Annotated in this window: 108 protein-coding genes, 5 tRNA genes, 3 pseudogenes and 1 riboswitch (1 of these 117 running past the window's edge); of the genes and pseudogenes, 74 read left to right on the forward strand and 42 right to left on the reverse strand. The window is 61.2% G+C overall.

All coding sequences use genetic code 11. The features are described 5' to 3' along the window. Positions 1–192: 192 nt before the first annotated feature. From BMW74_RS01975 to BMW74_RS01990, 4 genes are all read left to right on the forward strand, one after another. On the forward strand, positions 193–1,287 hold the full coding sequence (locus BMW74_RS01975; protein ID WP_093412865.1) for a serine hydrolase domain-containing protein: 1,095 nt from the start codon (positions 193–195) through the stop codon (positions 1,285–1,287). Next, positions 1,284–1,610 carry an amidase gene (locus BMW74_RS01980; RefSeq protein ID WP_093412868.1) on the forward strand — a complete coding sequence of 109 codons (327 nt, stop codon included), beginning with the start codon at positions 1,284–1,286 and terminating at the stop codon, positions 1,608–1,610. The genes BMW74_RS01975 and BMW74_RS01980 overlap by 4 nt, the downstream gene beginning before the upstream one ends. A gap of 84 nt (positions 1,611–1,694) precedes the next feature. Beyond that, complete coding sequence (locus tag BMW74_RS01985; RefSeq protein WP_093412871.1) at positions 1,695–2,285, forward strand: YceI family protein; 591 nt, start codon at positions 1,695–1,697, stop codon at positions 2,283–2,285. A gap of 3 nt (positions 2,286–2,288) precedes the next feature. Continuing rightward, a complete protein-coding gene (locus tag BMW74_RS01990; RefSeq protein ID WP_093412874.1) occupies positions 2,289–3,446 on the forward strand; it encodes a phospholipase D-like domain-containing protein in 1,158 nt (385 codons plus the stop codon). 273 nt (positions 3,447–3,719) lie between these two features. On the opposite strand, the gene bglX is transcribed toward BMW74_RS01990, so the two are convergent. Continuing rightward, positions 3,720–6,011: a beta-glucosidase BglX gene (gene bglX, locus BMW74_RS01995; protein WP_093412877.1), complete on the reverse strand. Its 2,292-nt coding sequence runs from the start codon at positions 6,009–6,011 to the stop codon at positions 3,720–3,722. Positions 6,012–6,239: 228 nt separating this feature from the next. On the opposite strand from bglX, the gene BMW74_RS02000 reads away from it, so the two are divergent. The 6 genes from BMW74_RS02000 (at position 6,240) to BMW74_RS02025 (ending at position 9,528) form a co-directional block, all read left to right on the forward strand. After that, the gene (locus BMW74_RS02000; RefSeq protein WP_093412880.1) at positions 6,240–6,848 is read left to right on the forward strand and encodes a LemA family protein; all 609 of its coding nucleotides are present in this window, start codon (positions 6,240–6,242) and stop codon (positions 6,846–6,848) included. A 70-nt stretch (positions 6,849–6,918) separates the two neighbouring features. After that, the gene (locus tag BMW74_RS25605) at positions 6,919–7,674 is read left to right on the forward strand and encodes a TPM domain-containing protein (RefSeq protein WP_093412882.1); all 756 of its coding nucleotides are present in this window, start codon (positions 6,919–6,921) and stop codon (positions 7,672–7,674) included. Between the two features lie 28 nt (positions 7,675–7,702). Beyond that, positions 7,703–8,320 (forward strand): TPM domain-containing protein, encoded by a 618-nt coding sequence (locus BMW74_RS02010; RefSeq protein ID WP_093413419.1) that lies wholly within the window; start codon positions 7,703–7,705, stop codon positions 8,318–8,320. A 281-nt stretch (positions 8,321–8,601) separates the two neighbouring features. Next, complete coding sequence (locus BMW74_RS02015) at positions 8,602–8,904, forward strand: helix-turn-helix domain-containing protein (RefSeq protein WP_371911729.1); 303 nt, start codon at positions 8,602–8,604, stop codon at positions 8,902–8,904. Next, a complete protein-coding gene (locus BMW74_RS02020) occupies positions 8,891–9,250 on the forward strand; it encodes a putative holin (RefSeq protein ID WP_093412885.1) in 360 nt (119 codons plus the stop codon). The genes BMW74_RS02015 and BMW74_RS02020 overlap by 14 nt, the downstream gene beginning before the upstream one ends. Next, positions 9,250–9,528: a phage holin family protein gene (locus tag BMW74_RS02025; RefSeq protein WP_093412888.1), complete on the forward strand. Its 279-nt coding sequence runs from the start codon at positions 9,250–9,252 to the stop codon at positions 9,526–9,528. The genes BMW74_RS02020 and BMW74_RS02025 overlap by 1 nt, the downstream gene beginning before the upstream one ends. 23 nt (positions 9,529–9,551) lie before the next feature. On the opposite strand, the gene BMW74_RS02030 is transcribed toward BMW74_RS02025, so the two are convergent. Further along, positions 9,552–9,977 carry a helix-turn-helix domain-containing protein gene (locus tag BMW74_RS02030; RefSeq protein WP_093412891.1) on the reverse strand — a complete coding sequence of 142 codons (426 nt, stop codon included), beginning with the start codon at positions 9,975–9,977 and terminating at the stop codon, positions 9,552–9,554. A gap of 263 nt (positions 9,978–10,240) precedes the next feature. On the opposite strand from BMW74_RS02030, the gene BMW74_RS02035 reads away from it, so the two are divergent. The 3 genes from BMW74_RS02035 to BMW74_RS02045 all read left to right on the forward strand — a co-directional run bounded on the left by BMW74_RS02035 (position 10,241) and on the right by BMW74_RS02045 (position 12,225). Further along, entirely contained in the window at positions 10,241–10,516 is a 276-nt protein-coding gene (locus BMW74_RS02035; protein WP_093412894.1) for an Ogr/Delta-like zinc finger protein, read from the forward strand. Between the two features lie 2 nt (positions 10,517–10,518). Further along, positions 10,519–10,875 (forward strand): hypothetical protein, encoded by a 357-nt coding sequence (locus BMW74_RS02040; RefSeq protein ID WP_093412897.1) that lies wholly within the window; start codon positions 10,519–10,521, stop codon positions 10,873–10,875. Positions 10,876–11,007: 132 nt separating this feature from the next. Continuing rightward, entirely contained in the window at positions 11,008–12,225 is a 1,218-nt protein-coding gene (locus BMW74_RS02045) for a class I SAM-dependent methyltransferase (RefSeq protein WP_093412900.1), read from the forward strand. 7 nt (positions 12,226–12,232) lie between these two features. Here the strand turns inward: BMW74_RS02045 and BMW74_RS02050 are convergent, their stop codons facing one another. Continuing rightward, positions 12,233–13,126 carry a DMT family transporter gene (locus BMW74_RS02050; protein WP_093412903.1) on the reverse strand — a complete coding sequence of 298 codons (894 nt, stop codon included), beginning with the start codon at positions 13,124–13,126 and terminating at the stop codon, positions 12,233–12,235. A gap of 190 nt (positions 13,127–13,316) precedes the next feature. Between BMW74_RS02050 and BMW74_RS02055 the strand changes: the two genes are divergently transcribed. The 3 genes from BMW74_RS02055 to BMW74_RS02065 all read left to right on the forward strand — a co-directional run bounded on the left by BMW74_RS02055 (position 13,317) and on the right by BMW74_RS02065 (position 14,742). Further along, positions 13,317–13,898: a DJ-1/PfpI family protein gene (locus BMW74_RS02055; protein ID WP_093412905.1), complete on the forward strand. Its 582-nt coding sequence runs from the start codon at positions 13,317–13,319 to the stop codon at positions 13,896–13,898. 14 nt (positions 13,899–13,912) lie between these two features. After that, positions 13,913–14,218, forward strand: a complete 306-nt coding sequence (locus BMW74_RS02060) for a ribbon-helix-helix domain-containing protein (protein WP_093412908.1) — start codon at positions 13,913–13,915, stop codon at positions 14,216–14,218. Between the two features lie 179 nt (positions 14,219–14,397). After that, positions 14,398–14,742 (forward strand): YegP family protein, encoded by a 345-nt coding sequence (locus BMW74_RS02065; RefSeq protein ID WP_093412911.1) that lies wholly within the window; start codon positions 14,398–14,400, stop codon positions 14,740–14,742. 519 nt (positions 14,743–15,261) lie between these two features. On the opposite strand, the gene BMW74_RS02070 is transcribed toward BMW74_RS02065, so the two are convergent. Next, positions 15,262–16,281 carry a DUF4917 family protein gene (locus BMW74_RS02070; protein ID WP_093412914.1) on the reverse strand — a complete coding sequence of 340 codons (1,020 nt, stop codon included), beginning with the start codon at positions 16,279–16,281 and terminating at the stop codon, positions 15,262–15,264. Between the two features lie 155 nt (positions 16,282–16,436). Between BMW74_RS02070 and yiaY the strand changes: the two genes are divergently transcribed. Continuing rightward, positions 16,437–17,585, forward strand: coding sequence for an L-threonine dehydrogenase (yiaY, locus tag BMW74_RS02075; protein WP_093412917.1), 1,149 nt, complete (start codon positions 16,437–16,439; stop codon positions 17,583–17,585). Here yiaY and BMW74_RS02080 read toward each other — a convergent pair. Next, positions 17,586–17,957: pseudogene (locus BMW74_RS02080) on the reverse strand (DMT family transporter); the annotation flags it as partial. It abuts the gene before it with no gap. On the opposite strand from BMW74_RS02080, the pseudogene BMW74_RS25345 reads away from it, so the two are divergent. The 6 genes and pseudogenes from BMW74_RS25345 to tam all read left to right on the forward strand — a co-directional run. Further along, positions 17,953–18,165, forward strand: a pseudogene (locus BMW74_RS25345) (LysR family transcriptional regulator); the annotation flags it as partial. The pseudogenes BMW74_RS02080 and BMW74_RS25345 overlap by 5 nt on opposite strands. Positions 18,166–18,198: 33 nt before the next feature. Continuing rightward, positions 18,199–18,939, forward strand: a complete 741-nt coding sequence (locus BMW74_RS02085) for a PA3715 family protein (RefSeq protein WP_093412924.1) — start codon at positions 18,199–18,201, stop codon at positions 18,937–18,939. 67 nt (positions 18,940–19,006) lie between these two features. Beyond that, on the forward strand, positions 19,007–19,645 hold the full coding sequence (locus BMW74_RS02090; RefSeq protein WP_093412926.1) for a LysE family translocator: 639 nt from the start codon (positions 19,007–19,009) through the stop codon (positions 19,643–19,645). A 162-nt stretch (positions 19,646–19,807) separates the two neighbouring features. Further along, the gene (locus tag BMW74_RS02095) at positions 19,808–21,151 is read left to right on the forward strand and encodes a sensor domain-containing protein (RefSeq protein WP_093412928.1); all 1,344 of its coding nucleotides are present in this window, start codon (positions 19,808–19,810) and stop codon (positions 21,149–21,151) included. Between the two features lie 109 nt (positions 21,152–21,260). Next, positions 21,261–21,764, forward strand: coding sequence for a DUF4142 domain-containing protein (locus BMW74_RS02100; RefSeq protein ID WP_093412930.1), 504 nt, complete (start codon positions 21,261–21,263; stop codon positions 21,762–21,764). Positions 21,765–21,922: 158 nt separating this feature from the next. Beyond that, positions 21,923–22,693, forward strand: coding sequence for a trans-aconitate 2-methyltransferase (gene tam, locus BMW74_RS02105; protein WP_093412932.1), 771 nt, complete (start codon positions 21,923–21,925; stop codon positions 22,691–22,693). A gap of 6 nt (positions 22,694–22,699) precedes the next feature. Here the strand turns inward: tam and BMW74_RS02110 are convergent, their stop codons facing one another. From BMW74_RS02110 to epsC, 11 genes are all read right to left on the reverse strand, one after another. Then, positions 22,700–23,107: a type II toxin-antitoxin system HicB family antitoxin gene (locus tag BMW74_RS02110; RefSeq protein WP_093412934.1), complete on the reverse strand. Its 408-nt coding sequence runs from the start codon at positions 23,105–23,107 to the stop codon at positions 22,700–22,702. Positions 23,108–23,138: 31 nt separating this feature from the next. Then, entirely contained in the window at positions 23,139–23,321 is a 183-nt protein-coding gene (locus tag BMW74_RS02115; protein WP_093412936.1) for a type II toxin-antitoxin system HicA family toxin, read from the reverse strand. Positions 23,322–23,502: 181 nt separating this feature from the next. Then, positions 23,503–24,267: an amino acid ABC transporter ATP-binding protein gene (locus BMW74_RS02120; RefSeq protein WP_093412939.1), complete on the reverse strand. Its 765-nt coding sequence runs from the start codon at positions 24,265–24,267 to the stop codon at positions 23,503–23,505. Between the two features lie 28 nt (positions 24,268–24,295). Continuing rightward, complete coding sequence (locus BMW74_RS02125; protein ID WP_093412941.1) at positions 24,296–25,393, reverse strand: amino acid ABC transporter permease; 1,098 nt, start codon at positions 25,391–25,393, stop codon at positions 24,296–24,298. 6 nt (positions 25,394–25,399) lie between these two features. Then, on the reverse strand, positions 25,400–26,578 hold the full coding sequence (locus tag BMW74_RS02130; RefSeq protein ID WP_093412944.1) for an amino acid ABC transporter permease: 1,179 nt from the start codon (positions 26,576–26,578) through the stop codon (positions 25,400–25,402). Positions 26,579–26,642: 64 nt separating this feature from the next. After that, a complete protein-coding gene (locus tag BMW74_RS02135) occupies positions 26,643–27,683 on the reverse strand; it encodes an amino acid ABC transporter substrate-binding protein (protein ID WP_371911730.1) in 1,041 nt (346 codons plus the stop codon). A 225-nt stretch (positions 27,684–27,908) separates the two neighbouring features. Beyond that, on the reverse strand, positions 27,909–29,066 hold the full coding sequence (locus BMW74_RS02140) for a M20 aminoacylase family protein (protein ID WP_093412947.1): 1,158 nt from the start codon (positions 29,064–29,066) through the stop codon (positions 27,909–27,911). A gap of 5 nt (positions 29,067–29,071) precedes the next feature. Then, positions 29,072–30,589: an aldehyde dehydrogenase family protein gene (locus BMW74_RS02145; protein WP_093412950.1), complete on the reverse strand. Its 1,518-nt coding sequence runs from the start codon at positions 30,587–30,589 to the stop codon at positions 29,072–29,074. A gap of 3 nt (positions 30,590–30,592) precedes the next feature. Beyond that, positions 30,593–31,483, reverse strand: a complete 891-nt coding sequence (locus BMW74_RS02150) for an NAD(P)-dependent oxidoreductase (protein ID WP_093412953.1) — start codon at positions 31,481–31,483, stop codon at positions 30,593–30,595. A gap of 10 nt (positions 31,484–31,493) precedes the next feature. Further along, a complete protein-coding gene (locus BMW74_RS02155; protein ID WP_093412956.1) occupies positions 31,494–32,378 on the reverse strand; it encodes a VOC family protein in 885 nt (294 codons plus the stop codon). 15 nt (positions 32,379–32,393) lie between these two features. Further along, positions 32,394–33,158, reverse strand: a complete 765-nt coding sequence (epsC, locus tag BMW74_RS02160) for a serine O-acetyltransferase EpsC (RefSeq protein ID WP_093412959.1) — start codon at positions 33,156–33,158, stop codon at positions 32,394–32,396. Between the two features lie 105 nt (positions 33,159–33,263). Here epsC and BMW74_RS02165 point away from each other — a divergent pair, with 105 nt between their 5' ends. The 5 genes from BMW74_RS02165 (at position 33,264) to BMW74_RS02185 (ending at position 38,062) form a co-directional block, all read left to right on the forward strand. Beyond that, a complete protein-coding gene (locus BMW74_RS02165; RefSeq protein ID WP_093412962.1) occupies positions 33,264–34,172 on the forward strand; it encodes a LysR family transcriptional regulator in 909 nt (302 codons plus the stop codon). 134 nt (positions 34,173–34,306) lie between these two features. After that, a complete protein-coding gene (locus tag BMW74_RS02170; RefSeq protein ID WP_139208354.1) occupies positions 34,307–35,464 on the forward strand; it encodes a hypothetical protein in 1,158 nt (385 codons plus the stop codon). Next, positions 35,461–36,576 carry an HBL/NHE enterotoxin family protein gene (locus BMW74_RS02175; RefSeq protein WP_093412968.1) on the forward strand — a complete coding sequence of 372 codons (1,116 nt, stop codon included), beginning with the start codon at positions 35,461–35,463 and terminating at the stop codon, positions 36,574–36,576. Before BMW74_RS02170 ends, BMW74_RS02175 begins: the two co-directional genes overlap by 4 nt. Positions 36,577–36,613: 37 nt before the next feature. Further along, the gene (locus BMW74_RS02180) at positions 36,614–37,411 is read left to right on the forward strand and encodes a hypothetical protein (protein WP_093412971.1); all 798 of its coding nucleotides are present in this window, start codon (positions 36,614–36,616) and stop codon (positions 37,409–37,411) included. A 21-nt stretch (positions 37,412–37,432) separates the two neighbouring features. Next, positions 37,433–38,062 (forward strand): hypothetical protein, encoded by a 630-nt coding sequence (locus BMW74_RS02185; protein ID WP_093412974.1) that lies wholly within the window; start codon positions 37,433–37,435, stop codon positions 38,060–38,062. A gap of 45 nt (positions 38,063–38,107) precedes the next feature. On the opposite strand, the gene BMW74_RS25140 is transcribed toward BMW74_RS02185, so the two are convergent. From BMW74_RS25140 to BMW74_RS02215, 6 genes are all read right to left on the reverse strand, one after another. Beyond that, positions 38,108–38,428, reverse strand: a complete 321-nt coding sequence (locus BMW74_RS25140) for a helix-turn-helix domain-containing protein (protein WP_175479136.1) — start codon at positions 38,426–38,428, stop codon at positions 38,108–38,110. Positions 38,429–39,078: 650 nt separating this feature from the next. Continuing rightward, positions 39,079–39,152, reverse strand: a tRNA-Gly gene (locus BMW74_RS02195). Between the two features lie 168 nt (positions 39,153–39,320). After that, the gene (locus BMW74_RS02200) at positions 39,321–40,205 is read right to left on the reverse strand and encodes an alpha/beta fold hydrolase (protein WP_093412980.1); all 885 of its coding nucleotides are present in this window, start codon (positions 40,203–40,205) and stop codon (positions 39,321–39,323) included. A 302-nt stretch (positions 40,206–40,507) separates the two neighbouring features. After that, a complete protein-coding gene (locus BMW74_RS02205; protein WP_093412983.1) occupies positions 40,508–41,200 on the reverse strand; it encodes a pseudouridine synthase in 693 nt (230 codons plus the stop codon). A 32-nt stretch (positions 41,201–41,232) separates the two neighbouring features. Then, the gene (locus tag BMW74_RS02210) at positions 41,233–41,451 is read right to left on the reverse strand and encodes a cysteine-rich CWC family protein (protein WP_093412986.1); all 219 of its coding nucleotides are present in this window, start codon (positions 41,449–41,451) and stop codon (positions 41,233–41,235) included. After that, positions 41,444–42,931: a sensor domain-containing diguanylate cyclase gene (locus BMW74_RS02215; protein WP_093412989.1), complete on the reverse strand. Its 1,488-nt coding sequence runs from the start codon at positions 42,929–42,931 to the stop codon at positions 41,444–41,446. The genes BMW74_RS02210 and BMW74_RS02215 overlap by 8 nt, the downstream gene beginning before the upstream one ends. A gap of 236 nt (positions 42,932–43,167) precedes the next feature. Here BMW74_RS02215 and BMW74_RS02220 point away from each other — a divergent pair, with 236 nt between their 5' ends. After that, positions 43,168–43,431, forward strand: a complete 264-nt coding sequence (locus BMW74_RS02220; protein WP_093412992.1) for a hypothetical protein — start codon at positions 43,168–43,170, stop codon at positions 43,429–43,431. Between the two features lie 363 nt (positions 43,432–43,794). Then, positions 43,795–44,223 carry a hypothetical protein gene (locus BMW74_RS02225; protein ID WP_093412995.1) on the forward strand — a complete coding sequence of 143 codons (429 nt, stop codon included), beginning with the start codon at positions 43,795–43,797 and terminating at the stop codon, positions 44,221–44,223. Positions 44,224–44,276: 53 nt separating this feature from the next. On the opposite strand, the gene BMW74_RS02230 is transcribed toward BMW74_RS02225, so the two are convergent. Further along, complete coding sequence (locus BMW74_RS02230; protein WP_093412998.1) at positions 44,277–45,389, reverse strand: enoyl-CoA hydratase/isomerase family protein; 1,113 nt, start codon at positions 45,387–45,389, stop codon at positions 44,277–44,279. Between the two features lie 131 nt (positions 45,390–45,520). Between BMW74_RS02230 and ung the strand changes: the two genes are divergently transcribed. Beyond that, the gene (gene ung, locus BMW74_RS02235; RefSeq protein ID WP_093413429.1) at positions 45,521–46,213 is read left to right on the forward strand and encodes a uracil-DNA glycosylase; all 693 of its coding nucleotides are present in this window, start codon (positions 45,521–45,523) and stop codon (positions 46,211–46,213) included. A gap of 91 nt (positions 46,214–46,304) precedes the next feature. Here the strand turns inward: ung and BMW74_RS02240 are convergent, their stop codons facing one another. The 5 genes from BMW74_RS02240 to BMW74_RS02260 are packed head-to-tail and all read right to left on the reverse strand — an operon-like array spanning position 46,305 to position 51,708. After that, positions 46,305–47,342: an AbrB family transcriptional regulator gene (locus tag BMW74_RS02240; RefSeq protein WP_093413001.1), complete on the reverse strand. Its 1,038-nt coding sequence runs from the start codon at positions 47,340–47,342 to the stop codon at positions 46,305–46,307. Next, positions 47,335–48,849 (reverse strand): tripartite tricarboxylate transporter permease, encoded by a 1,515-nt coding sequence (locus BMW74_RS02245; RefSeq protein ID WP_093413003.1) that lies wholly within the window; start codon positions 48,847–48,849, stop codon positions 47,335–47,337. Before BMW74_RS02245 ends, BMW74_RS02240 begins: the two co-directional genes overlap by 8 nt. 1 nt (position 48,850) lies before the next feature. Further along, complete coding sequence (locus BMW74_RS02250) at positions 48,851–49,309, reverse strand: tripartite tricarboxylate transporter TctB family protein (protein WP_093413005.1); 459 nt, start codon at positions 49,307–49,309, stop codon at positions 48,851–48,853. Between the two features lie 60 nt (positions 49,310–49,369). Further along, positions 49,370–50,359 (reverse strand): Bug family tripartite tricarboxylate transporter substrate binding protein, encoded by a 990-nt coding sequence (locus tag BMW74_RS02255; RefSeq protein ID WP_093413007.1) that lies wholly within the window; start codon positions 50,357–50,359, stop codon positions 49,370–49,372. A 56-nt stretch (positions 50,360–50,415) separates the two neighbouring features. Then, a complete protein-coding gene (locus tag BMW74_RS02260; protein ID WP_093413010.1) occupies positions 50,416–51,708 on the reverse strand; it encodes an OprD family porin in 1,293 nt (430 codons plus the stop codon). A 235-nt stretch (positions 51,709–51,943) separates the two neighbouring features. Between BMW74_RS02260 and BMW74_RS02265 the strand changes: the two genes are divergently transcribed. After that, entirely contained in the window at positions 51,944–52,615 is a 672-nt protein-coding gene (locus tag BMW74_RS02265; RefSeq protein ID WP_093413013.1) for a response regulator, read from the forward strand. Further along, positions 52,608–53,993, forward strand: a complete 1,386-nt coding sequence (locus BMW74_RS02270) for a sensor histidine kinase (RefSeq protein WP_093413016.1) — start codon at positions 52,608–52,610, stop codon at positions 53,991–53,993. The genes BMW74_RS02265 and BMW74_RS02270 overlap by 8 nt, the downstream gene beginning before the upstream one ends. 81 nt (positions 53,994–54,074) lie before the next feature. Here the strand turns inward: BMW74_RS02270 and BMW74_RS02275 are convergent, their stop codons facing one another. Continuing rightward, positions 54,075–54,338: a DUF2790 domain-containing protein gene (locus tag BMW74_RS02275; RefSeq protein ID WP_093413018.1), complete on the reverse strand. Its 264-nt coding sequence runs from the start codon at positions 54,336–54,338 to the stop codon at positions 54,075–54,077. A 492-nt stretch (positions 54,339–54,830) separates the two neighbouring features. Between BMW74_RS02275 and acs the strand changes: the two genes are divergently transcribed. The 7 genes from acs (at position 54,831) to argR (ending at position 62,708) form a co-directional block, all read left to right on the forward strand. Continuing rightward, the gene (acs, locus tag BMW74_RS02280) at positions 54,831–56,786 is read left to right on the forward strand and encodes an acetate--CoA ligase (RefSeq protein ID WP_093413021.1); all 1,956 of its coding nucleotides are present in this window, start codon (positions 54,831–54,833) and stop codon (positions 56,784–56,786) included. Positions 56,787–57,462: 676 nt separating this feature from the next. After that, positions 57,463–58,236: an ABC transporter substrate-binding protein gene (locus BMW74_RS02285; protein ID WP_093413024.1), complete on the forward strand. Its 774-nt coding sequence runs from the start codon at positions 57,463–57,465 to the stop codon at positions 58,234–58,236. A gap of 91 nt (positions 58,237–58,327) precedes the next feature. Further along, positions 58,328–59,017: an ABC transporter permease gene (locus tag BMW74_RS02290; RefSeq protein ID WP_093413027.1), complete on the forward strand. Its 690-nt coding sequence runs from the start codon at positions 58,328–58,330 to the stop codon at positions 59,015–59,017. Beyond that, positions 59,014–59,712 (forward strand): ABC transporter permease, encoded by a 699-nt coding sequence (locus BMW74_RS02295; RefSeq protein ID WP_093413030.1) that lies wholly within the window; start codon positions 59,014–59,016, stop codon positions 59,710–59,712. The genes BMW74_RS02290 and BMW74_RS02295 overlap by 4 nt, the downstream gene beginning before the upstream one ends. A 1-nt stretch (position 59,713) precedes the next feature. Then, positions 59,714–60,826, forward strand: a complete 1,113-nt coding sequence (locus BMW74_RS02300; protein WP_093413033.1) for a M14 family metallopeptidase — start codon at positions 59,714–59,716, stop codon at positions 60,824–60,826. A gap of 23 nt (positions 60,827–60,849) precedes the next feature. Further along, positions 60,850–61,614 (forward strand): ABC transporter ATP-binding protein, encoded by a 765-nt coding sequence (locus BMW74_RS02305; RefSeq protein WP_093413035.1) that lies wholly within the window; start codon positions 60,850–60,852, stop codon positions 61,612–61,614. Between the two features lie 113 nt (positions 61,615–61,727). Next, on the forward strand, positions 61,728–62,708 hold the full coding sequence (gene argR, locus BMW74_RS02310) for a transcriptional regulator ArgR (protein ID WP_093413038.1): 981 nt from the start codon (positions 61,728–61,730) through the stop codon (positions 62,706–62,708). A 14-nt stretch (positions 62,709–62,722) separates the two neighbouring features. Here argR and BMW74_RS02315 read toward each other — a convergent pair whose 3' ends face one another. Then, positions 62,723–68,674 (reverse strand): leucine-rich repeat domain-containing protein, encoded by a 5,952-nt coding sequence (locus BMW74_RS02315; RefSeq protein WP_093413040.1) that lies wholly within the window; start codon positions 68,672–68,674, stop codon positions 62,723–62,725. A 311-nt stretch (positions 68,675–68,985) separates the two neighbouring features. Here BMW74_RS02315 and BMW74_RS02320 point away from each other — a divergent pair, with 311 nt between their 5' ends. From BMW74_RS02320 to astE, 7 genes are all read left to right on the forward strand, one after another. Continuing rightward, positions 68,986–70,206, forward strand: a complete 1,221-nt coding sequence (locus BMW74_RS02320) for an aspartate aminotransferase family protein (RefSeq protein ID WP_093413043.1) — start codon at positions 68,986–68,988, stop codon at positions 70,204–70,206. A 208-nt stretch (positions 70,207–70,414) separates the two neighbouring features. After that, a complete protein-coding gene (gene aruF / locus BMW74_RS02325) occupies positions 70,415–71,434 on the forward strand; it encodes an arginine/ornithine succinyltransferase subunit alpha (protein ID WP_093413046.1) in 1,020 nt (339 codons plus the stop codon). Between the two features lie 83 nt (positions 71,435–71,517). After that, positions 71,518–72,543 (forward strand): arginine N-succinyltransferase, encoded by a 1,026-nt coding sequence (gene astA / locus BMW74_RS02330; RefSeq protein WP_093413049.1) that lies wholly within the window; start codon positions 71,518–71,520, stop codon positions 72,541–72,543. Then, a complete protein-coding gene (astD, locus tag BMW74_RS02335; RefSeq protein WP_175479141.1) occupies positions 72,540–74,009 on the forward strand; it encodes a succinylglutamate-semialdehyde dehydrogenase in 1,470 nt (489 codons plus the stop codon). Before astA ends, astD begins: the two co-directional genes overlap by 4 nt. A gap of 155 nt (positions 74,010–74,164) precedes the next feature. Further along, entirely contained in the window at positions 74,165–75,511 is a 1,347-nt protein-coding gene (astB, locus tag BMW74_RS02340; RefSeq protein ID WP_093413055.1) for an N-succinylarginine dihydrolase, read from the forward strand. Positions 75,512–75,574: 63 nt separating this feature from the next. Then, a complete protein-coding gene (locus BMW74_RS02345; protein ID WP_093413058.1) occupies positions 75,575–75,862 on the forward strand; it encodes a topoisomerase II in 288 nt (95 codons plus the stop codon). Between the two features lie 12 nt (positions 75,863–75,874). Beyond that, on the forward strand, positions 75,875–76,885 hold the full coding sequence (gene astE, locus BMW74_RS02350) for a succinylglutamate desuccinylase (RefSeq protein WP_093413061.1): 1,011 nt from the start codon (positions 75,875–75,877) through the stop codon (positions 76,883–76,885). A gap of 385 nt (positions 76,886–77,270) precedes the next feature. On the opposite strand, the gene BMW74_RS02355 is transcribed toward astE, so the two are convergent. Continuing rightward, entirely contained in the window at positions 77,271–77,780 is a 510-nt protein-coding gene (locus BMW74_RS02355; protein ID WP_093413064.1) for a 6,7-dimethyl-8-ribityllumazine synthase, read from the reverse strand. Positions 77,781–77,900: 120 nt separating this feature from the next. Further along, a riboswitch (FMN riboswitch) is annotated at positions 77,901–78,071 on the reverse strand. 112 nt (positions 78,072–78,183) lie between these two features. On the opposite strand from BMW74_RS02355, the gene ltaE reads away from it, so the two are divergent. From ltaE to BMW74_RS02390, 7 genes are all read left to right on the forward strand, one after another. Continuing rightward, positions 78,184–79,188 carry a low-specificity L-threonine aldolase gene (ltaE, locus tag BMW74_RS02360; protein WP_093413067.1) on the forward strand — a complete coding sequence of 335 codons (1,005 nt, stop codon included), beginning with the start codon at positions 78,184–78,186 and terminating at the stop codon, positions 79,186–79,188. A gap of 158 nt (positions 79,189–79,346) precedes the next feature. Further along, on the forward strand, positions 79,347–81,965 hold the full coding sequence (alaS, locus tag BMW74_RS02365; RefSeq protein ID WP_093413070.1) for an alanine--tRNA ligase: 2,619 nt from the start codon (positions 79,347–79,349) through the stop codon (positions 81,963–81,965). Between the two features lie 91 nt (positions 81,966–82,056). Beyond that, complete coding sequence (locus BMW74_RS02370; protein WP_093413073.1) at positions 82,057–83,298, forward strand: aspartate kinase; 1,242 nt, start codon at positions 82,057–82,059, stop codon at positions 83,296–83,298. Between the two features lie 184 nt (positions 83,299–83,482). Next, the gene (gene csrA / locus BMW74_RS02375; protein ID WP_002554426.1) at positions 83,483–83,671 is read left to right on the forward strand and encodes a carbon storage regulator CsrA; all 189 of its coding nucleotides are present in this window, start codon (positions 83,483–83,485) and stop codon (positions 83,669–83,671) included. Between the two features lie 62 nt (positions 83,672–83,733). Further along, positions 83,734–83,824, forward strand: a tRNA-Ser gene (locus BMW74_RS02380). 107 nt (positions 83,825–83,931) lie between these two features. Further along, a tRNA-Arg gene (locus tag BMW74_RS02385) sits at positions 83,932–84,008 on the forward strand. A gap of 72 nt (positions 84,009–84,080) precedes the next feature. Next, positions 84,081–84,157: transfer RNA gene (locus BMW74_RS02390), tRNA-Arg, on the forward strand. A 19-nt stretch (positions 84,158–84,176) separates the two neighbouring features. On the opposite strand, the gene bamE is transcribed toward BMW74_RS02390, so the two are convergent. Further along, a complete protein-coding gene (gene bamE, locus BMW74_RS02395) occupies positions 84,177–84,692 on the reverse strand; it encodes an outer membrane protein assembly factor BamE domain-containing protein (RefSeq protein ID WP_093413075.1) in 516 nt (171 codons plus the stop codon). Between the two features lie 320 nt (positions 84,693–85,012). Here bamE and mgtE point away from each other — a divergent pair, with 320 nt between their 5' ends. After that, the gene (mgtE, locus tag BMW74_RS02400) at positions 85,013–86,455 is read left to right on the forward strand and encodes a magnesium transporter (RefSeq protein ID WP_093413077.1); all 1,443 of its coding nucleotides are present in this window, start codon (positions 85,013–85,015) and stop codon (positions 86,453–86,455) included. 166 nt (positions 86,456–86,621) lie between these two features. Here mgtE and BMW74_RS02405 read toward each other — a convergent pair whose 3' ends face one another. Continuing rightward, complete coding sequence (locus tag BMW74_RS02405; RefSeq protein ID WP_093413080.1) at positions 86,622–86,948, reverse strand: Arc family DNA-binding protein; 327 nt, start codon at positions 86,946–86,948, stop codon at positions 86,622–86,624. A gap of 765 nt (positions 86,949–87,713) precedes the next feature. On the opposite strand from BMW74_RS02405, the gene BMW74_RS02415 reads away from it, so the two are divergent. Beyond that, a tRNA-Arg gene (locus BMW74_RS02415) sits at positions 87,714–87,790 on the forward strand. Positions 87,791–87,868: 78 nt separating this feature from the next. Here the strand turns inward: BMW74_RS02415 and BMW74_RS02420 are convergent. Further along, positions 87,869–88,357 (reverse strand): hypothetical protein, encoded by a 489-nt coding sequence (locus tag BMW74_RS02420; RefSeq protein WP_093413085.1) that lies wholly within the window; start codon positions 88,355–88,357, stop codon positions 87,869–87,871. A 77-nt stretch (positions 88,358–88,434) separates the two neighbouring features. On the opposite strand from BMW74_RS02420, the gene BMW74_RS02425 reads away from it, so the two are divergent. Together BMW74_RS02425 and BMW74_RS02430 are read left to right on the forward strand one after the other, a co-directional pair. Beyond that, entirely contained in the window at positions 88,435–89,898 is a 1,464-nt protein-coding gene (locus tag BMW74_RS02425) for a DUF1254 domain-containing protein (protein ID WP_093413088.1), read from the forward strand. Positions 89,899–89,917: 19 nt separating this feature from the next. Beyond that, positions 89,918–91,408: a DUF1254 domain-containing protein gene (locus BMW74_RS02430; protein ID WP_093413092.1), complete on the forward strand. Its 1,491-nt coding sequence runs from the start codon at positions 89,918–89,920 to the stop codon at positions 91,406–91,408. Between the two features lie 319 nt (positions 91,409–91,727). Here BMW74_RS02430 and BMW74_RS25350 read toward each other — a convergent pair. Continuing rightward, positions 91,728–91,862: pseudogene (locus tag BMW74_RS25350) on the reverse strand (DUF4442 domain-containing protein); the annotation flags it as partial. A 383-nt stretch (positions 91,863–92,245) separates the two neighbouring features. Here BMW74_RS25350 and BMW74_RS02445 point away from each other — a divergent pair. The 4 genes from BMW74_RS02445 to BMW74_RS02460 all read left to right on the forward strand — a co-directional run bounded on the left by BMW74_RS02445 (position 92,246) and on the right by BMW74_RS02460 (position 97,458). Further along, complete coding sequence (locus tag BMW74_RS02445; protein ID WP_093413098.1) at positions 92,246–93,850, forward strand: tetratricopeptide repeat-containing response regulator; 1,605 nt, start codon at positions 92,246–92,248, stop codon at positions 93,848–93,850. Beyond that, positions 93,847–94,539: a sensor histidine kinase gene (locus BMW74_RS02450; RefSeq protein WP_093413102.1), complete on the forward strand. Its 693-nt coding sequence runs from the start codon at positions 93,847–93,849 to the stop codon at positions 94,537–94,539. The genes BMW74_RS02445 and BMW74_RS02450 overlap by 4 nt, the downstream gene beginning before the upstream one ends. A 229-nt stretch (positions 94,540–94,768) precedes the next feature. Further along, positions 94,769–96,010: a glutamine synthetase family protein gene (locus BMW74_RS02455; RefSeq protein WP_175479142.1), complete on the forward strand. Its 1,242-nt coding sequence runs from the start codon at positions 94,769–94,771 to the stop codon at positions 96,008–96,010. 71 nt (positions 96,011–96,081) lie between these two features. Beyond that, complete coding sequence (locus BMW74_RS02460) at positions 96,082–97,458, forward strand: MFS transporter (RefSeq protein ID WP_093413108.1); 1,377 nt, start codon at positions 96,082–96,084, stop codon at positions 97,456–97,458. Positions 97,459–97,517: 59 nt separating this feature from the next. Here the strand turns inward: BMW74_RS02460 and BMW74_RS02465 are convergent, their stop codons facing one another. From BMW74_RS02465 to flgA, 4 genes are all read right to left on the reverse strand, one after another. Next, a complete protein-coding gene (locus tag BMW74_RS02465) occupies positions 97,518–98,270 on the reverse strand; it encodes a flagellar brake protein (protein WP_093413111.1) in 753 nt (250 codons plus the stop codon). A gap of 95 nt (positions 98,271–98,365) precedes the next feature. Next, on the reverse strand, positions 98,366–98,833 hold the full coding sequence (locus tag BMW74_RS02470; RefSeq protein WP_093413114.1) for a flagella synthesis protein FlgN: 468 nt from the start codon (positions 98,831–98,833) through the stop codon (positions 98,366–98,368). Positions 98,834–98,880: 47 nt separating this feature from the next. Continuing rightward, a complete protein-coding gene (flgM, locus tag BMW74_RS02475) occupies positions 98,881–99,207 on the reverse strand; it encodes a flagellar biosynthesis anti-sigma factor FlgM (protein WP_093413117.1) in 327 nt (108 codons plus the stop codon). A gap of 152 nt (positions 99,208–99,359) precedes the next feature. Next, positions 99,360–100,121: a flagellar basal body P-ring formation chaperone FlgA gene (gene flgA, locus BMW74_RS02480; RefSeq protein ID WP_093413120.1), complete on the reverse strand. Its 762-nt coding sequence runs from the start codon at positions 100,119–100,121 to the stop codon at positions 99,360–99,362. Positions 100,122–100,202: 81 nt separating this feature from the next. Between flgA and BMW74_RS02485 the strand changes: the two genes are divergently transcribed. The 6 genes from BMW74_RS02485 to flgE all read left to right on the forward strand — a co-directional run bounded on the left by BMW74_RS02485 (position 100,203) and on the right by flgE (position 105,245). After that, the gene (locus BMW74_RS02485) at positions 100,203–101,168 is read left to right on the forward strand and encodes a chemotaxis protein CheV (protein ID WP_093413123.1); all 966 of its coding nucleotides are present in this window, start codon (positions 100,203–100,205) and stop codon (positions 101,166–101,168) included. Between the two features lie 12 nt (positions 101,169–101,180). Further along, positions 101,181–102,008: a protein-glutamate O-methyltransferase CheR gene (gene cheR, locus BMW74_RS02490; RefSeq protein ID WP_093413126.1), complete on the forward strand. Its 828-nt coding sequence runs from the start codon at positions 101,181–101,183 to the stop codon at positions 102,006–102,008. Positions 102,009–102,258: 250 nt separating this feature from the next. Next, positions 102,259–102,666 carry a flagellar basal body rod protein FlgB gene (gene flgB / locus BMW74_RS02495; protein ID WP_093413129.1) on the forward strand — a complete coding sequence of 136 codons (408 nt, stop codon included), beginning with the start codon at positions 102,259–102,261 and terminating at the stop codon, positions 102,664–102,666. A gap of 4 nt (positions 102,667–102,670) precedes the next feature. After that, positions 102,671–103,114 carry a flagellar basal body rod protein FlgC gene (flgC, locus tag BMW74_RS02500; RefSeq protein ID WP_093413131.1) on the forward strand — a complete coding sequence of 148 codons (444 nt, stop codon included), beginning with the start codon at positions 102,671–102,673 and terminating at the stop codon, positions 103,112–103,114. A 15-nt stretch (positions 103,115–103,129) separates the two neighbouring features. Next, positions 103,130–103,855: a flagellar hook assembly protein FlgD gene (flgD, locus tag BMW74_RS02505; protein WP_093413134.1), complete on the forward strand. Its 726-nt coding sequence runs from the start codon at positions 103,130–103,132 to the stop codon at positions 103,853–103,855. 31 nt (positions 103,856–103,886) lie between these two features. Then, a complete protein-coding gene (flgE, locus tag BMW74_RS02510; RefSeq protein ID WP_093413137.1) occupies positions 103,887–105,245 on the forward strand; it encodes a flagellar hook protein FlgE in 1,359 nt (452 codons plus the stop codon). Positions 105,246–105,314: 69 nt separating this feature from the next. On the opposite strand, the gene BMW74_RS02515 is transcribed toward flgE, so the two are convergent. Further along, on the reverse strand, positions 105,315–106,748 hold the full coding sequence (locus tag BMW74_RS02515) for a M48 family metalloprotease (RefSeq protein ID WP_093413140.1): 1,434 nt from the start codon (positions 106,746–106,748) through the stop codon (positions 105,315–105,317). Positions 106,749–106,845: 97 nt separating this feature from the next. Between BMW74_RS02515 and BMW74_RS02520 the strand changes: the two genes are divergently transcribed. Together BMW74_RS02520 and BMW74_RS02525 are read left to right on the forward strand one after the other, a co-directional pair. Then, positions 106,846–107,085, forward strand: coding sequence for a sulfurtransferase TusA family protein (locus tag BMW74_RS02520; RefSeq protein ID WP_093413143.1), 240 nt, complete (start codon positions 106,846–106,848; stop codon positions 107,083–107,085). Positions 107,086–107,117: 32 nt separating this feature from the next. Further along, on the forward strand, positions 107,118–108,188 hold the full coding sequence (locus tag BMW74_RS02525) for an AI-2E family transporter (RefSeq protein ID WP_093413146.1): 1,071 nt from the start codon (positions 107,118–107,120) through the stop codon (positions 108,186–108,188). A gap of 62 nt (positions 108,189–108,250) precedes the next feature. Here BMW74_RS02525 and BMW74_RS02530 read toward each other — a convergent pair whose 3' ends face one another. Continuing rightward, positions 108,251–108,724, reverse strand: coding sequence for a peroxiredoxin (locus BMW74_RS02530; protein WP_093413149.1), 474 nt, complete (start codon positions 108,722–108,724; stop codon positions 108,251–108,253). An 11-nt stretch (positions 108,725–108,735) separates the two neighbouring features. After that, positions 108,736–109,296, reverse strand: a complete 561-nt coding sequence (locus BMW74_RS02535; protein ID WP_093413152.1) for a glycine cleavage system transcriptional repressor — start codon at positions 109,294–109,296, stop codon at positions 108,736–108,738. 329 nt (positions 109,297–109,625) lie between these two features. On the opposite strand from BMW74_RS02535, the gene dapA reads away from it, so the two are divergent. The 4 genes in view from dapA to purC are tightly spaced (at most 28 nt apart) and all read left to right on the forward strand, a layout consistent with a single transcriptional unit that may run on beyond the window. After that, on the forward strand, positions 109,626–110,504 hold the full coding sequence (gene dapA / locus BMW74_RS02545; protein ID WP_093413155.1) for a 4-hydroxy-tetrahydrodipicolinate synthase: 879 nt from the start codon (positions 109,626–109,628) through the stop codon (positions 110,502–110,504). Positions 110,505–110,521: 17 nt separating this feature from the next. After that, positions 110,522–111,637: an outer membrane protein assembly factor BamC gene (gene bamC, locus BMW74_RS02550; RefSeq protein ID WP_093413158.1), complete on the forward strand. Its 1,116-nt coding sequence runs from the start codon at positions 110,522–110,524 to the stop codon at positions 111,635–111,637. 4 nt (positions 111,638–111,641) lie between these two features. Then, on the forward strand, positions 111,642–112,400 hold the full coding sequence (locus tag BMW74_RS02555) for an MBL fold metallo-hydrolase (RefSeq protein ID WP_093413161.1): 759 nt from the start codon (positions 111,642–111,644) through the stop codon (positions 112,398–112,400). A gap of 28 nt (positions 112,401–112,428) precedes the next feature. Beyond that, positions 112,429–112,527 carry the 5' end (the start) of a phosphoribosylaminoimidazolesuccinocarboxamide synthase gene (gene purC, locus BMW74_RS02560; protein WP_093413164.1) on the forward strand. 615 nt of this gene lie beyond the right edge of the window, so only the first 99 of its 714 coding nucleotides appear in the window; the start codon lies at positions 112,429–112,431; the stop codon falls past the right edge of the window.

Genomic DNA, 112,527 nt, shown 5'->3' on the forward strand with positions numbered 1-112,527 from the left:
GCGAAGACGTCATCCGCCGCGCGAGCAGGCTAGCTCCCACGATTGAGCGAGTTGAATCACATTGTGGTGAGCGGCCACAAAACCCTGTGGGAGCGAGCCTGCTCGCGAAAGCCGCTTCAGCTACGACGCCGCTGTTGAGCGGTCATCGATCTGGGCTACGCTCAGGCCCGTTAAAACCTACGAGTGTTTGCCGTGTTCAAACGTCTCTCGCTATTGCTCATCTGCCTGCTCAGCCTCCCGGCCCTGGCCGAGCACTGGCCCGCCGAACAATGGGCTCAAGGCCCAGCGATCAGTGGTCCGGCGGTCCAGGCGCTGGAGGCCTACGCCTTTCCCCCGCGCGACGACGCCAGTCGCCAGGGCATTCGCACCGATGCCTTGCTGGTGATCCGTGACGGGCAGGTGATCTACGAGCATTACGCCGCCCCCACTACGGCCGACACCCCGCACCTGACCTGGTCCGTGAGTAAAAGCGTGATGGCCGCCGTGCTGGGCGTGGCCTATGGCGAAGGGTTGTTCAAACTGGAGGACCCGGCGGCACGGTTCTATCCACCGTTGCAGGGCCATCCGGCGATCACCCAGGCCGACCTGCTGCATTGGGCCTCGGGCCTGGACTGGCAGGAAGACTACGAATACGCACCGCTCAATTCCTCAGTGGTGGCGATGTTGTACACCCGTGGCCATGCCGACATGGCTGCCTTTATCGCCGGGCATGGCGCGTTCAGCGCGCCGGGGTCGAGCTTTCGTTACTCCAGTGGCGACAGCACGCTGCTGGCGGCAACGCTCAAGGCGATGGTCGGGCCACAGCGTTATCCCGATTACCCCTGGCGCGCATTGTTCGAACCCCTGGGCATTCGCAGTGCGACCTGGGAAACCGATGCCACCGGGACCTTTGTCGCGTCGTCCTACGCCTACATGACGGCCCGGGACCTGGCGCGCATCGGCCTGTTGATGCAGCGCAACGGGCGCTGGGGCGAACGTCAGTTGCTGCCCCAGGATTGGGTTGCGTTCAACCTCCAGCCGTTCAGCCATTACCGGGCCGGCCAGGACGGCGCCGTGCCGGGCGGGCATTGGTGGCTCAACCGGGCGGTGGACGGGGCCGAGAAACCCTGGGCGGATGCCCCCGATGACAGTTTCGCCGCCCTTGGCCACTGGGGCCAGGCGCTGTACGTGGTGCCCAGCGAGAACCTGGTGATCGTACGTTACGGTGATGACCGCGACGCCAGCTACCAACACAACGAGCTGCTCAAGCGTGTGCTGACAGCGTTTGCCTCGCAGGTGCAGCCATGAGACTCGGATGGCTTCGACGGCACCCCATCCTCGGCGTATTTTTGTTGCTGATCGTCGTGCTGTTGGGCTGGGCTTGGCAGCAGCGCGTGGCGTTGTCGGCGTTCCCCGACATCATCGGCGCCTACACCGCCAAGGAGTACTGCTCATGCCGTTACGTGGCCAACCAGCCGGCGGACTATTGCCGGGGCTACGTGAAGCAGTGGCTGGCCACCCGCGGGTTTGTCGATGACGCCGACCTCAAGCGCGTGACCGCCAGCGGCATGGGGCGCAGTCATAGCGCGTGCTGGCTCGGCGTGCGCCAGGGCTGCCAATTGACGCCTTGAACGACGGTGTTTTGCCTTGCGCTGTTTGCAAGCGTCGTCACTCAGGCTAAGGTTCGGCTCAGGTTTACTTGCCCATGAGTGTTTATGTTCAAAGCGTTGCGCTACACCTCCCTGGCTTGCGTGCCGCTGATGTTGGCCGCCCTGCATGCCCAGGCCAATTGGTACCTGGACGGCGAGTCCTCACGGTTGTCGTTTGTCTCGACCAAGAACGCCAGTATCGCGGAGGTCCAGCGCTTCCTGGTCCTGCACGGCAAGGTCGACCAGGACGGCCTGGCCCGGGTCCAGGTCGAGCTGGATTCGATCAACAGTGGCATACCGCTGCGCGATGAGCGCATGCGCAAGGACCTGTTCGAGATCAAGGCCTTCCCCGAAGCGCTGATCAGCGCGCAGATCGACCTGCGGCCCATCAAGGACCTGGCCCCCGGCGCCCAGTTGGAGCTGCGTTTGCCGGTGACCATCAGCCTCCACGGCAAGCAGCACACCTACAACGCCGAGTTGCTGGCCACGCGCCTGGACGAGCAACGGTTTCAAGTGGTGACCCTCGAACCGTTGGTGCTCAATGCCGCCGACTTCGACTTGCTGCCGGGCGTTGAAGCGCTGCGCCAGGCCGCCGGCCTGTCGGTGATCAATCCGTCGGTGCCGGTGGGTGCGGTACTGATCTTTACGGCGCGCTGAACCATGGGTGGCGCGATATTTCCCTGGCGTGAAGGCAACCACTACGAGTTGTTGATCGACGGCCCGCAATTCTTCCCGCGCATGCTGGCGGCGATTGGCGAGGCGCGCGAGCAGGTCGAGCTGGAGTTGTACCTGGTAGAGGCGGGCGCTTGCGCCGAGGCGGTGGTCCAGGCCTTGGTGTCGGCTGCCGAGCGCGGCGTGCGGGTGCGTTGCCTGTTCGACGACTATGGCAGCCTGGCCTTCACCCTGAGCCTGCGCCGGCGCTTGAGCGAGGCCGGTGTCGAGCTGCGCTTCTACAATCGCCTGAACTGGCGGCGCTGGCTGGGCAACCTGTACCGCGATCACCGCAAGCTGCTGTTGGTCGATCAGGCGTTGGCGGTGGTCGGCGGCACCGGGGTTACCGATGAGTTCTGGACCCCGGGCCATGACACCAGCCAATGGCATGAAGTCATGGTGCAGATCCGCGGCCCGCTGGTGCTCGACTGGCAGTTGCTGTTCGACCGGCAGTGGGTCGCCAACCGCCATCGCCGCGCCTGGCGCCCCGCCACGCACTTTGGCTTGCCGCACCTGCCCAAGGTGCCGGCCGTGGGCGAAGGCATGGGGCGGGTGGCCTATGCCGACGCCGGCCAGCACCGCGACATCCTGCAAGCACTGGTGCGCGCCCTGAGCAGCGGCCGGCGACGGATCTGGCTGGCGACCCCGTATTTCCTGCCGACCTGGAAGATCCGTCGCTCATTGCGCAAGGCCGCGGCACGCGGCGTTGACGTGCGGCTGTTGCTCACCGGGCCGCGCACCGACCATCCCTCGGTGCGTTACGCCGGGCATCGCTATTACCCGCGTCTGCTCAAGGCCGGGGTCAAGATTTTCGAGTATCAGCCGTGCTTCCTGCACCTGAAGATGGTGCTGGTGGATGACTGGGTGAGCATCGGCTCATGCAATTTCGATCACTGGAACCTGCGCTTCAACCTGGAAGCCAACCTGGAGGCGCTCGACCCGCCGCTGACGCGAGCGGTGGCGGCGAGCTTCGAGCGCGACTTTGCCTTGAGCCAGGAGGTCAGCCTGGAAGAGTGGCAGCGTCGACCGCTGTGGAAGCGGGTCAAGCAGCGGGTGTGGGGATGGGTGGATCGGGTGGTGGTGAACCTGTTGGATCGGCGGGGCTGAACCCTCTCTTAAGCACACCCGAAGCTGGGTTGAGCCCGTAGGAGCGAGGCTTGCCCGCGAAGAGGCCAGCCCATTCAACCTCGATGTCGCCAGATTTACCGCTTTCGCGGGCAAGCCTCGCTCCTACGCTGATCGATGGCGAACACAAGTCCGGTGTCCGGGCCCAATCCCTTGTGGGAGCGGGCTTGCCCGCGAAGGCGGCGGGTCAGCCAACACCTGGTCAACTGACAGATTGCCTTCGCGGGCAAGCCTCGCTCCTACGCTTTTGCGGGGTTACAGCAACTCGAAGCTCTGTTGCGTCACGTTCTCGGAGTCGAGGCCGATCTGCACGTTGAACTTGCCCGGCTCGGCCGCGTACTTGAGTTGGGTGTTGTAGAACTTCAGGTCGTCCTCATCGATGGTGAAGTGGACGACGTGCTGTTCGCCGGCCTTGAGCATGATCTTCTGGAAGTTCTTCAGCTCTTTGATCGGGCGGATCATCGAGCCGGTGACGTCCTGGATGTACAGCTGCACCACGGTCTCGCCGTCGCGCTTGCCGGTGTTCTTGACGGTCACGCTGGCGTCGATCTTGCCGGTCTTGTTCAGCGTGGTCGAGGACAGCGCCATGTCCGACAGGCTGAAGTCGGTGTAGCTCAGGCCGTAGCCGAACGGGTACAGGGGACCGGTGGTTTCATCGAAGTACTGCGAGGTGTAGTTGCCGGGCTTGCCTGGGGTGAAGGGGCGACCAATGCTCAGGTGGTTGTAGTAGGTCGGGATCTGCCCCACCGAACGCGGGAAGCTGATCGGCAGCTTGCCGGACGGGTTGTAGTCGCCGAACAGCACATCGCTGATGGCGTTGCCGCCTTCGGTGCCGCTGAACCAGGTTTCGAGGATCGCGTCAGCCTGTTCCTTTTCATGGGAAATGGTCAGCGGTCGGCCGTTCATCAGCACCAGCACCAGCGGCTTGCCGGTGGCCTTGAGGGCGTTGATCAAGTCGCGCTGACTGGACGGGATGTTCAGGTCGGTACGGCTCGACGATTCATGGGACATGCCACGGGACTCGCCCACGGCGGCCACCACCACGTCAGCCTGCTGCGCGGCTTTCACCGCCTCGTCGATCATCACCTGTGCCGAGCGCGGGTCATCCACCACTTCCGGGGCATCGAAGTTGAGGAAGTTCAGGTAGCCGACGACGTTCTTGTCCGAGGTGATGTTGGCACCACGGGCGTAGGTCAGCTTGGCCTGGTCGCCCAGGGCGCGGGTCATGCCGTCGAACAGGCTCACCGACTGCGCCGGCTTACCGGCCGCCGCCCAACTGCCCATCATGTCGATCGGTGCCTTGGCCAGCGGGCCGACCAGGACGATTTTCGCGCTCTTGCTCAGGGGCAGGGTCTGGTTCTTGTTCTCCAGCAACACCAGGCTGCGACGGGCGACGTCACGGGCTTCGGCACGGTGCAGGCGGTCCTCGGCGTAGGGATCGGCCGGGTCATTCTCGGCCTTGCCAATGCGCAGGTACGGGTCCCGGAACAGGCCCATGTCGAACTTGGCGCCGAGCACCTCGCGCACCGCGTTGTCGATGTCGCTCTGCTGGATCTCGCCGGACTTGAGCAGCCCCGGCAGCTCTTTGCCGTACAGGGTGTCGTTCATGCTCATGTCGATGCCGGCCTTGATCGCCAGCTTCGCCGCTTCGCGCCCATCGCGGGCCACGCCGTGCTTGATCAGCTCGAAGATCGCGCCGTGGTCACTGACGGCCAGGCCCTTGAAGCCCCACTCCTTGCGCAGCAGGTCTTGCATCAGCCACAGGTTGGCGGTGGCCGGGATGCCGTTGATCGAGTTCAGGGCCACCATCACCCCGCCGGCGCCGGCATCAATCGCGGCGCGGTACGGTGGCAGGTAGTCCTGGTACATCTTCACCGGGCTCATGTCGACGGTGTTGTAGTCCCGACCGCCTTCCACGGCGCCATACAGGGCGAAGTGCTTGACGCTGGCCATGATGTTGTCGGCGCCGATCAGGCCGCTGCCCTGGTAGGCCTTGACCATCACCTTGGCGATGCGCGAGACCAGGTAGGTGTCTTCGCCAAAACCTTCGGAGGTGCGGCCCCAGCGTGGGTCGCGGGAGATGTCGACCATCGGCGCGAAGGTGAGGTCCAGGCTGTCGGCCGCGGCTTCCTTGGCGGCGACGCGTCCGGACAGGCCAATGGCGTCCATGTCCCAGCTCGAGGCCAGGGCCAGGGGGATCGGGAAGATCGTGCGGTGGCCGTGGATCACGTCATAGGCGAAGAACATCGGGATCTTCAACCGGCTGCGCATGGCCGCGTCCTGCATCGGACGGTTTTCCGGGCGGGTGATGGAGTTGAACGTACCGCCGATGTTGCCGGCGGCGATTTCCTTGCGGATCAGCTCGCGCGGCATTTCCGGGCCGATGCTGATCAGACGCAACTGGCCGATCTTCTCGTCCAGGGTCATCTGCTTGAGCAGGTTGCTGACGAATGCATCCTTGCTTTGCAAGGGGGCTGGCTGGGTGTCAGCCAATACCGAGTGACTGGCCAGACCGATGGCAAGGCCCAGCAAACACAGCTTCTTCATGAATAGTTTTCTCAGGTGCCCAAACGACGGTACTCAATACGCATCGCTCAGCCAAAGTTTAGGGAGCGTCTATTGTTGTTCGAGTAAATACAGCACACTTCAGAACGTTTTCGCGCTGCGCATCTTTTAGCCGATTGGCTCACTGCAATCCAGTGGCGGCGGCCGAATATGTCCGAAGAGTTGAGCTTGAAGGGCCGCAGGACTATTTCCATCAGGAGCACCACGCACATGAACCTACAACCGTTCTCGCGCTCTGGCTGGCAAGTGGCAGCCGTGCTGCTGTTGACCACGATGCTGGCTGGTTGCGGCATCAACACCATTCCCACCCTCGACGAGCAGGCCAAGGCCGCGTGGTCACAGGTGCAGAACCAGTACCAGCGGCGCGCCGACCTGATCCCCAACCTGGTGGAAACGGTCAAGGGCTACGCCAAGCATGAAGAGCAAACCCTGACGGCTGTGATTGAGGCGCGGGCCAAGGCGACGTCGATCCAGGTCGACGCCAGCACCCTGGACAACCCGGAAAAGCTCAAGCAATTCCAGCAGGCCCAGGACCAACTCAGTGGCGCGCTCAGTCGGTTGATGGTGGTGTCCGAGCGTTATCCGGACCTCAAGGCCAACCAGAACTTCCTGGCGCTGCAATCGCAACTCGAAGGCACGGAAAACCGTATCGCCGTGGCGCGTCGCGACTTCATTCTCGCGGTGCAGAAGTACAACACCGAGATCCGCACCTTCCCCGGTCGCCTGTGGCACAGCGTGATGTACAGCGACTTGCCGCTGCGCGAGACCTTCGAGGCCACCAGCCCCGATGCCGAAAAAGCGCCACCCGTGAAGTTCTGATCGGCCCAGGTCTCCGGCGGCACGACTGCTGCCGGAATGCTCGCGCTTTTTGATGAGGGATGAGGTGCCGATGCGCATTCTGAAGATGAGCCTGGTGCTAGTGCTCTGGGTGTTGACCATCGCCGCGCAGGCCGAGCTGAAGTTCCCGGCGTTGACCGGGCGGGTGGTGGACAACGCCCAGATGATCGAGCCGGCGGTGCGCGAGCAACTGACGCAACAACTCAAGGCCCACGAACAGGCCACCGGTGAACAACTGGTGGTGGTGACGGTGCCGGACCTGCAGGGCACCAGCATCGAAGACTTCGGTTATCAGTTGGGGCGCTTTTGGGGCATTGGCCAGAAGGACAAGAACAACGGCGCCTTGCTGATCGTCGCCCGTGATGAGCGCAAGTTGCGGATCGAGGTGGGTTACGGCCTGGAGGAGCGCCTGACCGATGCGCAAGGCTCCATCATCATCAACCAGATAATCACCCCGGCGTTCAAGGCCGGCCACTTCAGCAGGGGCATCAGCGAGGGGGTCTCGGCGATGCTGGTGGTGCTGGGAGGCAGTCCGCTGGATGAGTCCGCCACCGCCGCCTATGGACCGAGTGGGGAGCGTGGTAGCAGCTTTTACGACCAGCATCCGACCCTGTTGATAGTGCTGTTCTGCATCATTGTTTTTGTCTGCCAGTTGCTGGGGATCCTGCCCCGTGGTGGCGGACGCGGTGGCGGTGGGTTTGGTGGGAGGGGCGGTGGTGGCTTTGGCGGTGGCTCGCGAGGAGGGGGCGGTGGCTTTGGCGGCGGTGGGGGCAGTTTCGGGGGCGGCGGTTCGTCGGGCGGCTGGTGACAACAATAATGAATGAGCATTGAAAACCATGGCACTACTGAGTGAATACGAACAGCGCCAGGTCGCCGAGGCGATTGCCCGGGTCGAGCGTGAAACCGACGCCGAACTGGTCACCGTGCTGGCGGCCCGTGCCGACGACTACGCCTACATCCCACTGCTCTGGGCCAGCTTGCTGGCGCTGATTGTGCCAGGGGTCGTGCACTACGTTTTCGGCTGGCTGGACACGCACACGCTGTTGCTGGTGCAGTGGGCGACCTTCGTTGCGTTGTGCCTGCTGTTCCGCATCCCGGCGATCACTACGCACCTGATCCCGCGCTCGGTTCGGCACTGGCGTGCCTCGAACCTGGCGCGCCGGCAGTTTCTGGAGCAAAACCTGCACCACACCGTGGGCAGCACCGGCTTGCTGATCTTTGTCTGCGAGGCGGAGCGTTATGTGGAGATCCTGGTGGACGAGGGCATTTCCCGGCACCTGGACAATCAGTGCTGGGAGCCGATCGTCGCCAACTTCACCCAGCAGGTGAAGCAAGGCCAGACCCTGCAAGGCTTTGTGACCTGTATCGAAGCCTGTGGCGAGTTGCTCAAGGTGCATGTGCCGGTGACCCACGTGCGCAATGAGTTGCCTAACCGTTTGGTCGTGCTCAGCTAGTGTCCTGTCTCGGAAATAAGCTGTTCCCTTTTGACGGCACCTATCGCCGCCATGCTGCGTTGCCACTCCTCGCCATAGCCCTGCTATGACTTGTCGCGGCGCCTTGCCTGGCAGCAACAGATGCTATTTCCAAGACAGGACACTAGGTATTTGATGTTTGCTTTGTAGGATTTCATCCTACAAAGCCTGCCCGTTGTCCTGACGCCAGCAGACCTTCAACCTCTCTCCTCATCTGGATGCGCCCTGGTTTTGGGCGTTTCGACGTAGAGGGAGTTGTTGTCATGCCTATGCATCATCCACCTGATTCCGCTGGCGGTGCTGACCTTGCCCGTGGAGAAACGCCCTTGCCGGCCCTGTTGACCGCCAAGGAGACGCAAGCCCTGCTGTGGAGTTTCAAGGGTAAAACCTCCTGGGAGATCGCCAGGATTCAAAATTGCTCGGAATCCACGATCAATTTTCACTTCAGCAATATTCGCCGCAAGTTATCGGTGACCTCACGCAGTGCGGCCTTGCTCAAGGCCATTGAACTGGGCTTCATCAATGTGGCCAGCACCGATGCCGGAGGCGCTCATGAGCCTGACTGACTCGGCCTACAACGGCATCAGTGGCCTGCTGTTGGGCATGAGCGTGGCGGCCACGCTCCCTTCGGTTGATGGTGAGACGCTGTTTGGGGCCGCGCTGGGCGCCTGGCTGGCCACGACCACGCGCAGCAACTTCAAGGCGTGGCAGCGTATCGGTTCATTGCTGTTGTCGGCGGGGGTGGGGTACCTGTTCACCCCTGTGGCGCTGCCGTTGGTACCTTTTCTGACCAGCGGTGTGGCGGCGTTCCTGTGTGCGCTGATCGTGATTCCGATCAGTATCAAGATCATGTTGTGGGTCGACGGTGCCGGTATCGCCGAGATTATTCGGCACCTGAGGGGGCGGGGATAATGGACCTTTTGCCGCTGGCATTGACCTATGTGACCGCCGCCGCCCACCTGCTCAGCGCCTTCAGGTTGGCGTGTTACCAACGCAATGAAGACCACTACTGCTGGCCAAGCAGCCTGCTGACCAGCCTGTTTGGAGGCATGTTCTGCCTGGCGGGTATGGATGTAATGCTCAAACTTCAGCCCGTGAGTCCGTGGCACGCACTGGTCAGTGTGTTGTTGTGCGTGCTCATTGTGCGCAGTGGCGGAAACATTGTTTGTTTATGGCGTGCCTCGAAGTAGTGGCTGTTGGCTAATCTATAACTTCATGTTTCATTTATTGGCTTGAGAGCTGATAGAAGTGAGGCCATTTCAGCAAGTTGTAACTCGATTTCTCGCAGGCGATGTTTTTCTTCAAGTGCACGTTGTATGGCCCGACGGTCCTCTTCATTGAGTAATCGCCAGAGGCTGAGGATCGCATGTTCGCGTGTTGTATTCGAGGTCGGTTGTTCAGTGTCGTTGGCATGCACAGGCCTTTGCATGGGGCCTTCGCCCAGCAGGAGCCAGTCCAGGGAAATGCGGTGTACTTGGGCAATGTCTACGCATAATGCGTATGGCGTGCTGTTGCGACCCTTCCAACTACTGAGTGTTTGCGGGCTGATCTTTAATGCTGAAGATAACGATGCGTCGGTGGTTGTGCCGGTTACTTGCTTCAGTCGAGCCAAAACAGTCTGTGATTTTTTGCTACGCAATTTGAGTCTCTTCCTTTTGACATATTCTTATTGAGTGCCTAGCTTATGCGCAATGAGTACTTTGTTTGTATGAATAATCAACCATCAACGATGAATCAGAAGACCATGTGTTTTAAAAATCCTATGGGTGCCAGGGGGACTTTCTACGAGTGTGGTGTGCATGTGTTGCACACCGGTTCGTCGCAACGCCTTATATGGGACCGGTGTGTTATGTATCGACGAGCATTCTCGCGCAATGCGTCACTGAGTGCTGGGGGCGCGGCATGAGTACCTACAAAATGGTCTGCCCGCACTGCTTGAGCAAGATGCGTATTCGCACCAGTGAAGGTCGGCATATTTTCCTGCGGGTCGCCTATTTGCAATGCACCTCCGAGGCCTGCGGCTGGTCGGTACGGGCAGAGTTTGAAATGACCCATGAATTGTCGCCCAGTGGCATGCCCAACCCCGCCGTGCATTTGCCTTGCGCCGGGCCCGATTTGCGCCGTGCCGCACGACCGGCGCTGGTGGCGCCCAGCCCGCCGTCCCCGGTGGAGTCGTGAACATGGCAGGCATTGAGAACACGCGTGACCTGGAGCTGCTGGCCGTTGCCCAGGCCTTTCTGAGTCGTCATGAGCCTGAGGTCGTCAATGCCGACCAGGTGTTGTTCTGTCGTGCCGTGAAGCATTTGCAGGACATTGATGTACCCAGGCCTCTGGCGGAGCGACTGGTGAGCCATGCCTACGGGACGCTGAAGTCCGGTCAAGACCGTCGCCGCCTGGATGTCGCGGCCAGCTCGGAAACCGTGGCCGTGGTCACGGACCCGGCCAGTGGCCTGACCTGGGCCGTGCCGGTGGGCTTGATTGTCAAATACGTGATCAATTCCCCGAGCAATCGCAAGCTTCGATTGGTCCAGCGCTGACCTTTTTGAAGGCGAGACCAGGCTCAGGGGTGTGCTGCCCGGGCCTGGTGGAAAATAACCCCGTGCCCTGAAGCGCCATCCCCCCTAAAATACCGGCCATTCCCCGATCTGCATCGCCCGAGGCGTTTTTACATGTCCGTTACCGCAACTCCTGCCAGCCTCTCGCCGGATCATCACGCGCAATTCATCGACTTGCTGAGCGCGAGCCTCGCGCAGGGCGCGTTCATCAAACTGGTGCTGGCCAAGTATGTCGGCAGCGAAACGGACTTGCAGCGCATCATCGTCAAGCAACTGATGGTCAAGGATCAGCCTTGCCTGTCCTTTGTCTACCGCTACAAGACCCGCGACATCACCAAGAACCTCCCGGTGCAGGAGGGGGTGGCGACGATTGCCGGGTTGCTGCCTGAGTCGTTCAAGAACGCCCATCTGCTGTCGCTGACCGATGAAGCCCAGCTTGAGTACAGCAAGAAGGGCAAAAGCTCGCTGTTCAAGAGCAAGCCGCAGCAACTGCGTGAAGTGCCGTCGGCCGAGCACAATCGCGAGAAGCACCGCTTCCTGGACCTGACGCGTCCGTTCCTCGCTGACTTGGGCGTGACCAACCCGCAGCACGAACTGATCCCGACGATGTCGCGCAAGTGGAAGCAGATCAACAAGTTCATCGAAGTTTTCAGTCACGCCCTGACGTCGTCACCGCTGGCGCTGGACCGGCCGGTGCGAGTGGCGGATTTCGGCTCGGGCAAGGGCTACCTGACCTTTGCCATTCACGACTACCTGCGCAATACCTTGAAGGCCGAAGGCGAGGTCACGGGGGTCGAGTTGCGCGAAGACATGGTCAGCCTGTGCAATGCCGCTGCCGCACGCCTGGAGCACCCGGGCCTGGTGTTCAAGTGCGGTGACGTGCGCAGCGTGGCGCCCAGCGAACTGGAGGTGATGATCGCGCTGCACGCCTGTGACATCGCCACGGACTACGCGATCCACACCGGTATCCGCTCGGGCGCTGCGATCATCATGTGCTCGCCGTGCTGCCACAAGCAGATCCGCCTGCAGATCCAGAGCCCGGCGCTGCTCAAGCCGATGCTGCAATACGGCTTGCACCTGGGCCAGCAGGCCGAGATGGTCACCGACAGCTTGCGCGCGTTGTTCCTGGAAGCCTGTGGCTATGAGACCAAGGTCTTCGAGTTCATCTCCCTGGACCACACCAACAAGAACAAGATGATCCTGGCGGTCAAGCGCGCCGAGCCGGTGGACCCGACGCAACTGCTGGAAAAGATCCAGGCACTCAAGGCGTTCTATCACATCAGCGAGCATTGCCTGGAAACCCTGCTCAAGGCCGACGGTTACCTGAGCTGACTGACCGTTAGGTGGCGATTTTCGGGGCGCTCGCCTGCACGCTGGTCTTGCGCCCCAGCATCACCGTGACGATCACACCCGCGGCAAACAGCCAAGTGATCGGCTCGATGTGCTCACCGAAGAACAGCGCCGAGAAGGCGATGGTGAAGAAGATCTGCAGCAACTGGATCTGACTGACCCGGGCGATGCCACCCATGGCCAGCCCGGCGTACCAGGCGAAGAAACCAATGAACTGCGAGAACAGCGACACGTAGCCGAAGGCCCACCAGGTCTTGCTCGAAATCGCCCCCTGGTGCTGCAGGGCCAGGTACAGCACCGGGCCGATCAACAGCGGCGTCGACAGCACCAGCGCCCAGCAGATCACCTGCCAACCGCCCATCTCCTTGGCCAATCGGCCACCCTCGGCGTAACCGAGCCCGCCCACGGCAATCGCCCCGAGCATCAACAGGTCGCCGGCCTGGATGCTGCCCGCCCCGCTGATCAGCGCATAACAGAGCACCAGCGCACTGCCCAAGGCGGCGCAGGCCCAAAAGGCTTTCGAGGGTCGTTCATGGGATAACCAGGCGGCGTACACCGCGACGCATAAGGGCTGCAAGCCATTGACCAACGCCCCGTGGGACGCCGGCAAGGTCTGCATGGCCCAGGCCGACAGCACCGGGAAACCCAGGATGACCCCGGCGATCACCAGCGTCAGGCCCTTGATCTGTTGCCAGGTCGGCCATTTCTCCCGTTGCCACAGCAACAGCGCGGCGGCCGGGACCGCCGCGAACAGGGCGCGGCCCAGGCCGTTGAGCAGCGGGTGGAGTTCCTGCACCACGATCCGGGTGAACGGCAGGGTCAGGCTGAAGATGATGACACCGAGCAGGCCCAGGGCCATGCCGGTGTTTTCGCGTGAGGACATGACGGTAACCAGAATCCACGGGGCAGAGGTCTTCATCTAGCCACAGGCCCGGGATTGGACGCTGCTACAGCTAGGCGCAGAGTTATCCGTACAGTTGGCCGCGTAGTAGCGGGGTGTTACCCGTCTCAGAGGATTCGGACTACTTTGAAGACTGCAGTGTGCCCACCCTTGATCCACAGGAGTCCTTCCCATGGCTGCGAAAAAGATTCTGATGCTGGTTGGCGATTACGTTGAAGACTACGAGGTGATGGTGCCGTTCCAGGCGCTGCTGATGGTCGGTCACACCGTGCATGCCGTGTGCCCGGACAAGACCGCCGGTCAGACCGTGCGCACCGCAATCCATGACTTTGAAGGCGATCAGACCTACAGCGAGAAACCCGGTCATCTGTTTGCCCTCAACGCTGACTTCGCCACGGTCGAGGCCGCCGATTACGACGCCTTGCTGGTGCCGGGCGGTCGTGCGCCGGAGTACCTGCGCTTGAATGAAAAAGTCCTGCAACTGGTACGCGCCTTCGACCAAGCCGGCAAGCCGATTGCGGCGGTCTGTCATGGCGCGCAGTTGCTGGCGGCCGCCGGCATCCTCGAAGGCCGCGAATGCAGCGCGTACCCGGCCTGTGCCCCGGAAGTGCGCTTGGCCGGCGGCACGTTCATCGACATCCCCGTGACCCAGGGCCACGTACAAGGCAATCTGGCAACCGCCCCGGCGTGGCCGGCGCACCCGAACTGGCTGGCCGGCTTTCTCGGTTTGCTGGGCACCCGGATCATCCTGTAACTGGAGCACTGCCCATGTGCGAGCTGTACGTGAAGGCCGACCCGATTCTGTACGAGTCCCGTTCGCGCTCGCTGCGCATCTGCGGGGTGGTGACCACCGTGCGCCTGGAGAACCAGTTCTGGGACATCCTCAGCGAGATCGCGCAGGTCGATGGCATGACCACCAACCAACTGATCGCCAAGCTGTATGAAGAGGTGATGGATTACCGAGGCGAAGTGGTCAACTTCGCCTCGTTCCTGCGGGTCAGTTGCACCCGCTACCTGAGTCAGCGGCGGGCGACCGTGCCGGGTTTGTCGATGGTGCGCGCAACGGGCGGCTAGCCGGTGTTGCGCCAGGGCTGCGAGCCGAACCGGCTGCGCAAACGTGGCGAATGATGCCGAGAACTGTTGCGGGTTGTTGTGTGGCAAATGCACTCGATCCGTTGCCAGTGGTGAAACCCGCAGGAGCGGCTTTAATCAGTGGCGCGAGTCCTCGCCTTTTGAATGACAGGAGAAGTCCCATGTCTGGATGGTACGAGTTGAGTAATAGCAGCAACGGTCAGTTCCGCTTTGTGCTCAAGGCCGCGAATGCCGAGACCATTCTCGTCAGTGAGCTCTACACCACGCGTTCCGCCGCTGAAAACGGTATCGCCTCGGTCCAGGTCAATAGCCCGCTGGGTGAACGCTACGAGAAAAAGACCACCAAGGATGGCCACCCGTACTTCAACCTCAAGGCGGCCAACCACCAGGTCATCGGCAGCAGCGAATCCTATTCCTCTGATGCGGCTCTGGAAAAAGGCATTGCCAGCGTCAAGAGCAACGGCCCGACCACGGTGATCAAGGATAAGACTCTGCCGGCGCTGTGACGCTCCGGCAGCCGGCACATGGCGGGCGATCAGCGCAGGGGGGTGAGCAACCCTTGCAACTGAGCGCCCGCGGCATTTTGCTTCGCTGCACCTCCATGCGATGAGTTCGACGGCGTCGAACGGCGCTGCGCGCCAGTCCCCAGCGGGACACCTTCACTCAGCCTATCGATCAAGATCAAAAACCAGCTCAAGAGCTGCAGGCGAGCTACCGCTCGGCCTGTTGAGTGGTGAGGGGCGGATCGATGGGCGTCTGGTGGTGATGGTGGATTTGCTTTTGGTGGGAGCAACGGTCTTAGCCATGCCGCTCGTCACCGCCATCGCGAGCAGGAATCTGGGTTGAGCCCGTAGGAGCGAGGCTTGCCCGCGAAGAGGCCAGCCGATTCAACATCGATGTCGCCAGACTTAGCGCTTTCGCGGGCAAGCCCGCTCCACAAGGATCCGGGCCTGACACGGGATGTGTGTTCGCCGTGGACCAGGGTGGGAGCGAGCCCGCTCGCGAAGAGGCCCGCTCAGTCGCCGCTATACCTCGACGGGCACTGACAGCTTCGGGCTTCCCAGCGGATGGCTTTTGGAGTCAAAGAAGCGCAGTTCAACGCCTGTGCCTTCAAACAGTGTGGTGTAGTGGCGTTTTTGGCTTTGGATGAAGGCGGCGCTGCGTGGGTAGATCGAGATTGCCAGGGTGCAGGGGCGGGCCTGGCGCAGGGCTTGGAGGATGTGTGCGTCTTGTTTGCCCAGGCTGTGGCCAAACAGGCACAGCGCGTCGTGTTGGTGCAGCAATTGGTCGTAGCAGAACGACAGGTAATCTGAGCTGCGGATGGTCTTGAGTTTGTCTTCGCTGCTGCCTTCGTTGACGAACAGTGGCACGTCGTCGAGGGTTTTGATTGTGTTGTTGATCGCGAAGCTGGCGAGCAGGGTGCCTTCGGTGGAGGCCAGTTTGCGCGCGGTACCGTCTTGGTTGCGCACCAGGTGCAGGCCGCCGTGCAGGTACAGCAGGCGGGTTTTGTCGGTGTGGCGGTTGCTCAGTTCAAAGCACGGTGCGGCGCCGTGGAACAGGTCGTCGATGGCGTCGCCCTGGTGCTGGACTGCCCAGTAGTTGAGCAGGTCGTAGTTGGTGGTGAACACCGTCGGATAGGTGCTCAGTTCCTGGCTGATCGCCGCGAGGCCGGCCGGTCGAACCAGGCGCCAGGGGATGTGCACCGCGTGGATGCTGTTGATCAGCGCTTCCTTGATCGCGTAGTAGCGATTGCGCGGGGCGGCGGAGCTCACGGCCAGGGCCTTGTTGACCCGGCTGGTGGTTTTCAGCGCGCTGAGCACGTGCTCGAAGCTGCGGGTGTGCAGGGCTTCGAACACGCTCAGTTCGGACGGGCCCAGGGGCTTTTCTTCCACCGTGCGGGCGTTGTCGAACAGCGAGTCGTAGCCGAAGTCATCCCACACCGCGCGACTGGCGCCATTGCCCAGCAGCAGGGCGCTGAACGAGGTGGTTGCGCGCAAGGCGTTCCAGTCTTCTAGCCGGGTATCAAATTCCTGGAAGTCGCTCATCGTGTCGCTCATCTCAAACAGGTGGGTTACAGGGCGCGGACTTTATCACGCCCGGCCATTGAGCCAGATCAACATGCGCGTTGACGGATGGGGCGACGCTTGAGGTATCCAGCGAATCGGGGTTGTCGGTTCGGTCCCCTTGAAGAGAGCTCGCCATGACCAGCACGTTTTTCATTCCCGCCGTGAACATCATGGGCACCGGTTGCCTGGACGAAGCCATGACGGCCATCGGCAACTATGGGTTTACCAAGGCCTTGATCGTGACGGACCAAGGGCTGGCCAAGGCCGGTGTGGCGACGTTGATCGCTGAAAAGCTGGCGGGGCAAGGCATCGAGTCGGTGCTCTTCGACGGCGCCAGGCCCAACCCCAGCATCGCCAACGTCGAAGCCGGCCTGGCGATGCTGCAGGCCCATCACTGTGACTGCGTGATCTCCCTGGGGGGCGGCTCGCCCCACGACTGCGCCAAGGGCATCGCCCTGTGTGCCACCAACGGCGGTACGATCGCCGACTACGAAGGCGTCGACCAGTCGAGCAAGCCACAACTACCTTTGATTGCCATCAACACCACCGCCGGCACGGCCAGCGAGATGACCCGCTTCTGCATCATCACCGACGAGGCGCGCCACGTGAAAATGGCCATCGTCGACCGCAACGTCACGCCGCTGCTGTCGGTCAACGACCCGGCGCTGATGGTCGCCATGCCCATGGGCCTGACCGCGGCCACCGGCATGGACGCCTTGACCCACGCCATCGAAGCCTATGTGTCCACCGCCGCCAACCCGATCACCGACGCCTGCGCGCTCAAGGCCATCGAGATGATCAGCCGCAACCTGCGCCAGGCGGTGCGTGAGGGCAGCGACTTGGTGGCCCGGGAAAACATGGCCTACGCCCAGTTCCTCGCGGGCATGGCGTTCAACAACGCGTCCCTGGGTTTTGTGCACGCCATGGCCCATCAGTTGGGCGGTTTCTATGACTTGCCCCACGGCGTGTGCAACGCGGTGCTGTTGCCCCACGTGCAGAGTTTCAACGCCATGGTCTGCGCCGAGCGCCTGGCCGTGGTGGCCCATGCCATGGGCGCCGACACCCGTGGCATGGGCCCGGAGGAGGGCGCCCAGGCCGCCATCGCGGCCATTCGCACCCTGGCGCGCGAGGTCGAGATCCCCAACGGCTTGCGCGACTTAGGGGCCAAGCTGCACGACATCCCGGTCCTGGCGGCCAACGCGCTCAAGGATGCCTGCGGCCTGACCAATCCCCGGGCGGCCGATCAGCGGCAGATCGAGGAAATCTTCCGCAACGCGTTCTGATCAGCCATTGGCCACCAGCGCCCGCGCCGGGCTGGCGCTGAACTGAATCAACACCACCCCGCCGATCAGCAGGCCAGCCCCCAGCAGGCGGGGCAGGTTCAATGGCCGCTCGCTCAAGCCGAACAGGCCGAAATGATCGAGCACCCGCGAGGCCACGACCTGCCCACTCAGCGCCAGGGCAATAAACCCGGAGGCGCCGAGCTTGGGCAGCAACATCAAGGCCAGGGCAATGAAACACACGCCGAGCGCTCCGCCCGTCCACATCCACAACGGCGCCTTGCTGATAAAGCCCAGGGACGGCAGCGGCAGGCGCAGGGCGATGATCACCGGCAACAGCACCATGATTCTGACCAGCAACGAGGCGAGGGTCGCCCCGCACTTGATCCGCGGCACCGACCTGATTCTCACCGTGGCCGCCCGTGGCCTGCACGGCATTGACCAGCCGCAGTTGCTGGTCCTGCCACCGCCGTTCCACATCCCCTCATTCACCTTCGTCCTGGCCTGGCATGAGCACCGTGGCGGGGATCAAGCGTTGAACGGGTTGAATCGCCAGATCGCCCGGGCGATAGTGCACGGCTGACTGTTAATGGATGACGTTCGTAAGGAACACGCAATGACGTTGAAGTACCGCTGGTTGGGATGTGTGGCAATGAGTGGCGCGCTGGGTGCAACCCAGGCCTGGGCCGAGTGTGTAACCCCGCCGTTGCCCGAGGGTGTGCCCGGTTTTGCCGTGTGCAAGGACTGGCCGGCCTACGATGGCCAGTCCATCACTGCGCTGTCGCAGATTGAACCGGACCCGACCCTGAACGAGGCCCCCGATGGCATGGGCCTGTACGACTTGAAACTGGCGGTCGTGTCCAACATCGATGGCAAGCCGTTGGCCCGTTACGCCCAGGCGTCGGTGTACAGCAGCGATGCCGTGCGCTTCGATGGGCTGAGCATCGACACCGCACGCTACAAGCTGACGTCCGACCTGCGGGCCTTCGGGGTGCGCGCCGGGTTCACCGGTGCATCGCGGGCCAATCCGTTCGAGCAGGCGGTGCTGTCGTTGTATGTGCGCGAAGGCAACACGCTGCGCCCGGTCCTGGAACAACTGGCCATCGAGACCCGCAACGGTGAATGGGATACCCGCTGTGCCGGTGAGTTCAGCCACACCAAGCGCACCCTGGACCTGGCCAAGACCAGCAGCCATGGGTTCGCCGACCTGATCGTCAGGTCGGTGACCACCGGCACCCAGAACACCGCGCAAAACGATGACTGCACCTCCAGGGACACCACGGGCAAAACCGTGCTGACCACCTTGCGCTATGACGGGCACCGGTATGTGGTGCCCAAGGACATGCAGGGCATCTGAGGGGGCTGCCACAGATCCTGGGTTTCACTTGCCTGTGTCCGGGCGGGCCATTGAGGAGTTGCACCGCATGACCCCATCGTTGCTGTTCGCCGTACTGGCCTCGGGTTTTATCTATGCCATCACCCCGGGGCCGGGTGTGCTGGCGGTGTTCGGGATTGGCGCGTCCCGTGGCCGCCGGGCGGGCGCCGGGTTCCTGTGCGGGCACTTGCTGGGGGATGTGATCTGGTGCAGCACCGCGCTGATTGCGATTGTCGGGGCGCGGGAGATCGGCAGCGGCGCGTTTGACGTCCTCGGCGTGCTCAGCGGGCTGTACCTGTTCTGGCTCGGCATGCGTGCGATCCGCAGTCGCGGCACCAGCACCGACGCGCCGCAAGGGGCGGCCCGCCAGCCGTTCTGGCACGGCATTGTGTTCGGCCTGACCAACCCCAAGGCGTACCCGGTGGCGGTGGCGACCTTCACCGCGTTGCTGTCCAGCCGTGCCGAGCTGCTGCAGTGGTCGATGCTGCCGTGGTTGATCTTCATCAGCTTCGTCGGCGGCATTGCGGCCTACGGGATTCTGATCGGTATTGTGGGCGCTCGTCGGGTACGCACGGCCTACCAGCGACATGAGCTGGCTATTACCCGGATATGCGGAGTAATGTTCATCGGCTTTGCCATCAACGCCTTGCTGCACGCGGTGCCGGGGTTGCTGGCGAACAGGCATTAAACCTGTCGGATCGCCGCACCGTCGCGAAGACGGCAGCACAGCCAACATCTGCGTCGACTGACCCACGGCTATCGCGAGCAGGCTCGCTCCCACGCGGGTTTTGCTTGGCGCACTGACATCAGGCACTCACGAAGGCTTTTTCTGGACGGTGTTCCATTCGCGATGACGACTCGACACGCTGCACCGCTGGCCAGCTACATGGATCTCTTGCTCGACGTTGTGTGTGCCGTCGATCGCGAGGGCCGTTTCGTCTTTGTCAGCGCCGCCGCTGAACAGGTGTTTGGCTACACCCCGGAAGAAATGATCGGCCAACCGATGATCGAGATGGTCCACCCGGCCGACCGCCAGCGTACCCTGGACGCCGCCCGCGAAATCATCAGCGGCCAGCCCAACCCAAACTTCGAAAACCGCTACCTGCGCAAGGATGGCCAGGTGGTGCATATCCTCTGGTCGGCGCGTTGGTCAGAGGTCGATCAACTGCGTATCGCCGTGGCCCGCGACATCACCGAGCGCAAGCAGGCCGAGTCGCGACAGGCGGCGCTGTATGCGATCAGCGAAGCGGCCCATGCCGCCGAAGACCTGCTGGCGCTGTTCAAGCGCGTGCACCAGTTGATCGGCGAATGGCTGCCGGCGCTGAACTTCTCGGTGGCCCTGTATGACGAGCACTGCGCGCAGCTGAATTTTCCCTACCACGTCGATGCCCATGAGCGCGACCCCGAGCGCTCGGTGACCGGGCAGCTGTGTGCCGAGGTGATCCGCACCGGCCAGCCCGTGCTGGTGACACCTGACCAGCCATTCGCCCTGCACGGATTCACGGGCACCCAGAACGAGCAGGATTCGCCCTGCTGGCTGGGTGTGCCGTTGAACTCACAGAAAGGCACCATCGGCGCGCTGATCGTCAAGAGCATGCCGGGCAGCGAACGCTACACCGAGCGCGACAAGGATCTGTTGCAATACGTGTGTGCCCAGGTCGCGGCAGCCGTCGAACGCAAACAACTGCACAGTCGCCTGCAATACATGGCGCAGCACGATCACTTGACCCGCTTGCCCAATCGCGAGCTGTTGCGCGAGCGCCTGACCGGCTCACTGCTCAAGGCCCGCAAGGACGGGGGGCGCCTGGCGTTGCTGTACGTCGACCTGGACCACTTCAAGCACGTCAATGACACCTATGGTCACAGCATTGGCGACATGTTGCTGCAAACCGTGGCCAATCGATTGCAAGGTTGTGTCCGTGAGTCCGACACCGTGGCGCGTATCGGTGGTGATGAGTTCGTGGTGTTGCTGGACAGCGTCCAGGCTGCTGAGGATGCGGCGCGGGTGGCGATCATACTTCGCCAGGCACTCAGCCAACCCATGCGCCTGGAAAGCCACAGCCTGAACATCCTGCCAAGCATCGGCGTGGCGCTGTACCCGGAGCATGGCAGCGAAGAAGACCAGTTGTTCAAGCATGCCGATGAAGCGATGTACGCCGCCAAACGCCTGAGTGACCGCCTAGGTCGCCACTGATTGGGCGTTGCCGTTCGTCGCAGTGTCTAAACCTTTCGCGGGATTTGCCTTCAGAAGACAGGCGGGGATACCCGCAGCAATCATTTGCCAGTTTAAGGAGGGCGCCCCCATGAAGCCTGTGGCCAGCCGATTATTGACCATCAGTTTTGCTGCATTGCTTGGCATTGGCGCCAGCAGCGCCTTTGCCCAATCACCGGCCGAGTTCATCAACCAGGCCTCGGCCCAAGGCATGGCGGATATCGAAGCCAGCCGCCTGGCCCATCAGAAAACCGAGTCCAAGGAGATCAAGGACTACACCATCGTGGTGATCAACGACCGCACCACAGCCAACCAGCACCTGGCCAAGATCGCCAAGAAGCTCGACCTGCCCCTTGCCCCCCGGGAGGAAGTGGTCAGCCAGACCCAGCGCCTGATGCCGCCGGTCAACGACGACGCCTCATTCGACGCGGCCTACACCGCCAGCCAAGTGCACAGCACCGAGCAGGCCATCGAACAGCTGCAACAGCAAGCCAGCGCCAGCGACGTGCCTGAAATCAAGGCCTTCGCCGAAGAAACCCTGCCCAAGCTGCAGCAACACCTGCAAATGGCTCGGGCGCTGCAGGCCAGTCGTTAACGGCATTCGTGGGGTATCTGTCCGCCCGTAGGGCCAGGTGTTTCAAGCGGTAACCGAGTCTTGACGAAGTGGCGCCGGCCATCGCTTACTGACGCCCTTCGAGCGAAACGCAGGGTCTGGCGCGTCGCTCTTGTCCTGATCGGTCACAGGAGTATGCGATGAGCTGGTCTGCCAAACAGTACGTGGCTTTCGAGGATGAACGCACGCGCCCGGCGCGTGACTTGCTGGCCGCAATCCCCATCCAGGATGCACGCTCGGTGATCGATCTCGGTTGCGGCCCGGGCAACTCCACGCAGTTGCTGGTCGAGCGATTTCCCAGTGCCAGCGTGCGTGGGCTCGACAGTTCCCAGGACATGATCGACGCGGCCCGTCAGCGTCTGCCCCAGGTGCGGTTTGATACGGCCGATATCGCCACGTGGAGTGAACCCGGTCCGTTCGATGTGATCTTCGCCAACGCGGTGTTCCAGTGGTTGCCCGACCACGCCCGCTTGCTGCCCTCGCTGGTGGCCAAGCTGGCGTCCGGTGGCAGCCTGGCGATCCAGATGCCCGATAACCTCGAACAGCCGCCCCACCGGATGATGCGTGAAGTCGCGGCCAATGGTCCATGGGCGAGCAAGCTGGCGGATGTGGCCGGGCAGCGCACGACGCTGGCCGATGCCAACAGCTACTACCAGATGCTGTGTACGTGCAGTTCGCGGGTCGATGTGTGGCGCACCACCTACCATCACCCGCTGGCCGGCGGGCCGGCGGCGGTGGTCGAGTGGTTCAAGGGCAGTGGCCTGCGGCCGTTCCTGGAACCGTTGGACGAGGCGCAAAAGGCGCAGTACCTCGCGCAGTACCTTGATGCCATCGAGCCGTACTTCCCGGTGCTGGCCGACGGTTCGGTACTGCTGCCGTTCCCGCGGGTGTTCATCGTCGCGACGCGCTAAGGCCGATCAGCCTTGTTGCAGCACCTTCAACGCCGCCGAGGCCAGAAAGCCGGAGCGGCTTTTTTGTTCCGGATGATTGAGTACGTATTCATCAATGCGGGTCAGCAGGTAGCCGGGCAGGGTGATGTTGAGCTTCTGTGCCTTGCCCAGGTACTTGGTGATATCGATGTCCACCAGCGCCCAGGTGGCGCCAGCGTATTGCGGGTTGGCCGCGTGCAGGGTGACCTTGCTGGCTGGCGGAATCACCGAGCCGTCTTCGGCGAGAATCTCGAAGTGCCCTTCGATGGCTTCGCGGGCCATGGCGATGGCATCGTCCAGGTCATCCCCGGCCGAGAAACAGCCTGGAATGTCCGGCACTTCAACGCCCCAGGCGTGTTCGTGATCGCCCATTGAAATAGCGATGGGATAAAGCATGTTCAGTGTCCTCTGGTGGTTCTGCGCCGATTCAAGACAGCAAGGCCTGTTGCAGGATGCTCACGGCCGTCTTGGTCAACAAGTCCTTTTTTGGGTGTGGGACGGTGACCAATCCAGGTTTGGTCGGATGCTTGAAGTGGTGGTGGCTGCCTCTGACGCGCACCAAGTACCAACCGTCGGCGACGATCTGACTAATCAAATATCGGCTATTCACATCACGTCCCTGTGCTGTGTAGGTGGTTACTATACCTACTGATTGTTTTTGATCAACACTATAACCACCGAGCTGGGTGGGGCAGGTGATCAATGGTCAGGTTCAGTGTAGAAACCGCTGCTGTGCCGGGTGGTCGACGGTGGGTGTGGTCATGTTGCAGATGATTTCCGAGCAGTAGGGTTCAATGCAAAATCTGCCCCAGAAACAGTCGGGTCCGCTCGTTTTGTGGGTTGTCGAAGAACACGTCGGGCTTGGCCTGTTCGACGATTTCGCCTTTGTCCATGAAGATCACCCGGTCCGCTACGGTCCGGGCGAAGCCCATTTCGTGGGTCACGCAGAGCATGGTCATGCCGTCATCGGCCAGGCCGATCATGGTGTCCAATACCTCCTTGACCATCTCTGGGTCGAGCGCCGAAGTCGGTTCGTCGAACAGCATGATCTTGGGCTTCATGCACAGCGCCCGGGCAATCGCCACGCGCTGTTGCTGGCCACCGGACAGTTGCCCCGGAAACTTGTGCGCCTGCTCCGGAATGCGCACCCGCTCCAGGTAGTGCATGGCGATTTCCTCGGCCTTGCGCTTGGGCAGCTTGCGCACCCACATCGGCGCCAGCGTGCAGTTCTGCAGGATGGTCAGGTGCGGGAACAGGTTGAAGTGCTGGAACACCATGCCGACTTCGCTGCGGATCGCTTCGATCTGCTTGAGGTCGTTGGTCAGCTCCACGCCATCGACGACGATGCGCCCTTGCTGGTGTTCCTCCAGGCGATTGAGGCAGCGAATGGTGGTCGACTTGCCCGAGCCCGACGGCCCGCACAGGACGATACGCTCGCCCTGCTTGACGTCGAGGTTGATGTCTTTCAACACGTGGAACTGGCCGTACCACTTGTTCACGCCCTGCATCTGAATAATGCCTTCAGGGCTCACAGGCTGTTTGATTGCTTCGCTCATGACAAAACTTCCCAAATTAGGTGGCGACTCAGCGCTTGTGGCCTGTGTCCAACTTGCGCTCCAAATGCATGGAGTAGCGCGACATACCAAAGCAGAAGATCCAGAACACCAGGGCGGCGAACACATAGCCCTCGGTGGCCATGCCCAGCCAGGCGGGGTCGGCGGCGGCTTGCTTGACGCTGTTGAGCAGGTCGAACAGGCCGATGATGATCACCAGGCTAGTGTCCTTGAACAGCGCGATGAAGGTGTTGACGATGCCCGGGATCACCAGCTTCAAGGCCTGCGGCAGAATCACCAGGCCCATGCTGCGCCAGTAGCCCAGGCCCATCGCGGCCGCCGCTTCGTACTGACCCTTGGGGATCGCTTGCAGGCCACCGCGCACCACCTCGGCGACATAGGCCGACTGGAACAGAATCACCCCGATCAAGGCCCGCAGCAGCTTGTCGAAGTTCATGCCCTCGGGCAGGAACAACGGCAGCATCACCGAGGACATGAACAGCACAGTGATCAACGGCACGCCGCGCCAGAACTCGATGAAGGTCACGCAGACCACCCGAATCGCCGGCATGTTCGAACGGCGCCCCAGCGCCAGGATGATCCCCAGCGGCAAGGCCCCGGCGATGCCGACGGTGGCGATCACCAGGGTCAGCATCAAGCCGCCCCATTGGCTGGTCGCCACGTTACTCAGGCCGAACACTCCCCCGCGCAGCAGGCAGAAGGCGATGATCGGGTACAGCACCAGGAAGCCCAGGCCATAGACGGCCTTGCGCTCAAAGCGCGAGGAGAACAGCGGGGCCACGCCGATGATTGCCAGCAACACCGTGGCGTCGACCCGCCACCACAACTCGGACGGGTAGTAGCCGTACATGAACTGGCCGAAGCGCTGTTGGATGAACACCCAACAGGCGCCGTCCTGGGTGCAGTCGGCCCGTGTGCTGCCGATCCAGTTGGCATTGAACACGGCCCAGTCCAGCAACGGTGGGACCACCAGCCAGACCAGGTAGGCCGCGACCAGGGTCAGAAGTGTGTTGAGCCCATTGGAGAACAGATTCGCCCGCATCCAGGCGATGGCGCCGACGCTGGTGTTGGGCGGTGGCATATCGGGTTTAAAGGTATGTGCGTTCATGGGCCTTCAGCGCTCGATCAGCGCAATGCGCTTGTTGTAGAGGTTCATCAGCATGGAAATCGACAGGCTGATGGCCAGGTACACGCTCATGGTGATGGCGATGACCTCAATCGCCTGCCCGGTCTGATTGAGCACCGTGCCGGCGAACAGCGAGACCATTTCCGGGTAACCGATGCCGGCGGCCAGCGAGGAGTTTTTCACCAGGTTGAGGTACTGGCTGGCCAAGGGCGGAATGATCACGCGCATGGCTTGCGGGATGATCACCTTGCGCAAGGTCGGCCCCGGACGCAGCCCCAACGAGCGCGCGGCTTCGGTCTGGCCGTGGCCGACCGACTTGATGCCCGAGCGCACGATTTCGGCGATGAACGCGGCGGTGTACACCGTCAGGGCCAGGGTCAAGGCCAGCAACTCGGGGATCAGTACCCAGCCGCCGACGAAATTGAAGCCTCTGACTTCCGGCACTTGCCACTGCACCGGGCTGCCCCAGAGTGCGACGCTGAGGGCGGGTATCAGCACCAGCAGGGTCAGGCTCGTCCAGAACTTATGAAACGCTTGGCCGGTGCTTTCAAAGCGGCGGTTGGCCCATTTGCACATCAACACGGTGGCCGCGACGGCAATCACCAGGCTGATGAAGAACGGCCCTGCACCGTCAGTCGCCAGTGCCGCGGGCATGTTCAGGCCCCGGCTGCTGATGAAGAACACCTGCATCACCTCATGGGCGTTGCGCGGCCCCGGCAGGGTCAGGAACACCGCGAAGTACCAGAACAGGATCTGCAGCAGTGGCGGTATGTTGCGAAAGACCTCGACGTAGACGGTGGCTAGGTTTTTGACCATCCAGTTCGGCGAGAGCCGGGCAATGCCGATGATGAAGCCCAGCACCGTCGCCAGGACGATACCGATCACCGACACCAGCAGCGTGTTGAGCAGGCCGACCAGGAACACGCGTCCATAGCTGTCGGATTCGGTGTAGTCGATCAAGTGTTGCGCGATGCCAAAGCCGGCGGTGTTCTGCACGAAGGCGAACCCGGTGGTGATCCCGCGATGCATCAGGTTGGTGTGGGTGTTGTCATACAGCGCCCAGCCGAAAGCGATGACGGCGATGACGGTCAACAGTTGAAAGGTCCAGGCGCGAGTGGCCGGGTTGTTGAGAGACAGACCAGGTGAAGCAGCGATGTGCGTTGGCATGATGCGCCCCTGAAACACAGGCGAAGGGACAGTGCCCGGCAGTGACCTGCCGGGCCAGTGAAGTTCAGCGGATCGGCGGGCCGTACTGGATGCCGCCCTGGTTCCACAGGGAGTTGAGGCCACGATTGATCTTCAAGTCGCTGCCGGCCCCCAGGTTGCGGTCAAAGGACTCACCGTAGTTGCCCACCTGGGCGATGATTTTCGCGGCCCAGTCATTGGGCAGGTTCAGGTCCTTGCCGTAGGCGCCTTCAGTGCCGAGCAGCCGGGCGATGTCGGGGTTGTTGGTGGACTTGATCATCTGCGCGACGTTCTTCGAGGTGATGCCCAGCTCCTCGGCATTGAGCATGGCGGCCAGGGACCAGCGCACAATGGTGAACCAGTCTTCATCGCCACGGCGCACCGCCGGGGTCAGGGGTTCCTTGGAAATCACTTCGGGCAGCACCACGAAATCATCCGGCGCGCCGAGCTTCAGGCGTTGGCCGTAGAGCTGCGATTGGTCGGTGGTCAGGACATCGCAACGTCCCGACTCCAGCGCCTTGAAGCTTTCATCGGAGGTGTCGAAGGTGATGGGGGTGAACTTCATGCCATTGCTGCGGAAGTAGTCCGCCAGGTTCAGCTCGGTGACCGTGCCGGCCTGGATGCAGAAGGTCGCGCCGTCCAGTTCCTTGGCGCTCTTGATCCCCAGCTTCTTGTTGACCAAGAAGCCCTGGCCATCGTAGTAGGCGACGTTGGTGAATTGGATGCCCATGCCGCCATCGCGCGATGAGGTCCAGGTGGTGCTGCGCGACAGCATGTCGACTTCGCCCGACTGCAGGGCGGTGACACGTTCCTTGGTCGTCAGTTGGGTGTATTTGACCTTCTTGGCATCGCCGAACACGGCCGCTGCCACGGCGCGGCAGACGTCGACGTCGAAGCCATGAAACTCACCCTTGGCATCGGTGTACGAAAAGCCCGGCAGGCCATCGCTGATGCCGCATTGGACGAAGCCTTTCTTCTTGACGTTATCCAGCGTCGCGCCGGCGTGGGCATTGATGGCGAATACCGTGCCGAGGGTCAGGCACGCAACGGTTGAGGCCAGTTTCAACAGCGTTGTTTCTCGTTTCATGGCGGTGCTCTCGTGTGTGTAACGGGTCAGTGCTAAATCCAGGCGCACGGAGGTTAAAGCTCCGGTTGCTGGCGCTGTGTTCAACATCGAATCGGGAGGGCAGAAACAAGAGCGGGTCTTCAGGGGACCCAGCAATGGCTGTATTTCTTCTTATGGTTTGGCATAGGTCGTCTTCTTGTTGTTATAGGGGCCCCAAGGGGCCGGGTTTACCGTGCTTGCGGTGTTTCAGGTCACCGGTAGCGATTGCTCTACCAACTGAGTCCAGACGGCGATCGCCGGCTCGATCACCCGATCGTTGAAGTCGTAGTACGGGTTGTGCAGCGCAGCGCCAGGGTGTTCTCCATCCACCCCGATCCACAGGTAGGCGCCGGGGCATGCCTGGAGCATGAAGGCGAAATCTTCCGAGGCCATCGAAGGGCTGCAGCCCCACTGGACCCTGGATTCTCCCACCGCCGTCACCGCTGCCCGGCGAACCGCCGCCGCGGCTTCGCGATGGTTCTGTGTCACCGGGTAGCCGGCGTGATAAACCAGCTCGCCGCCAATGCCGAAGACGGCGGGCAGTTGTTCCACGAACTGGCGGATCAACTGTTCAACCGTGTCGCGCACCTGCGGCTGCAGGCAACGGACGGTGCCCTTGATGCTCGCCGTCTCGGGAATCACATTGATCGCCTCGCCGGCATTGATCTGGGTGACGCTGATCACCGCGCTGTCGAGCGGCGACAGTCGGCGGGACACGATCGTTTGCAGGGCCAGGATCAACTGTGCGGCGGCAATGATCGGGTCGGCGCCCTTGTCCGGCATCGCGGCGTGGCAACCCTTGCCGGTCAGGGTGATTTCGAAGGTGTCCAGGGACGCCATCATCGGCCCCGGGTTGATCACCACATGGCCGGCGGGAACGCCCGGCCAGTTGTGCAGCCCGTAGATCGCATCCATGGGGAACTGCTCGAACAGTCCGTCTTCGATCATCTTCCTGGCCCCGGCCAGACCTTCCTCGGCCGGCTGGAACACAAAGTGGACCGTCCCGCTGAAGCGGCGTGTCTCACTCAAATGCCGCGCCGTGGCGAGCAGGATCGCGGTGTGCCCATCATGACCACAGGCATGCATGCAGCCCTGGTGCGTCGAGGTGTGCGCGCACTGCCCCAACTCTTGAATGGGCAGGGCGTCCATGTCGGCACGAATGCCGATCGTGGGGCCCTGGCCATTGCGCAATGTGCCCACCACCCCGGTGCCCGCCAGCCCACGGTTGACGTCGATGCCAAAGCGCTCCAGCAGCTGTGCCACGCGCTCGGATGTCTGCTGTTCGTGGTAACCGAGTTCGGGGCGGGCGTGAAAGTCGCGACGCCATTGGATAGCCTCGTCTATCAGTGCCTTGGAGATCGACATGCGGTTCACTCCAGGCTCGCGCCGTAGCCGAAGCTGGCCGCCGGTTTGGCCGCGGTCTCGACCCAGACACTTTTGACTTCGCTGTACTCGCGCAGCGCATCCAGCCCCGAGGAACGACCGTAGCCACTGTCGCCATAGCCGCCAAAGGGTGAGCTGACGTGGATGGTCTTGTAGCCGTTGATCCAGAATGTCCCGGCACGCACCTGGCTGGCCACGCGGTGGGCCCGCCCGACGTCACGGGTCCAGACACCACCGGCCAGGCCAAAGCGGCTGTCGTTGGCAATGCGGATCGCGTCGGCCTCGTCCTTGAAGGGGATCGCGACCACCACCGGGCCGAAGATTTCTTCCTGGGCGCAGTAGAGCTCGTTGGTGCCCGTCAGCACGGTGGGGTTGATGTAGTAACCCGGTGTGCTCGGGATGGGATCGGCCTCTGCCCCGAGCAGTTTGGCGCCATCGTTGAGTGCGCCCTCGATCATGGTTTTGACGTGGTGGTACTGCTTGGCATTGTTGATTGGACCGATCTGGGTTTCGGGGTCGCTCGGATCGCCTACCTTGAAGTTCCGGGCCGCTTGCGCCAGGGCCTGGGTGAACTTGTCGAAGATCGATTGCTGGACCAACAGGCGCGAGCCCGAGACGCAGCTTTGTCCGGCGCCGGAGAAAATGGCGGCCTGGGCGCCGCGCAGGGCGATGTCCAGGTCGGCATCGTCGAACACGATATTGGCCGACTTGCCGCCCAACTCCAGCACGGCCGGGATGCACCGTTGCGCGGCGGCGACGGCGATGTGTCGACCGGTCGCGGGGGAGCCGACAAACACCACTTTGCGGATGTCCGCCTTGGCAATGAAACCTTGGCCAATGGTGTGGCCGAAGCCGGCGATGATATTGACCAGGCCCTTGGGTACGCCGGCGCGCTCGATCAAGACACCGACCACCAGCGAAGACAGGGCGGTCAGTTCCGATGGCTTGAGGATCACCGCATTGCCGGCGGCAATGGCCGGTGCGATCTGCCAGCCGCAGGTAAAGATCGGCGCATTCCACGGGGTGATTTGCAGCACGCTGCCCAGGGGTTCGTAGGTGACGTAGTTCAGGTGTGAGGTCGGCACGGGAATCACTTCACCGTGCAGCTTGTCGGCCCAGCCGGCGTAGTATTCGAACATCTCGGCGACCTTGGCCACCTCGACCCGGGCGTCACGGATCGGTTTGTTCGCGGTGAACGACTCGATCTGCGCCAGGCTCTCGGCGTGCTCGCGAATCTGCGCGCCGACCTGATACATCGCCCGCCCGCGGGCCTGTGCCGTCAGCGCCCACCAGTGGGCTTGAGCGACCTTGGCCACCGCGTCCGTGTGCGCGATCAACGAGTCGTCGGCATCGGGGAAGGTCAATAACACACTGTCGTCATGGGCGTTGCGCACTTCAATCGGCGAGCCGTGGCCATCGATGAATTCGCCACCGACGTAGCTGCCGATCACGTTGCGCTCACCCCAGAATGGGCGCATCAGTTCCAGGACTTTTTGCATGCTCATCACTTACTCTCCACGGCCATACAGGCGGGCATCGGTGCGCTGGACAATCGCGCAGAAGTCTTCGTTGTCGGGCAGCGACTGGCTGCTGGCTTGCCACAGTTGGGCGACGACCTGGGACAGCGGCAGGTCGAGCCCCAGGTTCGCGGCCAGGTCGCTGGCCAGGCCGACGTCCTTGCGCATCAGACCCATGGTGAAGCCGGAGTCATAGGCTTTGTTCAGGACCCAGGTGGGGAACATGACCTGGGTCGCGCCGCTGCGGCCGGAGCCGGCGTTCAAGCCTTGCAGGAGCTTTTCAGGGTCGACGCCGGCCTTGGCGGCCATCGACATCGCTTCTGCGGTACTGATCAGGTGACAGGCGGCGAGCATGTTGTTGGCGATCTTGGCCACGTTGCCGGCGCCCCATTTGCCGACATGCACGCGGGTCCCGCTCATTGCCTCCAGCACCGGCAGGGCCCGGGCCAGGTCGGCCTCCTCGGCACCGATGACCATGGACATGGTGCCGCTGGCGGCGCCTTTTGGCCCGCCCGAGACGGGGGCGTCGATGAAGGCAACGCCGACCTCGGCCAGTACGGCGGCGACCTTGCGGCTGGCCTCGGGCGTGGAGGTGGTGGTGTCGACGACGATCAAGCCTGCGCGGCCCCATTCAATGATGCCTTCTTTACCCAGGCACACCGCTTCCACGTGCTCGGCCTTGGGCAGCGACAGGATCAGCAGGTCCGAGTGGCTGATCAACAGGTTGCGGTTATTGACGGGTTTGACCCCGTTCTTTTCGGCTTGGGCGAGTGCGGCGTCGGACAGGTCAAAACCGCTCACATCGAAACCCTTGCCGGCGAGCGTGGCGGCCATGCCGCCGCCCATGTTGCCCAGGCCAATGACGCCTACTTTCATAGTCATTTCAACAGTCTCAGTTAATGAATTCGAGGATGACGTTGCCTGCCGATTGCGGCGCCACCAGCACACGTCCCGCCACGTCACGGTGGGGGATGGCGTTGTGTTCGAGGATCGAGCGCAAGCTGTCCGGGCGGGTGGTGTGCAAGCGAATGGCAATCGCGTGCGGGCGTTCCTGGGTGACGACGGGTAACTCGATCCCCGGGTACTCAAGGGCGGCGGTGGCCGCATCGATGGCGCGCAACACGCCGCATTGGGTATCGGCTTCCAGGACCGTGCCGTTGTACTTCACGGCATCGCCGTAGATGGCGCGCCAGCGCGGTTCGAGCTGCTTGGGGTCGGCCAGGTAGGTGATCGCGAGAATGCCGTCGGCCCCATTGGGGTGGTTCTGCCAGCCTTTGACCCAGATCAGTTCCGGCCGGTGCTGGTGGCAGATGAAGTTGGACGCATCGGGAAGCTCGGGATCAATGAACAGCGCGAGTGACACCACGGCTTCATCATGGCGGCCATCGGGCAGGGTCATGCGCCGGCGAAAATCAATCCGTCCCTGGCTGTCGAGCCCGGCGTGCACCATGCGTGCATGGTCGGCATCGGCGTCCTTGCTGTGCAGCGCCACCAGGGAAACCCCTTCTTCGCCGCGGTCAAGGAACTGGCCTAGTTGGCGTCCGAAGCAGAATCCGTCCACCGAGTGGGTGCCGAACTTGGAGCGATCATCCACCCCGATCAGTTCGATGAAGTTGCTGGGGAACATCATCAGGGAGGTGACGCTGCCCCACGGGTGATAGCTGACGGGCGACGGCGCGAAGCCCATCTGCCGGTAAAGCTCCAGGGCGGCGGCGTGATCACGCACGGTGACCAGGGGATGATCGATACCTTGTGGAAATTGAGCGACAGCGGTCATGGGAGTGGCTCCGGGTTAGCCTGCGGATTTGGTTGTGAGGGTGGCCAGTGACGTCGGGGCCTGGCCGACAACCCGGGCCGGGGTTCCGGCGACGACGGTGCCGGCGGCCACGGCCTTGAGCACCACGGAATTGGCGGCGACGATGGCGTTGGCGCCGACTTCAATGTTGCCCAGTACGGTGGCCCCCGCGCAGATCAAGGCGCCTCGACGGACCTTGGGGTGACGGTCGCCGGCTTCGCTGAGGGTGCTGCCGAGCGTGACGCCGTGCCAGAGACTGACGTGATCCTCGACCACCGCGGTCTCGCCAATCACCAGGCCAATGCCGTGATCAACGAACAGCGCTTTGCCCAAGCGGGCAGCCGGATGAATGTCGATGCTCCAGGTATTGGCCGCCCAGTTCTGGACCAGCACCGCGCTTTGCACGTCGCCGTCATTCCACAACGCGTGGGCGATACGGTAGGCCTGGACCGCCTGAATGCCGCGGAACGTGAGAAACGCGGTGAGATGGTCGGGGCAGGCGGGATTGACCACGTGCAGGTGATCGATGTCGGCGGCTGCCGCATCGGCGATGGCCGGGGTGGCGTCAATGATTGACTTGAACCAAGGCTCCAACGCCACGTTGCTCGCCTGGGCGTGCATTTGGCGAGCGAGGTTGGCGGCCAGCGCCGCCTCGAAAGAGGCGTGGGCCAGCAGGTGGCTTGTTGCGTAGTCGCGCAGGACCGGGTTGCGTTCGATCAACTGCTGGGCTTGATTACGAAGGCGCTGCCAAAGAGCATTCATGTCCATCTCCGTTTGCTGATGGGCCGAGTATGGACATGGGCGAGAGCCTCCAGCAATAATCGCCAATTCAACGTTTTGTTGCCTTAAAGGCAACATAGGAGGCCCATGAGCCTGGTTCAGGATCGACGGATTCTTTATTTCTTCGAGGCGGTAAGGCTCGGCAGCGTGCGAGCCGCCGCGGACCACCTCAACGTCGCGCCTTCGGCGGTGAGTCGGCAGATCGCCCAGCTTGAACTGGAGTTGGGCGCACCCTTGCTGGAGCGGCATCGCCGGGGGGTGAAGCCGACCGAGGCCGGTGATCGCGTGCTGGGCTATTACCGTCAGCGCCTGACACACCAGGAACTGTTGCTGGACTCACTCCAGGCGCTGCGCGGCCTGCACAGTGGTTCGGTGGTGCTGGCGGTGGGGGAGGGGTTTATCGATGGCCTCGCCGGCCCGCTCAGTCACTTCTCCGAACAGCACCCCAAGGTCAAGATTCAGGTGAACATGTGCGGCAGCAACGAGGTCATTCGCCAGGTGGTCGAGGATGAAGCGCATCTGGGGCTGGTGTTCAATCCGGCGGCTGACCCGAAGATTCGCTCCCACGCCTCGCAGCCCCAGCCGGTCCGCGTGATCGTCAATCCCCAGCATCCGCTGGCGCAGGAAACCCGGCCCATCGAGCTGGCTGGCCTGGACACCTATCGCCTGGCGCTGCCCGGCGTGTCATTCGGCATCCGGCAAATCCTGACCCTGGCGGAGCAGCAACTGGGGGTGATGCTCAATCCCACGCTGACCTGCAACACCATCGCCATGCTCAAGCGTTTTTCCATGCAAGGTGGGGTGACGTTGCTACCCACCTTTGTGGTGGATGAAGAAGTGGAGGCCGGACGCCTGTGCGCCATCGCACTGCACAACGAGATCTTTGCCAGCCCCAGGGTGCACCTGATCAGTCGCCTGGGCAGGCAACTGAGCGTGGGCTCGAACCGATTGCTGGGCATGCTGGTCCAGGAGATGTCGGCGTTCAAGCCGCGTTGAGTCCGCAGGTAAAGTAGCCTCAGATCCGATCTCGTACACCACGAGACGAATTGTCCTGCCTTGGGACGTCATGCCCTTACCCCGCCTAGTACACCGTTTGAAGATGCAGCCTCACCACCAAAGGAGAGGATGCTGTGAACACACCCATCGGCTCGTTACTTTTAATCACCTCACTCGAGAAGTTCGCCGCCTGTGCTCGCAATGGCCAGGCGCGAGCAATGGTCACCGAGCGTCAGCAAGACGTCAGTGCCTTTATCGATGACCCCCTCACACGAACGTTGATCAGCGGCCTGCAGGGTCGACTGCGAGAGTGCGCCACCCACTACCTCAACGACCTGATGCCCGCTGCCATTACCTGCATCTGCGACGTGGACGCCTTCAGCGTGATGGTCAAGACCTTGCGCGAGCATCTACAGACTGTCGGCGACGATGAACTGGCCATGGCGGTGCAGCAGTTCTATCAAGTGATCGGATCCGAAGTTTCCCTCGCCCAGGAGCACATCGCAGTCCTGGTAGGCCACACCGCTCAGTGGGAGGAGGACACGGGCAAGGTCATTAGCCGGTTGCAGGCAAGTATCGACGCGCTGGCCGTCGAGCTTGGCAGTGACAAAGGCAAGATTGCCAGCATTCAAGCCGCGATCCAGAAGACCAGCCGGGACATGGATGAGGCCATCAGCCGGATGCTGCTCGCCTCGCAGTCAATAGGGGGGAACACCAAGGCCGTCGCCACCTGGGTGTTTTCCCTGTTCGGGTCCAAGGATGAGCCGAAGACGATCAAGGTCAAGCCCAAGGCCGGAGACAAACAGCCACTGGTTGACGATGACACGGATGACGATGACACGCCCGACGAGACCAGTCAGGCCCTGCCATTTCCGGTCGAGACCATTGGCGAGATCGCGAACGGCGCCACTGCAGTGGTGGATGCCATCAACAGTTTCAGCGCCTTCACCGATGTGCTTGAGGACCAATACCAACAGCTCTATCGCCAGAAAGCCGCCCTGTCGGTCGCGATCGTGATCAAGCAGCAAGGCCTGGATCATCAGGTGGCCATCGAGCGGTTCAGCCAGGCCGCCGCGACGTTGAATGACGCCTGGACTCAGCTCGATAACAGCTGGCAGCAGGCGCTCACGAACGGTAGCGCTGTGGACGATCACCTGCTCGATGCCGGTTGGGAGCGGATCACCGGGCGGCTGGACAGCATCAAACACGCTCTAACCAGCCCGCAGGGGCATATCCCTCGACTGCAGCACAAGGCTGCCCTCGTCGTTTTACCCAAAGGAGATACAAAATGAACGACATCAACAGTGCCACCCAAGATGAAGACTACGGCCAGACGCGCATCGCGCTGAAGAGGCAATCCTCCGCCGCCATGCTGGTTCAAGCCCATTGCCTGGGCGTAGAGAGGCAGCCGGCTGTGGACTTCGGCGATCAGGAACGGCTCAAACCCCTGCAGAACGAGATCAACAGTGGCTTGGTCAAGGCGAAACAGAGCACGACGTACTACCTCAATGACCTGCAGCCGCGGATCATCACCACGGTGGCCAACATCGAGGCCTACTTCGGACTGCACAACACGCTGGCTCAGATGTTGCTACCCACCACCAGCAGCACCGCTGCCATCGCCATGCTGCGGGAGATGGAAAGCAACGTCGAGGTGTACCGTCGCCAGGCGTCCATCATCCAGACTGACTTGTCGAAAATGCGCACCGGGTTTAGCGACGACAAGGCATTTTTTGATCGTTGCACCATCGATCTCAATGCGCTGGTCAATGGTGATCAAGGCGTGCTGGTAAGCATCAACGGCGAGCTGTCCGGTATCGACGGCAAGATAGCGGGGGTGGCAACGGGCATCGCCCTCGGCGGGTTAGCGGCCATCGGTGGCATCGTGCTGATCTTGGTCGGGGCGGTGGGTACCGTCTTCACCGGGGGCGCCGCCACGGCTCTGTGCGTTGGTGGCAGCGCGTTGTTGATCGGTGGTGTGGCCGGCGCCGTGGGGTCTGCTATCGCGCTGGCGGGCTTGCTCACGCTCAAAGGCGAATTGGTCACTCGGCGAGATCGTCTCAATGCCGAAGTCGCGGTGGCCACCGGCATTGCCTCTGGCTTCGGCGCGTTGGGCATCAGTGCCGGTCAGGCACAGGAGGGCGCGCAATTGATGGCGAATGCCTGGGGCTTCATGGGCAGTCATCTGGAAACACTGCGTGACCAACTCAAGCGCGGGCAGATCGACAGCCCGATGCTGCGTGAACTCTTGATCCGTGCAAGCCAGGGCGGCGTGGGCCGGGTCCTGGACGATGCGGAAACGATCAAGCGGCAAATGACCACCCCGCAGGCCACCATCGACACCAAAAAACGCACCGCTGACCTGATCACCGAGCAATCCGGCTCGTTGGAAGTGGCTGCCTGACAGTAAGCATCCTGACGGATCACACAAGGAGTTCATCATGTGGCAAGAAATCACGGCTCACATTAACGACGTAGTGCAAGAAACCCGTTCGCTGCCAGCGCCCCCCGGTCAACTGGGTGAGGTCAAGGCGCATATTGACCAGTTGCCCGCGGCGATGAAGCAGGTGGAGGACGTTCAACTTCGCATCATCCAACACGTTGAGCGTTCTACCGAACTGATCAACACCGCCCTGTTGCACAGTTCCGAAATCACCACCGACAGCAACGATGCCTTGCAGTCCTACACCTCACAGGCAAGTGCTGAAATTGAGCAGGTCAGTGGTGAGGTAGAAAGCCTGATGCAGACGATTGGCAACTTCCGAAGCTTGCTCGGCCAGGACTCCGGGGCCCTGAAGAGCGAGGCCATGCAAGCACGCGCACGCATCAAGTCGCTGGAGGATCGTCAACGGGAGTTGTCCGACAAGGCCCAGGAGTTGCGCAATCGCTCAGCCTGGACGTGGCTGTTCCCGCTGGCCAAGGCGATCGATGAGTTGGTCAGTGTGTGTCAACACGGTAAGTCAACCGAAGCGGCTCTGGAGGATGCGATCCGGGAGCTGGGTGACAAACGCCGTGAAGCGAGCAACCTGATCCGTATCAGCGATGTGTGCGAGCAACTGCTTAGCCTGCTCAGCGCCATGGCCGAAGGGTTGCAGGGGGTGATCAACCAGCAAGCGCTGCTCAAGGGCTACTTGAGTAACGAGGAGCGTTTTGCGTCGTTGGCGACGCCTGATAACGCGCGCCTCTACCTGACCACTGTGCTCGGCATTCTGCGAATGATGAGAGCCCAGGCCAACTGATCGAGAAGAAGGAGATTCATCATGATGTTATTTTTCGGCAAACCCAAAGGCAGTGCAGACACCGTCGACGAAAACGCTTCCCGTGCAGGCCGCCTGCAAGCGTTGCGCAGCCACTTCTACGCCTGGAAGAAGTGGAAGGAGTTCGCTCCCAATGCGTCCTTCCAGCCCCATGCCATCCAGCAAATGCTCAATGCCCTTGAGCAAAAGCCCGTCAAGCAACTGCGCGACTACAGCGGAGACCCGTCGATCCTGGTGCTCAACGCCCACGGCAACGCGAAGGTGTTCAACGGCTATTCCGGTCAAGAGGTAGGGGCCATGCTTGAAACCTTGGGCATTCGGGCAGCCGGCACCAAGGAAATCTGGGTCGCCGCGTGCAGTGTGGCGCTGCAGAAGCAGCAGCCAGGGCCGAAGGCCGTCAGCCGCTTTGTCAATGACTTGAGCGTTTACTTGGGTCAGGCAGGGCTTACTATCAAGGTCTACGGGCCTCGCAATATCCTTTGGTACAGCGGTGGGCTGGTGCCCGTAGGTAACCAGCAAAAGTATGTGTACGACAAGGTTTACATAGCGCCTGATGATGAGGATGAGGATTTCAAGGCGGGCAAGGAGCGTGAGTACGCATTTAACGAGGGTTGGTTGCTCGCCCATTCATGATGCAGGCGTTGAGCAGGCCGTCGGCTTCAACGCCGACGGCCCCACTCAAGGATCAGCACGCTCGCGCAACGCCTTCAGACTCTCGCCGATGTGTGCCTGGCGGTAGCGGCCGGCGGACATGCCAAAGACCTTGCTGAAGCAGCGGTTGAACGTTCTGACCTCCTCGAAGCCGCAGCGGTAGGCAACTGTTTCGATTGGAATGCTGTAGGGCGGTACGGCCAACATTTCGCTGGCACGTAACAGGCGCAACATGCGGATGGTTTCGGCCACGGTCTGTTGGCGCTCGGCAAAGGCGCGGTACACCGTGGTGCGTGAACAACTGACCAACCGCGCGACGGCACAGACGTTCAACGTCGTATCAGCCAAGTGCTGTTCGATTACCCTGCAAGCGGTCTGATAGATCCATTCATATTCTGGCTTGATGCATGTCGTAGCCAATACCAAGGCTGGACGCGGCCTGGAACGTGCCCAGAAACACCCCCCCTGTTGATCACCGCTGGCCCACACACATCGCGACTCGGACACGTCGGCCTTGACTTCGCTCTCCATGGTCTTCCTCTGGCGTCCATTGACTCCCAGCACAGCCCATCCCGTGTGCACTTCTTTCGGGACGCAAAACTTCCTGCTGCGTACGAGTTCTGCGCAGGTGGCGTTTTTCCTGGCAATTCGAGCCCCGGCTTAGGAGTGCGTCAGCTTGAATGACAGGCAGGCAAAGCAATGGAATCAGCGGAACAAGAAGTCACCCGGTTCTGGACGGAGACACTCGCGGAGACAATGCGCACCTCAAACGAAGGCTGCCATGCGTCAGAACGTTCATACGAGTCGCGCGGCGGTTGCCGTACAGATAAGCACAGCGCTGCTGAGCTGCACTTCTGGATAAGGTTTGCATTGAGGTTGTGGGCCACGGCACCAATAAAAAACAGGCGGGCACAAAAAAACCGGCTTGTTTAAAGGGCCGGTTTCTGTGGTGCTCAACTGCTCACCGGAATAGACGGGAACATGCTGGAACAAGGAGGTGGAGCGGGTAGAGGGAATCGAACCCTCATCTAAAGCTTGGGAAGCTTTCGTTCTACCACTAAACTATACCCGCTCAGAGCGGCTGACTTTGTACCAGATGTCGCGATGGATTTGAAGTTTTTCTTTGTGGGAACTGCATTTACGTAAGTTTTTAGCCATAGGACGGCGTTCGTGGGCAAGCCTCGCGCGACTCAGGCAGTGGGTTGACCTGGGCGGCGAGGTTGCTCGTGTCGGCGCGCGTTCAAATGGCCTGTGCATGCTGCTCCTGGGGCAAGTAGGCGCGTGTTCGGCTCTCATGGTGCGTCGGTTTGAGGAAGCCCAGCAGGGCTTGGCGGCTGTCACGCAGGGCCGCCTTGTGTTCCATGTCGAGGAAGTGCCCAGTGGCCTGGATCGTGCTGAAGCTGCTGTATTGCACGTGGTTGGCGAACAACTGCGCATCGCCGGCGGCGGTGTACTCGTCCCATTCCCCGTTGACAAACAGCACCGGCACGTCGATCTGCCGGGCGGCCTTGAGGTAGCACAGGCGGTCGCTGTCGAGGACCTGGCGGATGTGAAAGTGCATCTGCCCGTACTCGTGCTCGGCCAGGTTGCTGACGTGGCGATAGTTGAAGCGCTTGAACAGCGACGGCAGGTGCTTGCCGATGGTGTTGTTGACCAGGTGACCGACCCGGTCGCGGTCCAGGTTGCCGAGGTAGTCGACGCCACGCTCCAGGTAGTCGCGCATCGGTTCGTTGATCACCGGCGAGAACGAACTGATCACGGCTTTTTCGATCCGCCGCGGGCGGTGCGCCAGGGCGAGCAGGGTGGCGGCACCGCCCCAGGAGAATGACAGCACGTGCTCGGCGGCGAAGTGGTCGATCAACTCCAGGAGGATTTGCCCTTCGACTTCCTTGGTGAGCATGTTCTCGTGTCGGTTGTGGGCTTTGGACTTGCCGGCGTAGGGCTGGTCGTAGAGCACCACATTGAACGCGGGGTGCAGGCTTTTCACGGTCTGGGCAAACGACGCGGTGGTGGCCATTGAGCCATTGACCAGGATGATGGTCTTTTGCGCGGCGTCTGCGCGATAGAACTCCGTGTAGACCCGGTACTGACCTTGTATATCCAGCACTGCGATTTCTGGCCTCATGTCGTAAGACTCCTGGCAAGCGGGTATGCGCGCAACGTGAGTGTGCACGGGCTTTATGACAGGTAGGCATACGCCTGGAATGTGAGGGCCCATGTCGATCCGGTGCAGGCTGGTCGACGGGTATTGTTATAGGCGGGCAGTCTGTCGGGGGAGGTGGAGCCTTGGGGCTCTCTACTGACAGAAAGGTGCTCGGGTGCAAGCGGTGACCGGTCGGTCAAATTCAGGCCGACGGTCTGATTCAAGCAGGGGGAGGGCTATCGCGCAAGTGCCGTGGGTGAATTGTTCGGCCGCTGGTCGCTTGGTCAGACCGAGGCGATTTCGCGGTCGCTGAGGGCCCGGTACTGGCCTGGCTCCAGGTCATCGTCGAGCGCCAGAGGGCCCATCTGTTCGCGGTGCAGGCGTACGACTTTGTTGTTGAAGTGGCCGAACATGCGCTTGACCTGATGGTAGCGGCCTTCAACGATGCTCAGTCGGGCGCGGGTCGCGCTGAGTATGTCCAGGGTCGCCGGCAGCGTCGTGAGGTCTTCAAAGGCGAAGTACAGGCCGTGGGCGAAGACCTGCACGTATTCCGGTGTGATCGGTTGTTCGGTTTCGACGTAGTAGATCTTCGGCAGCTTGGTGTGTGGCTGGGTCAAGCGTCGCGACCAACTGCCGTCGTTGGTGATCAGCATCAGCCCGGTGGTGTTGAAGTCCAGGCGCCCGGCGATGTGCAGCTGGTCCTTGTCGGGCTCATGGATCAGGTCGAGGACGGTCGCGTGCTCGGGGTCGCGGGTGGCACTCACGCAGCCCGGTGGCTTGTGCAGCATGAAGTAGCGTGCGGGCTTGCCGGCTTGCAGCACCTGGGCGTCGCACTCGACACGGCTGAACTCGCGCACGTCGAAGTGCGGGTCGCTGACGATCTGCCCGTCCACCCTGATCCTGCGCTCGGCCAGCAGCAGGCGTACCTGTTGACGGTTGAAGCAGGGCAGGTTGCTTAAAAAACGGTCAACGCGCATGACGGTCGGCAGATGGGGAGAGGGCGCGCATCTTACTTGATGGGCGCTGGGCTTGCCCGCAGTTGTGCGTCGACCTGGGCACAGCGCGGACACAGGCACGCTTGGTTACGCCGTTCGGCAGGCAGGGCTTCAAGCACCGCCGGGTCGATGGACACCGTGAAGCACCAGCACGCCTGGTCGGCGGTGCGGGGGTCGGCCAGGCTGCAGTCGTTGAATGCGCCACAGGCCGGACAGAGGCTGGGGTTATTCATAGCTGGAGTGGGGCATTTGCGAACAGGTGCGGTTGCGTCCGGTTTGCTTGGCCCGGTACATGGCATGGTCGGCCCGGGCCAGCAGGCTGTGCAGGGTGTCGCCTGACTGCAGGGTGGTCAGGCCAATACTGACGGTGATCTGTAGGGATTGTCCTTCATAGGGGTAGTGCTGTTGTTCGATCCGCTGGCGAATTTTTTCGGCGATCTTCAGGCCGTTGGTGGTGTCGGTGTCCTTGAGCAGCACGATGAACTCTTCGCCGCCCCAGCGGCAGACGATGTCCGATTGGCGCAAGCAGCTTTCCAGGTCGCGAGCGAACCCGGCCAGCACCAGGTCGCCGGCAAGGTGGCCATAGGTATCGTTCAGGCGCTTGAAGTGGTCGAGGTCCAGCAGCAGCGCCGTCAGTGGCTTGGGCTCGCGCTGGGCTTCGTGTAGCGCTTGTGCCGCCAGCAGGTCGAAACCACGGCGGTTGGGCAGGCCCGTGAGACTGTCGAGGGTCGCCTGGGCTTCGATCCGGCCCTGGAAGCGCCTGATCACCCGATTGAGCAGGAGCAGCACAATCAACGTGACCACCAGGCAGATCAGCAGGTTGAGATAGAGCGACTGGCGAATGCCATGCAGCGCACTGTCTTCGCGCTTGTCGACGAACAGGTACCAGTTCAGTTCCGGGATAAAGCGCACGTTGAGGAAGTGCCCCTGGCCCTGGGCCGAGTACTCGTAGCTGCCACTGTGGGGCTTGGGCAGTTTGGCCAGCAGGTCTTTCATGCTCTCCAGTTCACTGAGGGATTGGCCACTGTGCGCGCCCTGGGGGCCGCCTTCGGCGCCGGTCAACACCAGGTGCCCGTTGGTGTCGACGAAATACACGCTGCGCTGGTAGCGCTGCTGGTAGGTGTCGATCAGCTTGATCACCGCGTCGACGGTCAGACCCACACCCGCCACGCCGATGAAATTGTCCTGGTAGTCGTAGACCTTGTAGTTGATGAAGAAGGTCAGGCTGTCCTGGTTGGCCATGTCGACATCGACATTGATCTCATATGGGGTGGTCATGTCGCGCACGCGAAAGTACCAGGCATCGCGGGGTTCATCGGCGCGAATCTTCTTCAGCACGCCTTTGGCCTGGTAGTAGGTCAGGCTGTTGTTGGAAATGAAGAACGCGGTGAAGGCGCCGTAGTGAGTCATGACCTCCTTGAGGTAACGGGTCACTTGTGCCGGGTCGCGTTCACCCTCGACGACCCACTCGCGCAGGAAGGTATCGCGCGACATCATTGAAGAGATCAGGACCGGGCGCACCAGGTCCTTCTGGATTTCCGAGTAGATGGTGTCGGAGGTCAGTGGCAACTCGGTGTTGACGATGCTGTCGCGAATAGACGCGCGCGAGGCGTAGTAGCTGAGCAAGGAGGTGGCCAGGAAGCCGGCGCCCAGCAGTGCGATCAGGGTGAGGACCAACCAACGTTGCGAAAACAGCGCAGAGCGTAGCGGCATGACAGTTCCGTTGGCGGTGTTCGATGACTGCATTCTAGTGGCACTGCAGGGAAATGACGGAATGATTTAATCGCTGCGGCTCACCGTATCGTGGCGCTGGCCGCTGATCTGAAGTTTTTGCTCGCCCAGCACTTGGCGCCTGTGGGTGGGTCTTAAGTGATGTCAGGTGTGTGTTCTCGCAGCTGCCGCCGACCAGCGTCGCTGGTTTGTGCTTCCCTGCGGTCCAGGAGGCCGCCATGTTCCGTTCAGTCGTGTTGGGTGCGTTACTGGGTGTGAGTCTTTCGGGCTGTTACTACTACGACAGTCCCGGCTATTACCCCCCGGCGGTGTATGCGGCGCCAGCCCCTTATTACAACAGTGGTTTTTACTCGCCGCTCTACTTCGGCGGTTACTACGGCCCTCGCTACTATGGTGGATACCGGCACTATGACGGCGGGTATCACGGGTATCACGGGTACCACTACGGTGGTGGCGGACGTTACTACCATGGGCATCATTGAATGACCGTCAGTTAGACGAAATGCTGTGGGAGCAAGCCCCCTGGTCCACGGCGAACACACATCCGGGGAGCAGCTCAATTCCTTGTAGGAGCGAGGCTTGCCCGCGAAGGCGGTAAGCCTGGCGACATCGATGTTGAATGGGCTGGCCTCTTCGCGGGCAAGCCTCGCTCTACGGGCTCAACCCAGAGTCCTGCTCGAGATGGCGGGCATCCGCGTGAGGCAGATTGTTCGACTAGTTATTTCAATGTGTGTCCAAATCGCACCAGTTTCCGATTTCGATGTCAGATGTTTCGTCAGTCAGCGTCTTTGACTGCCGCCCACCCGCGTCGCGGATGTGGCTCTTTCGCGGTCCAGGAGGCCGCCATGTATCGTCGACTTATCCTGATTGCTTCAATGAGTGTGAGCCTTGCCGCCTGCGTGCCCTACAGCGATGGGGGAGGCAGCTACTACAGCTCCGAGGTCTACTCCTCGCCGGCGTATTACTACGGAGGAGGCACTTACAATGCTTATCCACGCAATGACTATCCGTCGGCGCGCTACTACCAGCCGGCGCCTCGGTACTACCCATCAGCCCCTCGCTACTATCAACCCGCTCCTCGTTACTATCAGGCGCCGCCGAGAGCCGCCTATCGGCCATACCCGAATCAGGGGTGGAGCGGTCATCAGAGCTCGGGCTGGGGCCATACGTATGGCAACCAGCGCCGGGATGGGGATGAGCGTGGCGGGCGTGATCACGGTGGCCGACATGGCGACCATGACGGCCGTGGCGATCGCGGCTCACGTAACCGCTAAGCCAGGCAAGCAATCGGCGGCGCCTTTAGCGCCGCTTTTTTGTGCCCAGGACGTTAGTAGCCCGACAAGTTCGCCAGCGGGTGCCGGCCTTCCCACGCCTTGTGAAAGTGCGCCTGTACCACCGCGTCGGGGAGCGTGTTGATGTCTGGCCAATGCCAGTGCGGCGTCTGGTCCTTGTCGATCAGGCGGGCCCGGACGCCTTCGCTGAACTCAGGGTGTCGGCAGCAGTTCAGGCTCAGGGTGTATTCCATCTCAAACACCTCGGCCAACGACAGGTGACGTGCGCGCTGGAGTTGTTCCCACACCAGGTGCGCGGTCAACGGACAGCCTTCGCGCAGGTTCTTGGCCGCGCGCGCCAGCAGTGGGTCGGCGTGATCGTCCAATCGGGTGATCGCGCGCCAGGCGCAGCGCACATCGCTGACATCCAGCAGCTCATCAATCTGCTGGCGGCGCGCCAACCACTGACCGGGGGGCATTTGCCCGACGGCCTCCTGTTGCAAGGCCTTGAGCAGGCTGTTGAGCTGCATCGGGGTCTGTTCCTGCCAGTTGAGTTGCAGCAGGCCCTCGATCAGTTGCTCCTGCTGGTCATCGAGCAGGAAGCGGTCGGCCAGCCCTAGATCAATGGCATCGCGCCCGTTCATCGGGGCGCCGGTCAGGCCGAGAAACAGGCCAAGCTTGCCCGGCAGGCGCGATAGAAACCAACTGGCGCCCACGTCCGGGTACAGGCCGATGCTGATTTCGGGCATGGCCAGGCGACTGCTGGGGGTGACGATGCGGATCCTGGCGGCCTGCAACAAGCCCATGCCGCCGCCGAGCACATGGCCATGGCCCCAACAGATCAAGGGTTTGGGGTAGGTGTGCAGGCGATAGTCCAGGCGATACTCGGCGGCAAAGAACTGGGCGGCCAACGGCGGCACTTCGCCGGGTTGTTCGCGACACGCCTGCGCCAGGCTGCGGACCTCGCCGCCGGCACAGAACGCCTTGGCGCCATTGCCGCGCAACAGCACGCAGACGACCTGGGGTTCCCTGGCCCAGGCGTCCAGTTGCTCACTCAAGGCGTTGATCATGGGCAGCGACAGGGCGTTGAGGGATTTTTCGGCATCCAGGCTGGCGATGCCGATGCGTGCGCCATCCGTGCCGGTGAGTTCTTCGAAGTGCAGGTTCATTTTGACCTCGATGGCTTATTTGAAGATTCAGTATGATCGTTGCGTAGGAAAGTGCTGGATCCGTGTCGGATCAATTGACAAGCGCGGCCGGCTTTCCTAGGGTTCGCCCCATTGAATTTTCGGGTATGACCATGACCACTGACGACCGTATCAAGCTTGAACCGAGTTGGAAGCAAGCCCTGCGTGCCGAGTTCGATCAGCCCTACATGGTGCAGTTGCGCGAGTTCTTGCAACAGGAGCGTGCGGCGGGCAAGGAAATCTATCCGCCGGGGCCGATGATCTTCAATGCGCTCAACTCCACCCCGCTGGACAAGGTCAAGGTGGTGATCCTCGGCCAGGACCCATACCACGGCCCGGGCCAGGCCCACGGCTTGTGCTTCTCGGTGCAACCGGGCATCCCGGCGCCGCCGTCGCTGGTGAACATCTACAAGGAGTTGAAGCGCGACCTGAACATCGACATCCCCAACCACGGCTGCCTGCAAAGCTGGGCCGATCAGGGCGTGCTGATGATCAACACCACCATGACCGTGGAGCGCGCCAATGCCAACGCCCACAAGGACAAGGGCTGGCAGTTCTTCACCGATCGCATCATCGAGTTGGTCAGTGAGCAGCAACCGCACCTGGTGTTCATGCTGTGGGGCGCCCATGCACAGAGCAAGCAGAAGCTGATCGATGCCACCAAGCACCTGGTATTGACCTCGGTGCACCCATCGCCGCTGTCAGCCTATCGGGGCTTTCTCGGGTGTGGGCACTTCAGTCGCACCAATAAATTCCTCGAGCAGAATGGCGAGACGCCGATTGAGTGGCGATTGCCGCCGATCTAATGCGCCCCTTTCGCGAGCAGGCTCGCCCCCACAGGGGACTGCGATCAACGGAGGGAGCGAGCCTGCTCGCGATTGAAGACGCCTAGGTCTATCAGGCCGCCTCCGGCTCCCGGTTCCAATACCGGAACAACGGCTCGGCCAGAAACAACACAAACAGCAAGCGCATCACCTGCATGGCGGTCACCAGCGGCACCGACAATTGCAGGGTCTCGGCGGTCAGGCTCATTTCCGCGATCCCGCCGGGCATCATGCCCAGTGTCAGCGAGCGCAGGTCCAGTTGGGTCAGCGCACTCAATCCCAATGCCGCCAGGGTCGCGATCAACATGGACAGCGCGGTGCCGATCAGGGTGCGGCCCATGAACGAGGGTGCGCGGCGAAAGAACTGCCGGTTGAAGTGGCAACCCAGGCCGCTGCCGATCAACCATTGACCGATCTGGCTGCCGCCGTCGGGCAGGCCGATGTGCAGGTCGAGGCTGATACTCGCGGCAGCACTCACCAGCAGTGGGCCGAACAGCCAGGGGTTGGGTTGGCGCAAGCGTTGCCAGAGCCAGGCGAGCAGGGCGCCCGCCGGGAACAGCACCGCCAGCCAGCGCCAATCGACGGTGGCCGGGTGTAACACCGCGGCGCCATCGCCCAACAGATACTTGAAGGCGGCCGGCACACACAGCACCACCACCAACACCCGAAGACTTTGCCCCGCCGCGACGCGGCTGAGCACGGCGCCATTGCGGGCACCCAGGTTGACCATCTCGCCGGAACCGCCCGGCATGCTGGAGAAAAACGCGGTGGCGCGATCCTCGCCGGTGCGCCGCAGCAACCAGACCCCGACCACGGCCGAGAGACTGGTGATCAGCGCACCGAAGAAGATCAAGCCGAAGTGGCTCATGACCTGCTCGATCACCACCGGGGTGAAGTGCAGGCCAATGCCGATACCCACGATCCACTGGCCACATTTACGCCCGCCAGGGATCTCCGCCAACTGCCAGGGTGTCAGGCAGCGCACCAGGATGATCGCCAGCAACGAGCCGACCATCCAGGGCAAGGGCCAGCCGATCTGGCTGGCGAGGTAACCGCCCAGCAGACCGACCAGCGGGGTTCCCCACCAGGTGTTGAACGGCCGATCAGACATCGGTGATGAGGCGTCGGGCCACAACACGTTTGCGCCACATGCGCAGCAGCGGCACCAGCAGCATGACGAGGGTCAGGACCCAGCAGCCGAAGGTGATCGGGCTCGACCAGAGGATGTCCAGCGCACCGTTGGAAATCGACAGGGCCCGGCGCAGGTTCTGCTCCATCAAACCGCCGAGGATGAAGCCCAGCAGCAGCGGCGACAACGGGAAGTCCAGCTTGCGCAGGATGTAGCCGAAGATGCCGATGGCGATCATCAGGAACAGGTCGAAGGTGGTGGCGTGCACGGCGTAGACGCCAATCGCGGTGATGATCGCGATCACCGGCACCAGTGCCCAGTTCGGCACGGCCAGGATGCGGGTGAAGATGCGGATCATCGGGATGTTGAGGATCACCAGCATGATGTTGGCGATAAACAACGAAGCGATCAGGCCCCAGACGATGTCCGGTTGCTGTTGGAACAGCAGCGGCCCCGGGGTGATGTTGTACAGCGACAGGGCGCCGATCATCACCGCCGTGGTGCCCGAACCTGGAACGCCGAGGGTCAGCATTGGCACCATGGCGCCGCAGACCGAAGCGCCGATGGCGGTTTCCGGGGCGGCCAGGCCGCGCATGTCGCCTTGGCCGAACTTGCCGCTGGCGCCGGCGATACGTTTCTCGGTCATGTAGGCCACGGCCGAGGCCATGGTCGCGCCGGCACCTGGCAAGACGCCGATGATAAAGCCCGACACACCGCAACGCAGGTTCACGGTCAGTACCGACATGGCTTCCTTGACGTTGAACATCATGCGTCCGGTGGCTTTCACCGCTTCCTGGCCTCGATGGGTTTTTTCCAGCAGCAGGAGGATCTCACTGATGGAGAACAGGCCCAGCACCAGGACCACGAACTGGATGCCGTCGGTCAGGTGAATGTTGTCGCCGGTAAACCGGTACACACCACTGTTGGCATCGATGCCCACCGCCGACAGGAACAGGCCGATCAGCGCGGCAACAAAGGTTTTCAGCGGCTTGTCACCGGCCATGCCGCCCAGGCAGACAATCGCGAACACCATCAGGACGAAGTATTCCGCGGGTCCGAAGGCAATCGCCCATTTGGCCAGCAGCGGGGCGAACAGCACCATGCCGCAGGTGGCGATAAACGCGCCGATGAACGAACTCCAGGCAGACAACGACAGCGCCACGCCGGCCATGCCTTTGCGGGCCATCGGGTAGCCATCGAGGGTGGTCATCACGGTGGACGCTTCGCCCGGGATGTTCAGCAGGATCGAGCTGATCCGGCCGCCGTACTCGCAGCCCAGGTACACGGCGGCCAGCAGGATCAGCGCCGACTCCGGCGGCAGGCCCAGAGCAAAGGCGATCGGGATCAACAGCGCCACGCCGTTGATCGGGCCCAGGCCCGGTAACAGGCCGACCACGGTGCCGATCAGGGTGCCGCACAGCGCGGTCACCAGGTTGTAGGGGCTCAGCGCGACGCCGAAACCCTGGCCCAAATAGGCAAAAGTATCCATATCAGTTCTCCAGAACGTCGAGCAGACCGAGGGGCAGCGGCACGTCCATGGTTTTATCGAACAGCAGATAAAGACCGACGCTCATCAAGCTGATGATTACCACGCTGGGCAACCAGCGGCCGCCATACAGCCGTGCCATCGGAATACCGATCAGCATGCTGCTGAGAATGAAACCCAGGGATTCGAACGTGCCGGCAAACACCAGCAGCAAGGCCACGCATATCCCGATCTTGATCAGGGTCGGGCGGTCCAGCGCGGGTTCATCCTCGGTGTGTTTGGTCGGTTGCGGGCGAATCAGCATGTAGATCAGCGCCAGGCCCATCAGCCCGAGCAGCAGCAGCGGGAAGGCCCGAGGTCCTACGGGTTCGTAGGAAAAAGCTGCCTGATAGGGCCAGGCCATCAGCGCCAGGCCGATACAGGCCAGTAACAGCGCAGCAGCGAAAATGCGTTGTAAGAGCATGGAAAACTCCTGGGCCACGCCCTCGATGCGCAAAGGCGTGGCCGGGCGAACAGGGGGCGATTACTGAATCAAGCCGAATTCTTTGGCCAGCGTCTTGTAGTCGGCGACCTGCTGCTTCACGTAGGTGTCCAGCTCAGGCCCGGTCATGGCGAACGGGAACAGCTCGCGCTGGTCACGCAGCTTGGCGAAGTCTTCGGAGGCCAGCAGCTTGTCGAAGGCGTCTTTCCACCAGGCGTACTCGGCATCGCTGACCTTTGGCCCCAGGTAGAAACCACGGACCACCGGCCAGACGATGTCGTAGCCTTGTTCGCGAGCGGTCGGGATGTTCTTCATTTCCGGCTCGTCCAGGCGTTCGTTGGCGAACACGGCCAACAGGCGCATGTCACCGCTCTGGATGTGCGGCATGGAGTCGGAGATGTCGGTGCTGCCGACCTGGATGTGACCACCCAGCAGGGCCGTGGCGATTTCGCCGCCGCCTTCGAGGGCCACGTAGCGCAGGTCACGCGGATTGATCCCGGCGGCCTTGGCGATCAGCGCGGTTTGCATCCAGTCCTGGCTGCCAACGGTGCCGCCGGAGCCAATCACCACTTTGCTCGGATCTTTCTTCAGTGCTTGCACCAGATCGTCGAGGTTCTTGTAGGGCGAGTCGCTTTTCACTGCGATAGCCCCGTAGCTGGTGCCAACGGCGGCCAACCAGCGCACGGCGTTTTCATCGAAACGACCGAACTTGCCCTGAGCCAGGTTCAGCAACGAACCGCTGGACCAGGCCACCAGCGTGCCGGCGTCGGCCGGGCGCTGGGCGACCACGGCGTTGTAGGCCACCGCGCCCACGCCACCGGGCATGTAGGTCACACGCATCGGCTTGCTCAGCAGTTTCTCGTTGACCAGCGCGCTCTGCGCCAGCTTGCACGTCAGGTCAAAACCACCGCCCGGAGAGGCCGGGGCGATGCATTCGGGGCGCTTGGGTTCGTTGGTTTCGGCAGCGAGCAGGGGGCCGGTGAACAGCAGGCAACTGACGGCCAGGGCCACTTTACGCAATGAGAAGTCCATTTTTCGTCTCCACAAGAATTGTTGTTGTGTGCAGGAGCTTTCGCGGGGTGAATCGATTACCACAGGGCAACGCTATAGCTGACCAGTACCCGCACTTCATCGGCATCGCGGGCGGAATAGTTGGAGCGATAGGTGGCATTGCGCAGGCGCAGGGCGACGTCCTTGAGGGCGCCACTTTGCACGACATACTTGATCTCGGTGTTGCGTTCCCATTCCTTGCCGGTGTCGCCGTTCTTCAACTTGATGTTGTCGCCGCTCAGGTAACGGCTCATGAAACTCAGGCCGGGAATGCCCAGGGCAGTGAAGTCGTAGTCGTAACGGGCCTGCCAGGAGCGTTCTTCGGCGCCGGCAAAGTCGTTGATCTGGACGAAGTTGACCAGGAACGGGTCGGAACCATCGACGTAAGGGAAGGCACTGTCGCCGGACATGTGCTGGTAGCCGGCCGTCAGTTTATGCCCGCTCAGGCCATAACTCACCAAGCCATTGAGCGAGGTGTTGTCGATCTTGCCGCCACGGGCCTGGCCGTCGTCATCACTGAAGGCCATGCGCAGGTCTGTGCCGAAGGTGCCCGGGCCGACTTTCTGGCTGGCCACCAAGCCGAGGAAGTGCTGGTTGTAGACCTCGCCCAGTTGGGCAAAGTGGTAGCTGGCGGTGACCTTCTCGGCGAGCTTGTAATCAAAGCCGCCGAAGTCGAAGTGATCGCCCGCCACGGTGCCGGCGAAGCGACCGTTCTTGTTGTTGAGGGCAATGTCTTGGTAGTCGGTGCTGTCGCGGTCCTTGGCTTTGTCCAGGCGGCCACCGGTGAACTTCAGGTCCTTGATCTCCTTGGACGTGAGGATGCCGCCTTCGAAGGTCTGCGGCAGGATGCGTCCGTCGTTGGCCTTGAGGACCTGCATCTCGGGGATCAGGCTGCCGATCTTCAGTTCGGTGTCGGAGATCTTCACCTTGCCGGTCAGGCCGAGCTTGGCGTAGGAGTCCGCCGCGCGTCCGTCATCGTGGGTCGGCAACAGGCCGGAGCCGGTGCGGTCGGGGCTGGAGTCGAGCTTGACACCGAGCATGCCGAGGGCGTCGACGCCAAACTTCACGGTGCCGTCGGTGTAGCCGGACTCGAGATTGAGCATGAAGCCCTGGGCCCACTCATCGCGCTTGGATTGCTGGGCGCTGGTACCGCTGCGAAAGTCGCGGTTGAAGTACATGTTGCGGGTTTCCAGGGTCGCGGTGCTGTCTTCGAAGAAGGCAGCCTGGCTGGCTGGCGAGAAGCCGGCAAGGGCAGCGGCACTGGCGAGGGCGGTGGAACCAAGGCGGGTAAAGCGAACAGGCGTAGAAGCCTGGGGCTGTGTAGGCCGCATCGTGAAACACTCCATTTATTGTTCTTATTGGGCGAAAACGCATCGTGGCGTTTTTCGTTAACTGCTCTTCAAGGGCACGGCAGTCGAGACTGTCCGTGGCCGGACTCTAGCGCTGTAACCTTTCGCTAACCTTTCAGAAACAATTCCCGGCTTTCGGGCTTCACAGCGGCGGATGCGGCTGTAAACTCCGCGCCACACAGTGGCGTCGACCACCCCCGGATTGAGGTAAGGATTGATGCGTGTTCTTCTCGTCGAAGATCATCTGCAGTTGGCCGAAAGTGTCGCCCAGGCGCTCAAGAGCACCGGCCTGACCGTGGACGTGCTGCACGATGGCGTGGCCGCAGACCTGGCCCTCAACAGCGAGGAATACGCGGTGGCGATTCTCGACGTCGGCTTGCCGCGCATGGATGGTTTTGAAGTGCTGGCACGCTTGCGCAGCCGCGGCAAGAACCTGCCGGTGCTGATGCTGACCGCCCGCAGTGACGTCAAGGATCGGGTCCATGGCCTCAATCTGGGCGCTGACGACTACCTGGCCAAGCCGTTCGAACTGACCGAGCTGGAGGCGCGGGTCAAGGCGCTGTTGCGGCGCAGCGTGCTGGGCGGGGAACGCCAGCAGCGCTGCGGCGCATTGGTGTATGACCTGGATACCCGGCGCTTCACCCTGGGCGAGGAGTTGCTGACCCTGACGTCCCGTGAACAGGCGGTGCTCGAAGCCTTGATCGCACGGCCCGGACGGGTGATGAGCAAGGAGCAACTGGCCGCTCACGTGTTCGGCCTGGATGAAGAGGCCAGCCCCGACGCCATCGAGATCTACGTGCACCGCCTGCGCAAGAAACTGGACGGCCACCCGGTGGCCATCGTGACCTTCAGGGGGCTCGGTTACCTGCTGGAAAGCCGCGATGTATAAGCCCAGCAGTCTGCGCTGGCGGCTGGTGTGGAACCTGGCCGCGCTGCTGGTGGTGCTGATGATTGCCAGTGGCATGAGCGCCTATTGGAATGGTCGCCAAGTGGCCGACACCGCCTATGACCGTACCTTGCTCGCTTCGGCGCGGACCATTGCCGCCGGTCTTTCCCAGCGTGACGGCAGCCTGAGCGCCGACGTGCCCTACGTGGCGCTGGACACGTTCGCCTACGACAGCGCCGGGCGGATCTACTACTCGGTCATCGACATCCATCAAACGCTGATTTCCGGTTACGAACACTTGCCCGCTCCGCCGCCGGGTACCCCGCGCACGGATGACTACCCGGCGTTGGCGCGCTTTTACAACGCCACCTACCAGGGACAGACCGTGCGGGTGGTGAGCCTGCTCAAGCCGGTGATCGAGCCGAACATGAATGGCATGGCGGAGATCCGCGTGGCGGAAACCGACGAAGCGCGGGTCAGCATGGCGCGTAGCCTGATGGCCGACACCCTGTTGCGCTTGAGCATGCTGGCGGTGGGGGCGTTGCTGTTGGTGTGGTTTGCGGTCAGTGCGGCGTTGCGCCCGCTGGAGCGTTTGCGCACGGCCGTAGAAGAGCGCCAGCCCGATGACTTGCGGCCGCTGCCGCTGGTGGAAGTGCAGCATGAATTGTGGCCGCTGGTGCGGGCACTCAACCACTTCACCGAGCGCTTGCGCGGGCAGTTCGAGCGCCAGGCGCAATTTATCGCCGATGCCGCCCATGAGTTGCGCACCCCCCTGGCGGCGCTCAAGGCGCGATTGGAGTTGGGGCTGCGCTCAAACGAGCCACAGACCTGGCGCGATACCCTGCAAAGCTCGGCCCAGGGCACCGATCGCCTGACGCACCTGGCCAATCAACTGCTGTCGCTGGCGCGGGTCGAGAATGGCGCGCGGGCGATTGCCGAAGGTGGGGCGCAGTTGCTCGACCTCAGCCAGTTGGCCCGTGAGTTGGGCATGGCCATGGCGCCGCTCGCCCATGCCAAGGGAATCGCCTTGGCGCTGGAGGCCGACGAACCGGTGTGGATCCGCGGTGAACCGACCTTGCTCAACGAGTTGCTGAGCAACCTGGTGGACAACGCCTTGTCCCATACCGCGGCAGGCGGCAATGTAATCCTGCGTGTCAGCGCGCCCGCCGTGCTGGAGGTCGAAGACGATGGCCCGGGCATTCCACTGCAAGAACGTGAGCGGGTGTTCGAGCGGTTCTACCGTCGCAATCAGCAGGTTGCCGGCTCAGGCCTGGGGTTGGCCATCGTCGGTGAAATCTGCCGCGCGCACTTGGCGCAGATCAGCCTGCATGATGGTGCCCAGGCGGGCTTGAACGTGCGCGTCAACTTTACTGCCGGATAAACCTGAGCCTTAAACACCCCAAAGCCCGGCCAATGCCGGGCTTTGGGGAAGCAGTCGTCAAGCAAACTTGAAACGTGCGTATTAGCCGTTAGAGCAACCATTGCCCATTACGCTGTAGCGCAGAATATGCCGTTGACCGGTTGAGTCTTCATATTCCATTCGCGCCGGGACAACTTCACAGACACTGGGAACTTCGCTCATGGAGATAACTTTTGCGATGTCCAAGTGCAGGGAGTAAGTGTATTCCTCTACCGGTACGTTATTTCGGGCGACATCAGTCGGGATCTCGTCAGCCATGGCGCTTGCACACAGGCTGCTGAGGGCCAGAACTAATAAAGCTTTCATTTCAAATTTACCTTTCTAAGGTCGAGTGGGGTCACGCAACCTTTGTGAGGTTGCGTGTGGAACGTGTCGACAGGGAGTTTGATTAACGGCCTTCGTGGGGGCTGCAACTGGGTTAATCAGGTGCCGTGTTGGCGAGGTGGATTCTAGGCGCGCAGGGTGTATTCATATAGGCGAGCTTTTGATAAACACCTTTGACAAAATTCGTAACAATCTTCTTTTAACTCTTGTGGTTCTCCCAGTAGAGCACTGACCCGTGGGAGCGAGCCTGCTCGCGAATACAATCTGTCAGTCAGCGATGAGGGTGACGGATATGACGCTTTCGCGAGCAGGCTCGCTCCCACAAGGGGGGATTCGTTGTTTCTGGGCCGTTCGTCCAGGCTAGGGTTTGAAGCGGTTGCAGGGGTTGTTACTACCATCGTCGAATGGTTCTATACGTCCACCCCGGCTACAACTGGGGCATACAAAAACAACTATTTCACCGAGGTAAGAAAGATGAGTGCGGCTTCTCTGTATCCTGTTCGTCCCGAGGTTGCGGCCAACACGCTGACTGACGAGGCGACCTACAAGGCCATGTACCAGCAGTCGGTCGTCAACCCGGACGGCTTCTGGCGCGAACAAGCCAAGCGCCTCGACTGGATCAAGCCTTTCACCACGGTGAAGCAGACATCTTTCGATGACCACCACGTCGACATCAAATGGTTCGCCGACGGCACCCTCAACGTTTCCTACAACTGCCTGGATCGCCACCTGGCCGAACGTGGCGATCAGATCGCGATCATCTGGGAGGGCGACGACCCTGCCGAGAGCCGCAACATCACCTACCGCGAGCTGCACGAGCAAGTCTGCAAGTTCGCCAACGCCCTGCGTGGCCAGGACGTGCACCGCGGCGACGTGGTGACCATCTACATGCCGATGATCCCCGAAGCCGTGGTCGCCATGCTGGCCTGTACCCGGATCGGTGCGATTCACTCGGTGGTGTTCGGCGGCTTCTCGCCGGAAGCCCTGGCCGGCCGGATCATCGACTGCAAGTCGAAAGTGGTGATCACCGCCGATGAAGGCATTCGTGCAGGCAAGAAAATTCCGCTCAAGGCCAACGTCGACGACGCGCTGACCAACCCGGAAACCAGCAGCATCCAGAAAGTCATCGTGTGCCAGCGTACCGGTGGCGACATCAAGTGGAACCAGCATCGCGACATCTGGTACGAAGACCTGATGAAAGTGGCGGGCACCGTCTGTGCGCCGAAAGAGATGGGCGCCGAAGAAGCGTTGTTCATCCTCTATACCTCCGGCTCCACCGGCAAGCCGAAAGGTGTGCAGCACACCACGGGTGGCTACCTGCTGTACGCCGCCCTGACCCATGAGCGGGTGTTCGATTACCGTCCGGGCGAAGTCTACTGGTGCACCGCCGACGTTGGCTGGGTCACCGGCCACACCTACATTGTCTATGGCCCGCTGGCCAATGGCGCGACCACCTTGCTGTTCGAAGGCGTGCCGAACTATCCGGACATCACGCGCGTCGCGAAGATCGTCGACAAGCACAAGGTCAACATCCTCTACACCGCACCGACCGCGATCCGCGCCATGATGGCGTCCGGCACGGCCGCGTGCGAAGGTGCGGATGGCAGCAGCCTGCGCCTGCTAGGGTCGGTGGGTGAGCCGATCAACCCGGAAGCGTGGGACTGGTACTACAAGAACGTCGGCCAATCCCGTTGCCCGATCGTCGACACCTGGTGGCAGACCGAGACCGGCGCCACCCTGATGAGCCCGCTGCCGGGGGCGCACGCCCTGAAGCCGGGTTCTGCGGCGCGTCCGTTCTTTGGCGTGGTGCCCGCCCTGGTGGACAACCTGGGCAACATCCTGGAAGGGGCGACCGAGGGCAACCTGGTGATCCTCGATTCGTGGCCAGGTCAGGCGCGCACGCTGTATGGCGACCATGACCGTTTTGTCGACACCTACTTCAAGACGTTCCGTGGCATGTACTTCACCGGCGACGGCGCCCGCCGCGATGCCGATGGCTACTGGTGGATCACCGGTCGGGTGGACGACGTGCTCAATGTCTCCGGCCACCGCATGGGCACCGCCGAGATCGAAAGCGCGATGGTCGCCCACCCGCGCGTCGCGGAGGCGGCGGTGGTGGGTGTGCCGCACGACATCAAGGGGCAGGGGATCTATGTCTACGTCACCCTTAAAAACGGTGAGGAGCCGAGCGAAGCGTTACGCCTGGAGCTGAAGAACTGGGTGCGCAAGGAGATTGGTCCGATTGCCTCGCCGGATGTTATCCAGTGGGCGCCGGGTTTGCCGAAGACGCGCTCGGGGAAGATCATGCGGCGGATTCTGCGCAAGATCGCTACGGCTGAGTACGACACGTTGGGTGATATCTCGACGTTGGCGGATCCGGGTGTGGTGCAGCAGTTGGTTGAGACTCATAAGGCGATGAGCGCCGCGTAAGCGTCGGTCTTGAGTCACACAGCCCCGTCCGGTGTTGCGCCTGGCGGGGTTTTTTATTGTTGCGGTATTGGTGGCGGCACCTTCGCGGGCAAGCCTCGCTCCTACGTTTGAAATGCATCCTCCCCGTAGGAGCGAGGCTTGCCCGCGAAGGCGGTCTGTCAGCGGATGTATCAACAGTTGCCAATATCTATCGGCTTGATCTGTAGGGTGATTCGCCATGTTACCGGGCGGGGTTCACGTAACCGAATGTGTAACCGCTTGTCCATTTTCGGGGCATGGAGAAACATAAATGCCCGTTTTCTGGGCTTCTCAGTGACCTTGGTAAATTAGGTATGACGCTGCGCTTGCCGGATTCAAAGGCTTTGCCAATAATAGGCCCGCTATTTGCAATACCTATCGGTTTAATGTCTTTTGCCCTTGCATGAAATTCAGGGGCTGTCAATGTGCTCGGTCGGCTTTCTCGGTGCTTCTGTAATTTGTTGTCGCATTGAAGAAATATCGGCTTCGGGCCTGTCGTTAGAATGCCGATCATTCGCTCGTCGTCGCCATCGTTTAAATAAACGTTGATTTAAACGGCTGTTTCCCGCGATGCAGCACCGATTTTCGTTTCACTCATTCGCATATTGGGCTGTGGCTCATTCTGCTGTTTTTGCCCTATACCGATGGAGTCCTAACGATGAAGAAACTCGTGCTTCTTGGCGCCCTGGCACTGTCCGTGCTGTCTCTGCCAACCTTTGCCGACGAAAAGCCTCTGAAAATTGGTATCGAGGCGGCTTACCCTCCATTCGCCTCCAAGGCGCCGGACGGCAGCATCGTTGGTTTTGACTACGACATCGGCAACGCCTTGTGTGAAGAGATGAAGGTCAAGTGCGTGTGGGTCGAGCAAGAGTTCGACGGCCTGATCCCGGCGCTCAAGGTACGCAAGATCGATGCGATCCTGTCGTCCATGTCGATCACTGACGATCGCAAGAAGTCCGTGGACTTCACCAACAAGTACTACAACACCCCGGCCCGTCTGGTGATGAAGGACGGCACCGTGGTCAGCGACAGCCTGGTGGAGCTCAAGGGCAAGAAGATCGGCGTGCAGCGTGGTTCGATCCACAACCGTTTCGCCGAGGAAGTCCTCAAGCCACTGGGTGCTGAAATCAAGCCCTACAGCTCGCAGAACGAAATCTACCTGGACGTGCAAGCCGGTCGCCTCGACGGCACGGTGGCAGACGCTACCCTGTTGAATGACGGCTTCCTCAAGACTGATTCGGGCAAAGGCTTCGCGTTCGTCGGCCCGGCGTTCACCGACGTCAAGTACTTCGGTGACGGCGTGGGTATCGCGGTACGCAAGGGCGATGCCCTCAAAGACAAGATCAACGCGGCCATCGCGGGTATCCGCGAGAACGGCACGTACAAGAAAATCCAGGACAAGTACTTCGACTTCGATATCTACGGCAAGTAATACGTCTGAGCGAACAGTCCGAAATGGCGCAAGCAACAGGATCTCTGAAGTTTGCGCCATTTTTTCATCCCAATTTCCGAGGACTTGAATCATGTTGAAAGGCTACGGGGCTGTCATCCTCGATGGCGCATGGCTGACGCTCCAGCTCGCCTTGTCGTCCATGGCCTTGGCCATCGTCCTGGGGCTGATCGGGGTTGCACTGCGCCTGTCGCCGGTACGCTGGCTGGCCTGGTTGGGCGACCTGTACTCCACGGTGATCCGCGGGATTCCCGACCTGGTGCTGATCCTGCTGATCTTCTACGGCGGCCAGGACCTGCTCAACCGCGTCGCGCCGATGCTGGGCTACGACGACTACATCGATCTCAATCCACTGGTGGCCGGCATCGGCACCCTGGGTTTCATCTTCGGCGCGTACCTGTCGGAAACCTTCCGTGGCGCCTTCATGGCGATCCCCAAGGGGCAGGCCGAAGCGGGCATGGCCTACGGCATGAGCAGTTTCCAGGTGTTCTTCAAGATCATGGTGCCGCAGATGATTCGCCTGGCGATTCCTGGCTTCACCAACAACTGGCTGGTATTGACCAAGGCCACCGCCTTGATTTCGGTGGTCGGTCTGCAAGACATGATGTTCAAGGCCAAGCAGGCGGCAGATGCCACCCGCGAGCCTTTCACCTTCTTCCTCGCCGTGGCGGCCATGTACCTGGTGATTACCAGCGTCTCGTTGCTGGCACTGCGTCACCTTGAGAAGCGCTACTCGGTAGGCGTAAGGGCGGCTGATCTATGATCTTCGACTACAACGTCATCTGGGAGGCACTGCCGCTGTACTTCGGTGGCCTGCTGACCACCCTTAAACTGCTTGGGCTGTCGCTGTTCTTCGGCCTGTTGCTCGCACTGCCATTGGGCCTGATGCGGGTCTCGAAGAACGCTGCGGTGAACCTGTCGGCCTGGCTCTACACCTACGTGATCCGCGGCACGCCGATGTTGGTGCAGTTGTTCTTGATCTACTACGGCCTGGCGCAGTTCCAGGCGGTACGCGACAGCTTCCTCTGGCCGTTTTTGTCCAGTGCCACGTTCTGTGCGTGCCTGGCCTTCGCGATCAACACCAGCGCCTACACCGCCGAAATCATCGCGGGTAGCCTGCGGGCCACGCCCAATGGTGAGATCGAGGCGGCCAAGGCCATGGGCATGTCGCGCTACAAACTGTATACCCGGATCCTGCTGCCTTCGGCCTGCCGCCGGGCGCTGCCGCAGTACAGCAACGAAGTGATCATGATGTTGCAGACCACCAGCCTGGCCTCCATCGTGACCCTGATCGATATCACCGGTGCCGCCCGTACCGTCAACGCCCAGTACTACCTGCCGTTTGAGGCGTACATCACCGCTGGCGTGTTCTACCTGTGCCTGACCTTTATCCTGGTGCGCCTGTTCAAGCTCGCCGAGCGCCGCTGGTTGAGCTACCTGGCCCCGAGGAAGCACTGACATGGAACGCATCGACCATGTGCTGCCGTGGAGTCACCTGGGCAGTGAACGTCATCTCTCGGTGTTTCGCTTTGGCAGCGGCGAGCGCAAGGCCTACATTCAGGCCAGCCTGCACGCCGACGAATTGCCCGGCATGCGCACCGCCTGGGAGCTGAAAAAGCGCCTGGGCGAACTCGAAGCCCAGGGCTTGCTCAAGGGGGTGATCGAGTTGGTGCCGGTGGCCAATCCACTGGGCCTCGGTCAACTGCTCCAGGGCAACCATCAAGGGCGCTTCGAGGCGGGCAGCGGCAAGAACTTCAACCGTGACTTCGTCGAGCTGAGCGCGCCGGTGGCCGCTGAGTTGGCGGGGCGGCTGGGGGATGATCCGCACGCTAACATTCGCTTGATTCGCCAGGCCATGAGCGACGCGTTGGCCGCCTTGCCCGCGCCGAGCAGTCAGTTGCAAGGCATGCAGCGTGTTTTGCTGAGCCATGCCTGCACCGCCGACGTGGTGCTCGACTTGCACTGCGATGCCGAAGCGGCGCTGCATATGTATGCCTTGCCGCAACACTGGCCGCAATGGCGCTCACTGGCAGCGCATCTGAAGGTGCGTGTGGGCCTGCTGGCGGAAGACTCCGGCGGCAGTTCGTTCGACGAGGCCTGTTCGCTGCCGTGGTTGCGGTTGTCCCGGCAGTTCCCCCAGGCGCAGATTCCCTTGGCGTGCCTGGCCACGACTCTTGAGCTGGGCGGCCAGGCCGACACCGGCCGGTCCCAGGCCACGGCCCATGCCGAAGGGATCCTGGCGTTCCTCGCCGAGCAGGGCCTGATCGGCGGCCAATGGCCGGCCCCAGCGCAAGAGGCGTGTGAAGGCATGCCGTTCGACGGCACCGAATTGCTGTACGCGCCGCATCCGGGCGTGGTGAGTTTCTTGCGTCAACCTGGCGAGTGGGTCGAAGCCGGCGACGAGATTTTTGAAGTGATCGATCCTTTGGCTGATCGGGTCAGCACCGTGTGTGCTGGTACGGCCGGTGTGCTGTTTGCCGTTGAACGGCTGCGGTATGCCCAACCCGGTTTCTGGCTGGCCAAGGTGGCGGGGCGCGAAGCGCTGCGTCACGGGCGCTTGCTCAACGACTGATGTGTTTTGTGAGAACCGACAACATGTACAAACTTGAAGTCCAAGACCTGCATAAACGCTATGGCAGTCACGAAGTGCTCAAGGGCGTGTCCCTGAAGGCAGCGGCAGGCGATGTGATCAGCATCATCGGCTCCAGTGGCTCCGGCAAAAGTACGTTCTTGCGTTGCATCAACCTGCTTGAGCAACCCCATGCCGGCAAGATTCTGCTCAACAACGAAGAGCTGAAGCTGGTGGCGAACAAGGAAGGCGCACTGAAGGCAGCCGACCCCAAGCAGTTGCAACGCATGCGTTCGCGCTTGTCGATGGTGTTCCAGCACTTCAACCTGTGGTCGCACATGACGGCCATCGAAAACATCATGGAAGCGCCGGTCCACGTCTTGGGCCTGTCCAAGGCCGAGGCCCGTGAAAAGGCCGAGCTGTACCTGGCCAAGGTTGGCGTGTCCCATCGCAAGGACGCTTACCCGGGCCATATGTCCGGTGGTGAGCAGCAGCGCGTGGCGATTGCCCGGGCGCTGGCGATGGAGCCCGAGGTGATGCTGTTTGACGAGCCGACCTCGGCCCTCGACCCGGAGCTGGTCGGCGATGTCCTGAAAGTCATGCAGGCCCTGGCGCAGGAAGGCCGGACCATGGTGGTGGTGACCCACGAAATGGGCTTTGCCCGTGAAGTGTCGAACCAACTGGTGTTCCTGCACAAAGGTGTGGTCGAGGAAAGTGGCGATCCGCGTGAGGTATTGGTCAACCCGCAGTCCGAGCGGTTGCAACAATTCCTCTCGGGTAGCCTGAAGTAATCGCTGCCGTTGTGCACCCAATTAGGTCATGCTGCGCAACGCGCACCAGATGGTCTAGTTTGGTTGCAGCCGCTTTTGGCCTTTAACACTGTTTTTGTTTCGGATTGCCCGCCATGACTGCCCATCGAATAGGTTTCCTGATTTGGCCCAGCACTAAAGCTCTGACGCTTGCGCTGGCTGAGGAGGCCTTGCGTGTCGCTCAGCGGGTGCATCCGGACGTGGTCTACGAACTGTCGTTCCTGCAAGCCGAGCCACCGATCGAGGGGGCCTGGCAATTGCCGGGCGAGGCCTGGGCCGGCAAGCTGGAAAACTTCCAGAAGCTGTTCCTGCTGGCCGATGAGCCACCCACGGCCTTGGCCCCGGCCCTGAGTAGCGCGCTCAAGCAACTGGTGCGTGCCGGGTGTGTGATCGGTGGTTTGTCGGCGGGTGTCTATCCGCTGGCACAACTGGGCTTGCTCGATGGTTACCGGGCGGCGGTGCACTGGCGCTGGCAGGATGATTTCTCCGAACGCTTCCCCAAAGTCATCGCCACCAGTCATCTGTTCGACTGGGACCGTGATCGCCTGACCGCGTGTGGCGGTATGTCGGTGCTCGACTTGTTGCTGGCGGTGCTGGCCCGCGACCATGGCGCCGAGTTGGCCGGTGCGGTGTCGGAAGAACTGGTGGTCGAGCGCATTCGCGAAGGCGGCGAGCGCCAGCGCATTCCGTTGCAGAATCGCCTGGGCTCCAGCCATCCCAAGCTCACGCAAGCCGTGTTGCTGATGGAAGCCAACATCGAAGAGCCGCTGACCACCGACGAAATCGCCCAGCATGTGTGCGTGTCCCGTCGGCAGTTGGAGCGCATCTTCAAGCAATACCTCAACCGCGTGCCGAGCCAGTACTACCTGGAATTGCGCCTGAACAAGGCCCGGCAGATGTTGATGCAGACCAGCAAGTCGATCATCCAGATCGGCCTGTCGTGTGGCTTCTCCTCGGGGCCGCATTTCTCCAGCGCCTACCGCAACTTCTTTGGTGCCACGCCGCGTGAAGACCGTAACCAGCGGCGCAGCAGCAGCCCATTCGAGTTGTCCTCGGTGCCGTCCGAGCGCGGCTGAGCGGGGCGAGCGGTTTATTCCTCCATCGGTTGCGGGCTGCGCGGCGGCAGCAGTGGCACGCCGAACTCATCCTCCATGGCTTCCTCTACCCCCAGTTCGTACCCGGTCAGTTGGTAGTAGCGGCGCAGCAGCTCCATGCTTTCGGCCGTCAGCGGGTTACCGCTCAAATCGGAATCGTCATTGAGTGGCAGGGGCATTTCCAGGATGTCGCTGGGCAGGTGTTGAATCTGGTTGTCACTCAGGTCCAGCACTTTCAAGCGGCTCAGGCCAAATACCCCCGCCGGCACTTCGCTGAGCCCGCAGTTGTGCATGAACACCGTGGTCAGCCTCGACAGGTGGCTTAGGTCGGGGCTGAGGCCCAGTGGGTTATCGCTCAGGTCCAGGTATTCAATGTCGGTCAGGCTCGCGAGTTGCTGGGCGCTGTGGGCGGAGAGTCGGATCTGGCTGTCCGGCAGCGCCAGGTCTTGCAGGTGCTGCAGGTCGAACACGCCTTCGGGGATGTCGGTCAACCGATGCCGCTCGACGGTCAGTTGCCTGAGGTTGGGAAAGCACGCCAGTAACCCATCGATCCGTCCGTTGGTGCCTTCGCCAATGATCTCGATCAGCGTGACGTGCTTGAACCGGGCGTCCAGCCTGGGCATGTCGCCCAGCAACTGGCCATGAAACACCAGTTTGTAGGTGAGCTGCGTGGTGATGTTTTCGTCGTCCGGTTCGGTTTCCCGGCGCCAGCATTCCTCCAGCAACTCCTTGAAGAGCCGGCGGCGGATTTGTTCTTCGGCCCGTGCGCCTTCGTCCAGGACGGTATCGAGCCACGGGTCGCGCAACGGGATATCGATCACCCATTGCTGAAGATCGGTGCGCATCTGTTCGAACTCGGAGCCCAGGCGCGTGATCTCGGGTCCGGCGGCGTCCAGGTCGCCGGGCAGTTGAAAGTAAATATGACTGACTTCGCTGTCCGGTAGCTCGGGGTAGAGCAGCCGCAGGCGTTGAAACTCAGCGGCAGGAGCATCGACCAGAAACAGCTCGCCCGTGGCTTGGCTATGGTTTTTTATCCGCTGCAGTGTCTGGCGCGACAAGGGGTTGCCCGACAGATTCAGGCCGGCGTTTAGGCCGGACCCTGCGTGGAATAACGCGTCGGGCAGATCATGGATGGCGTTGTGGCTCAGGTCCTTCCAGACCCCGGATGTTTGCGCGGAGAGCAGGGCCTCCGGGACTTCGCCAAGACCAGTGTGGCTCAGCGAGAGTCGCGAGAGCTGGGGCAGTTGGCTGATGTCGGGTATCCGCTCCAGCGGGTTGTGGCTCAGGTCCAGCCGTTGCAGGTTGCGCATGCCGGCGATGACATCGGCTTGCGCTGCAGGCAGTCGCAGGCCGCAACGGCTAAGGCTCAGGTGGTTGAGTTGCGGCAGTTGCTCAATGCCCGTCGGCAATTCGCCGAGCCAGTAGTTTTCAATCGACAGTCGGCGCAACGCAGGGAAGTGCTGTAAAAACCTGCCCAACTGCAAGGCGGAGCCGCGGCCCTGCAGGGTCAGCGCGGTCACGTGCTTGAACGGTGTGCGCAGCGCAGGCAGCGCCGCACTGACCGGCTTGGTCAAGACCAGTTCATGGTGTGGCGTGTCCTGCGCGGTGTGTTCATCCAGGGGTGTTTCCTGGCGCCAGCCCGCTTGCAGGTCTTGCATGAACAGGTGCCGATAGGTGCGCTCTTGCAGGGAGGCGTGTGGGTCCTGGGTCCAGGGCTCCATGTCCAGGCCTATCGCTGCGTAGTCCCGCTCAAGCTGGTCGATGGCCGCCGTGCCCGACGCCAGGTCGCCGGGCAGGGAATAGATGAAGTGGTTGACGTCAGTGTGGGTGAAGGTCGGATAGAGCCGTGCGACACGTTCGGTATCCAGGGCATCGGCGTCGATCGCCATGGAATTGCCGGTACGCTGGAAGTACGTTTTGACCTGCTCCAGGGTCGCCCGCGAGAGTGGGTTGTTGGACAGGTCAAAGCGTTCGCTGGCGGCGGCGGGCAGGTTGAAGAACGCTGGCGGTAGTTCGCGGATCTGGTTGTGGGCCAGCATCACCAGTTCCAGGTTTGCACGGCCCAGCAGGCCTTCAGGTAACTCGCTGAGCCCGGTGTTTGCGAGGTCCAGGTAGCGCAGGTTCGGCATGTTGGCGACGCTGGGGAACAGCGTCAGTGGGTTGTTGGACAGGTCCAGGGTGACCAGGCGCGACATGGCACTGATTCCTGCCCGGCTTTCGTAGCTGAGGGTGATCGCGCAGTGGCTCAGGATCAGTTCGTTCAACTGTGGCATCGAGAGGATCTGTGACGGCAAGTGTTCGAGGGCAATGTCCCGCACGGCCAGTTGACGCAGTCGTGGGAACACCTGCAAGAAACCATTGAGCTCAAGCCGCGCGTGTTCTCCCGAGATCTCCAGCCAGGAAATATGCGCCATGTGCGCGTTGATCCTGGGCAGCTCGCCAAACACCGGCGCGTTCAATCTGAGGATTCTGCCGTTGATGGTGGGGGGCTCATGGTAGTGATCGACGGCGCCTTCGTGACGCCAGGCGCTCCTCAGTTCACGGACCCACAGGTTGCGACTGTGTCGCGCATAGCCAAGCGCTTCGGGGCTCAGGGCAATCCCTGTCTCGGGATGGATGCGGGGGGTGTTGACCTCCCACATGGCCAGGACAATGTCCATTCGAAAGAACTCGTCTTTCATCGCCCGCAGGGTTGCCAGCGCGCCTGCGGGCCGTGCGGCGAAGAGGTGCAGCAGATGCTGGATCTGTTCGGGGGTCTGGGCGGGAAACAATTCATGGGCGATCCGCTCAAGGGACGGTCCCTGGCTGGGGCCTGGCGTGGGTGCGTCGGCGGCGCGATAGCCTTCCATCCCGCCGCGCAGGCGCATCACCTCGGGGTCATAGGCCGGTTTGAGCAGCGGGTCGGTGTCGAGCAAGCGTCGCAGCGCCGGGCGGTCCAGCGGGTGCCGGGCAATGGCCTGGCGCAGTACGGGGCCCTGGCCGATGTGGATGCCCAAGGCGTTGCGCTGGGCATCGGGGATCGCCTGCAGGATCGCGGTGTAGAAATCGGTGTCGCCAAACAGCCTGCCATTGTCTTCAGGGACGTAATCACCTTCGGCGGTCAGGATCAGTCGTCTTTTTATCTGGGCCTGCTCGGCGCCGATGCTGTCGAGCAGCGGTCCGTCGCTGCGGTAGTGCCTGACTTCGATGCGCACCTGGGGTGACCAGCCGGGCAGGTTGTCCAGGGAATGCAGGGCCAGTCGGGCGGTGTCCGGGTTGTCGACGGCGTCCAGGTAAAGGCCTTCGTAGGCGCGAGTGGTGCGCACTTCCTGTTGGGTCCATGCGGCGAGGTCAGCCAGGCGCTTGGGCACTTGGCCCTGGTCGATGGCGCGCAACTCCTGGGCGCTGGCGTGATCGAGCAACTCCTGGGCGACGCTGGTCGGCAGACCAGGGTGTGGCGCGGAGTCGATGAGCTTTTGTTGGCGGGCGCTGTGGGCTCGGTTCGCGCTGCGATAGTGTGAGTCAAACAGGGTGAAGCGTTTGTCCTGGGCGATGCGCGCCAGCTTTTTGCGCAAGGCCGCTGCACGGGTCTGCGCCGAGCGGGGTGGCTGGCCGAATTCCTCCTCCAGCAGCGTTTTGCGCTCCGCTTCGTCAAGGCTTTCGATTACGGTGCGCAACAGGTCACCGCTGTTGAGTTGGGCTTCGTGGATCTGTACCACGCTGGCGCCGCGGTGCTGGCCAAATTCCCAGGTGGTGTTGCCCGAGGCGTCGAGAAAGCGCAGGGTCTTGCCCTCGGGCCACAAGCCGTAACTGGTCAGCAGTTGCAGCTGTATCTGCGGGTCGGCCTGCCTGTAGAGCGCAGGGTCGTCGCTGTTCATCTGGCTGATAAAGTCTTGGATGCCCTGGTCGACCTGGAAGCGCTTGAGGCTGTCAGCCAGCAGCGGTGGGGGCGTCTGTTGGGTGACGTGCATTTTGCGCAGCGTGTTGTCGTGGGTCCCGCTGACATCCCGCACCTGCTGCAATTGTGCGTCGCTGAGGGTGTCGGCCTGATAGCCCAAGCGGCGCATGAGCGTGGCGCTGTCCCAACTCAAGGGGCGTTCCAGTTCGATCACCCAGGCGCCCTGGCCGTTGGTCATGGCCGGCGGGCGGTAGGCATTGGCGCGCGTGGGGTGTTGCAGGTAGTAGCGTTCGTCGGCGTGGTTCCACAGCACGCTGTAATGCTCACCGTTCAGGTGCAGGACGAGTTTTGCGTGGTGATGATGCAAGCCCCGCTCGTTGGGGCGGGAGTCCTTGGCCAGCGTCAGCTCATGGCGATAGGGCGCCAGGTCCGGGTCCCACAAGCGACGCTGGCCATTGGGTAAGGTGACGGGGTTGAAACGGTCGATGAACTGCAGGAGTTCGGCCGGTAGTACCTGGCGCATTAGCGTCTCGGCGATCGGCACTCCCGTGGCAAACAGGCCCAGTTGGATCAGTTGTTCGACGAACCCCATGGCATGTCCAAAGGCTTCGCGTGTGAGGCCTTCGGCCCAGTCAACGATGCCCTCGAACGTCTCGTCGAGCAGTTGATAGGCGCTGTAGCCGAGCATCAGCGCCCCCAGCGGTGGCACGAAGGGCGTGGCAATGAACGCAATCGCTTGCAGCACGGCCGAGGCGATTTTCTGAATGAAACCCCAGCGCTCCCAGCGGGCTTTCTGGTTGACGTCGGCCGTGGAGACGGCTTGGCTGCGGGCATCGTTGAGTACCTTGCTGAGTTTGACTTGATACAAATACTCGAACAGGTCGCGGGTGATTTTTTCCGAGCGAAACTCCAGGTTGGGTCGCTCGACGGCCGTCTCGCGCCAACTGGGCAATGGCTCGCCGGGCGTGTGGGGGTGCCAGGTCACCTCGGTGAGGCGGTGGTTGAGACTGGCAAACACTTGGCCCTGCTCCTCGTGATCGACAAAGCGACTGAAGAAGCGTTGATAGTCGGGGGCGCGCAGTTTATGGCTCAGCGCCCGCATCAAGGCGCTCGTGTTGTCGTAGTGCTTGAGCGGGTGGTGCGGGTCGTCCGGGATGTAGGCGATGACGGGGACCTCCCCACGGCGTGTGTCCAGGTCCTCGGCAAACACGACGATGCCGGTGAGGCGGCTCGACATCATGCTCAGGTTGTAGCCGGTCAGCGCCGGGCAGCCATGGGTTGCGCCGCGCGGATCGCCGATCAGCTGTTTGATCCCGTCATAACCGGCCTGGGGGATGTCGGCCCTGATCAGCGCCATCTCCAGAGCCAGGTCCAGCGCCGCCCGTTGGCTCTGCTTGAGGGTGTGCCGCAGGCTGGCCTGGGCCACAGGGTTGGTCATCCCCAGGTAGTCATTGAGATAACGCTGGTAGTGACCGCCGATATCCAGCTCGCGGCAGAGCGTGGCGAACTGGGCCACGCTGATCTTCGCGGCGATCGCCGGCAGGCTTTCGAAGTGCCCGGTGCTGCTCGGTTGGCTGATGAACCCGGAGTTCTGCTCGTAGGCCTGGGGTTGCGCTTCTGAGGGTTCGAAGTTGTGCAGCGCCGCGTCGAGCATCGATACCGTCCAGGTCCTGGCGGCGCCGGGGGAGACGGTAAAGGTGGCGATCTTCAGCGGGATATAGAGTTGCAGGTAGGTGCTGGCAACGTCGACGTCGAGGGCGTAGCGGGTGTTCAATGCCTGTTGCAGTCGTTCAGCGGCAAAATCCCTGGGGGTCTTGAGGTTGGCCATGGCCTTGTCCAGGTGATTCTGTGTGGTCCAGGCATGGGCGTTGAGGCGCTTGAGTGTTTGGTGCTGCGCAGGCGAGGCGGTGGTGTGCCACCGGGCAATGATCGGCGAGTGATGGGCCAGGGCATCGCGCTTGGTGGTCGAGGCGTGGCCGAGCCACGGGGCAATGACCTGTGCGAGGATCTCGTGGCGTGGATCGCGGGGTGCGGTGGCGGCGTCGGGCAGGGTGGCAGGTGGTTGTGGCATGGGTTTGGCTCCTGGTGGATGGGGTGTCGAGCCAGCAAACCAGCTTGCCGTGGTGCAAAGGCGGTAGATAGTTAGCGAGGTGAAGGTCGGTGAATATGCAATCGGCCGGTTGTAATCCTGCCTCTGCGCCGACGCACGGTTTAAACTGCGCCTTTGCGACGCTATTTGTCGCATTGCCGTAAACCCGGTCAAAAGCGGGTTTTGCGCTATAAGAAGTTGTCGCTTGGCGGCAAGGCCAAGCTCGAAACTGTCCCTACAATCCTCACCAAGCTCGCCAGTTCCAGGCGGGTGTTTCTCATCAGGAGACTCCGATGTCCGTTGAGCACGCTGCGGTAGAACGCGCCGATTTCGACCAGGTAATGGTTCCCAACTACGCGCCTGCCGCATTCATCCCGGTACGTGGCGCCGGCTCCCGCGTTTGGGACCAGTCCGGCCGCGAGTTGATCGACTTCGCCGGCGGGATCGCCGTCAACGTGTTGGGTCACGCTCACCCGGCGCTGGTCGGTGCCTTGACCGAGCAAGCGAACAAGCTGTGGCACGTGTCCAACGTGTTCACCAATGAGCCGGCCCTGCGCCTGGCTCATAAGCTGATCGACGCGACCTTCGCCGAACGCGTGTTCTTCTGTAACTCGGGCGCTGAAGCCAACGAGGCCGCCTTCAAGCTGGCCCGTCGCGTCGCGTTCGACCGCTTCGGCAGCGAGAAGTACGAAATCATCGCCGCGCTCAACAGCTTCCACGGCCGGACCCTGTTCACCGTCAACGTCGGTGGCCAGTCCAAGTACTCCGATGGTTTCGGTCCGAAGATCACCGGCATCACCCACGTGCCGTTCAACGACCTGGCCGCCCTCAAGGCCGCCATTTCCGACAAGACCTGCGCCGTGGTGCTGGAGCCGATCCAGGGCGAGGGCGGTGTGTTGCCGGCCGAGCTGGCTTACCTGCAAGGCGCCCGTGAGTTGTGCACCGCGCACAATGCGCTGCTGGTGTTCGACGAAGTGCAAACCGGCATGGGCCGCAGCGGCAAGCTGTTCGCCTACCAGCACTACGGCGTGACCCCGGACATCCTGACCAGCGCCAAGAGCCTGGGCGGCGGTTTCCCGATTGCGGCGATGCTGACCACCGAAGACCTGGCCAAGCACCTGGTCGTCGGCACCCACGGCACCACCTACGGTGGCAACCCGCTGGCGTGCGCGGTGGCCGAGGCGGTGATCGACGTGATCAACACCCCAGAGGTGCTCAATGGCGTCAACGCCAAGCACGACAAGTTCAAGGCGCGCCTGGAGCAGATCGGCAAGCAGTACGGCCTGTTCACCCAGATCCGTGGCCTGGGCCTGTTGCTCGGCTGCGTGCTGAGCGATGCCTGGAAGGGCCGCGCCAAGGACATCTTCAACGCCGCTGAAAAAGAAGGCCTGATGATCCTGCAAGCCGGTCCCGACGTGATTCGTTTCGCCCCGAGCCTGGTGGTTGAAGACGCGGACATCGATGCCGGCCTGGACCGTTTCGAGCGCGCAGCGGCCAAGCTGACGCAAGCCTGATAGACCCTTCGGCGCCTGGTTGTCCGGGCGCCGATCAAAATTTTAATGCCGGGCCAGATCAAAGGTGGGAGCGGGCTTGCTCGCGAAAGCGGTGGCTCAGACAGCGAGCGTGTTGACTGATACAGCGCTTTCGCGAGCAAGCCCGCTCCCACACTGATGTGTGTGCCCGGTTATTTTTCTGTAAGTCTTGAGAGATAGGAGTGACACCATGCTGGTGATGCGCCCCGCGCAAATGGCTGATCTGGGCGAGGTACAGCGTCTGGCTGCGGACAGCCCGATTGGTGTCACTTCCTTGCCGGATGACGTTGAACGCCTGAGCGACAAGATCGCCGCGAGCGAAGCCTCGTTCGCCGCCGAAGTCAGCTTCAATGGCGAAGAAAGCTACTTCTTCGTTCTTGAAGACACCGCCACCGGTCAGTTGGCCGGTTGCTCGGCCATCGTTGCCTCGGCCGGTTACTCCGAGCCGTTCTACAGCTTTCGCAACGAAACCTTCGTGCACGCCTCCCGCGAGCTGAAGATCCACAACAAGATCCACGTGCTCTCCCAGTGCCACGACCTGACCGGCAACAGCCTGTTGACCAGCTTCTACGTCAAGCGTGACCTGGTCGGATCGCCCTGGTCGGAGCTCAACTCCCGTGGGCGCCTGCTGTTCGTCGCCAGCCACCCGGAGCGCTTTGCCGACTCGGTGGTGACCGAGATCGTCGGCTACAGCGATGAAAACGGCGACTCACCGTTCTGGGACGCCATTGGCCGCAATTTCTTCGACCTCAACTACGCCGAGGCCGAGCGCCTGTGTGGCCTCAAGAGCCGGACGTTCCTGGCCGAACTGATGCCGCACTACCCGATCTATGTGCCCCTGCTGCCGGACTCGGCCCAGGAAGCCATGGGCCAGGTCCATCCGCGGGCACAGATCACCTTCGACATCCTGATGCGCGAAGGCTTCGAGACCGATCACTACATCGACATCTTCGACGGCGGCCCAACCCTGCACGCCCGTGTCTCGGGCATTCGCTCGATTGCCCAGAGTCGCCTGGTGCCGGTGAAGATTGGCGAGCCAGTCAAGGGTGCCGGGCGCCAGTACCTGGTGGCCAATGCCCAGTTACAGGATTACCGCGCGGTGATGCTTGAGCTCGATTACGCGCCAGGCAAACCGGTGATCCTGGACCTGGAGGCGGCCGAGGCCTTGGGTGTCGGTGAGGGCGTCAGCGTACGCCTGGTGGCCGTTTGAGGCCTGGCCCAGCGACCTGATTGCCTAGTAACGCAGCGAGTTTCACGGGGGGCCGTTATCGGTTGCCCGTCTGAGGAGATAGCATGATCGTTCGTCCCGTACGCAGCAGTGATTTACCCGCCCTGATTGCCCTGGCCCGTAGCACCGGCACCGGCCTGACCACCTTGCCGGCCAACGAAGAGCGCCTGGCGCATCGGGTCGGCTGGGCGGAAAAAACCTTCAGCGGCGAAGCGGGGCGCGCTGACGCCGATTACCTGTTCGTGCTCGAAGACGACAACGGCCAGGTGGTCGGCATCAGCGCCATCGCCGGCGCCGTCGGCCTGCGCGAGCCGTGGTACAACTTTCGGGTCGGCCTGACCGTCAGCGCCTCGCAAGAGTTGAACATCTACCGCGAGATCCCGACGCTGTTCCTGGCCAACGACCTGACCGGCAACTCCGAACTGTGTTCGTTGTTCCTGCACGCCGATTACCGTACCGGTCTCAATGGTCGCATGCTGGCCAAGTCGCGGATGTTGTTCATCGCCGAGTTCCCGGAACTGTTTGGCAACAAGATCATTGCCGAGATGCGTGGCGTCTCCGATCAAGCCGGTCGCTCGCCGTTCTGGGAGAGCCTGGGGCGGCACTTCTTCAAGATGGAATTCAGCCAGGCCGATTACCTGACCGGCGTGGGCAACAAGGCGTTCATCGCCGAGCTGATGCCCAAGTTTCCGCTGTACACCTGCTTCCTTTCCGAGGACGCCCGTGGCGTCATCGGCCAAGTGCACCCGGACACCGAGCCGGCGCTGGCGATGCTCAAGAGTGAAGGCTTCAGCTATCAGGGCTACGTCGACATCTTCGACGCGGGCCCGGCGATCGAGTGTGAAACCAGCAAGATCCGCGCGGTACGCGACAGCCAGGCGCTGGTGCTGGCCATTGGCACACCGGGCGACGATGCCACGCCCTTCCTGATCCACAACCGCAAGCGTGAAGACTGCCGGATCACCGCCGCGCCAGCGCGCTTTGCCGCGGGCACCCTGGTGGTCGATCCACAGACCGCCAAACGTCTTCAACTGAACGCCGGCGACCAGGTGCGCGCCGTGCCGTTGTCTGCTGCACGGGAGTCGAAATAATGAATTCGCTATACATCGCAGGTCAGTGGCTGGCGGGCCAGGGCGAGGCCTTTACGTCGCTGAACCCGGTCAGCCAGCAGGTGTTGTGGTCGGGGCAGGGCGCCAGTGCGGCCCAGGTCGACAGCGCCGTGCACGCCGCCCGCCAGGCGTTCCCGGCCTGGGCCAAGCGCACGCTGCAGGAGCGCATCGACGTGCTGGAGGCCTTTGCCGCCTGCCTGAAAACCCATGGCGACGAACTGGCCCGGTGCATCGGCGAGGAAACCGGCAAGCCGCTGTGGGAAGCGGCGACGGAAGTGACCAGCATGGTCAACAAGATCGCCATCTCGGTGCAGAGCTACCGCGAGCGTACCGGCGAAAAGAGCGGCCCATTGGGCGACGCCACCGCCGTATTGCGCCACAAGCCCCACGGCGTGGTCGCCGTGTTTGGCCCTTACAACTTCCCCGGTCACCTGCCCAACGGGCATATTGTCCCGGCGCTGCTGGCCGGTAACTGTGTGCTGTTCAAACCCAGTGAGCTGACGCCGAAAGTCGCCGAGCTGACGGTCAAGTGCTGGATCGAAGCCGGCTTGCCGGCGGGTGTCCTGAACCTGTTGCAAGGTGCCCGCGACACTGGGATCGCCCTGGCGGCCAACCCAGGGATCGATGGCCTGTTCTTCACCGGCTCCAGCCGCACCGGCAACCACTTGCATGCCCAGTTCTCCGGGCGCCCGGACAAGATCCTCGCGCTGGAAATGGGCGGTAACAACCCGCTGGTGGTGGATCAGGTCGCCGACCTGGATGCCGCGGTGTACACCATCATCCAGTCGGCGTTCATCTCGGCTGGCCAGCGCTGCACCTGCGCCCGCCGTCTGCTGGTGCCACAAGGCGCCTGGGGCGACACGCTGCTGGCGCGCCTGGTGGCGGTCAGCTCGACCATCGAGGTGGGTGCGTTCGACCAGCAACCGGCGCCGTTCATGGGCTCCGTGGTTTCCCTGGGCGCAGCCAAGGCGCTGATGGACGCACAGGCGCACTTGCTGGCCAATGGCGCGGTCAGCCTGCTGGCCATGACCCAGCCACACGCGACGGCCGCCTTGCTGACCCCGGGCATCCTGGACGTCAGTGCCGTGGCCGATCGTCCGGATGAAGAATTGTTTGGGCCATTGCTGCAGGTGATTCGCTACGCTGACTTCGATGGGGCGATTCGCGAAGCCAACAACACCCAATATGGCCTGGCCGCCGGACTGCTCTCGGACTCCGAAGCGCGCTACCAGCAGTTCTGGCTGGAGAGCCGTGCCGGGATCGTCAACTGGAACAAGCAACTGACCGGCGCTGCCAGCAGTGCGCCATTCGGCGGTGTCGGGGCCTCGGGCAACCATCGCGCCAGCGCCTACTATGCCGCGGATTACTGCGCGTACCCGGTGGCCTCGCTGGAGACGCCGAGCTTGGTGCTGCCTGCCGTCCTGACGCCTGGCGTAACGCTGAACTAATGTGGGAGCGGGCTTGCTCGCGAAGACGGCGTGTCATCCAACCTATCAGTGACTGAACCACCGCCTTCGCGAGCAAGCCCGCTCCCACGCCTTGATTTGTGGTGTATTCAAGAAAATTGATGCCTATAACAACAGATTCTCGTGGAGCCTCGCTGATGAAATCCTATGAAGTCAATTTTGACGGTCTAGTGGGGCCGACCCATAACTACGGTGGCCTGTCCTACGGCAACGTGGCGTCCCAGAGCAACAGCCAGCAGTCTTCCAATCCCCGGGAAGCGGCACTGCAAGGGTTGGCGAAAATGAAAGCGCTGATGGACATGGGCTTTCAACAAGGCGTACTCGCGCCGCAAGAACGTCCGGATGTCGGCGCACTGCGCAGCCTGGGGTTCAGCGGCACCGACGCCCAGGTGATCGAGCGCGCGGCCAAGGACGCGATGCCGCTGCTGGTCGCCAGTTGCTCGGCGTCGAGCATGTGGGTGGCCAACGCCGCCACCGTCAGCCCGAGCGCCGACACGGCCGACGGGCGCGTGCACTTCACCGCCGCCAACCTCAACTGCAAGTACCACCGCAGCATCGAGCACCCGACCACCAGCCGCGTGCTGGGGGCGATGTTCGCCGACCAGAAGCACTTCGCCCATCACGCCGCGTTGCCGGCGGTGGCGCAGTTCGGTGACGAAGGCGCGGCCAACCACACCCGTTTCTGCCGTGACTACGGCGAAGCCGGCGTCGAGTTCTTTGTGTTCGGGCGCAGCGCGTTCGACACCCGCTATCCGGCACCGCAAAAGTACCCGGCACGCCAGACCCTCGAAGCGTCGCAAGCGGTTGTCCGCCTGCACGGCTTGAGCGAGGACGGTGTGGTCTACGCCCAGCAGAACCCGTCGGTGATCGACCAGGGCGTGTTCCACAACGACGTGATCGCGGTGGGTAACGGCGAGGCGCTGTTCTATCACGAGGAGGCGTTCCTCAATACCGAGGCGATGCTGGCTGAGTTGTCGAGCAAGCTGGCAGCGCGCGGTGGCCAGTTCAAGGCGATCTGCGTGCCACGCTCGCAGGTGTCGGTGGAGGACGCCGTGCGTTCCTACCTGTTCAACAGCCAGTTGTTGTCCCGTGCCGACGGCTCGATGCTGTTGATCGTGCCCCAGGAGTGCCAGAACAACGAACGCGTCTGGCAGTACCTGCAAGGCTTGACCGGTTCCGGCGGCCTGATCCGCGAAGTCAAGGTCTTCGACCTCAAGCAAAGCATGCAGAATGGCGGTGGCCCGGCGTGCCTGCGGCTGCGCGTGGCGCTCAATGAAACCGAACTGGCGGCGGTCAACCCGGGGGTTATCATGACGGCGCCGCTGTATGGCTCGCTGACCCAGTGGGTCGACAAGCACTACCGTGACCGCATGACCGAAAACGATCTGGCGGACCCACAATTGTTGCTTGAGTGCCGGACGGCACTGGATGAACTGACGCAAATCCTTAAACTGGGCGCGGTTTATCCATTCCAGATCAATTAAAGGCCCGCGTGCGGCTCCAATGAGCCGGGCGCGAGGTTTTATCATCCAGATGAGAACGTAAAAATGAGCGATACCCTGAAGCTGATCCTTGAAGACACCGACGGCACTCAACTGGAAACCTCCTGCACCCGCGTGGCGGTGATGTGGCAGGGCAAAGAGCTGTGGATCCAGCAAGATGGCCGTGGCCAACTGCTGATCGGCGTCGACGTCGAAGAAGGCGACGCCGAATACGCCAACCTGCTGCTGCGCCCATTGGCGACTAACCTGGTCAGTCTGCAACTGGAAATGGAACCGGCTGATGTCGGTGACGAAGACCATGTGCATGGCCCGGATTGCAATCACGATCACTAAGGAAGTCGCGCTATGCTCGCCCTCGGCAAACTGCTTGAACTGACCCTCGCCGGCCGTGAACCGGCGGAGAAGACTCAACTGACTGTCGAAGGCGTGCGGATGCGCTGGCTGAGTGAAGGTGCGCTGGAAGTCCGGCCACCGGAGGCCCGTGACAACGGCGTTGACCTGCTGCTGTCAGCCGGCATCCACGGTAACGAAACAGCGCCGATCGAGTTGCTCGATCGCCTGTTGCATGACATCGCCCGCGGCGAATTGAAACCGTGTGCCCGTATCCTGTTCCTGTTTGGCAACCCCGAGGCCATGCGCCGCGGCGAACGCTTTGTCGAACAGGACGTTAATCGGCTGTTCAATGGCCGTCATGAACTGAGCAGCGGCTTCGAAGCCCTGCGCGCCTGCGAGCTTGAGCGCCTGGCGGCGAGCTTTTTCAGCCTGCCGGACCGCGAGCGCCTGCACTACGACCTGCACACCGCGATCCGCGGCTCGAAGATCGAACAGTTCGCCTTGTACCCCTGGAAAGAAGGCCGCGCGCATTCGCGCCGGGAACTGGCGCGCCTGCGGGCCGCTGGCATGCAGGCGGTGCTGCTGCAGAACAAGCCGTCCATCGTGTTCAGCTCGTACACCTACGACACGTTGGGCGCTGAGGCCTTCACCCTGGAACTGGGCAAGGCTCGACCCTTCGGGCAGAACGAAGGGGTCGACGTTTCACGCCTGGAGACCCGCCTGAAGCAGATCATCGAAGGCACCGAGCCGCCATTGGCGCAGGAAGGCCTGGATGGCTTGCAACTGTTCAGCGTGGCGCGGGAAATCATCAAGCACAGCGACAGCTTCAAGCTGAACCTGCCAGCGAGCATTGAAAACTTCTCGGAACTTGACGTGGGCTACCTGCTGGCCGAGGACATCGCCCAGACTCGCTGGATCGTCAAGGAGCAGGGCGCGCGGATCATCTTCCCCAACCCGAAGGTGAAGAATGGCTTGCGGGCGGGGATCTTGATTGTGCCAAGTTCTGGCGAAGACTTGAGCTAAGCGCAGATCAAATGTGAGAGCAACTGTCTTAGCCATGCCGCTCGTCACCGCCATCGCGAGCAGGAATCTGGGTTGAGCCCGTAGGAGCGAGGCTTGCCCTAATGCCAGTCAGTTAAGCGAAACCCGCGTGGGAGCGAGCCTGCTCGCGATAGCAGTAGGTCAGTCAACGGAGATGTTGGCTGTGTTGCCGTCTTCGCGAGCAGGCTCGCTCCTACAAGGAATTGAGCTGCTCCCCGGATGTGTGTTCGCCGTGGACCAGGGTGGGAGCGGGCTTGCCCGCGAAGAGGCCATCACATTCAACAGCAGTGTCGGCTGTGCCGACGCTTTCGCGAGCAAGCCCGCTCCCACAGAGGTATCACACCATTTATGGGAGCGGGTATCTGGCTTAGACGGCTAGCGCGCGCGGCTCACTACGGCGCAAGGCACGGATCTTGTGCAGCGTGTCAGCGCAGGTCTTCGCCGCTTCCTGGCCCTTGTGCACAAAGTGCTCGAAGAAGAACTTCTGGTGCTCCTCGCCCGCGTGGAAGTGGTGGGGCGTCAGAGAGACCGAGAACACGGGCACTTCGGTTTCCAACTGGACCTGCATCAGGCCGCTGACGACCGATTGGGCAACGAATTCGTGGCGATAGATGCCGCCGTCCACCACCAGTGCGGCGGCGACGATGCCAGCGTAACGGCCTGTCTTGGCCAGCAGCTTGGCGTGCAGCGGCATTTCAAAGGCGCCGCCGACTTCAAAGAAGTCGATGTCCGATTCCTGATAGCCCTGGGCGATCATCTCGCTGAGGAAGCCCTTACGGCTTTGATCAACGATTTCCTTGTGCCAGCAGGCCTGGATGAAGGCGACGCGCTCACCCTGATGGTTTTTGCTCTTGCTATCGATTGCGGTGGGTTGCATCTGTTCTGACTCCTGTTTGTGTAAAAAACAGGGCGTTATGAATCGAATGGGATTTAAGGGTACGTCCGGTTCAAGCATGCAGTGCCTGCGCGTTGACCGTGGACGGCCCTGTGGCGCCAATCCCGTTCTCTCTTCATCCGGACTATGACCGTCGGCCCCGGGATCACACCGGGTCTGCTGACCTTGTCATTACCCAGGCCAAAGCCTGTGTGAATGCCAAGCGCTCGCGGGCTATGCGCATTGCGCGCAATTACCGCCGGTGGGGAGTTGCACCCCGCCCTGAGAACGTTTTGCCGACAGATTATCTGGCGGCGCAGCGTTTTTAACACAAATTGTTAAGCTGCGCATCGCTGCGTTGTGATGATATACATCGGTTTTTTCGCGCCATTCCGAGGGCTGATCCATGAGCGTTATCGATCTTCGCAGCGACACCGTCACTCAACCGAGCGCAGCAATGCTCGACGCCATGGCCCGCGCGGCCACCGGGGACGATGTCTATGGCGAGGACCTAACGGTGAATCGTCTTGAAGCTGACTTGGCCTCGCGCCTGGGCTTTGCCGCCGCGTTGTTCGTGCCGACGGGCACCATGAGCAACCTGCTGGGGCTGATGGCGCATTGCGAGCGCGGTGACGAATACGTCGTCGGCCAGCAGGCCCACACCTACAAATACGAAGGTGGCGGTGCGGCGGTGCTGGGCTCCATCCAGCCACAACCGCTGGAGGTCCAGGCCGATGGTTCGCTGGACCTGGCGCAGGTGGCCGCCGCGATCAAGCCTGACGACTTCCACTTCGCCCGTACCCGCTTGCTGGCCCTGGAAAACACCATGCAAGGCAAGGTTTTGCCGCTGGAGTACCTGGCCCGGGCCCGCCGTTTTACCCATGAGCATGGTTTGCAACTGCACCTCGATGGCGCACGGCTGTACAACGCGGCGGTCAAGTTGGGCGTGGACGCGCGGGAGATCACCCGGCACTTCGACTCGGTGTCGGTGTGCCTGTCCAAGGGCCTGGGCGCGCCGGTGGGCTCGGTGCTGTGCGGCTCGCCGGAGTTGATCGGCAAGGCCCGGCGACTGCGCAAGATGGTCGGCGGCGGCATGCGCCAGGCCGGGATTCTGGCGGCGGCGGGGCTGTATGCCCTTGAGCACAACGTCCAGCGCCTGGCGGACGACCACGCCAACGCCTGGGCGCTGGCCGATGGCTTGCGTGCAGCGGGCTTTGACGTCGAGCCGGTACAGACCAACATGGTTTACGTGCAGATGGGTGACACGGCCGAGGCATTCAAGGTGTTTGCCGCTGAGCGCGGGATCCGCCTCAGCGCCGCCTCTCGCCTGCGCCTGGTGACACACATGGACGTGAGTCGTGCGCAAATCGAGCAAGTCATCGCGACTTTCGTCGAGTTTTCCAGCAAATGACCCCGGAAATGGCCATGCTGGCCGTCCAATTGAGTGTTTCTATCTTATAAACACGCTGTACCGCGCGCGCAGGGCCGATATAATGCGGCCCTTTGCCGTCGCTTCGTCCGTTGACGATGCGCACAGGCCTTTGGCCGCAGCCTCCGTGGAAGAACCTAATGAAAAGCGCAGAAATCCGTGAAGCCTTCCTTCGCTTCTTCGAAGAGCAAGGCCACACCCGTGTAGCCTCCAGCTCTTTGATCCCTGGCAACGACCCAACCCTGCTGTTCACCAACGCGGGGATGAACCAGTTCAAGGACTGCTTCCTGGGCCAGGAAAAGCGCGCCTACACCCGCGCCACCAGCAGCCAGAAGTGCGTGCGTGCCGGCGGCAAGAACAGCGACCTGGAAAACGTCGGTTATACCGCTCGTCACCATACGTTCTTCGAGATGCTGGGTAACTTCAGCTTCGGCGACTACTTCAAGCGCGACGCGATCAACTACGCCTGGACCTTCCTCACCGGCGTGCTGAAGCTGCCCAAGGAAAAACTCTGGGTGACCGTCTACGCCTCCGATGACGAGGCCTACGACATCTGGACCCAGGACATCGGCGTGCCCGTCGAGCGCATGATCCGTATTGGCGACAACAAAGGGGCGCCGTACGCCTCCGACAACTTCTGGACTATGGGTGATACCGGCCCTTGCGGCCCGTGCACCGAGATCTTCTACGATCACGGCGCCGACATCTGGGGCGGCCCGCCGGGCTCTCCGGACGAGGACGGCGACCGCTACATCGAGATCTGGAACAACGTCTTCATGCAGTTCAACCGCACCGCCGATGGCGTGTTGCATCCGCTGCCAGCGCCGTCGGTCGATACCGGCATGGGCCTGGAGCGGATCAGTGCGGTAATGCAGCACGTGCACTCGAACTATGAAATCGACCTGTTCAAGAATCTGCTGGTCGCGTCGGCCGCCGCGATCGGTTGCGCCAATGACGACCAGTCTTCGCTCAAGGTGGTGTCCGACCACATCCGTTCGTGCGGCTTCCTGATTGCCGATGGCGTACTGCCGTCCAACGAGGGCCGTGGCTACGTGTTGCGCCGGATCATTCGCCGTGCGTGCCGTCACGGTAACAAGCTGGGCGCGACCGGCAGCTTCTTCTACAAGATCGTTGCCGCCCTGGTGGCCGAGATGGGCGAAGCCTTCCCGGAACTCAAGCAGCAACAGGCCAACATCGAGCGTGTGCTCAAGGCCGAGGAAGAGCAGTTCTCCAAGACCCTGGAGCACGGCCTGAAGATCCTCGAACAGGACCTGGCTGAACTCAAGGGCACCGTGGTCCCGGGCGACGTGGTGTTCAAGTTGTATGACACCTACGGCTTCCCGATGGACCTGACCGCCGATATCGCCCGCGAGCGCGAGCTGACCATCGACGAGGCCGGTTTCGAACGTGAGATGGAAGCCCAGCGCGTCCGTGCGCGCTCGGCCAGCTCCTTCGGCCTGGACTACAACACCCTGGTCAAGGTCGACGTGGCAACCGAGTTCACCGGTTACACCCAGACCAGCGCTGCGGCCAAGATCGTTGCGCTGTACAAGAATGGCCAGTCGGTCGACGTCTTGAGCGAAGGCGACGAGGGCGTGATCGTCCTCAACCAGACGCCGTTCTACGCCGAGTCCGGTGGCCAGGTCGGCGATTGTGGCTACCTGCAGGCCGGCAACGCGCGTTTCGACGTGCGTGACACCACCAAGACCGGTGGTGCGTTCCTGCACCACGGCGTGCAGGCTTCGGGCAGCCTGATCGTCGGCGCACCGGTGCAGGCTCAGGTGGATGCCGAAGTGCGTCATGCCACCGCGCTGAATCACTCGGCCACGCACTTGCTGCACGCCGCATTGCGCCAGGTACTGGGCGAGCACGTCCAGCAGAAGGGCTCGTTGGTCGACAGTCAGCGCCTGCGCTTCGACTTCAGCCACTTCGAGGCCATCAAGCCTGAGCAGATCAAGGCCCTGGAAGACATCGTCAACGCCGAGATTCGTAAGAACACGCCCGTTGAGACCGAAGAAACCGACATCGAGACCGCCAAGCAAAAAGGCGCCATGGCGCTGTTCGGCGAGAAGTACGGCGATGAAGTGCGCGTGCTGAGCATGGGCGGTAGCTTCTCCGTTGAACTGTGCGGGGGGATCCACGCCAACCGTACCGGCGACATCGGTTTGCTCAAGATCACCAGCGAAGGTGGTGTGGCTTCGGGCGTACGCCGTATCGAAGCGGTGACCGGCGCAGCCGCGCTGGCGTACCTGAACGCTGCTGAAGAGCAACTCAAGGAAGCGGCCAGCCTGGTCAAGGGCAGCCGCGACAACCTGATCGACAAGCTGTCGGCTGTGCTTGAGCGCAACCGTCTGCTGGAGAAGCAACTCGAGCAGTTGCAAGCCAAGGCGGCCAGTGCGGCGGGCGACGATCTGTCGGCCTCGGCCCTGGATGTCAAAGGTGTGAAGGTGCTGGCCGTGCGTCTCGACGGTCAGGATGGCAAGGCGCTGTTGGCGCTGGTTGATCAACTGAAGAACAAACTCGGCCGCGCAGTGATCCTGCTCGGCAGTGTCCATGAGGAAAAGGTCGTGCTGGTTGCCGGTGTGACCAAGGACCTGACTGGCCAACTCAAAGCCGGTGATTTGATGAAGCAAGCCGCTGCGGCAGTGGGCGGGAAGGGCGGTGGTCGTCCGGACATGGCGCAAGGCGGTGGTACTGACGCCAACAGCCTGGACGCCGCACTGGCCCTGACCGTACCGTTTGTCGAACAGGGTATTTAAGGCTGTGTGCCCGGCGCGTTCGTCTAGTGGCGGGCCGGGCTGCTGTTTGAGTGACTAATGGGCGCCCTTCATGGGCAGAGGCGGCTTTGAAATGGCTTTGATCGTACAGAAATTTGGAGGCACCTCGGTCGGTACTGTCGAGAGAATCGAACAGGTCGCCGACAAGGTTAAGAAGTTCCGCGATGCCGGCGATGACCTGGTGGTTGTGCTGTCGGCGATGAGCGGCGAGACCAACCGTCTGATCGATCTGGCCAAGCAAGTCAGTGGCGACGATCAGCCGGTTCCACGTGAGTTGGACGTGATTGTCTCCACCGGTGAGCAGGTGACGATCGCACTGTTGGCCATGGCGTTGATCAAGCGTGGTGTGCCGGCGGTGTCGTACACCGGTAATCAGGTGCGGATTCTGACGGATAGCGCGCACAATAAAGCGCGGATCCTACAGATTGACGACCAGAAGATTCGCGGTGACCTGAAGGCTGGCCGGGTTGTTGTTGTCGCCGGTTTTCAGGGCGTCGATGAGCACGGCAACATTACCACCCTGGGGCGTGGCGGTTCCGACACCACCGGCGTGGCGCTGGCAGCGGCCCTGAAGGCCAGTGAGTGCCAGATCTACACCGATGTCGACGGTGTCTACACCACCGACCCACGTGTGGTGCCAGTCGCTCAGCGCCTGGACAAGATCACCTTTGAAGAGATGCTGGAAATGGCCAGCCTCGGCTCCAAGGTGTTGCAGATCCGTGCGGTGGAGTTCGCCGGCAAGTACAACGTACCGCTGCGCGTTCTGCACAGCTTCAAGGAGGGTCCGGGTACCCTCATTACTATTGATGAAGAGGAAACCATGGAACAGCCGATCATTTCCGGCATCGCTTTCAATCGCGATGAGGCCAAGCTGACCATCCGTGGTGTGCCAGACACCCCGGGCGTCGCCTTCAAGATTCTTGGGCCGATCAGCGCCGCGAACATTGAAGTCGACATGATTGTGCAGAACGTCGCGCACGATAACACCACCGACTTCACCTTCACCGTGCATCGCAACGACTACCAGGCGGCCCAGGCCGTGCTGGAAAACACCGCTCGCGAGATCGGTGCCCGTGAAGTCTCGGGCGACACCAAGATTGCCAAGGTCTCGATCGTCGGTGTTGGCATGCGTTCGCACGCAGGCGTTGCCAGCCGCATGTTCGAATCGCTGGCCAAGGAAACCATCAACATTCAGATGATCTCGACATCGGAGATCAAGGTCTCGGTGGTCATCGAAGAAAAGTACCTGGAGCTGGCGGTGCGTGCACTGCACACAGCTTTCGAGCTGGATGCACCGGTCCGCCAGGGCGAGTGATGCGGTCCAGTGAGGGCGCGGTCTGACCGCGCCCTTTGTTTTTTGAGCTGTGCACACAAGGCTGTTCTTTTACGTGTGCTGGTCAATACTTAGGCGTGTAGGGCTGCGACCGCTGTGGTTGTAGGTCGAGCGCCTTTTTTTTGCAGACTGTTGTCCCTGAACTGAAATGCGTGAGGAGAAAGGTATGCTGATTCTGACTCGTCGGTGCGCAGAAAGCCTGATTATTGGTGATGGCGAAATCACCGTGACCGTGCTCGGCGTTAAAGGAAATCAAGTGCGCATCGGTGTTAACGCACCCAAGGAGGTGGCGGTGCATCGTGAGGAAATCTACCTGCGTATAAAGAAAGAGAAGGACGAAGAACCAAGCCATTAATTTTTATCGTTTTTTATGTTTGCAAACGGGGAAAAGGTTGGTTAAGATACGCCCCGTGTTGCGGAGAGCTGGCCGAGTGGCCGAAGGCGCTCCCCTGCTAAGGGAGTACACCTCACAAGGGTGTCGGGGGTTCGAATCCCCCGTTCTCCGCCATTATTTGCGTAGTACGTTGTAATCTGGCTTCTTCTGTAAGTTGTTGAAATTACTAGAAAAAGAGCTTTACAAAGAGATTCAACGGCCTATAATGCGCGGCAACAAATGCACTCGTAGCTCAGCTGGATAGAGTACTCGGCTACGAACCGAGCGGTCACAGGTTCGAATCCTGTCGAGTGCACCATTTAAGGGTTGTTTGCAGTAATGCGGATAACCTGGCTTCAACCAGTTGTGATCTGGTATAAAAACACAACTTGCACTCGTAGCTCAGCTGGATAGAGTACTCGGCTACGAACCGAGCGGTCACAGGTTCGAATCCTGTCGAGTGCACCAAACACCAAAAAGCCTGCGTCTAACGCGGGCTTTTTGCTGTCTGGGATTTGGCTTTTACGCAGCCATTCCCATCGAACGTAATGTTCGCGCTCCGACCCTTCTTGTCGTCATAGTAATAGTCCGTTGACGATGCCTTTGTACGTACGCGGTTTGGTTTGCCGAGTGCGCTTTCCACGTCCTGCCGGTTCATGCCGACAATAATCCTGCGATCGATGATTGCTTCGCGACGTTCGCGTGCGTCAGGTGCTCTGTCGCACTTGTCTTCAGACTGGCCGACGATCGTCAGTGATTGCGGTTCTGTTTGCTTGCGTGATGTTTCAGCAGGGGCGGCCTCAGGCATCGCAGTGCTGCTGTTGCCTGGGGTGGGGGGTTGGATGCTGTGCAGTGACAGGTGTTCGTTCGGGCGGCAGCCCAGTGTCGTGAACGTGACATGGCCGTTGTCATCGTCACAGCGTTGGATCGTCGCGCCAAGGGCCTTGGGTGACGGATAGAGCAGGGTTGCCAGGAATAAGGCTGCAAGGGCTGTGGTTGGCATTGGACGTCCTCCGTGACGGTTGTAGTTGAGGGTAGCTGCTACATTTCTTGGTGCGGGTGTGTTTTCTTTTCAGGATGAGTCGTCGCAGATTCACCCGTGCCGGAGAGGGTTGGATTTCTCTTGCAAGCGCTTGTTCCAGTGCGGATTTTTTAGCGTTTAAAACCGCCAAGCCGTGTATGATTGCGCCCGTCAGCCCCGCCGGGGCTTGTGGAATACCTCCATGGACTTACCCAGTAGTTACTCAGTAAACCGTTTTTCCAATCATGAATTGACTGATTGATCCTTCCGGCGTGCCCCGCTGCTGGGAGTGGAGTTCGCCTATGTCTGAAGTAGAAGTAAAGAAAACACAAGAAAGCTTGCAGGACCGCCTTGCTCAAGTCGTTGAGCTGCTGCAGCGCCAGCGGGTGGTCGAAGACCTGACTCATCGCCAGGAAGGTCATCATCAGGATCTGGTCGAGAACCTGGTCCACCGGCAAAATCTCGTCGAGTTGCAACGCAAGCTCGATGATCTTCACTCCGCCGACGTTGCCTATATCCTTGAAGCCCTTCCGCTCGCCGAGCGTTTGACTGTCTGGCAGTTGGTCAAGGCTGAGCGTGACGGCGACATCCTGCTTGAAGTGTCCGACTCGGTTCGTGAAACCCTGATCGCCGACATGGATGATCACGAACTCCTGGCAGCGGCCAAGGAGATGGACGCTGACGAACTTGCTGACCTGGCTCCCGAGCTGCCGCGAGACGTCGTCCATGAGCTGATGGAAACCCTCGATGGTCAGCAGCGTGAGCGCGTGCGCTCCGCGTTGTCCTATGACGAGGATCAGGTCGGCGCCTTGATGGACTTTGAGATGGTGACGATCCGTGAGGATGTCAGCCTTGAAGTGGTGTTGCGTTATCTGCGTCGCCTCAAGGAGTTGCCAGGCCATACCGACAAATTGTTCGTGGTCGACTATGACGGCGTGCTCAAAGGGGTTCTGCCGATCAAGCGCTTGCTGGTCAATGACCCGGAGAAGCAAGTATCGGAAGTCATGGCCAGCGATCCGGTAAGCTTTCACCCGGATGAGGACGCCTACGACGCGGCACAGGCTTTTGAGCGTTACGACTTGATTTCGGCCCCGGTGGTCGACAAGAACGGCAAGCTCATCGGTCGTTTGACGATCGACGAAATGGTCGACTTGATTCGTGAAGAGAGCGAAAACGAAGTGCTCAACATGGCGGGTCTGCGGGAGGAGGAAGATATTTTCGCCTCCGTCTGGAAGTCCTTGCGCAACCGTTGGGCGTGGCTGGCGATCAACCTGATCACAGCGTTTATCGCATCGCGGGTAATCGGTCTGTTCGAAGGTTCCATCGAGAAGCTGGTGGCCCTGGCGGCCTTGATGCCGATTGTCGCGGGTATTGGCGGTAACTCGGGCAATCAGACGATCACCATGATTGTGCGTGCGATGGCGCTCGATCAAGTCAGTACCGGTAATACCTCGCGCCTGATGCGTAAGGAATTGGCGGTGGGTTTGATCAACGGCCTGGTCTGGGGAGGGGTTATCGGCGTCGTAGCCTACCTGCTTTATGGCAGTTGGTCGTTGGGCGTGGTGATGACGGCCGCGATGACGCTTAACCTGCTGTTGGCTGCCTTGATGGGGGTGTTGATCCCAATGACCCTGGCACGCCTCGGACGCGACCCTGCAATGGGGGCCAGCGTCATGATCACGGCCATGACCGACAGTGGTGGATTCTTCATCTTCCTGGGGCTGGCAACGATCTTCCTGCTCTAAGTGCCTATGGCGCGATCTTGCCCGCTGGGCGGGTCGCGCGTTGCTCTGCCCAATTCCCTGAATGTGATCTCGATGGAGCAAGCCGCCGGCGCCATCGGGAGGGCGCGCGGCTGAAATTCAGGCAAAAAAAAGCCAGCGCTTGGCTGGCTTGAGTGTTCTGCGGGTATCAGGAAGCGCTTGCGCTCATCTCTGCATCGTGGGCGATCAGAGAAACCAGGGCGTTTTGCTGGCGGTGGGAGAGTTGGCGGAAACGTTGCAGCAACTCGCGCTCGTGCAGCGAAAGCTCGGGGCTGTCCAAGCGCATGCTCAGCTCCTCGCCCAATGCGCCCTCCTGAATAAGGCTCTGCTCCAATCGCGCAATGATCTCGGAGTTCATGCTGCGGTGATGGTTGCGTGCCACCTCGGCAATGCGCTCGCGCATTCCGTCTGGCAGGCGTACGACAAACTTGTCAGCCGTACGGCTGGAATAAATTGCCTGTTTCAATGGGCGCATATATTTAACCGGTTAGTTCAGGGGAGCGGTTCTGGGAGTTGCCGCAGGATGTCAGTAGGACAAGCGTGGCAGCCAAATGTTCAACCTGAATTGATGAGAGGCTCGCATCATGCCTCAAATTTGCCAGATACTTGGCGTCAATTCTGTGACAAATATTGAACGGTAAGCAGGCATTATGCCAGCTTCAATTGTCAGAAATGCGGACTGGTTGGAAAACACGGGCCTGTCCGAATACCTGTTCGCACCCTTCCGCCGACAGGGTGATGCCTTGCAGGCATGACCTGACGTGCACTCCATGCGAATTCAATCGTTCATTCTTTCGTTGTATAGAATAGTGGCAAATGGCCGATTTGCTAGGGGAGAACACCAAATTTGGAGCGTTTTGGGATGGGTGGCAGGCTTATTTGTCTGCTGGGTCCCTCAGGTTCAGGCAAAGACAGCCCGATCGATGTCGCTCGTGACTCCCGGGCGTGTTTTGATTGTGTCGTGGCGCGCCGGGTGATGGCCCGCGCAACCGATGTGTGCGGAGAGTCTGCCGTAAGTGTCACCTCACAGGAGTCCGCTGCGCGAGAAGGCTTCGCACGGTCCTCGGTGCAAAGGTACCTGGCAGCCAGTGATCCGGCACGCCAGTTGGCGCAACCGCCGGGTTGCTGCAGTAGCGCGCTTGCCTACACTTAATAAGCCTACAGACGACATGACAAAAGCGGGTCTGGCCGTTAACATGCTCGCCGTCCATCGCGCCGCATGTTCTTGCGGCCGGTCTGTGTCTCAGTAGCTCAATTGGATAGAGCATCCCCCTCCTAAGGGGAAGGTTGGCAGTTCGAACCTGCCCTGGGACACCATATAATTCAAGGCCTCTAGCTATTAAAGCGACGAGAGATAAACATTCATGGGTGCAGGATGGGTGCAATTGCTAACCTTCAGCTCATGAAAATGCCCTCAGGGGACAGCCCTCCGAAGGTGGGGGCGCGTGGGTTCGAATCCCGCTTGGTGCACCAAATTGATGTTTCTAGTTGTCTTTCGATGGCTACGTAACTCGCCGCAAAGCCCGCCCTGTGCGGGCTTTGTTGTTTCTGCTTGTCTACCTTTTGGGTCGAGGTTCCATACTGATGAAGGGACAACCATTTGACCGCCAGATTCTGCCGATGCTGGTCGGCAGATGTAGGTCGGTTGCTGCCCTTCGTGACAGGCAGAAACCGGCCGACTCTGTTGAAAAAGTCGGCTCGCCCAAACGGCCTGGTCATTGACTGGTTAAAATGCCTTCTTTGCACACGGCTACGTGAAATCTGAGTCCGGAAGCCTCTGCCGAAAATAAAGATTTCAATCTCGAACGCATTCTTTTCTGCTGCGGAATCCATGGTCGACTTTTTCAACAGAATCGGCCAAAAGCTGACGTTCAAGCCGATCAAGCGTCACCCCGCCAAACTTGAGCTATCTTTCCTGCGACTCACCAGCAAAAGGTGATCCCGCAAGTAAGGATGCTTTTATGAATCAATCGGCCCATCGCCTGAACCTGTTCGCACTGACGCTGCTCGGTGCATTGGCAACCACATCCCTGCTGGTGCCACCCAGCTACGCTGGCGAAGCTGCCGTTGCCGGGCCTGTCGCCGGCACCAAGGTCACCGAACCCTATGTGCGCATGATGGCGCGCGAAGCGTATTTTTGGGGTTGGCCGATGGCCAATATTTTCAACCGTCGCCAGGCCTTCAAAGACCTGCCCGAACCGGGCTTGATGGGTGGCATCGTTCCGGTCGCGCCGATCAATCGACTGTCGATGCTCAGTGATTACATTGATCCGGCGGAACGGCTGGTCGCATGCCCGAATCAGGATGTGGTGTACGGCGCGGGCAGCATCGCGCTGGATCTGGAACCGGTCGTGCTGCAAGTGCCGGACTTCGGCAGCCGTTTTTGGGTGTATCAAGTGGTGGATCTACGCTCCGATAGCTTTGCCGAACTCGGCAAGATGTACGGCAGCAAACCCGGCTTCTATCTGCTGGTTGGCCCTGACTGGAATGGCAAGGTGCCTGCGGGCATCACCAAAGTCTTTCGGGCACGTACCAGCACCGGCTTCGTGATTCCCCGAGTGTTCCAGGATGATACCGCAGCCGACCGCACAGCTATTCAAGCGTCGCTGTCGGGCGTGGACATGTACCCGTTGTCGCAATACGACGGCAAGGTCAAACACCGGGACTGGGCGAAACTGCCAAAATTCCCGGCGCAGGCGGCGGGCAGCGGCGAAACCAAATGGGTGATGCCGGAGAAATTCTTCGACGAGTTGCCGGCGCTACTCAAGGACGCCAAACCGTTGCCGGGCGAAGAAGCCCGCTACGCGCAGATGGCCACCCTCGCGGCCATCGCCAAGGCTGATCCGCAACTGAAGGCGGCGATGATCGATGAAGCGAAAAAAGCCGACAGCGAAGTGATCGATCCGCTGTTGCAGTTCCGCAACTATGGCCTGCAACTGCCGGATCACTGGAGCACCATCAGCAACGGTGCAGCGTTTGGCACCGACTACTTCAGCCGTACCGCCGTGGCGCGCTCGAATATTTTCGTCAACCAACAGAAAGAGACCAAATACTTCTATCAGGACTTGGACAAGTCCGGTACGCGTCTCAATGGGCAGAACAGCTACTCCGTGACCTTTGCTAAGGGGCAACTGCCGCCGGTTAAAGGCTTCTGGTCGCTGACCCTGTACAACGAGCAGCACTTCTTTTCCCCGAATGACCTTAAGCGCTATTCGATCGGCACCAAGAACAAATCACTGCAGGCCAATGCCGATGGTTCGTTGACGATTTACGTGCAGAGCGAATCACCGGGCAAGGACAAGGAAAGCAATTGGCTGCCGACGCCCCAAGGTGCTGATTTCTCGCTGTACATCCGCGCCTACTGGCCTGAACCGGCCGCGCTGAATGGCCAGTGGGTGCCCCCAGCCGTACTGAAAACCAATTGACCAGAACAGGACGTTCGCGATGAGCACATTTGCAAAATCACTGACTGCAACGGGCCTGGCCATCTCGATCAGCCTCAGCGCCCAGGCGGCCACGCACTATGAACAGTTGGCCGATCTGCCTTTTGCCGGCGGCTATCCAACACTGGAGGGCGTGGCGCAACTGCAAAACGAATTGCTTTTCCAGCGTGCCGTGCAGTCGTACATCTGGGCACTGCCGGCGTTGAACATGTACGCCATGAAAGAAGGTTCGGAAAAAGCCTTCGGTGCCGGCTACAACGTGCTGCCGATCTGGAAGGACCGCCTCAACGCCAAGACCCGCGTCACCACGCCAAATTCCGACGTGATCTATGCCATGGGCTATCTGGATCTCAAGCAGGACGGCCCGATGGTGATCGAAGTCCCGCCAGGCTTGCAGGGCATTCTCGATGACTTCTTCCAACGGCCGATCTGCTCCGAGGGCCAGATCGAAGGTCGCCAATGGTGTGGTGATGTCGGGCTGCCGGGACCGGACAAAGGCAAGGGTGCCAAGTATCTGGTGCTGCCACCGGACTACAAGGGCGAGGTACCGCCGGGCTACCTGACTTACCGCTCGCGCACTTACGGTGTGTTCGTGTTCTGGCGCGGATTCTTCAAGGACCCGAAACAACTGGAGGCACCGGTCGCAGTCATGGAGCAGACGCGCATCTATCCGCTGGGCAAACAGGCCACGGCCAAAGCGATGGAATTCCCCAACGCCTCGAAAACTCCGGTCAACATGCTCTACCCCTCCGACGGCAGTGCGTTCGACATGCTGTCGCGGTTCATCGATCACGAATACGTTGACCCGCAAGACATGGAAATGCGCGGCATGCTCGCCGCTCTGGGTATCGTTAAAGGCAAACCGTTCAAACCGGAGCCAGCCACCCGCGACCTGCTCGACAAGGCAGCGAAAACCGCCAGCAAGATCGGCCATGCCATTTCCTACACGCCGCAAACCATTGTCGCCAATGGCACCTGGTATCCGGATCGCAAGTGGTTGAACGTATTCCCCGGCAATGCGACGTTCACCGCCGACACCTTCAATTACATCGACCCGCGCACCGGTTTTTTCACCAACGCCTACTCGGCCAGCCCGGGCATGGCGGTGAACATGGAAAGCGTCGGTGCCAAGTACCCGGCCACCTTCGTCGATGCCAAAGGCCAATTCCTGTCCGGCAGCAACAGCTACTCGCTGAACCTGCCCAAAGGCATTCCGGCGGCATTGTTCTGGTCGGTGACGGCGTATGACTCGATCACTGCGTCAGGTCTGGATAACGGCCAGCCGTTCCCGTCGCTGAACACCATGGACAAGCCCGTCACCAACGCCGACGGCTCGATCGATGTGCATTTCGGCCCGAACTCACCGGGCGCCGGCAAAAACTGGATCAAAACCCTGCCGGGCGAAGGCTACTTCGTGATTCTGCGGTTATATGGCCCGACCAAGGCGTTCTTCGACAAGGCATGGAAACCGGGGGATTTGATCAAGCAATGATCTGAACTGCGTCTGAACGACATGAGTGCATTCATGTCTTCGGCGTTCTTGGCCGACAGCTTTGGGTCGATTCTGTTGAAAAAGTCGACCATGGATTGCGCAGCAGAAAAGAATGCGTTCGAGATTGAAATCTTTATTTTCGGCAGAGGCTTCCGGACTCAGATTTCACGTAGCCGTGTGCAAAGAAGGCGTTTTAACCAGTCAATGACCAGGCCGTTTGGGCGAGCCGACTTTTTCAACAGAATCGGCCAAAAGCAGACATTAAAAGATTACCGCGACCAGCCACTCAGGGCTCAAGCGTCTGGTCGACGGGGCCTAATTAACCAACCTTCACATTCATGGTGATGCGAGCGGTAAATACCTTTACGCCGCCCTCGTCGAAAATATCGACTGGAACGACCTTGTCTCCCGACGTTGCCCAGTCGATTTCGCCGCCACCGGCAATCGCATGGATGGAGCAGCAGCGTATCCACGCTCAAAAAGAAGGCCCCGCGCTGATCGATCAGACGGGGCCTTTTTGTTGCTTCATTCGCTGACTCCACTTGGGTTTCATGTGCAGGCCTGGGCCGAGTATGCGGTGATCCTGGTGTTGACGTGATGCCGCACGCCACCTCTCTTGCGCGTTCGCGCGCGGCCAATGAACAGTCCCGTACACCTTGTTGAAGTCGCGGTGACTCCGATGGTTACGCGATTGTTTGACGATCTCTTCAAGAGAACACCCGCTCTGGCCGATAGCCTGTTGGGCTGCTGTTCTGCGCAATTGGAGCCGGACGGTCAAGCCGGGCCGGTCCTGGGCTGCGCCTTTGGGTTCATCTTTTTAATTGCCTGGAATCTTCGATGCTGGCGTACCACCAAAAGAGCTTCTTGATCGTCGATGATTTCTCGGATTTCCGCAGTTCGGTCAGGTCGATGCTGCGTGAGTTGGGCGTCAAGGATGTAGACACGGCCGACACGGGCGAGGCGGCGTTGCGCATGTGTGCGCAAAAGCGCTACGACTTCATCCTCCAGGACTATCACCTGGGTGACGGTAAGAAGAATGGTCAGCAGGTGCTTGAGGACCTGATGATCGAGAAGTTGATCAGCCACGAAAGTGTCTTTCTGATGGTCACCGCCGAGAGCAGCCAAGCCATGGTGCTCAGTGCCCTTGAGCACGAGCCGGACGCGTACCTGACCAAGCCGTTCAACCGCGCCGGGCTGGCCCAACGGCTGGAGCGGCTGGAGCAGCGCAAGACCTTGCTCAAGCCGATCCTGCAAGCGCTGGATCGGGGCAAGCCGGTAGAAGTGCTCAACGCTTGCGTCGCGTTGTGCCGCCAGGACCCGCGCTTTTCCCCGCTGTGCCTGCGCTACCGCGCCGATGCACTGCGCGACATGAACCAGAACGAAGTGCTGGAGCGCTTGTACAACAGCATCCTGGCTGATCGCCCGTTGCCTTGGGCGTATGTCGGCCTGGGGCGGTTGCTGTTCAAGCGGGGGCAGATCAATGAGGCCAAGGCGTTGTATGAAAAAGCCCTGAAGGTCTTCCCGTTGATGCCAGGCTTGTATGACGGTCTCGCTGATGTGCTGGTGGCGCAAGGTGATACCAAGGCCGCACAGAGTGTGCTGGAGGAGGCGGTGCGTCTTTCGCCGCTGGCGGTACGTCGGCAATCGTTGCTGGGCAAACTGGCCATGACCAACGAAGACTTCGACAGCGCGGCCAGGGCCTATCGCCAGGCGGTATCGCAAGGTGCGCAGTCACGCTTCAAGGACCCGGAAAGCAATCTGGGCCTGGCCCATGCCCTGATCAGCAAGGGCAGTGAGCGGGGCCTGGATACCCGCACTCGCCTGGAAATCAACCAGACCTTGAGTGCGGTGGCCAAGGACAACATCAATGATCCGGGGTTGCAGATCCGCGCCCGCCTGATGAAAGCCACCAGCCTGTTGATCAACGATGCCGAGACGGCGGAAAAGCTGACCGAGCAGGCGCTGATGCGCCTGGATGGCATGGAGCAGTTCATGAGCCCCGAAGCGGCGTTACTGGTGGCCAAACAACTGAAAATGCTCGGCCAGGCCGACGCCGGTCATTCGATGTTGAAGAGTTGCGCGGAAATCTACGGCGACGACCCGCAGGTGATGCAGGGGATTGCCAAGCAGACCGATGATCCGGCGATTCTCAACTCCGGCAACGCGGCGGCGGATCTTAACCGCCAGGGTGTACGCAGCTACAAGGCTGGCACCCTGACCGAGGCCCGGGAGCTGTTTCGCGGTGCGCTGCTATTGCAGCCCAAGAACATCAGTATTGCCCTGAACATGGCGCAGTCGCTGTTGCACGGCGCTGATGCCAGCCTCGACCCGGCGCTGCTGGAGGAGTGTCGCGCCTGCTTGAAGCGGGTTGGGTTGATGCCCGAGAGCGACCCGCGTTATTCGCGATATCAGAAGCTCAAAAGCAAGGCATTTGGCGAATGAATGAAGCTGACCAGGGGCTGGATTTTTCCACGGTGATTGCCTCCACCGTCCATGACATGAAGAACTCCCTCGCTGTGCTGATGCAGGCGCATGGTCAATGGTTGGCACGGTTGCCCGAAGCACAGCCGCAACATCCGCAGCAGGGTGTGATCGACTTCGAGTTCGCTCATCTCAACAGCATGCTGGTGCAGTTGCTGGGGCTGTACAAATTGGGGGTCAATCAGTTGCCGTTACGGCCCGACTACCATGAGCTGGACGATTTTATCGAGGCGCAATTGGCGGCGCACCAGGAGGTGTTCAAAAGCCGTGGCCTGGTTGTGACGTATGAGGTCGACCCCTTGAGCCCTCTAGGGTTTTTCGATCGTGAGTTGATCGGTACGGTGCTAGCCAATGCCATCAACAACGCAATCCGATACGCCCGCCACTCATTGCTGATCAGCGTGGGTGAGGAGACCGGCCAACTGGTGCTGGCGATCAACGATGATGGTGAAGGTTATCCGGCCCAGATGATCGAACGTCAGGCTGATTACGTACAGGGCATCAACCCGGCCAGTGGCAGTACCGGCCTGGGCCTGTACTTTGCCGCGCGCATCGCTCGATTGCATCAGCGAAATGGGGTGCTCGGGCGGACCGAAATCAGCAATGGCGGTCCCTTGGGTGGCGGGTTGTTCAGTCTTTATCTTCCTTGAGTCCTTGCGAGCAGGCCGGCTAGGGCGCGTGCCCCGGTATTTTTCCGGGGTGTGCTTGATATTCTGAACGGCTGATGCCTATTTTGTACGGGTCGCCGTTCCCGGCTTGAACAACAAGGATAGCGTCATGACGACCGATGGCCAGAGTTCACTCGCACAGCGATTGACCGGCATTGATGAGATCGAATGTGTCACGCCGGACCTCAATGGCGTGCCGCGTGGCAAGGTAATGACGGCTGAAGGTTTCCTTGAGGGACGGCGGTTGCAGATGGCGCGCGGGGTGCTGCTGCAGTGCATCATGGGGGGATATCCACCGGCACGTTTTTACGGCAGTGACGATGGCGACCTGGCGCTCAATGCCGATCCACAACAGATCCATCGCTTGCCATGGAGCAAGCAACCTCGGGCCCTGGCCATCTGTGATGCGGATGAGCTGAGCGGCGAAAGCTCGCGCCTGTCCACCCGCGGCCAGTTGAAAGCGGTGATTGCCCGTTATGCGGCACGCGGCTTGGCGCCGGTGGTGGCGACCGAGATGGAATTCTTTGTGTTTGCCCCGAACGCCGACCCGAGCCAACCCTTCCAGCCGCCTGTTGGCCTGGATGGACGTCGCGAAGAGGGGCATAGCGCATTCAGCGTCAGTTCCAACAACGGCTTGCGACCCTTCTTCAATGAGGTCTACGAGTGCATGGCTGCGCTGGGTCTGCCGCGCGATACCTTCATGCATGAAATGGGCGTCACTCAGTTCGAGATCAACCTGCTGCACGGCGATCCCTTGTTGCTGGCCGACCAGACGTTCCTGTTCAAGCACCTGCTCAAGGAAGTGGCACTCAAGCATGGCTTGATCGTGGTGTGCATGGCCAAGCCGCTGGCCCACACTGCTGGCAGTTCGATGCATATCCACCAGAGCATCGTCGAGATCGGCACGGGACGTAATGTGTTCAGTGACGACGTCGGGCAACCTACGGCGATGTTCCGCCACTTCATTGGTGGCCAGCAGGCTGGCATGGCGGATTTCACCGCGTTGTTTGCGCCGAACGTGAACTCTTATCAGCGTCTGTGCCATCCTTACGCGTCACCGAACAATGCGTGCTGGTCCCATGATAATCGGGCCGCTGGATTGCGGATCCCGGCCAGTTCTGCGGCTGCTCGTCGGGTCGAAAACCGCCTGCCGGGCGCCGATGCCAATCCGTACCTGGCCATTGCGGCCAGCCTGGCGGCGGGGTTGCACGGGATCGAAAACGAGCTCGAACCGACTGCGCCGATCCAGGGTGAGTTCGAGGTACCGGAGAGTTTGTCACTGCCGTGTACCTTGCATGCGGCGCTTGAGCGTCTGAAGCGTAGCCAGTTGGCGAAGGAGTTGTTCGGCAAGGAGTTCATCGATGGCTACATTGCGTCGAAGACCCTGGAGTTGGCCAGTTACTTTGATGAAATCTCCCCCTGGGAACGGCGTGTTCTAGCTGCCCAGGCCTAATCGACCCGTCGCCGCCAGGCTGTCGTTGACGCTAGCCTGGTACTTACCGCAAGGAGCCGCTCGGAACGCCGATGCGCCTAATCTGGAAATCCTTTCGCGCGCTGTATTTCTCTTCGCTGATGATGCTGATCGGCTCGGGCCTGTTGAGCACTTACCTGGCGTTGCGCCTGGCAGCTGACCACGTCGATGGCTTGTGGGTCGGTGCCTTGATGGCGGCCTACTATTTCGGCCTGGTGTTGGGCGGCAAAATCGGTCATCGGTTGATTGCCCGGGTCGGGCACATCCGCGCCTACTCGGCGTGCGCCGGGATCGTTGGCGCCGCCGTGCTTGGGCACGGCTTGATCGACTGGCTGCCGGCATGGCTGGTACTGCGAACGGTCGTCGGTCTGGGCATGATGTGCCAGTACATGGTGATCGAGAGTTGGCTGAACGAGCAAGCCGAGACCAAGCAGCGAGGGATGGTGTTCAGCGGCTACATGATCGCGTCCTATCTGGGGCTGGTGCTGGGTCAGTTGATACTGGTCATGCACCCGGCGCTGGGGTCGGAGCTATTGATGTTGGTGGCACTGTGTTTTGCCTTGTGCCTGGTCCCGGTGACCTTGACCCGACGTATTCACCCGGCGCCCCTGCATCCGGCACCGATGGAACCGCGCTTTTTCATGAAGCGCGTTCCGCAGTCCCTCAGTACGGTGCTGGGCGCTGGCTTGATCGTGGGTTCGTTTTACGGTCTGGCGCCGCTGTATGCCACACAGCAAGGGCTGTCTACCGAGCAAGTCGGTTTGTTCATGGGCAGCTGCATCTTTGCCGGGTTGGTGGTGCAGTGGCCGTTGGGGTGGTTGTCGGATCGTTATGATCGGGCGCTGCTGATCCGCAGCTTTGCCATCTGCCTTGCCGTCGCGGCGCTGCCGTTGGCGATCATGCCGCAGGTGCCCCTTGAAGTGCTGTTCATCGCCGGGTTCCTCTGCTCGTTGGTGCAGTTCTGCCTGTACCCATTGGCGGTGGCGTTCTCCAACGACCACGTCGAGGGGGATCGGCGGGTCTCGCTGACAGCGATGTTGTTGGTGACCTATGGCATAGGGGCCAGCATCGGGCCGTTATTGGCGGGTGTGCTGATGAAGTTTTTCGGTAGCCAGATGCTGTACGCGTTCTTCAGTTTTTTCGCCCTGGTGCTGGTATGGCGGATTCGGCCAAAGGCGGTAACCAACCTGCATCAGGTCGACGACGCACCGCTGCAACACGTCGCGATGCCGGAAAGCATGTCCAGTTCACCGCTGGTGGCGGCGCTTGATCCGCGGGTGGATGAGCAGGTGGTGCAGGACCAGATGCAGTCCGCCGTCAGTCCTGAGTTGGACCCCGAAACTGAACCAGGCCCCGAGACCGACCTGGATGACGCCGATCCACCGCCCGATCACCCAGGGCCGGAAAGCTTTACCAGGGCCAGGCCTTAAACCGGGCATAAAAAAACGGGCAGTCACCGCAAGGGGCTGCCCGTTTTTTTGGGGTTGGATCAGAGATCGTCTTTGTCGAACCGGCGCGCTTCACGCTGCAACTGATAGACGAAACGCTCAACCTGGCGCTGCACCAGCCCGCTCATGTTGTGAAAGCGTACACCGGCGAATGTGGTGTCGATTTTCTCTTCATGGTGCAGATAGCGCAGCTCAACCGGAGCGCTCATGCCGCCGAAGGGCAGGGCAGCCACGAAGCGTTCATACACCTGGCCCAGTTGCAGGCCGCTGGAGCTGGCAATGTCGCCCTCAAAGCGCAACTTGCAACCGGTCGCCGAGATGTCCAGCAGCTTGCCGGTCAGCGGCGTCTTGAGCTTGTCGCCGCCCAGTTCGATGTTGACCAGTTGCGCCAGTTTCAAGGCCGCACGAAAGGCATTGCGGCGCTGGTGGTAAACCACTTCGGTGGGCAGTGTGCCGCGGTAGCAGCGACCGTTGTTGGACTCATCGATGGTCAGCGGACCGTTGCTTTCCCAGGCGATGCGTACGCCCTCGTGAAAGCCTTCAACCCGGAACGGCTCACCTGCCAGCAGATAGCGTTCACCATCGCGGGGGATCATTTCATCGAGCGCGAGCAGGTTGCTTTCGCGATCGATGTCGACCAGGTAGCTCTGGAAGCGCTGGTTGCGTTCATGAAAAGTAATGATCAGGGGATCATGGCTCTCTTGCAGCATTCGCAGGTTGCTAGCGATTTCCAAGGGGGTGGCAAGCACCTTGGGTGGCTGCGGAGCTTCTTCCGCGCTTGAGGCGTTGAACACGGTTTATCAATCTCCAGACAGGATACGGTCACACGCAAGAGCCAGCATTCTGCCAGCATGTTCGGTGCCTTGATAGAGCACGCTTGATGAAGAGCTCAAGCCTGGCTGAGTGGGCGAGGCTTCATGACCATGGCCGTTGAGCCGCGAGCGTCATACAGGGTTGGAGACTCGCCCCCGTTGAGGATCTTCAGTTGATTGGCGGTAGTGGCTTGTTGCACCTGAATCGACTGGCCATTGCGCTCATTGGCGGCCTGGCAGTCCTGGAGCAATTGATTCAGCACATCACTTTGGCTCAGCAGTTGATCGCCGATGCTGGACTGGGCAGCCAGTTGCTCCAGGCCACTGCGGTTGGTTGGCAGGTTGAGGCTGGCAAGTATTTCGCTGCGGCGGCGGCCATGTTGTTCCAGCAGGATGATCAAGCCTTGCTTGCGCGCCAGAATGCTTTCGAGCAACGGCATGTCGCGCCCGTGCAGTGCGAGGGATTCGCTGTTGAGCAACTCCAGCAACTGTTGAGCTGGAGCAAGGTCGTCGATGATCAGTTGCAGTAAATTAGTGTCGTGCATGGCTGGCCTTGGGGTTTAAGCGTCCAAAAGCCTGCGCAGGCCTTTGGCTAGCGCTGGGCTTCGAAGTTGAGCAATTTGCTGGCTACGCGGTTGCTGTCGACCTTATAGCTGCCATCGGCAATCGCTGCTTTCAACTCGGCCACGCGGGCTTTGTCGACGGCAGGCTGATCGGCCAGCTTGTCAGTGAGCTTTTGCAACTGCTGCGCCTCGTGACTGAGGTGTACCGATTCTCCGCTCTTGCTGGCCCCGACCTGTTCGGCCTGAGTCGGCAGTGGTGCGGTTTTAGCGGTTTCGCCGGTGTCCTGGCTGGCGCTGGCACGCGTGCTGCTGGTGAGCGTAGAGGAACTGTTCAAACGGCTGAAATCGATGACCATGATGTAAAAAACCTCTGGGAATTTGGACGCTTGCCATGTTTTCGGCACTCCCCGGGAAAACTTTAGGCTCAATTCTTGGGGAGCCCGGGCACGTCAGTATCAGCCCTGCATGAGGAGCAGTTTAGGGAAAGGGCCGATGCTGCGCCAGTGATCTACATGGCGACTTCCACTTGCCCCGGCGCGGTGACTTGCGCCTTTATCACGCGTTGCGAGTTGAGGTTCTTGACTCGGATCTGTTCGTTCATGCCGCCATTGGTCAGTGCTTCACCGGGCATACGCACGCTGAGCGTACCACTGCGGGCTGTAATGACCACTTGGTCGCCCTTGCGCACCACTTCCGCCTGTTCCAGGTGGACCAGGGTAATCACCTGATCGTTGACCATTGGTCGGACAAGTTTCTGCCCGATCGCTTGGTCGACATCGGTCATGTACCCCTGGTTGATCAGGCTGATATCGCGCTCGCGCATGGCCACGTCGCCAGGCTCGATGATCCCGGCGCGCTTGAGTGGCCGGGTGGTGGTGACGACGTCGCGAAACAGGCGGACTTGAGCGGGCACGAAGACGGTCCAGGGGGAGGCGCCGTCGCACCGGACCTTCACGGTAACCCGTCCGATTGGCTTGGCCGGGCTCTCCAGAGTGGCTGTCAATTCCTTGTCGCAAGCAGGCAGGCGCAGGCGTGGATCGAGCTTGTTGACTTCGATTTCGTAGCGGCCTTCGGTTTGACTGGTGGCCAGGTAGTCTTCTACGGTGAACTCAAGAAAGCCCTGAGTGACGCCGATAAGTAGATCAGGCAACGTAACCGGCTCGGCCAGGGCAGGGTGGCTGGTGCCGAAAAGGCACAGGGCTGCCGTTGCGCAGAGCCATCGGCGGCCTGCTGAGGTCAGGTGTCGGAAAAATGTCGGGTTTGGTTTCATGGCAGTTAAAAAGCAAGCGCCGTGCCGTTTAGTGATTAATGTGCGTCGCAACACACTTAGCGTTGGTTTTGGGGAGTGAGCATGGCGGGTGTAATGGACTCGGTAAACCAGCGCACGCAACTGGTAGGGCAAAATCGCCTGGAGTTGTTGCTGTTTCGTCTCGACGGGCAGCAGCTCTATGGGATCAATGTGTTCAAGGTTCGGGAGGTGCTGCAGTGCCCGAAGCTGACGTTGATGCCCAAATCCAATCCTGTCGTGTGCGGTGTGGCCAATATTCGTGGGGCAACCATTCCAATTCTGGACCTGTCCATGGCTACCGGCTCCGGCAGGTTGCAGGACCAGAGCAATCCCTTTGTGATCATTACCGAATACAACACCAAGACCCAGGGGTTCCTGGTGCGTTCGGTGGAGCGGATCGTCAACATGAACTGGGAGGAGATCCATCCGCCACCCAAGGGGACGGGGCATGAGCACTACCTGACGGCGGTGACGCGGGTCGACAATCAATTGGTCGAAATCATTGATGTCGAGAAGGTGTTGGCGGAAGTGGCGCCAGCCCCGGAAGCGATCTCCGCCGGTGTGGTGGATGTCGAGACCCAGCACAAGGCATTGTCGTTGCGGGTGCTGACGGTGGATGACTCATCGGTGGCGCGCAAGCAGGTCTCGCGCTGCCTGCAAACGGTGGGGGTTGAGGTTGTCGCGTTGAACGACGGCCGACAGGCGCTGGATTACTTGCGCAAGCTGGTCGAGGAAGGCAAGAAGCCGGAAGAAGAGTTCTTGATGATGATTTCCGACATCGAAATGCCTGAAATGGACGGCTACACGCTGACGGCCGAGATACGCCACGACCCTCGCATGCAAAAGCTGCATATCATCCTGCATACTTCGTTGTCGGGTGTTTTCAATCAGGCGATGGTCAAGAAAGTCGGCGCAGATGACTTCCTGGCCAAATTTCGCCCTGATGACTTGGCATCCCGGGTGGTCGACCGGATCAAAGCAGCAGACAACAGCCCGGGGGTTTCTCCCCTGGCGGTCAACACGATTTAAGAGGCGGTATCATTGTCTACGGGTAATTTGGATTTTGAACAGTTCCGGGTCTTCCTGGAAAAAGCCTGTGGCATTTTGCTCGGTGAAAACAAGCAGTACCTGGTGTCGAGCCGTCTTAACAAGCTGATGGAGCAGCAAGGTATCAAGTCGTTGGGTGAGTTGGTCCAGCGTATCCAGGCCCAGCCACGCAGCGGCTTGCGCGAAATGGTGGTGGATGCAATGACCACCAACGAAACCCTGTGGTTTCGTGACACCTACCCGTTTGAAGTCTTGAAGAACAAAGTGTTGCCCGAGGCGATCAAGGCCAGCCCCGGCCAGCGCCTGCGCATCTGGTCGGCGGCCTGCTCATCGGGGCAGGAACCGTATTCGCTGTCGATGTCGATCGACGAGTTCGAGCGCGTCAACATGGGGCAGTTGAGGATGGGCGCGCAGATCGTTGCCACTGACTTGTCCGGTACCATGCTGACCAACTGCAAGAGCGGCGAGTACGACAGCCTGGCCATTGGTCGTGGCCTGTCGTCGGAGCGCTTGCAGCGTTACTTCGACCCCGCAGGGCCGGGCCGCTGGGCGATCAAGGCGCCGATCAAGGGCCGGGTGGAGTTCCGCTCGTTCAACTTGCTGGACAGCTACGCCGGCCTGGGCAAGTTCGACATCGTGTTCTGTCGCAACGTGCTGATCTACTTCTCGGCCGAAGTGAAGAAGGACATTCTCTTGCGCATTCACAGCACGCTCAAGCCGGGTGGTTATTTGTTCCTTGGTGCCTCCGAGGCATTGAACGGTTTGCCGGACCACTACCAGATGGTTCAGTGCAGTCCTGGAATCATCTACCAGGCCAAGTAAGGGTATGGCGCTTCAAGCAGAGCGGGAGTCCTCAGGGGCTCCCGTTTTTTTTGTGTCTTCCCCTGGCCTTCCTTGTAGGGAGGGCGACAGGCGGCAGAAAAGCGGCAGCCGACGGTCATTTGTTGCCGCTTTTCTGGCATTGACGCCTTGCCACTGCGCCCAAAGCCCCGGTTTGTAGGGGGTGGCGAAACTGGCACGGGGCTTGCTATATCCCTGTTACGAAAAATCAGGTCATCCAAAGGTTTGCGCCATGAGCATCAGCTTCGACAAAGCGCTCGGTATCCACGAACAAGCCCTGGGCTTCCGCGCCCAGCGTGCCGAAGTCCTGGCCAACAACATCGCCAACGCCGATACCCCGAACTACAAGGCTCGGGATCTGGACTTCTCGGCAGTCCTGGCCGCGCAAAGCGACAAGAGCAAGAACGGCACGTTTGCCTTGAACATGACCAACAAGCGTCATATCGAAGCGCAAGGCTTGAGCGGTGGTGACGAGTCGTTGCTGTATCGCACGCCGATGCAACCCTCGATTGACCAGAACACCGTGGACGCGCAACTGGAGCAATCCAGCTATGCCGAAAACGCGGTGAACTTCCAGGCCAGCTTCACGCTGCTCAACAGCAAATTCAAAGGGCTGATCTCGGCCCTGCGCGGAGAGTAATCGGATGTCTCTTTCCAGTGTCTTCAACATTGCCGGCAGCGGCATGAGTGCCCAGACCACTCGCCTGAACACGGTGGCCAGTAACATCGCCAACGCCGAGACAGTCTCTTCGAGCATCGACCAGACCTACCGTGCCCGGCACCCGGTGTTCGCCACCATGTTCCAGGGCGGCCAATCGGGCGGCAGTGATTCGCTGTTCCAGAACCAGGACGCGGCGGGCCAGGGTGTCCAGGTGCTGGGTGTGGTTGAAGACCAAAGCAATCTTGAGGCGCGCTACGAGCCGAACCATCCAGCGGCTGACGCCAAGGGCTATGTGTTTTACCCCAACGTCAACGTGGTTGAAGAAATGGCAGACATGATCTCCGCCAGCCGCTCGTTCCAGACCAACGCGGAAATGATGAACACCGCCAAGACCATGATGCAGAAGGTCCTGACCCTCGGTCAGTGATAAGGGGCAACTCAGATGAGTGTTACCGATACCACCAGTGGCCTGAGTCTCAAGGACATTCTCGCGAATTCCTCGAAGAAGACCGTGACCCCCAACAACGATGGCCTGGCGGCTGCCACCAACGGCAAGACCGGCAAGAATGAGCTGGGCAAGGACGCGTTCCTGCAGTTGCTGGTCACCCAGCTCAAGAACCAGAACCCGCTCGACCCTCAGGACAACAGCGCCTTCGTGGCCCAGTTGGCACAGTTCAGTAGCCTGGAAGGCATCACGACGCTGAATTCGTCGGTGAACAACATCGCCGGGACGTTCAACTCCTCGCAAGCCTTGCAGGCCTCGTCGCTGGTAGGGCGCTCGGTGATCGTGCAAGCCGGTTCCGCGTATGTCGACACCACCAAGAGCATGACTGGCACGGCCGTCATGCCAACTTCGGTGGGCGCGTCCACGGTGACCGTCACCGACAAGGACGGAAAGGTGGTCAAGACCATCGACCTGGGTTCCCAGGCAGCGGGCAAGGCAAGTTTCGTCTGGGACGGCACCAATGCCGACGGCGAGAAAGTCGATCCGGGGACTTACACCTTCAAGGCCAGCGCGCAGATCGACGGCAAGGCTACCGACTTGATTACTTACCTGCCGGCAACCGTCAACAGCGTGACCGTCAGCCAGACCGGCGGCGAGATGATGTTGAACCTGGCCAACATGGGCTCCATCGCCCTGTCCAAAGTACAAACGATTGGTCTATAGCGCCGGCTAATGCGGCATTAAGGAGTGGAATATGAGTTTTAATATCGGCCTTAGCGGTCTCTATGCGGCCAACAAACAACTGGACGTTACCGGCAACAACATCGCCAACGTCGGCACCACCGGCTTCAAATCCTCGCGTGCTGAATTCGAAGACGTCTACTCGGCCACCAAGCTGGGTAGCGGCAGCAAGACCATCGGCAATGGTGTACGCCTGGCCAACGTTTCCCAGCAATTTGGCCAAGGTGACGTGACCAACACCGGCAACGTGCTGGACATGGCCATCCAGGGCTCGGGGTTCTTCGTGCTCAACGACAGCGGCTCGCTGACCTACACCCGTGCCGGTGCCTTCAGGGTCGACAAGGATGGCTTCATCACCAACGGCACCGGTACTGCTCGCCTGCAGGGCTACGGCGTCGATGCCAACGGCAAGATCATTAATGGCGTGCTCAGTGACCTGAAGATCGACCAGTCGAACCTGGCGCCGAAAAGCACCGGTTCCATTGCGTCCCAGATCAACCTGAACTCCAGCAAGTTGCCGATTGATCAGACCACCACGGCGTTCGACCCGACTAAGATCGACACCTACACCGAAATGTTCAGTACGCCGATCTATGACAGCCAGGGCAACCAGCATTTCATGGACCAGTACATGGTCAAGACTGGCGCCAACACCTGGGAGACCTACACCCTGATAGATGGTCGCAATCCTAACGGCGACGCCTATGTGCCTGCTGATCCCAAGGCCACGCCACCGACTGCCAGCAACCAGGCACCGATGACCCTGACGTTCGGTTCCGACGGCAAGCTGCTGGGTATTGCCGCGCCTACGCCGGCAACCGATAGCCCGTTTACGATTAGCGGTAACTCGATCGTCATGGGTGCTGGCGTCTGGACGCCAGGCAAGGTTACTGATGGCGTATGGACGGCGAACGGCGCAGCCGGTAACCCGGGCGGTGTTGCCAACAACTTGACCAGCACCACCCAGTTCAATGCCCAGAGCACGCGTAACCTGCCGACTCAGGACGGCTATGCCACCGGCCAGATCACCAACCTGACCATCGACGGCACCGGCACCCTGTTCGCCAACTTCAGCAACAGCCAGTCCAAGGCCATCGGTCAGGTCTCCCTGGCCAGCTTCAACAACGAGCAGGGTCTGCAACCGGTGGGCGGTACCGGCTGGAAAGAGACATATTCCTCCGGTTTTGCCGCGTATGACACTGCTGAAACCGGTACCTTGGGCTCAGTGGTTTCCAACTCCCTGGAAGACTCCAACGTCAACCTGACCAACGAGCTGGTCGACCTGATCAAGGGCCAGAGCAACTACCAGGCGAACGCCAAGACTATTTCCACCCAAAGCACCATCATGCAGACCATCATTCAGATGACCTGATGCTGACGGGCTAATACCCGCCGTGCAAAAAAAAGCCCCTCATCGAGGGGCTTTTTCGTGGGGCGGGTGTCAGCCCATCATGTCCTTGATCAGGCGCTCCTGCTCCATCAGTTCGCGCTGGCGCGCATCGATGCGAGAGGACAGTGGGAAGTTGCTGCCGGCTTTGCGCTTGGCGAAGTCCAGTTGCTGGATCGCCTGGCGGTAGTCGCCCACCAGTGCGAAATACTCGGCGCGTGCCTGGTGCAGGCCAATGATGTTCCCGGACAGGCCGCGAGTTTCGGCAACCATGTACCACACGTCCGGATCGTCCGGGCGGCTCTTGAGCAGTGCTTCCAGGGCTTTCTCGGCGTCGGCGGGGCGGTTTTGCTTGAGTAGCAGGTCGACGCGCACCTGGTTCAGTGGATAGTTGCGAGGATACTGGGTGAGCAACCGGTCCACCCGGCTCTGGGCTTCAGTCAGTCGATTGCTGGTCGAGTCGAGGTCGACCTGGGCCAGGTTGTAGATGATTTCGTTGGGCGCCTTGGCCAGCAATGGCTTGAGGTTTTCGCGGGCGTCATCGAACTGCCCGCCCTTGATCTGGGCGATGGCCAGGCCGTAGCGGGCCACGTCGTTCTTCGGGTTTTCATCGAGCTGGGCGCGAAAGCGCTTGGCGCCAAGGCCTGGGGTTTCTTCGTAGATCAGTTGCACGCGTGCGCGAATCAACTGATAGGTCATGCTGTCTTCCCGGCCGCCCGACGGTGCCTGTTCGGCGCGGTTACGGGTGTCGGCGATCCGCGATTCGGTGACCGGGTGAGTCAGTAGGAATTCCGGCGGCTTGGCATCGAAGCGGTACTGGCGCATCAGGCGCTCGAACATGGACGGCATCGAGCGTGGGTCGTAGCCGGCCTTTTCCAGGTTGAGGATGCCGATACGGTCGGCCTCCTGCTCGTTTTGGCGCGAGAAGCGTCGCTGTTCCTGGATGGCGGCAGCCTGGGTGCCGGCAATGGCGGCGATCCCGGCGTCACCGGCGCCGGCAGCGGCCACGATGATGCCGGCGAGCAGGGCGGCCATCATCGGTACTTGCATGCGTTGCTGGGCTTCGACGCCCCGGGCGAAGTGGCGTTGCGACAAGTGAGCCAGTTCGTGGGCCAGTACCGAAGCGTATTCGCCTTCGGTCTGGGCATTGAGGAACAGGCCGCCGTTGACCCCGACGATCCCGCCGGGCGCGGCGAAGGCGTTGAGTTGCGGACTGTCGATCAGGATGAACTCAAGGCGCCGGTCGTTGAGCTGGCTGGTCTCCACCAGTTTGTAGACGCTGGTTTCAACGTAGTTCTTGAGCTGTGGGTCATTGAGTTGCGACACCTGGCTGCGCAGCATGGCCAGCCAGGCGCGACCCAGTTGGTGCTCTTGTTGCGGCGAGACGATGGCTGAACTGGCATCACCCAGTGACGGCAGGTCGTCGGCGAAGCCTGGTGAGGCAAGCAGGCAGGCGAGCGTCAGCAGCGTGGGGCGCAGAAAAGTCATGCACAGGGCCTTAGTCGACAAAGACCTTACTGTAGCCGGACAGTGACGTTGCGACCAGATATTCTAGGCAACTCAATCACCTGAACGGAGCGACTCGATGACCGACGCTGTAGTACATGACGCCGAGCTGGATGCCAGCGGGCTCAACTGTCCGCTGCCGTTGCTCAAGGCCAAGATGGCACTCAACGGGCTGGCCAGCGGTGCGGTGCTCAAGGTTATCGCCACCGACGCGGGCTCGCAGCGCGACTTTCGCACCTTTGCCCGGCTCGCCGGTCATACCTTGCTGCGCGAAGAAGACGAAGCGGGTGTCTATCGCTACTGGTTGAAAAAAGCCTGAGTGTTCTCGGGGCCCACGGTTAAGGATTATTGATGTTCAAAGTGCTACGCGACTGGATTCAGCGCTACTTCTCCGACGAAGAGGCGGTGGTGCTGGCCGTTCTGTTGATTCTGGCGTTCACCGCCGTCCTGACCCTCGGTGGCATGCTTGCGCCCGTATTGGCGGGGATGGTGCTGGCGTACCTGATGCAAGGCCAGGTCAGCTTCCTGGAGCGCCTTCGTGTGCCGGCCGTAGCGGCGGTGGGGCTGGTATTCGCGGTGTTCATGGGTGTGGTGCTGGTGTTCATGATCGTGGTGCTGCCACTGCTCTGGCATCAACTGATCACCTTGTTCAACGAACTGCCCGGCATGCTCGCCAAGTGGCAATCGCTGCTGCTGTTGTTGCCGGAACGCTATCCTCACCTGGTATCCGATGAGCAGGTATTGCAGGCCATTGAGGTGGCGCGGGGTGAGATCGGCAAGTTCGTCCAGTGGGCGTTGACGTTTTCGCTGTCCAGCCTGCCGCTGCTGGTCAACATCATGATCTACCTGGTGCTGGTACCGATCCTGGTGTTCTTCTTCCTCAAGGACCGGGCCATGATTGGCCAGTGGGTGCGCGGGTACCTGCCACGTGAGCGGGCGCTGATCACCCGGGTGGCCGAGGAGATGAACCGGCAGATCGCCAATTACATCCGTGGCAAGGTCATGGAGATGGTCATCTGCGGCGTCGTGACCTACATCGGCTTTGTGACGATGGGGCTCAACTACGCGGCATTGCTCGCGTTGCTGGTGGGGATTTCGGTGGTGGTGCCCTACGTCGGGGCCGTGGTGGTGACGGTACCGGTGATGTTGATCGCTTTGTTCCAGTGGGGCTGGAGCGATCAGTTCATCTATCTGATGGCCGTCTACGGGATCATCCAGGTGCTCGATGGCAATGTGCTGGTGCCGTTGCTGTTCTCCGAGGCCGTGAACCTGCACCCGGTGGCGATCATCTGCGCGGTGCTGCTGTTCGGGGGGCTGTGGGGGTTCTGGGGCGTGTTCTTCGCGATTCCGCTGGCAACCCTGTTCAAGGCCGTGCTGGACGCGTGGCCGCGCAAGGAGCCAGAGGTTGCGCCGTTGCTCTAGCCGGCAGGGGAGGGTCTCATCGCTATCCCGTTGGCGATGAGACCTGTTAGGTGCCAGTAGCGTCAGGCCTTGTTCAGCGCCTGAGCCGCAGCGAGCACCGTATCCACATGCCCTGGCACTTTCACACCGCGCCATTCCTGGCGGAGCACGCCGTTCTTGTCGATCAGGAAGGTGCTGCGATCAACCCCCAGATATTCCCTGCCATAGAGCTTCTTCAACTTGATCACGTCGAACAGTTGGCAGACGGCTTCATCCTTGTCGCTGATCAGCTCGAACGGGAACGCTTGCTTGCACTTGAAGTTCTCGTGGGACTTGAGGCTGTCGCGGGAGACGCCGAACACCTCGGTGTTGGCTGCCTTGAACTGGGCGTACTGATCGCGAAAACCCTGGCCCTCGGTGGTGCAACCCGGCGTGCTGTCCTTGGGATAGAAGTAGATCACCACTTGCTGGCCCTTGAGGCTCGCCAGGTTGACGGTCTGCCCGCTGGTGGCAGGGGCTTGGAACGCTGGAACCGGTTGGTCGATAGCAACGGCCATGGAGCGCTTCCTTACATTGGGTTCTGTGGGCGCCACGGTTCGATCAACGCGTCGAGGTTCAGTGCGTCGGCGAAATCCAGGAACTGATCGCGCAGCCAACTGATCTGTACACCGGCTGGCAAGGTCACGGTGAACGTGGCGTTGAGCATGGTGCCGCCAGTCTGCGGGGCCTGGTAGGTGTCGCAGGTCAGGTTCTCCAGCTCGACGTTGTGGTCGATGAAGAACTGGCACAGCTCATTGACGATGTCCGAGCGGTAGGCCGAGCTGACATAGGCCACATACGGCAAGGCTTGCGGGCGGTTCTCAAGGGCGGCGCTGCGCACCACGTTGACGGTGAAGGCGTGCTTCTTGGCCAGGCTGGGCAAGCCGGCTTCCAGGCGTGCCAGGGCATCCCAGGTGCCGGAGATCTGCAGGACCAGCGCGCTGCACTCGCCATGGCGAGTCAGGCGGGAGGTGACCACGGCGCAGCGGTTTTCATGGCTGGCGCGGCACAGGACGTTAGTCAGCTCCATGGGGTTGGCGCCGAGGGCACTGATGACAAGGAATTGTTCGCGAACTGTGGGGGTGGACATGCAGCATTCCTAAAGCGATGAGCGGTCGGTACGTTTATAGGCTCAAGTGTCGGGGTGTGCGTCCGGATGTGACATCGACAAAGCCCGTGCCAGCAGGTTGCGACGAACTCAAGTACGGCGAGATCGATGGGGTGGCAACGCAGGAACGGGGCTTGTGAGGCCGAAAGTGGAGGCTTTAACCCGGTGGATGAGCCAGTCGGTACCGATCAAAGTCTGAAGGGTAGCGAAAAGCGGCGCCAAGGGGAATGGCACGAGCGCAGTACTTCGCTTGTGCAAGCATCTTGGCGCCAGTACCATTACGGCTCTCTTTTTCCGGCAGGAGCGGTTTCATGATTGCGGGCAGTATGGTGGCATTGGTCACACCCATGGATGCACAAGGGCGTCTTGACTGGGACAGCCTCAGCAAACTCGTGGACTTCCACCTGAAAAATGGCACCCATGCCATTGTCGCCGTCGGTACCACCGGCGAGTCGGCAACCCTCGACGTCAACGAACATATCGAAGTCATCCGTGCCGTGGTCAAGCAGGTCGGCGGCCGTATCCCGGTGATCGCCGGTACCGGTGCCAACTCCACCCGCGAAGCCGTCGAGCTGACCCGTAACGCCAAGGAAGCCGGCGCCGACGCCTGCCTGCTGGTTGTCCCGTATTACAACAAGCCGACGCAAGAAGGCCTGTACCAGCACTTCAAGCACATTGCCGAAGCGGTCGATATCCCGCAGATCCTCTACAACGTTCCTGGCCGCACCGCGTGCGACATGCAGGCCGAGACCGTGATTCGCCTGTCTACCGTGAAAAACATCATTGGCATCAAGGAAGCCACCGGCGACCTGAAGCGCGCCAAGGCCATTCTCGATGGCGTGAGCAAGGACTTCATCGTGCTGTCCGGCGATGATCCGACCGCGGTCGAGCTGATCCTGATGGGCGGCAAGGGCAACATTTCTGTCACCGCCAACGTCGCCCCGCGCGAGATGGCCGACCTGTGCGAGGCTGCACTCGAAGGCAACGCCGAGACCGCACGCGCCCTCAACGAAAAATTGATGCCGCTGCACAAGGACCTGTTCATCGAAGCCAACCCGATTCCGGTGAAGTGGGCTTTGGTCGAAATGGGCCTGATGCATGAAGGCATTCGCCTGCCGTTGACCTGGCTGAGCACCCCTTGTCATGAAACGCTGCGGCAGGCCATGCGCCAGTCCGGCGTCCTGGTTTAATTGAGGAAGTACAACGCATGAAGCGACTGGCCGGACTTTCCGCACTTGCCTTGATTATCTCCAGCACCAGTGGCTGCGGATGGGTTTGGGGCCCGGAAGGTTATTTCCGTGACCGTGGTAGCGATTACCTCGAAGCGCAACAGACTGCCCCGATGAAACTGCCGCCGGATGTCCAGGTGGCCAAGCGTCTGGATCCGTTGTTGCCGATCCCGAGCAACGTGGCCGATGACACGCAGAAGGGCGAGTACATCGTTCCGCGTCCGCAGCCCCTGTCGGCCATTGCCGAAGCCACCGACTACAGCCTGCAGAAGAGCGGCGACTCGCGCTGGGTCATGGCCCAGCACCCACCGGCCGAAGTCTGGCCAGTGGCGGTGCAGTTCTTCCAGGACAACGGTTTCCGCCTGGATGAGCAGCGCCCGCAAACAGGCGAGTTCACCACCACCTGGCAGCGCTCGGACGAACTGTCCGCCGCGATGGCCAAGCGCCTGTCCGCCGCGGGCGTCGCCGCCGATGCCGAGACCCGCGTGCGGGTCCGGATCGAGCCTGGCGTGCAGCGCAACACCAGTGAAGTCTATGTGGTCAGCGCCGAGCGTGCTGCCGGTAGCACCGACGATGTCGCCTTCGCCAACCGTTCGGTCAACACGGGCCTGGACGCAGCATTGGTCGACGACATGCTGGTCAGCATGAGCCGCATTGCGGAGAAGGGCGGTTCGGTATCGATGCTCGCCTCGCGTGATTTCGACACCCCCAACCGCGTCAGCCTGAGCGAAGACGGCAGCGGCAACCCGGTGCTCAACGTTGGCACCGATCTCGACCGTGCCTGGTCGAGTGTGGGCCGCGCGCTGGAGTTGGGCGAGTGGCGCGTTGAAGACATCAACCGCACCCTGGGCCTGTACTACATCAACTTGGCCGAAAAAGCCGAGAAGAAAGACGAAAAGCCTGGCTTCTTCAGCAGCCTGTTCGGCAGTACGCCAGCCAAGGAAGAGATCGAAGCCCGTGCCGAGCGCTATCAGGTTCGCCTGAGCAAGGTCGGCGATAACGTCCAGGTGACTGTCGAGAAAAACATCAACACCGTGGCGCCGGCTGAAGTGGCGCGCAAAGTGTTGGGCGTGATTCAAGACAACTTGGGCTGATCCGATGCGTTTCGCCGTTCTCGGCAGTGGTAGTCAAGGGAATGGCACGCTGATAGCCAGTGATGACACCGTCATCCTGGTCGATTGTGGTTTCTCCCTGCGGGAAACCGAAAAACGCCTGCTGCGCTTGGGTGTGAATCCTGCGCAGTTGAGCGCGATACTGGTGACCCACGAACATGCCGACCACGTGCATGGCGTGGGTTTGCTGTCTCGGCGCTACAGTATTCCGGTCTACCTGAGCCGTGGAACCCTGCGCGGGATGCGCAAGCCGGTCGAGCCGGCGGGGTTTGTGGCCGGTGGCGAGCAGTTGCAGATCGGCGGGTTGAGTATCGGCGTGGTTGCCGTTGCCCACGATGCCCTGGAACCGACGCAGTACGTCTTCAGTGACGGCACGCGACGCTTCGGTCTGTTGACGGACCTGGGGTCATATTGTGCACGCGTTGTGCAGGGCTACCAGGGCCTCGATGCATTGATGATCGAGTCCAATCACTGCCGCGACCGCTTGGCCCGTGGTCATTACCCGGTCTTTCTCAAGCAGCGGGTCGGTGGCGAACTGGGACATTTGAATAACCATCAGGCCGCAAGCCTGGTGGTCGAGTTGGGCTGGCAAAACCTGCAACACCTGGTACTGGCCCACTTGAGCAGCAAGAACAACCTGCCACAGCTGGCCCGGCAGTGTTTTGTCGACGCCCTTGGGTGCGACCCGGACTGGCTGCAACTGGCCGATCAAGATTCAGGGCTCGACTGGCGACACATCGCCTAGCCCATCTACTGAGTAAGCGGAGCCCATCATGGAAAAACGTGAAGAACTCTACCGCGGCAAAGCCAAGTCGGTTTACAAGACCGATGACGCCAACCGCCTGATCCTGCTGTTTCGCAACGACACGTCG

The organism is Pseudomonas sp. ok272 (assembly GCF_900109995.1).
GTDB lineage: Bacteria > Pseudomonadota > Gammaproteobacteria > Pseudomonadales > Pseudomonadaceae > Aquipseudomonas.

Coding starts and splice junctions, on each gene's coding strand:
- mgtE (WP_093413077.1), top strand. CDS start 85,013: ATGTCTGAAGTAGAAGTAAAGAAAACACAAGAAAGCTTGCAGGACCGC.
- BMW74_RS02015 (WP_371911729.1), top strand. CDS start 8,602: ATGCCTATGCATCATCCACCTGATTCCGCTGGCGGTGCTGACCTTGCC.
- astB (WP_093413055.1), top strand. CDS start 74,165: ATGAAATCCTATGAAGTCAATTTTGACGGTCTAGTGGGGCCGACCCAT.
- BMW74_RS01990 (WP_093412874.1), top strand. CDS start 2,289: ATGGGTGGCGCGATATTTCCCTGGCGTGAAGGCAACCACTACGAGTTG.
- astE (WP_093413061.1), top strand. CDS start 75,875: ATGCTCGCCCTCGGCAAACTGCTTGAACTGACCCTCGCCGGCCGTGAA.
- BMW74_RS02265 (WP_093413013.1), top strand. CDS start 51,944: ATGCGTGTTCTTCTCGTCGAAGATCATCTGCAGTTGGCCGAAAGTGTC.
- BMW74_RS02275 (WP_093413018.1), bottom strand. CDS start 54,338: ATGAAAGCTTTATTAGTTCTGGCCCTCAGCAGCCTGTGTGCAAGCGCC.
- flgC (WP_093413131.1), top strand. CDS start 102,671: ATGTCTCTTTCCAGTGTCTTCAACATTGCCGGCAGCGGCATGAGTGCC.
- alaS (WP_093413070.1), top strand. CDS start 79,347: ATGAAAAGCGCAGAAATCCGTGAAGCCTTCCTTCGCTTCTTCGAAGAG.
- BMW74_RS01985 (WP_093412871.1), top strand. CDS start 1,695: ATGTTCAAAGCGTTGCGCTACACCTCCCTGGCTTGCGTGCCGCTGATG.
- BMW74_RS02010 (WP_093413419.1), top strand. CDS start 7,703: ATGGCACTACTGAGTGAATACGAACAGCGCCAGGTCGCCGAGGCGATT.
- flgM (WP_093413117.1), bottom strand. CDS start 99,207: ATGGTCATCGATTTCAGCCGTTTGAACAGTTCCTCTACGCTCACCAGC.
- BMW74_RS02425 (WP_093413088.1), top strand. CDS start 88,435: ATGAATCAATCGGCCCATCGCCTGAACCTGTTCGCACTGACGCTGCTC.
- bglX (WP_093412877.1), bottom strand. CDS start 6,011: ATGAAGAAGCTGTGTTTGCTGGGCCTTGCCATCGGTCTGGCCAGTCAC.
- aruF (WP_093413046.1), top strand. CDS start 70,415: ATGCTGGTGATGCGCCCCGCGCAAATGGCTGATCTGGGCGAGGTACAG.
- BMW74_RS02515 (WP_093413140.1), bottom strand. CDS start 106,748: ATGACTTTTCTGCGCCCCACGCTGCTGACGCTCGCCTGCCTGCTTGCC.
- BMW74_RS02530 (WP_093413149.1), bottom strand. CDS start 108,724: ATGGCCGTTGCTATCGACCAACCGGTTCCAGCGTTCCAAGCCCCTGCC.
- BMW74_RS02000 (WP_093412880.1), top strand. CDS start 6,240: ATGAACCTACAACCGTTCTCGCGCTCTGGCTGGCAAGTGGCAGCCGTG.
- tam (WP_093412932.1), top strand. CDS start 21,923: ATGAGCTGGTCTGCCAAACAGTACGTGGCTTTCGAGGATGAACGCACG.
- BMW74_RS02090 (WP_093412926.1), top strand. CDS start 19,007: ATGACCCCATCGTTGCTGTTCGCCGTACTGGCCTCGGGTTTTATCTAT.
- BMW74_RS02255 (WP_093413007.1), bottom strand. CDS start 50,359: ATGGACTTCTCATTGCGTAAAGTGGCCCTGGCCGTCAGTTGCCTGCTG.
- BMW74_RS02300 (WP_093413033.1), top strand. CDS start 59,714: ATGGAACGCATCGACCATGTGCTGCCGTGGAGTCACCTGGGCAGTGAA.
- BMW74_RS02185 (WP_093412974.1), top strand. CDS start 37,433: ATGATGTTATTTTTCGGCAAACCCAAAGGCAGTGCAGACACCGTCGAC.
- bamC (WP_093413158.1), top strand. CDS start 110,522: ATGAAGCGACTGGCCGGACTTTCCGCACTTGCCTTGATTATCTCCAGC.
- BMW74_RS02245 (WP_093413003.1), bottom strand. CDS start 48,849: ATGGATACTTTTGCCTATTTGGGCCAGGGTTTCGGCGTCGCGCTGAGC.
- argR (WP_093413038.1), top strand. CDS start 61,728: ATGACTGCCCATCGAATAGGTTTCCTGATTTGGCCCAGCACTAAAGCT.
- BMW74_RS02095 (WP_093412928.1), top strand. CDS start 19,808: ATGACGACTCGACACGCTGCACCGCTGGCCAGCTACATGGATCTCTTG.
- csrA (WP_002554426.1), top strand. CDS start 83,483: ATGCTGATTCTGACTCGTCGGTGCGCAGAAAGCCTGATTATTGGTGAT.
- epsC (WP_093412959.1), bottom strand. CDS start 33,158: ATGAATGCTCTTTGGCAGCGCCTTCGTAATCAAGCCCAGCAGTTGATC.
- BMW74_RS02525 (WP_093413146.1), top strand. CDS start 107,118: ATGTTCAAAGTGCTACGCGACTGGATTCAGCGCTACTTCTCCGACGAA.
- BMW74_RS02315 (WP_093413040.1), bottom strand. CDS start 68,674: ATGCCACAACCACCTGCCACCCTGCCCGACGCCGCCACCGCACCCCGC.
- dapA (WP_093413155.1), top strand. CDS start 109,626: ATGATTGCGGGCAGTATGGTGGCATTGGTCACACCCATGGATGCACAA.
- ung (WP_093413429.1), top strand. CDS start 45,521: ATGACCACTGACGACCGTATCAAGCTTGAACCGAGTTGGAAGCAAGCC.
- BMW74_RS02180 (WP_093412971.1), top strand. CDS start 36,614: ATGTGGCAAGAAATCACGGCTCACATTAACGACGTAGTGCAAGAAACC.
- BMW74_RS25605 (WP_093412882.1), top strand. CDS start 6,919: ATGCGCATTCTGAAGATGAGCCTGGTGCTAGTGCTCTGGGTGTTGACC.
- BMW74_RS02270 (WP_093413016.1), top strand. CDS start 52,608: ATGTATAAGCCCAGCAGTCTGCGCTGGCGGCTGGTGTGGAACCTGGCC.
- BMW74_RS02430 (WP_093413092.1), top strand. CDS start 89,918: ATGAGCACATTTGCAAAATCACTGACTGCAACGGGCCTGGCCATCTCG.
- BMW74_RS02165 (WP_093412962.1), top strand. CDS start 33,264: ATGAGCCTGGTTCAGGATCGACGGATTCTTTATTTCTTCGAGGCGGTA.
- BMW74_RS02260 (WP_093413010.1), bottom strand. CDS start 51,708: ATGCGGCCTACACAGCCCCAGGCTTCTACGCCTGTTCGCTTTACCCGC.
- BMW74_RS02150 (WP_093412953.1), bottom strand. CDS start 31,483: ATGACTATGAAAGTAGGCGTCATTGGCCTGGGCAACATGGGCGGCGGC.
- BMW74_RS02290 (WP_093413027.1), top strand. CDS start 58,328: ATGTTGAAAGGCTACGGGGCTGTCATCCTCGATGGCGCATGGCTGACG.
- BMW74_RS01980 (WP_093412868.1), top strand. CDS start 1,284: ATGAGACTCGGATGGCTTCGACGGCACCCCATCCTCGGCGTATTTTTG.
- BMW74_RS02205 (WP_093412983.1), bottom strand. CDS start 41,200: ATGCGCGTTGACCGTTTTTTAAGCAACCTGCCCTGCTTCAACCGTCAA.
- BMW74_RS02445 (WP_093413098.1), top strand. CDS start 92,246: ATGCTGGCGTACCACCAAAAGAGCTTCTTGATCGTCGATGATTTCTCG.
- BMW74_RS02520 (WP_093413143.1), top strand. CDS start 106,846: ATGACCGACGCTGTAGTACATGACGCCGAGCTGGATGCCAGCGGGCTC.
- BMW74_RS02035 (WP_093412894.1), top strand. CDS start 10,241: ATGAGTACCTACAAAATGGTCTGCCCGCACTGCTTGAGCAAGATGCGT.
- BMW74_RS02320 (WP_093413043.1), top strand. CDS start 68,986: ATGTCCGTTGAGCACGCTGCGGTAGAACGCGCCGATTTCGACCAGGTA.
- BMW74_RS02555 (WP_093413161.1), top strand. CDS start 111,642: ATGCGTTTCGCCGTTCTCGGCAGTGGTAGTCAAGGGAATGGCACGCTG.
- BMW74_RS02225 (WP_093412995.1), top strand. CDS start 43,795: ATGTATCGTCGACTTATCCTGATTGCTTCAATGAGTGTGAGCCTTGCC.
- flgB (WP_093413129.1), top strand. CDS start 102,259: ATGAGCATCAGCTTCGACAAAGCGCTCGGTATCCACGAACAAGCCCTG.
- BMW74_RS02285 (WP_093413024.1), top strand. CDS start 57,463: ATGAAGAAACTCGTGCTTCTTGGCGCCCTGGCACTGTCCGTGCTGTCT.
- BMW74_RS02155 (WP_093412956.1), bottom strand. CDS start 32,378: ATGACCGCTGTCGCTCAATTTCCACAAGGTATCGATCATCCCCTGGTC.
- BMW74_RS02305 (WP_093413035.1), top strand. CDS start 60,850: ATGTACAAACTTGAAGTCCAAGACCTGCATAAACGCTATGGCAGTCAC.
- BMW74_RS02200 (WP_093412980.1), bottom strand. CDS start 40,205: ATGAGGCCAGAAATCGCAGTGCTGGATATACAAGGTCAGTACCGGGTC.
- BMW74_RS02355 (WP_093413064.1), bottom strand. CDS start 77,780: ATGCAACCCACCGCAATCGATAGCAAGAGCAAAAACCATCAGGGTGAG.
- BMW74_RS02025 (WP_093412888.1), top strand. CDS start 9,250: ATGGACCTTTTGCCGCTGGCATTGACCTATGTGACCGCCGCCGCCCAC.
- BMW74_RS02135 (WP_371911730.1), bottom strand. CDS start 27,683: ATGAAACGAGAAACAACGCTGTTGAAACTGGCCTCAACCGTTGCGTGC.
- BMW74_RS02120 (WP_093412939.1), bottom strand. CDS start 24,267: ATGAGCGAAGCAATCAAACAGCCTGTGAGCCCTGAAGGCATTATTCAG.
- BMW74_RS02460 (WP_093413108.1), top strand. CDS start 96,082: ATGCGCCTAATCTGGAAATCCTTTCGCGCGCTGTATTTCTCTTCGCTG.
- BMW74_RS02250 (WP_093413005.1), bottom strand. CDS start 49,309: ATGCTCTTACAACGCATTTTCGCTGCTGCGCTGTTACTGGCCTGTATC.
- ltaE (WP_093413067.1), top strand. CDS start 78,184: ATGAGCGTTATCGATCTTCGCAGCGACACCGTCACTCAACCGAGCGCA.
- BMW74_RS02405 (WP_093413080.1), bottom strand. CDS start 86,948: ATGCGCCCATTGAAACAGGCAATTTATTCCAGCCGTACGGCTGACAAG.
- yiaY (WP_093412917.1), top strand. CDS start 16,437: ATGACCAGCACGTTTTTCATTCCCGCCGTGAACATCATGGGCACCGGT.
- flgA (WP_093413120.1), bottom strand. CDS start 100,121: ATGAAACCAAACCCGACATTTTTCCGACACCTGACCTCAGCAGGCCGC.
- BMW74_RS02455 (WP_175479142.1), top strand. CDS start 94,769: ATGACGGCTGAAGGTTTCCTTGAGGGACGGCGGTTGCAGATGGCGCGC.
- BMW74_RS02110 (WP_093412934.1), bottom strand. CDS start 23,107: ATGCTTTATCCCATCGCTATTTCAATGGGCGATCACGAACACGCCTGG.
- BMW74_RS02220 (WP_093412992.1), top strand. CDS start 43,168: ATGTTCCGTTCAGTCGTGTTGGGTGCGTTACTGGGTGTGAGTCTTTCG.
- flgE (WP_093413137.1), top strand. CDS start 103,887: ATGAGTTTTAATATCGGCCTTAGCGGTCTCTATGCGGCCAACAAACAA.
- BMW74_RS02065 (WP_093412911.1), top strand. CDS start 14,398: ATGTCTGGATGGTACGAGTTGAGTAATAGCAGCAACGGTCAGTTCCGC.
- BMW74_RS02050 (WP_093412903.1), bottom strand. CDS start 13,126: ATGTCCTCACGCGAAAACACCGGCATGGCCCTGGGCCTGCTCGGTGTC.
- BMW74_RS02215 (WP_093412989.1), bottom strand. CDS start 42,931: ATGCCGCTACGCTCTGCGCTGTTTTCGCAACGTTGGTTGGTCCTCACC.
- BMW74_RS02085 (WP_093412924.1), top strand. CDS start 18,199: ATGACGTTGAAGTACCGCTGGTTGGGATGTGTGGCAATGAGTGGCGCG.
- BMW74_RS02060 (WP_093412908.1), top strand. CDS start 13,913: ATGTGCGAGCTGTACGTGAAGGCCGACCCGATTCTGTACGAGTCCCGT.
- bamE (WP_093413075.1), bottom strand. CDS start 84,692: ATGCCAACCACAGCCCTTGCAGCCTTATTCCTGGCAACCCTGCTCTAT.
- astA (WP_093413049.1), top strand. CDS start 71,518: ATGATCGTTCGTCCCGTACGCAGCAGTGATTTACCCGCCCTGATTGCC.
- BMW74_RS02145 (WP_093412950.1), bottom strand. CDS start 30,589: ATGAGCATGCAAAAAGTCCTGGAACTGATGCGCCCATTCTGGGGTGAG.
- BMW74_RS02345 (WP_093413058.1), top strand. CDS start 75,575: ATGAGCGATACCCTGAAGCTGATCCTTGAAGACACCGACGGCACTCAA.
- BMW74_RS02130 (WP_093412944.1), bottom strand. CDS start 26,578: ATGCCAACGCACATCGCTGCTTCACCTGGTCTGTCTCTCAACAACCCG.
- BMW74_RS02240 (WP_093413001.1), bottom strand. CDS start 47,342: ATGTCTGATCGGCCGTTCAACACCTGGTGGGGAACCCCGCTGGTCGGT.
- BMW74_RS02045 (WP_093412900.1), top strand. CDS start 11,008: ATGTCCGTTACCGCAACTCCTGCCAGCCTCTCGCCGGATCATCACGCG.
- BMW74_RS02175 (WP_093412968.1), top strand. CDS start 35,461: ATGAACGACATCAACAGTGCCACCCAAGATGAAGACTACGGCCAGACG.
- BMW74_RS02070 (WP_093412914.1), bottom strand. CDS start 16,281: ATGAGCGACTTCCAGGAATTTGATACCCGGCTAGAAGACTGGAACGCC.
- BMW74_RS02535 (WP_093413152.1), bottom strand. CDS start 109,296: ATGTCCACCCCCACAGTTCGCGAACAATTCCTTGTCATCAGTGCCCTC.
- BMW74_RS02370 (WP_093413073.1), top strand. CDS start 82,057: ATGGCTTTGATCGTACAGAAATTTGGAGGCACCTCGGTCGGTACTGTC.
- flgD (WP_093413134.1), top strand. CDS start 103,130: ATGAGTGTTACCGATACCACCAGTGGCCTGAGTCTCAAGGACATTCTC.
- BMW74_RS02450 (WP_093413102.1), top strand. CDS start 93,847: ATGAATGAAGCTGACCAGGGGCTGGATTTTTCCACGGTGATTGCCTCC.
- BMW74_RS02295 (WP_093413030.1), top strand. CDS start 59,014: ATGATCTTCGACTACAACGTCATCTGGGAGGCACTGCCGCTGTACTTC.
- acs (WP_093413021.1), top strand. CDS start 54,831: ATGAGTGCGGCTTCTCTGTATCCTGTTCGTCCCGAGGTTGCGGCCAAC.
- BMW74_RS02020 (WP_093412885.1), top strand. CDS start 8,891: ATGAGCCTGACTGACTCGGCCTACAACGGCATCAGTGGCCTGCTGTTG.
- BMW74_RS02230 (WP_093412998.1), bottom strand. CDS start 45,389: ATGAACCTGCACTTCGAAGAACTCACCGGCACGGATGGCGCACGCATC.
- BMW74_RS02210 (WP_093412986.1), bottom strand. CDS start 41,451: ATGAATAACCCCAGCCTCTGTCCGGCCTGTGGCGCATTCAACGACTGC.
- BMW74_RS02470 (WP_093413114.1), bottom strand. CDS start 98,833: ATGCACGACACTAATTTACTGCAACTGATCATCGACGACCTTGCTCCA.
- BMW74_RS02040 (WP_093412897.1), top strand. CDS start 10,519: ATGGCAGGCATTGAGAACACGCGTGACCTGGAGCTGCTGGCCGTTGCC.
- BMW74_RS02125 (WP_093412941.1), bottom strand. CDS start 25,393: ATGAACGCACATACCTTTAAACCCGATATGCCACCGCCCAACACCAGC.
- BMW74_RS02140 (WP_093412947.1), bottom strand. CDS start 29,066: ATGTCGATCTCCAAGGCACTGATAGACGAGGCTATCCAATGGCGTCGC.
- BMW74_RS02100 (WP_093412930.1), top strand. CDS start 21,261: ATGAAGCCTGTGGCCAGCCGATTATTGACCATCAGTTTTGCTGCATTG.
- BMW74_RS02485 (WP_093413123.1), top strand. CDS start 100,203: ATGGCGGGTGTAATGGACTCGGTAAACCAGCGCACGCAACTGGTAGGG.
- BMW74_RS02055 (WP_093412905.1), top strand. CDS start 13,317: ATGGCTGCGAAAAAGATTCTGATGCTGGTTGGCGATTACGTTGAAGAC.